This window comes from Psychrobacter okhotskensis (genome assembly GCF_013248965.1).
GTDB lineage: Bacteria > Pseudomonadota > Gammaproteobacteria > Pseudomonadales > Moraxellaceae > Psychrobacter > Psychrobacter okhotskensis.
On record NZ_JABRVQ010000003.1, the window covers coordinates 115,343 to 201,381 of the forward strand.

Genomic DNA, 86,039 nt, shown 5'->3' on the forward strand with positions numbered 1-86,039 from the left:
GACCAAGATACTATGCGGTGGTATAATCCTCCGTTATTACGAATTTAGTCCATTATTTTGATAGGTGAGTTATGAAACGTACATTCCAACCAAGCGTGATCAAGCGTAAACGTACTCACGGTTTCCGTGCTCGTATGGCAACTAAAAAAGGCCGTCAGGTCTTAGCTCGTCGCCGCGCTAAAGGACGTCATCGTCTTACTGTATAATTAGTAGATGACGATGAGCATGGCTAATAGTGCTTGTTGTGTTTCTATTATTTATAGATTGCGATAGTCAATCATCGCAACTGACACGTAGCCATATATTAAAAGCGCCCACATCGGCGCTTTTTTTGTCTCTATATTTTATGATTCTTCTGATATTGTCACCCGCTCTGATACTAGGTTGTACTATGTCCAATACTGCTCCAGCTACCTTGACCGCCCGCTTCACTAAACAGCAACGCCTGCTGACGCCTGCAGCTTTCCGTGAGGTGTTTGATGCCCCAGAGCGCAAGCTGCACCAGAGCCATTTGATGGCTTTTATACGTACCAATGCTCACGAGCAGCCGCGAGTCGGTATGGCTATTACCAAGCGTAAAGTACCTACTGCGGTGGCGCGAAATTTAATCAAGCGTCAAATACGTGAGCAGTTCCGCGTAAAATCTGCAAAACTAGAAAACAAGGATATTGTTTTCATTGTTAAAAAATCTATTAAAGATTTAGATAATAAAGAATTAATAAATGAGATAAATAATATATTAAAAAAAATAGAAAAAAAATAAAATGAATTTCATTATTTTAAAAATAAATAAATATTTATTTTTTTTGATTTATTATTTTATTTATTTTTATCAAAAGATAATAAGTCCAATTATCCCTGCCCGTTGTCGCTATTATCCAACTTGTTCTAATTATGGTAAACAAGCGGTAGCGTGGCATGGTGTCTGGTCAGGCAGTTGGCTTTTGTTAAAACGTATTAGCCGCTGTCATCCGTTAGGCGGCCACGGCATCGATTTTGTACCGCTGCCCTTATCCTCTTATTTCTATCAATATTTATCCCCTATCGAGCTAGCGATTGTTAAAGCTCAAGGTTTATATGTTGGTAAAGACACTACAAGCTATGTTTCTCGCCTAAACCATATGATGAGACAGCCGTAAAACGTGTTAGTAACTGGATAACTTGTGGATATCTATTGAGTTACCCACAAGTTATCCACACTGTTGGTATCATTTAGGGTGGATTTTTAGTAAAATGATGCACATTTTATGTAAATGACTGCTAGTACGTTGTCACAGCGCTAATAGATAACGGCGATCCGTGGTCATGACACATGCCCTAATTTTTCATTCCCTAATTTTTTAATCTAGGAAAGGTTTATGCAAAAGATATTTCGGGTGATGATCATCATTGCGATGCTAATCACCGCTTATCTGCTGATTTTGGCATGGCGAGATGATTATGCCGATGCACCAGCTGTAGACACGGCACCAGAAGCTGCAACGTCAGTGGGTGCTGATATTCCCTCTACGACTGGCGCAGCAGGTGATATTCCGGTACAGACGGTGGATAACGTAACAGCCGATAACGGCATTGTGACGGCTACCCCTGCGAAAGATGCTGGGCTGATCACAGTCACCACTGATCGCTATGATATAAAAATCAATCCAGAAGGCGGTGATATCGTTTATGCTGCGCTTAAGCAGTATAACGCGACGCTCGATAGCGAGACGCCTTTTGTACTGTTAGAAAATAATAGTAATCGCGTCTATGTGGCTCAGTCTGGCCTGATTGGTCAAGATGGTATTGACACCGCAGAAGGTCGTGCCAATTACAGTCATACTGCTAATAATTACGTCATGGAAAAAGGGCAGCAAACGTTATCTGTACCGCTTACTTATAAAAAAGACGGCGTGACGATTACTAAGACCTTTACCTTTACGCAAGACAAATATCCGATTGATATCAGTTATCAAATTCAAAATGCCTCTGCCGCTGCTTGGCAAGGGCAGATGTTTGCTCAGTTAAAACGTGATGATAGTAAAGATCCTGGCATGTCTGACAAAGGCGCGCTAAGCATGGCGACGTATTTGGGCGGCGCTTGGGGCACCCCTGATGATCCTTACAATAAGCTGAAATTTGGTAACTTTAGTGATGGTGAGTTGACTACGACCAGTGATAAAGGTTGGGTTGGCATCGTGCAGCATTATTTTGTCTCTGCATGGACGCCTGAAAACTTCACGGGTAAGTTCTTCAGTCGTGAAACGGCTGATGAGTACTTTATCGGCTTTAACAGTCAGCCAGTCAATGTTGCACCAAACAAGCAAGTGACGTTAAATGCAACGCTATATGCTGGGCCAAAGGTACAGTCTGAGCTCAAAGATGTGGCAGTTGGTTTGAACAAAACTGTCGATTATGGCTTGCTATGGCCAATATCAAAAATCTTGTTTGCTATCTTGGAAGGCATTCATAAAGTCATTGGTAACTGGGGTTGGTCAATTATTCTACTGACTGTCTTGGTTAAAATTGCGCTGATGTGGTTCTCAAACAAGAGCTACTACTCAATGGCGAAGATGCGTGCCATTGCACCAAGACTCAAAGTGCTCAAAGAAGAGCACGGCGATGATCGTATGAAAATGTCGCAAGAGATGATGGCGATTTATAAAGAAGAGAAAGTCAATCCGATGGCGGGTTGTTTGCCTATCTTAATGCAAATGCCGATTTTCTTAGCGTTATATTGGGTACTGGTTGAAAGTGTTGAGTTGCGTCATGCACCGTGGATCTTATGGATTCAGGATTTATCAGCGATGGATCCATGGTTTATATTACCATTGCTCATGGGTGCGTCGATGTTTATACAGCAGCAGCTAAACCCGCAGCCCGCTGATCCGATGCAAGCCAAGGTAATGAAGTTTTTACCGATTATTTTTACCGCTTTCATGCTGTTCTTCCCAGCAGGTCTGGTTCTATACTGGACGGTGAACAACTTGTTTAGTATGACTCAGCAATATATTGTGAATAAAAAAGTCGACGAAGAGCAAAAGCGTCGTACCGTCAAGGTGCTTGATTAATCAACAAGCAGTCTGCTTTATAATGAATAAAACCATCGCACAAGCGGTGGTTTTTTTATACGTCAAACCTAATGTTTGCTTATGTTGATACGTGTTAAAAAGCGCAAAATACCGCTATTTAAAGTTTGTTTTGTCAGCCTGCGCCGAGCCGTCTATAATGGAGTTTTTAGTTAATGAGAATAAGTGTGGATTCTGTCAAAGCGGCGTTAGCCCCAACTGATTCATCTGGATTGGCTACCATTGCCGCCATTGCTACACCGCTTGGGCGCGGGGGTGTTGGGGTTATTCGTCTGTCAGGCGCACGTGCCTATGCCATTGCTTGTCAGCTCACGGGTAAGTCGGCGTTTACCCCGCGTATGGCCAGCTTCTGCCGTTTTTATCAGGCTGATGGCACGACCATTGACGAAGGCTTGGTATTGTATTTTAAAGGCCCACATTCCTTTACTGGTGAAGATGTGATTGAGCTGCAAGGGCATGGCGGCATGATTTTGCAAAATCAGTTACTCGCGCGCGTGTTTGAATTGGGTGCCAAACAAGCCAGTGCTGGCGAGTTTTCTTACCGCGCTTTTGATAACGATAAGCTGGATTTGGTACAAGCAGAGGCTATCGCTGATGCGATTGATGCGACCAGTGCTGCCGCTGCCAGTAGTGCTATACGCTCGCTAAGTGGTGAGTTTTCACAAAAAATCAATGAATTGCTGGAGCAGCTTATTCATCTGCGCTTACATGTTGAAGCCGCCATTGATTTCCCCGATGAAGAAGATGTTGATTTTTTATCCGATGGCGTTATACAGGCCAATCTTGAGAACACGCAACAAAAAATCCAGCAAGTACTCTCGACCGCAAAACAAGGTCAGCTATTACGTGATGGTATTCATGTGGTATTGGCAGGTAGGCCGAATGCAGGCAAATCAAGCTTACTAAACCGTCTAGCAGGACAAGAGCGCGCTATCGTCACTGACGTCGCAGGTACCACACGCGATACGCTACAAGAGACCGTAGTACTCAACGGTCTAACGCTGCACCTAACCGATACGGCTGGCCTACGTGAGACGCAAGACACCGTGGAGCGTATTGGCATTGAGCGCGCGCGTACCGCTATTACGCAGGCTGATATGTTGATGATGGTCTATGACGTGACCCGCGACCTTGAGGAAGAGAGTACGCCACTACAGCTGGCTGAGCAGTTATTTGGCAAGCTACCAGAGGCTAAGCGATTATTAATCATTGCCAATAAAAGCGACTTATTAAACGGTTTGAGTGACGAGGATGCCATGTCCGCTTCACAGATTGAAATAAAAAATCGTGGTTATGAACAAGTCAATGTTTCATGTGAAACAGGCGCTGGTATCGATACATTGGTCGAAGCGTTGTGTGCTAAAGTGGGTTTCCATCCGCCCGAAAACAGTCTTATTGCCCGTACAAGGCACTTGGATGCACTCAGGCGCACGGCAAATTATTTGGCAGAAGCGCACGAGCAGTTAACCGTCTTTCAAGCCGGTGAATTGGTGGCTGAAAGCTTACGTCAAGCTCAGCATAGTTTGGGTGAGATTACTGGTGAGTTCAGCGCTGATGATTTACTAGGTAAAATTTTTGGCAGTTTCTGTATTGGTAAATAGCTTTGTTAAGTCTTTTTCTATTGGAAAATAATGGTTAAAAAGTTTCATACATTCATCCTAATTAGCGCTTCAATATGGCTTTAATGTTGCCGCCTTTAATGTATTAAGACAAGGAAAATAGTATGCATTGCCCATATTGTAATGCGTCAGAGACCAAAGTGATTGACTCACGGCTTGCAGCAGAAGGGGCGCAAGTGCGTCGCCGCCGTTCCTGTAATAGTTGCCAAGAGCGCTTTACCACGTTTGAGATGGTAGAGGTGGTGATGCCAAGAATTATCAAATCAAGCGGTAAGATTGAGCCTTACGATAACGAAAAGCTGCGCCGCTCTATACTCTTGCCGCTACAAAAACGTCCCATTACCATTGATGAGCAAGAGGCAATGATTAGTCGTATCGAAAAGCGTGTACGGCAAATGGGTGAGCGCGAAATTAGCAGCAAAGTCTTAGGTGAGATTATTATGAGCGAGCTTAAGACGCTCGATGACGTCGCTTATGTACGCTTTGCCAGTGTTTACCGCGACTTTCAAGATATCGATGCCTTTCACCAAGAAATTGCTAACATTCGTCCCAGCGAAAAAACGGACGACAACGTTAAGTAGCCTTTATTAGCTATTTTTTTATTAAGTGTGCCCTCTTTATGACGCTTTCAAACCATAAAATCTCAAATCATAAATTTTCAAACCATGAACGAGATGCCCAAGACCGCTATTTTATGATGCTTGCTATCGAGCAGGGTAAGCATGGTATCTATACTACTAGGCCCAATCCAGCGGTAGGCTGTGTCATTGTTCAGGCAGAAGATATCGTTGGTCAAGGTTTTCACCCGAAAGCAGGGGAGCCTCATGCCGAGGTATTTGCGCTGAAAGAAGCAGGTACGCGAGCAGTAGGCGCAACCGCTTATGTGACACTGGAGCCGTGTAGTCATACAGGTCGTACGCCGCCTTGTGCGCTTGCGCTGATTGCTGCGGGTGTTAAGCGGGTAGTGATTGCAGGTTTAGATCCCAATCCACAAGTCGCTGGTCGTGGTGTGCGTTTACTAGAAGAGGCGGGCATCAACGTCACTATTGGTGTATTAACGCAGCAAGCAGAAGCCTTAAATCGCGGATTTTTGAAGGCGATGCGTACCCAGATGCCTTATGTACGGCTTAAAATAGCCACCAGTCTTGACGGTCGTACGGCGATGGCGACAGGGGAGTCGAAGTGGATTACAGGTGCCGCTGCTCGCGAGGATGTGCAAAAGCTACGTGCCCGCAGTGGCGCCATTATTACAGGTAGCGAAACCGTCATCGTTGATAATCCTCAATTAAATGTACGCTCAAACCAGTTAGGTATAGCGCTTGAGCAAGTTCCTGCTCCCAAGGTTGTCGTACTCGATAGGCGTCAGCGCTTAGCGCACAGCGTAGAGTCTGATTATCAGTTATGCCGTCGAGCGGATACGATTTATTGGCATGAGGATAACTTAACTGCGTTATTAAACAATTTAGTCAGCGAGCATCAGTGTTATGAAGTATTGGTTGAAGCTGGTGCTAGCGTAACAGGCAGTTTTTTGAGCCAGCAGTTGGTCGACGAGCTGGTTGTTTATCAAGCGCCTTGTTTATTAGGCGCACAGGCGCGCCCGATGGTTAACTTTAATCCACTATCGTTGGCGCAGCAGCTGCGTTTTGATATCGACAGTTATGAACAAGTTGGTGCTGATCTTAAACTGACCTTATTGCCTTTATGAAATGAACACTTATAAACAGCTTGCTCACAGTCTGTACTAAATATGTGCTAAGTGTGGATAAGTTAGTAAATTCAGGTGATGTTTCACATGAAACTGTGTATAACTTTGTTTCACATGAAACCAAAAAGACCTTAATTTATATAGAATATATATTAAATCCTTTAAAATCAATTACTTATTATTAGTCTTTAAGTATTTACAGGTTTATTCTTAGACTTTGCTCTACTGTGGATAACTTGGTCAAAACCTAGGTTTTTAACGGTGTATGGGTTGATTTTTCATTACTTATCCACAACTTATCCCATACTGTGCTTAAAATAAACGCATGTTTCACTAAAAGATAAAGGCAGACAAACGCCTTCTTAATACATACTAATACGTTGTCTATCGCGGCAATATAATAATGAGATGAGGTTGATATGTTTACCGGAATTATAGAAAGTGTCGGAAAGGTCAAATCCATGCAGCCTACAGGCGGTGACATACGCTTGACGATAGAGTCTGATGATTTAGACTTCAGTGATGTGAAACTGGGTGACTCTATTGCTTCTAATGGTATTTGTTTGACGGTTGTGGATTTTGGCAGCAATCATTACTCGGTTGATGTCTCACGTGAAACAATTGCGCATACAGCGTTAGAAGAGCTAAAACCAGGTCATATCGTCAACCTAGAAAAGGCGATGTTGCCCACCACCCGTTTTGGTGGTCATATTGTCGCCGGTCACGTCGATGGTGTCGGCGTCGTGCGTAAATTGCAAAAAGACGCGCGCTCTATCTATATTGAGATCGAAATACCGCAAGCGTTGGCGCATTATACAGCGACCAAAGGTTCGATTACGCTTGACGGTATTAGTCTCACGACGAATTTGGTACGCGACAATATCGTCTCTTTAAATATCATTCCGCATACCGCACAAGTCACCAATATTGCTCAGCATTGGTTGGTAGGCGATAAGGTTAATGTTGAAGTGGATATTGTCGCGCGCTATTTAGAGCGGTTGCTAACCAAGCCACAAAGTGCAAGTGCGACAGCGCAAAATACACCAAGTAACATCACTGAGACATTTTTAGCAGATAACGGCTTTATGAGATAGTAAGTGACATTTATCAATACATACTTTCTTTCTGGTTTAAATTGCAAGCCAATTTAAATCGCGAGTGTCAAAGATACCTATTAGGGCATGTCTTCATTTTGATAACGATGAAATGAGGGCACGCCCTAATCTTTAATAAGACTCTGTAATACCGATTGCAGCTTATTTTTATCGATAGGCTTGGTCAAAAATTCATCCATGCCTACCTCAAAGCAAGCATCGCGATCCTCTGCAGTATTATTCGCTGTCAACGCCACAATAGGAATATCATCCCCTTGCGCACGAATCGCTTGGGTCGCTTGTAAGCCATCCATCACCGGCATCCGGCAGTCCATCAAAATAAGAGCAATCTCTTCATGCTGCGCTTGCAGTTGACTCAACGCCTGCTGCCCATCTTCTGCGACCACGGTACGATAGCCAAGCTTGGTTAATATCTTACACGCTATTTTTTGATTGGTCGGACTGTCTTCTACCACCAAAATAAGCGGTGGCGCGGTCTCGTTGGTAGTTTTGTGGTCAGAAATATCTATGGTAGCGCCATCTACCTCGGTGACCAGCGCCCGACTCTCATTATCAAGATTATCATTATCAAGATTATCGGTATCAAATTTGTCAGTATCAGTGCTTTGTGCGGTTACCAACGTCTGCCTGACTGGTAGTGTCAAACGCAGCAGCTCAGATAATAATAAAGCATTGTCTAGTGGCTTAGCCAAAAAACCATCGCATTGATCTAATAGCATAGAAGGAATGCGGCGCTCAGGCTTCATGCTCAATAGTATCGTTGGTAGCGAGATATTAGCCAATAAGCGGCTCAAGCTCTTGCGTCTACTATCATTGATGTTTTTATCGTCCCCTGCTGCTGGCTTAGGGAATACGATTGCGTTGCTCTCATAATATTCATAATCTAACAGCAGAACGGGTGCCAGTGTTTGCCCATCTTTTGCGAGCTGTTTTGTTAACTGCTTAATAGTTGCACTATTGATAGTGGTATAAATAGAAGCTGGTATAGATAAGTAGTCACATAAACGTTGCAAATGCTCAGCACCAAGCGTTTGATTGACTACTGCAATCAGATGGACTTTGGTCAATTGCTCATTAAGGTGATAGACCGGTTGATAACTTGGACGACGACAAGGCAAATACAAATTGATGGTGCTACAGTCATTATCCGAGCTATTTGACTCAAGGAAGCCGCCCAATAATTGCGCAAAAGTATTGGCTTTGGTGTGTGCAAGATTTGCCTGCACAAGCGGTTGCTGTATTTGGTCATTAGCTGCAACATCAGTTTGCTTAACGTAAGTAAGCGGCGGTGTTTGTTTGCGCGAAGTGTTATCTACAGCTGTATGTTGCAGGCTAAACCTTACCCAGTTATGCGGGTTTTTTGCTGTCATGTCGTCATTGTTAACCAGTACACTGTCATTGACGCTTAGTGGTAAAGCTGCGTCAGAAAAGGCTTCGATCGTTAGGGAAACAGAGCCTGCAAGAGTAGAGGTGATGGCGTTATCCAGTAAGCTCAGTAAGACTTGGCAAAGGCGTTTGCGATCAGTGTCAATATGGCGCGGACAGTCAGGATCAAAAAAATAAAGCAGCTCAAGCCCTTGGCGCCGTGCATCCTCTATGACTAAGTCATTGATGTGTTGTCCCAGTTTATAGATATCAACAGATTCAATCTTAAGGTGCGTTTTTTTGACGTCAATCTCTTCCATGCCCAGCATGTCATTAAGACTCGTCAACATCGCGTCGCTCGACCTCGTTAACGTCTGTAATACAGTATGCTGCTGGATAGAAAAAGTATCAGTATTGACGGCTTCAAGGGTGTCGATTATCGTCTCTAGTGGTTGATGCAGCTCGTGATATATCGCGGGTTTAAGCTCACCAAGTTCATCAATCTTGCCTTGTAGCTGTTGATTTTTTTGCTGCAACTGAGTGTTCTGATTGACAAGCTCATTGACATTATTTAGTAGCACGGTAAAGCCATGTACTTGTCCATGTTCGCCAAACCATGGGGTAATATGCAATTGATAGGCTTGCTGGTTCTCTATACCGCGAACGTTTAGAGTGCGGGTAACGCGCAAGCTAGAGAGTTTTTGGAGCAGTAGCTGAACCGATTCATCGTCAGCTGAGACAAAATCTGTTAATTGGTAGGTGGTATCACTTTGGAATGATGTATCAAATACTCGCTCAAAACGTTGATTAAAAAAGCTAATCTGCCCGTGACGCATAATCATGACCATCGGCAACGGCGCTTGCTCAACCAAACGCTCAAGACGATGTTGCAAGGTTTGTATACGTCGATGGTTACTATGAAGTTGGTAACTGATACGACTGAGCGCGTGACCTAGACGCAAAAACTCAGACGTCGATTTTTTGTCAACAAACGGCGGTGGCAAATAAGCATCCTTTGCTTTGGCACTTAAATTATCGGTATAAACTATCAGTTGTTGCCAGTTAGTCTGGCGATTTAATGTATAAAGTAACGCCATAATAAAGAACATGATCGCCGTCATTAGCGGTAGCCAGTAGCGATAGGAGATCCAGTCTATTTCAAGGGGTTTATGGCGCAATATGATATAGAGCTTATGACCACTCTCAAGTTCAATCGTTCCTGTTAAGTTGCGAGGGTTGAGCGTATAGGCGCCGTAGTTGTTGCTATCAGAGGGCAATGAGGTAATAACATTAGGAAAGGTGACGGTGGGAAATGCACGCTCATTAGGACGGACATAACGATGGATATGAGTCTGCCCTGATGGCATCATAAAAATGATCTGATAACTAATGCCTGCAAAAGACGGCTCGCTCAGTATTTCTTGGATTTCAGAGTTTAGGGGCTGCGCGTGTTCAGTAACGGCATGCTGCAATGTTTCAAAGGTATCTATACTCCGCTGCTTATTGTCTGTCTTAATATCGTCAAACAACGCAAAGTAGTACAGTGACAACATGGTCAATAGTGTCAACGTATAAAAGAGCAGTAAGCGCTGTAAAGACTGAAACTGTTGCATAAAAGCATGACCCTAAGTCGACAATAAGTCGGCATGATGGCAGATCGTAAAATAATGATAAATCTGACAGGTTTGCGTGCTCTGGCTTATTTATGAATAAGTAGCTGAGCTTTTTACTATTATAAAGATAAATAGTGTCATTAGTAACGCTGGATTGTCACTATTACAATCATGGCACAACGTCGTAAACTCACCTATAATGGACGAATTAATCATACATAATGCACCACTATGACCACAATTGCTTCCACCTCTGATTTGTCTACAAATTCTACCCAGCCGCAACAGACATCTACGCTTGCTGAGCAGCAGCGTATCGCTCCCTTAAGAGTGATATTCGCGGGTACGCCTGAGTTTGCTGCTGTCAGCCTTGAGTCGCTTATCAACCAGCAGGACACACTTAATATAGAGATTGTCGCGGTCTATACACAGCCTGATCGCAAAGCAGGTCGCGGGCAAAAGCTATCAGCGTCTGCGGTCAAGCAAGTTGCTTTGGCCAATGATATTGTGGTTGAACAACCAGCTACCTTTAAAAAATCTAGCACCGAAGGCATGGCTGCGCGTCAGACTTTGCGCACTTATCAGCCAGATATCATGATTGTTGCGGCTTATGGTCTGATATTGCCGATTGGTGTATTGACCACGCCTACTTATGGTTGTCTAAATATTCATGCCTCATTGTTGCCACGCTGGCGCGGTGCAGCGCCGATTCATCGCGCGCTATTGGCAGGTGATAGCGAGACAGGTATCACTATCATGCAGATGGATAAAGGCTTGGATACGGGCGACATGCTCTACAAGGTCAGTGCTCCTATTGAAGCCAGTGATACCGCCACGAGCCTGCATGATAAGATGGCTGAACTAGGCGCGGCAGCTATTAGTACCGTGCTACAAGACTTGGTACCTTATCAAGCGCAAGCCGTAGCTCAAGATGACAGTAAAGCCAATTACGCCGAAAAACTGGTCAAAACCGAAGGCGAAATCGACTGGACGCAATCCGCCACGGAGATTGAACGCCAAATTCGTGGCCTGACGCCATGGCCGGGCGCTTATACTTTTTTGGTAGGGCAGCGGGTCAAAATATTGGCCAGCTTGCCTGTGAATGCATCGCAGCAAACCAATGAGCCTGCTGGTATTGTGGTGAGCGTTGGCCGAAAAGCGGTTCTAGTCGCTTGTGGTAAAGAGAGTGAAGCTGAATCATCAGCCACCACTTTAGCCATCACCGACTTACAGTTTGCGGGTGGTAAGCCGATGACCGCCGAGCAAATTTGCCATGGCAACCAATTAAATGATGGTGACCAGTTCACTAAAGAATCAAACTAATTTTTACTTATATTTAACCTACTTGCACAAGGCGCTATCGATTAGGCGTCAAGGAAATCAAATTTAATGAGACAAACCAGCACTGCGCCAAGAAACAACAAGCTCAAACCGTCAAGCAACCTTATAATGAATGGCAGCGTGCGCGTACGCGTGATCCGCACTTTACTGGCTATTCAAAACGGTCAGTCGCTCTCAAGCGTCCTTGATCCATTATTGAATAGTTTGCATGATGGTGACAAAGGCTTTGCTCATGCATTGCTGCTCACGACATTGCGCCAGTGGCATGCGTTGGCACGTTTGCTCGATACTTTAGCAGACAACCCTATTGATGAGGTTGAGGTGCGTACCACCATTCAAGTAGGCTTAGTGCAGTTGCTGTATTTAGAGGTGGCTGATCATGCGGCGATTCATGAAACTGTTGAAGCAGCCAAAGAGATTGAGTTCGCTCATTCAACTGGTTTGGTGAATGCTATTTTGCGCAAAGTCGCCAAGAATCCAAGCAAATTCCGTAAGAAGTGCGATAAAAAACACAGCCTACCGAATTGGCTCGCTTATCAACTTAAGCAAGATTGGAGCGAGCAGTATGATGAGCTGACCCAAGGCTTGCGCCAGCCAGCACCGATGTTTTTACGAGTGAACTCGGCGGTTACTTCGGTAGAAGACTATCAGCATGCATTGGACGGGGCAGAAATTGATGCAGATATCGTTGAGCTAACGACTGGCTTTAAGGTAGCAAAATCATCAGGGTCTGCCACTTCTACCACGCTATCAACCAAAGGTCTTAGACTGCATCAAAGCACTGCCGTCAACGCTTTGCCTGATTTCGCCTTAGGAACGGCTAGCGTACAGGACATGCATGCGCAACTAGCTGCACCAATTATCAATAAAGCATTGATGGCTAAGATCAATGCTGAAATTGCGAATACTGACAGCGACAGTGAGGAAAGTAATAATAATGAGATACACATTCTAGATGCTTGCGCGGCACCTGGTGGTAAATTGGCTCACTGGTTAGAGCTTATAAGTTCTAAGAACGAGTCATCATTGTTTCACGTGAAACGAGATAATGCTGAAACGTCGTCTGCGACTGCTGATATCAAAGTAACAGCTATCGATAACGAAGCACCACGTATTGAGCGTATTCGTGAGAATTTACAGCGCTTAAATCTAAGTCAGCACGATTTGCAGCAAGCAGAGAAAAGTGTCGCACTCAATATCGTCTGTGCGGATGCGACCAGATGGCAGCATGGAAAAAACAAAAAAGCGGCTACCAATGAACCCGTCTTTGATGCAATATTACTAGATTCTCCTTGTACCGCGACTGGTGTGATTCGTCGCCATCCTGATATCAGTATCCTTCGTACCGAAGAAGACATCGAGCAAACGGCACTGTTGCAAGCAGATATTTTGCACAATCTATGGCCACAACTCAAAGCCGGTGGTTATCTGCTGTATGTGACCTGTTCTATCTTAAAGCAAGAAAACGTCGAGCAAATGCAGGACTTTATCACGCATCATAATGATGCAGTAGCGATTGAGTTTACAGAGGATTGCAGCTGGGGTATCGAACAAGCGATTGGTCGTCAGTGCTTACCAATCGATAGCGCGAGTGGCGATGGTTTTTATTATGCGTTGCTGCATAAGACAATTTCATAAAACTGCTGAATAAATCGTTTTAAATATTGAATAACCTCATTATAGACAGGACAATCTAATGAAATATATCAGTACCCGTGGTCAGACAGCACCGATGGACTTTAGTGATGTGCTTTTGATGGGTCTTGCCCCAGACGGTGGTTTGATGTTGCCTGAGCATTATCCAAACATTGATAGCGCTGTACTCGATGAATGGCGTACGCTTAGCTATCCACAGCTGGCGCTGGCGATTATGCAGCGCTTTGCCACCGATATTCCTGCCGCTGATTTGCAAGATATTATCGAGCGTACTTATACCGCTGAGGTGTTTGGTAGTAAAGAAATCGTACCTGTGCGCAAGCTTGACAATAATTTATATATTTTAGGACTATCAAATGGTCCGACCTTGGCGTTTAAAGACGTTGCCATGCAGTTCTTGGGCAATGCCTTTGAATACGTGCTAAAAAGAAAAGATGCGCGTATTACTATCATCGGTGCGACCAGTGGTGATACGGGTAGTGCGGCAGAATATGCATTGCGAGGTAAAGAAAACATCGAAGTCTTTATGCTGTCACCGCATGGCAAAATGAGCGAATTCCAACGTGCGCAAATGTATAGTTTGACCGATGATAATATTCATAACATTGCTATCGATGGTATGTTTGATGATTGTCAAGATATCGTCAAGGCACTACAGCAAGATGCCGAATTTAAAGCCGCTTATAACCTCGGAACCGTCAACTCGATTAACTGGGGTCGTATCCTAGCGCAGATCGTTTATTACTTTAAAGCCTATTTTGCCGTAACTTCAAATAACGATGAAAAAGTCAGCTTTAGCGTGCCATCAGGTAACTTTGGCAATATTTGTGCCGGTCATATTGCCCGCGAAATGGGTTTGCCAATTGAGCGCTTAATCGTCGCCACCAATGAAAACGATGTGCTAAATGACTTCTTTAACCAAGGTGCTTATCAGCCACGTCCGACTGAAAAAACCTACATTACCTCAAGCCCATCGATGGATATCTCCAAAGCGTCTAACTTTGAGCGCTTTGTTTATTTGCTACTAGAAAAAGACAGCGCGCGCGTTCATGAGTTGTTTGAAGGGGTGAAGTCTGGTCAAGGTTTTGACTTGTCTGACTTGATGGATGCGGTCAACAGCCGTTACGGTTTTGCTGCTGGCAAGTCGACCCATAGCGACCGCCTGCAAACCATTAAAGCGCTTTATGAGCAGCATGGTGAGCTAGTTGATCCGCATACAGCTGACGGTATCAAGGTTGCTAAAGAGCTACAGTTAGAGGGTGAAATCATTGTCTGTGCGGAGACAGCGTTACCCGTCAAATTTGCTGACACAATCGTTGAAGCGATTGGGCCAATAGACATTGCTCGGCCAGCGCATACCGAAGGCTTGGAGAGCTTACCACAGCACGTGGTGGTGCTGGATAACAACGCTGAGCTGGTCGCTGAGCAAATTCGTCAACATGTGACGCCAAATCCAGCCTGAATTAATGCTGGACTTGTTATTAGCTTTGTTTAACCATTAAACAAGCGTCCACATAAAAGTTACGCCATTGTAATAAAGTGTTTATGATTGTGTTATGGTAGATATAATTGTAATATTAGAAACAGCGTCGGCGACTCATCATTTTGCTAGACGCTTTTTTAGCAATCCCACCAGCCAATTACACTGAACAGCTGCCCTATAGGCGTTATGATAACCGTACTGTTAAGCCCTTTTATGCTTGTCATTAATTTTAATAATGCTCAAGGCTTGAGATTAAATAAAGGGTCTAAATAGTATTGATTATGGCGACAACAGCGGTACATATTGTGGATATAACAATGAAGATGAGCTTAAAAACGATAGCAAAAGCCTTGTTGATCACGACCTTTAGTAGTGCAATGCTAATGAATGCTGCCCACGCTAACAATCCACCGCCTACTATCAAAGCGGATGCGCCCAACCGCTATACGGTTAAAAAAGGCGATACATTGTGGGATATCTCAGGACGATATCTAGACAGTCCATGGCGCTGGAAAGAAATTTGGGCAACCAATAAGCAAATCAAAAACCCTAATCTTATTTATCCCAACGATATTCTTATCTTATGTGTGATTCAAGGTAAGACTTTGATTGGTGTCGATACGGGTGAGGGCTGTGCTGGGATTGAAAAACAATTGACCGGTACTTCAGTTACCACTTCGGTATCAGTCACGTCGACGGCCAATAGCATTCCGCCTATCCCATGGTCTGCTATCCAGCATTGGCTAGATAAAACCATCATCGTTAATCCAGCAGACTTTAATACCACACCATATATATTAGCGTCTAAAAAAGGCAACTTAATCACGGCAAGCGGTGACAAAGTTTACGCCAAAGGCGTGCCACTTATCGTCGGTCAGCGTTATGGTATCTACCGTGAAGGTGAGATGTATGTTGAGCCAAAGACTCAGCAAGTCATCGGACTTGAAGTCACCCAAGTAGCGACTGGATTGGTTACGTCTACAGAAAGTAATGGCGTCACAAGCTTGCAGCTTACCGACAGCTACGGCAAAGAAGTCCGTGAAGGTGATCGCGTTTTTGTTGAGCTGAACAACTCTATCCCGCCCGTATTTTACCCAACGCCTGCAACCGTTAGCCGTGGCGGTATGATTGTTCGTGTCATGGACTCAATCAGTTCTGCGGCGAAGGGTAGTGTGGTCGCGATTAATTTGGGTCGCACTGATGGTGCCAAACCCGGTGATGTATTGACTGTCTATCAAAAAGGGGCGTTGGTACGCGATACCAAAGATAATGATGCCTCTGTACGCTTGCCCAGTGAGCAGAGCGGTATGGTGATGGTGTTCAATACTTTTGATAATATTAGCTACGCCTATGTGCTTGATTCTGAGCTACCGCTCAACGTGGGTGATCAGCTACTACCACCCCCTTATCTATAAGCCAGACTTTTTAAGTCAGTTGAATCCGTAAATGCGAGTCAGACTATTATGACGGCAGTTTCTCCAATGTTATCCGACGAGCAGCGCGCAATATTGGCGCTGTGGACTGAGGTGAACGCGTCATTATCGGCTTATCATAAGCTTATGACTTCTTTTGGGGTAGCAGAGCTTGCTTGGCAAGCCAAAGTAGACGCTTGGCGGCAATTGGGTATTCATCATACGCATCTTGCCCGCCATGAACAGCCAGCGCAAACACAAGCCAGTATCGATAAAATTCAGCAAGCGCTCATCGAGGGGCGCTACGGTCTGCTATTTGCCGACCAGCCTGATTATCCCGCCCAACTCCTACAAATATACGATCCGCCGCCGCTGTTGTTTTATCGTGGCCAGCGCGCGCGTTTGCAGCAAGCACAAATTGCCATCGTCGGCAGTCGCAAACCCACCGCCCATGCGCAAAAAATTACTTTTGATATGGCACAATATTTAGCACAGGCAGGGTATATCATCACTAGCGGTCTGGCCATGGGTGTGGATAAGCGCGCCCATTTAGGAGCACTGGCGCAGACAGATGCTGATTATCAAGGTCGAACCATTGGGGTGATGGGCACTGGTATTGAAGTGTATTATCCCAATCATCATGATAAATTATTTGCGCAAATTATCGAGCAAGGTGGCTGTATTATCAGTGAGCTGTTGCCGGATACGCCGCCGCACAAGCATACGTTTCCACGGCGCAATCGCTTGGTGGCAGGTCTCAGCTTAGCCACTATTGTCACCGAAGCGACTATCCAAAGTGGTTCGTTGATTACTGCGCGCCTAACCTCGGAGCAGGGCAAGCAAGTCTTTGCGATTCCCAGTCATATTGATAATAGCAATGCTGAGGGCTGCCACCATCTGATACGTGAAGGCGCGACGTTGATTTATCATCCTCAGCAAGTCATTGAGGACGTCAATGGTCAGCTGGCTTATGGCAATAATGGCTATCGACCAACAGCACAGACGACCAACTCAAACCATAAGCCCTCGACTAACAGTCAGTCTGCTAATGCTGCAGAGACAGATTCTGTGCCAGCGGTGAGCCAACCGATACCGTCTAATATCAAATCTCCTAAAAGCGCTATCGTCGCCCCTGAGCATTTAACGCTGGTTTATGAGCAGCTTGATTGGCATGGACAAGATTTAGATGCGTTGTTAGTCAGTACCAAGCTTACGCCACCGCAGCTGATTGGACAATTGATGGAGCTTGAGTTACTAGGCGTCATCAGCGTGCAAGGTGGGCGTTATTTACGCGTATAGGCTATTTGGGTGTTTACAACGATAGCTATGCTTTGATACCTCTAAGGGTGCTAAGGTCAGCCCAATTTTATAAATATTTAAATGTCGCTCACTTAGTCAGCTTCTCTCCTATGTTATTATTAATGCTTAAACTCCTACCTTTTCGAAGCCTTCAAACCATGAAAAAATCCGCATCCTTTACTACTGATTCTGTCGTTCAAGCTGCCAAGTGGCTAAAAGAAGGACAGTTACTTGCTTATCCAACCGAAAGCGTTTGGGGGATAGGTTGTGATGCTTATGATAAGGCAGCCGTGCAGCGTATTTTGGATATCAAGCAGCGCCCAAAAGCTAAAGGTATGATTGTCGTTACTGACAGTGCTGAGCGTTTAGCGCCCTTATTAGATACTTTAGAAGACAGTCAGCGCCAACAAATCATTAATAGCTGGCAGACGGATAGTGACAATATAAAGCTACAATGCAAACAAGCGCACACTTGGTTGTTACCCATTCCGCAGGCGCTGATTACTACTATTCCTCCTTGGATAACCGGGCAGCATCGGACAGTTGCGGTCAGAGTTATCGCTCACCCCATTATCCGTCAGCTATGCCAGCAGTTGGTCAGCGCGCATAATCCCTTTGGACTGTTGGTTTCTACAAGCTGCAATCCATCAGGGCAACCGCCTGCTATGACTCTTACGGATGCTTATGGGTATTTTGACGAGCAAATCCGCTACTTACAGGCGGAGACGTTAGGCTATACCTTACCCAGTCAAATACGTGATGCAATCACAGGTTTAATCGTCCGTTAGAGCATGGCAATCAAGCAATAGATATTACTCTCTGATTTCATTATTGACAGAAATAAAAGAATGATGCAATATGAACTAAGAAATTAGCCAAACTATATGAAATATTAAGCGAATAAATACTATGAAACTAAATCCTGTGACCGAAAAATTTATCTTACATTGGGGTGAAATGGGCTCACAGTGGGGTGTCAATCGCACTATGTCACAGATTCATGCATTGCTTTATATCATCGGTAAGCCGCTCAATGCGGAAGAGATTACCGAGACGCTTGGCGTTGCGCGCTCTAATGTCTCAAACAGTATTAAAGAGCTACAAAACTGGGGGCTAGTACAGAAAGTATCGATATTGGGCGATCGTCGCGATCATTTTACGACTAATACCGACGTTTGGGAGTTGGCACGTATTATCGTCGTTGAGCGTCAAAAACGTGAGCTTGAGCCAACGGTGCAGTTCTTACAAGAACTTATGGACAGTCCTGAATTTGAGCATGAAAATAGCGAAGTAAAAGCGCGGATAAAGGATACCCAAGAGTTCGTCAACACGCTGACCACATGGTCGTCTGAGATGCTGAAGCTACCCACAAGTATCCTTAAAAAAGTCCTCAAATTGGGCGCGAGTATTAAAAAGGTTTTACGTTAATAGTAAGCTGTATGATTTAAAATAAAAAATTTGCGATATAATTTCTGTTTAAACAGAAATTAATGTAATAAAAATAATTTTTAGTCAAGCTTTAATGACAATAGCAACGACAAATGGATGTGTAAAATGACAGTCAATCAAACACACGCGAATAAAGAGCAAGTCATTAAAAAGGCTATTGCTTCAATCGAGTGGCAAGACTTGCGTCAGTTAACGCGCGGTCAAATCGCTTACAATGTTATTTTGCCATATCCGTTCTTACTACTGTCTTGGTGGTTCGCCAGCCAATCATGGTATGTACTGGCATGCGGCGCTTCTTATTTGTTTTTTGCTGCTGCATTCCGTCAAGCGCACGATGGCTATCATCATAGTTTGGGGACAGGTAAGCGTACGACCACTGCCATATTATTATTGCTTAGCGTACTATTAATGACCAGCTTGCACAGCATTCGAGCCACGCACATGGCACATCATCGTGATCCGCTGGGCGATAGTGATATTGAAGGCAGTCTGGCAAATGTGTCATGGTGGCAAGCACTGCTCGGCGGGATAACTTATCGGCTCGCTATCTATCGGCAAGGACTGCGTTTAAGCAGCCGTCGCAATCAAAGCTTGGCTTGGCTAGAATTTGGCTTGATTGCTTTAGTCGTCTTGGTTGCCCTCGTACTGACCGTATTTACTGTCGCTGTTCCTGCTTTGACCATGTTAGCGCAAGTATTGATATACCACATATTGACCATGATGTTGGCCAATGCTAGCGTTGGCATCATTGCTGTGTGGGGCGTGCACCATGATTGTGATGAGACAATCGCTCGCACCGAGCGTAATCCAGTGGTCAATTTACTAACTTTTAACCTGTTATATCACGCAGAGCACCATTTTTTCCCTGCTGTACCATCCAACCATTTACCTGAATTAGCCAAGCGTTTAGATGAGGCAGCGCCACACTTGACCAAAGCGCATGTATTGCCAAATACCGCTGTTGCGATGGACTTTATTAATCATCGTTGGAACAAATTAAAGAATAAATCTCAAAATAGTAATGATAGTGACTGTCCTATTCGTAAGCGTTTTGCTTAATCAGTAGGCTAAATAAAATCAAGATACTTATCCACCAATTATCCACAGGAATTTCATTGGCTTTGGCAACGCCATATTTATACTTAATTAACAACGAATGTTAATAGGATAAATAGAATGAAAAGGAATAATGAGTTAGGTGTGTATCCTTATCTACAAGTGATTATTTTGTTTGCAGGGCTTGGTAGTATGATTGGTGGATTGATTGCAGAGCTGGCTCTATTGTTCATTTTTAGGAATGCGGATTTTGCGCAGATTGGTTATCAGCCATTGCTATATGTTGGTCTGCTTGGTTTTATTCCTGCTTTATTAACGGGTGTTATCGTCGCTTATAAGAATATATGGCGCGGTGATCATAAGAGTCTACGCACGACATTTTTGATTGGGTTTATAACGTCAGCAGGTTATATGGGTGCAATCGTCTTATATTTAGGCATAAACTCATTGATAGAGGTTGGCGTGCTACTGGCCTTTATGATTGGTATAGGACTATTTGGCGCTATCAATGCAGCTATCGCTGGCTGTATTGCTTTACCAAAAGCATGTAAAAGTCGTTTTGATATAAAAGTTAAAAAAGAAGACGATGACTATAGCGAATTAAGTTTTACTAAACGATAAGCAAGAAATATAGGGAATAGGACATGAATATTTTAATCAGTGGTGGCTCAGGATTTTTAGGCAGTGCCTTTAGCGATGAGATTATGGCGCGTTACCGTGCCCAAAATAAAGCGCTGCACATTACTTGGCTGACGCGTGATAGCAGCCAAGCCCATCCGAATGATATCGACATGATGACTTATGATGAGCTGGCGAGTTCGGATAAAAGCTTTGATGTTATCTTAAACCTAGCAGGCGCAGGCATTGCTGACTCGCGCTGGAGCGATGCGCGCAAAGAGCAGTTGCTCGCCAGCCGTATCAAGCCTACCGAATCCTTATTGGCATTTATTAAGCGCACCAGTATTAAGCCCAAGCTAATGGTCAGCGGCTCTGCGATTGGCTGGTATGGCGCACAAGGCGATAAACCTCTTACCGAAAGCAGTGGTTTTGAAACTGATTTTGCCCATCAATTATGTCATGAATGGGAGCAGTTAGCGCTCAAAGCCACTGAACATGGCGTGCCTGTGGCTATCGTGCGTACGGGTGTGGTTATCCATCCTGATGGCGGGATGCTCGGTAAGTTATTAACCCCATTTAAAATGGGTGTCGGCGGACAGTTGGGTGATGGCAAACAAATCATGAGCTGGATCAGCCGTGAAGACTGGGTTGGGGCAGTGATATTCATCATTGAAAAGTATCTTGCTAATTATGCGGACACTCAGACTACCGATGAGCACTCGTTAGAAACTATCAATGATACGCCAGTGCTGGTTTATAACCTCACTGCGCCTAATCCAGTGACCAATCATACTTTTACCAAAACGCTTGGAGCATGGCTACACCGGCCCACCTTTTTTACTTTACCCAATTTTCTGCTTAAGCTAATATTTGGTGAGATGTCGACGCTACTAATAGATGGACAAAAGGTATTGCCTCAAGCATTACAGGACGCAGGTTATGATTTTAAACAGCCAACACTGAAGCAAGCTTTAGAAGAGCAGAGTTCGTAAATCATTAAGCGACTGTTTCATGTGAAACATCATTATTATTTACATGATGCTTTGTTTCATGTGAAACCTAAATAGAGGTGTGTATGAGTGATATTGAGATTAGCGCTACAGCCACAGCATCCAGCTATCCTAAAGCTAAGGTAATAGGAACTTATGGATTGTTGGGAGGTGCGATAGGTGGTCTGATTGTCTGCTTATATATGATTGTGATGCTTGTAATTGACGGTAATATTTTTAGGCAAGAGTTAACAGATATTTTCAAAATGCTATTAGCTTCTATTGTAGGCGGATTCTTTTTTGGTTTGCTCCCTACGTTAGTAGCTGGATTAACTATATGTAAGTTGAAGATAGTCTTTGACTCCATACTAAAAATAGTACCGTTATTCTTCATTGGATTCTTTAGTACTTTTATATTTTCAGTTTGGATTATAGCAACAGATGTTTTTTTAGAGAAAATAATATTTGGATTGGTTCTTAGCTTGATAGGTGGAGCCAGCGCTGTGATTACAGGTCTTATCGCATTACCTAAACACAAATAAAATTTAACTTTAAATTTCATTATTGACAGAAATAAAGTAAATTAAAACAGCCGATTAAATTAAGTGGTCGCGCCAGCAAGACAGCTACTGCTTATCACCAAGTAAGGAGAACATCATGCGTCATCCTTCGTTAGCCAATATTGAATGGCAAGATTTGCGACAGCTTAGTCTTGGCGAGACTGTTTATAATATTTTCTTATCTTTACCTTTTTTATTATTGTCATGGTGGAGCGCGTGGCAAGGCTGGTGGTTACTTGCGCTTGTGGCGACTTTTTTCTTTTTTACTGCCGCACTGAGACAAGCCCATGATTGTTATCATCGAACGTTGGGAGTAGGGAAGCTTGCTACTGAAACCATGCTGTTTTTTCTCAGTATCACCATGCTCTGTAGCACGCATGCTATTCGGCACACACATCTCAATCATCATAGAGATCCACTTGGAGACAGCGATGTCGAGGGTAATTGGGCTTGTCTGCCTTGGTATCAGGCGATATTAGGCGGTTGTATTTTTTCAATTATGATTCAGTGGTTTGGCCTGACGCATGGCAGCCGTCGTAATCGTATTCTGGTTGCTTGTGATATGTTGCTCATTTTCGCAGTGATTGCCACCGCTTTTATCACGATGCATCCAGTATTGGTGTATCACGTATTGGTGATGATATTGGCCAATACGATGGTAGGATTCTTTGCAGTATGGAGCGTCCATCATGGTTGTGATGACGTGATATATGCGCGCAGTGAGCGTCATCCATTGATTAATTTACTGACTTTTAACTTACTCTATCACATCGAGCATCACTTATTCCCAGCGGTGCCAACCAATCATTTACCGGTACTGGCCAAGCGCTTAGATGCTACCGCTCCGCAGTGGACGCAGCAGCCAGTCATTCCTCTTTTAGCCCCAGCCAATCAGTATCAAGAATCTAGGGTGACTGAAAAATCCAATGCCCATTCGCATCACTTTGATGTTTAGCTATAGTCGTTTCAATATAATTTGGATACAAGGAAGGCGAGTGAAAGTACTACAAATAGTAGACTAAGCGAGCCTGACACCGTATCTGATTTATATAGGATTGACTATATCACTCAGAAAGGAGTCATAAGATGATTATTCAAAATCATATCAACAGTTATAGAGAGCAAGCGAATTTGTCCATTACCATGTACTACGATGATGCGTGCGTGATATGCAGCACCGAGGCGCATAATATGCAAGTGCGTCAGCCGGAGAAGATACGCTTAGTTCCTGTGAAAGAGGGGCTTGATAATTTAGCCGCCGCAGGATTTAGCCGTGAGGATGCGATGACTTATATGTGTGTGCAAGACAGCTACGATAACTGGTATACGCACATGGATGCCGTACGACTGCTCTACAGAACGGGCGGCGTGAAATGGTCACCCTTGTTATTTTTGCCAGTGGTCAAACAACTGGGTGACTTTGTTTATCCGTATGTCGCGCGCAATCGTTATAGAATTCCGAATTGGGTGACCAAGTTGGTCTATGGTAAAGCAGTGATGCAAGCCTGTGACAATGGCATTTGCAAAATTGCACCAGATAAACGTTAAAGGGCTTTTATTGGCCACTATTTAGTTTTGTGGCAATAGCACTTTAGAGGCAAAGCATATGAAGTTTTTGTGGAAAAAAAGACAATACATTCAGAGCATCCAGCTTTTGACGTAAGATAGCGTTATCTCTATCTGATTAGACCTTACTATGTGGTTCTTCATCGTTTTTACTCAGTTGCTAGCTGTTATGACCAGCGTTCTTATTTGCTGGTTTGTAAAGCCAAAAACTACTGCTGCAAAAGCTGCACTGGTAGCAGCTGTCTTTGTTATTAATAATAGTGCTCTCATTTATGGTTTGACTGAGTTTTGGGGTGAGCGCTTTCATGTCTATCTAGTCGTCAGTATTTTGCAAGGTTTTATGCTTTATGCTGGTCTGATAACGGCTGCGGTGGCGCTACTCGTTTATCAGCTTTTTAAGCGAAAATCTCGTCCAATACTCTTGCGTACCTTTGCCATTAAAGTTTATGTCGCCATTGTTAGCTTAGCGGTATTTAATGCTTATTCGCCCGTCGTACATCGTTTAACAGTCACTATAGATAAGCCGCTGGCTAAACCAATGGATATCGCGCTTGTCTCTGATACGCATCTGGGCAGATGGTTTGGCAATCGACAGATAAAGAAAATGGTAAGCCTTATCGATGCGCAACATCCTGATGTCGTGGTTATCGCTGGCGACATTATGAATGATAATACCATTGCTTACAATAATACGAATATGCAAGAGCAGCTATCAAAGTTAAAGGCACCGCTTGGCGTTTATGCGACTTTAGGTAATCACGATTATTTCGGTTATGACCAACAGATCACTGAGGCGGTGGAAGAGGCTGGCATCAAAGCGCTTGATAATGAGAGTGTGCTATTAAATGACTCAGTATGGCTGGTGGGGCGCTCAGATGACATCGATCGTACCAGACTGTCAGCTGAGGAGTTATTAACGCAAGTACAGACAGACAAACCAGTGCTATTTTTAGAACATCGTCCTAGCGCGATGGATGAGGTCAGCACCCTGCCAGTTGACTTGCATCTGTCTGGGCATACCCATGGCGGGCAGATATTCCCGTTAACGATATTGATGGATTGGTTGACACCGTTAAACTATGGCAGCAAAAAAATAGCCGATACGCAGTTTTTGGTGACCTCTGGTTATGGCATCGGTCCCGTACCATTTAGACTGGGTACGCGTTCTGAGGTTTGGATAATTACGTTGCAGTCTGGTGTATGAGCTATTTAAATAAATAGTGTTGCCCTTATGATAAAGCCTCTACCATATCTAAATGGTAGAGGCTTTTATTTGCTGCTAGGCTGGTTAATAGCTACTTTGCTTGTCTGGTTAGCTAAAAACATACTGCATTGACGCCGTCATACTCAGGGATTCTTCATGCGCTACGCATTTTTCATTACCATTTTTGCGCTATTGCAGCTCTTTAGTGTCGGCGCTGCTCTAAGCGTGTAATGGTGGTTACAACCTTGGCAGACAGCAGGTTTGCAAACTTCGGTATGGGTCATCATATTTGTTATTACTAATGCTTTGCTGCTACTCAGTGTCAATAGAGCATTTGCCAATAGCTATCGCTGGATCAGTGGTTGGATGTTGGCCATGCACTTTATGCTATTGACGGCTTTAGTTACCAGCCTATTTTATGGTGGCTATTGGCTAATCACATTGCTAACCGGTGATGTGCTGGCTACATCGGCTACCGTCGATTTTGGGTTGCGCATATTGGCATTGGCAGTATTTATCGGGTTATTTGTTTATGCTCTATACAGCGCTTATGCGCCTGTGGTGCGTGAGTTATCTATTGATATTGATAAGCCTTTGGCCAAGCCGCTACGTATTGCGGTCGCTAGCGATTTGCATATCGGGAGATTGTTTGGGATTGGCGCAATAGATAGGCTGCATCGTCTTATTGTGCAGCATAAAGCAGACATATTGCTGATGCCAGGCGATATCATGGATGACAATATACAGGCATTTACCACATATAAAATGGCAGAAAACTTGGCTGAGTTATGCAAAAGCCTGCCGTATGGGGTCTATGCAACTTTAGGCAATCATGATTTGTACGGGCACGAGCAGCCAATTGTCCAAGCGTTGCGTGCTGCTGGCGTGCAGTTGTTAAATGACGAAGTCATACGCCTCACGCACCAAGGGCAAGCGTTTTGGTTGATGGGACGCTTCGACAATCATAAGCGTCAGCGCGTCCCGACGACTGAGCTACTGGCGCAGGTCAATAGCGCTGAGCCGCTGATATTGTTAGACCACAGACCAAGTGATATTGCTGAGCACAGCCAAATGCCGATTGATTTGCAGCTCTCTGGGCATACCCATAACGGTCAGATATTCCCCGCCAACTTCATTGTCAGTGCCATCAACCGCTTGGGTTATGGCTATGAGGTTATCAATGACAGTCACTTTGTGGTGTCATCTGGTTACGGCTTTTGGGGCATTCCGTTTCGACTGGGCTCGCGCTCAGAGATTTGGCTCATCACCCTCACTGGTCAGTAGGTCTTGCACAAAACAAGCAAACGCCTTGATAATATAGCTTGTCTGATTGCCAAGACCTTGATGGACACTCATCAAGTTAATAAAACCATGCGGTGCGCCTAGCACTGTATAAGTTTCTACCTTAACGCCTTCTTTTTGCAAAAGCTCAGCATAAGCCAGCCCTTCATCTCGCAAGATATCTAATTCCGCAACGACGACATAGCTGGGACACAGGTGCGCATTGTCACCGTGCATGACTGAGATAAGCGGGTGAGACTGCGCTAGACCACTATGCTGAGTGTAGGCAGTATTAAAGACGTTTGCATCGTTGTGATCGAGCAGCAAGCCTTCACCATAAAGCTTCCAGCTCGGATATTCAGCCTCATAATCAGTGACCGGATATAGCGGTAATTGGGCTAAAGGTCGCGGCAAATCAGCCAGTGAATTTTTAAAAGTATCATTGGTTTTTTTATCAGTCTCAGCAGTTTGATTATTATCTTGCCATAGTGCATCGATAGGCTTAATAACCTGCTGCGCCACCAGTGCTGCCAAGCAACCACCCGCACTATCACCAGACAATACGATGCGCGATGGCAATGCACCAAGTGACTGAGAATGTTTAGCCAACCAAGCATACGCCGACAGACAGTCTTTAAGGGCTGTTGGCGCTGGATATTCAGGTGCCATGCGGTAGTCGACGCTCACGACTGCCCAGCCATTTTGGGCGCAGACCGTATGACAAAACTCATGGTGCGTGTCGATATCACCAATACAAAATCCGCCGCCATGAAAAAACAGCATGGCGACTTCATCCGCACTTTTTCCCTCATTATTCTGCTTCGTCTGCTGGTAGCAGCGCACGGTCATGTCACCACCGTCAGCGTTGGCAATGGTTCTATCTTGCCAGCTGACGGCGTTCTCTGAATTTCCTGAGACATTCGCATTTTGTTGCCAAACGCTAGGCGCTTGCAACGACACCGCATCTGTACCAAATTTCTGCCGTAGGTTGGGTAGCTTATCCAGTGCTAATGGGCGCTTGAGCTTATTACTGACCGCAAGTATCAGGCGCAGATGGGCGTCAGCGAGGGGATATTGCTCCGCTGTAGACGCTTTTAATTGGTGATTAACTCGTTCGAGTAGCGGCGTTGGCAAATTATCCAGCCCTTTTAGCGTATGGTGCAAAACATGATGCTGGTGCGCATTTTTAGCGGCCCCAGTTTTGATGGTCTTGATTGTTTTTGTCAATAAAGCATTGAGCGATGGCACTGGTAAAATAGGCATAAACCCTCTTTTCTGATGAATGTTTAAACAAAATTAGTAGGCTTTATAAGTGAACGATTAATATAGCAGTTAATCATAAGATTTATATGAGGGTCTGTTGAACATTCAAATATTAGGACTGCTGATCGCTAAAATCGCATCAAACTAGGCGTAAACCGACGAGAATGTCGAGACCTTAGCTAGGTTTACAACAACGTTTGGGGTGGTTTTAGCATCAGCCCTTTGGGGCAGGGCTATTTTTTGCCAATACATGGCGAAATTATCTAACCTGGAATGACTAGGCGTCAAAAATTTCACTGCGTATTGTCTAAAAAATAGCCACTGCCAGTGCCACATTTGAGTGTTCAACAGACCCTACATTCCAATCTATCTTAAAAGCTGGTCACCATAAAGTTAAGCGTGGCTCGGTGACAAAAACATCATCATTTGTACCCGTCATTTATCTTAACGTTGAGTGCTTTTTATAGTGTTAGTGACGATAATCCCTACGCCTTGCAATGATTTATCCTGCTAAAACAAAAAATTCCTTAGGTTAGGCTTGAAATTTATGCTCATCACCTTTATCAAGCAGCTATTGAAGCGCATTTACAAAAAGAATGAACGAAAACAGTTAGGCCATTAATAACAGCACAATGACCAGTGTTTGGTCAGTTTATCGTGCCTTAAAACCAACCTTTATTATTAATAATCCTAAGGAGCTACCATGAGCGAGCAGAATAACAATCACGAATCCCCTGAGCACAATGTGTCGCATGACAATATTGAGCATGCTGAGAGTATTTTAGAAGAAACCATGAAAGAATTTGATCCAAAAAACAACTCAGACGCTGATGCCAATGAGACGATCGAAAATGACATCGATATCGACACCTTTAAAGCGCGTATCGCTGAGTTAGAAGGCGAGGTTAAGCAGGCCAAAGAAGGTACCGCCCGTGCCAATGCTGAAGCCTATAATGCGCAAAAACGTATGGAACAAGAAGCGGATAAAAGTAAAAAATTCGCCTTACAAAAATTTGCCAAAGAGTTGTTAGAAATCGTTGATAACTTAGAGCGTGCTATCGAAAGTGCGAATGCAAATGATCCAGTCGCCGAAGGGGTGCAACTGACTCACAAAGCATTGGTCGCTGTCTTGAATAAAAACGGCGTAGAAGTGGTTGAACCACAAGGTGAAAAGTTCAACGCTGATTTTCATGAAGCGGTAGGCATCGACCCAGACGCTGAAGCGGATACCGTCGGTACAGTACTGCAAAAAGGTTATAGCTTGAATGGCCGCCTCTTGCGTCCTGCGATGGTTCGTGTCGGTCAATAGGACTTAACACTTGATTTTAAATGGTTAAACCTTACTTAAATTAAGGGTTTTGACAAAAAATCACACAAAAGACTGTGTTTGCGTGGTTATTGACTTGAAAAAATGTACGGTCAAACCGATATAAAGCAACAAGTGACCGACTATGGTCTGATATGCAAAGGTTTGATATGTAAAGTTCCGTATGGTTCATACAGCATGGCTGAATAAGTGCAGGCAACCCATACGGTCAGCAATACAAACATTTATATTTAAAAACAAATTAGGAGCAATTGATTATGGGTAAAGTAATTGGTATTGATTTAGGTACAACCAACTCATGTGTGGCAGTGATGGAAGGTGACAAGGTTAAAGTCATCGAAAATGCTGAAGGTACTCGTACTACACCATCGATCGTCGCCTATAAGGATGACGAAATTCTCGTTGGTCAGTCAGCCAAGCGTCAAGCCGTCACCAACCCAAACAATACTTTGTTTGCGATTAAGCGTCTGATTGGTCGTCGTTTTGATGACAAAGTCGTGCAAAAAGACATCGGCATGGTGCCTTACAAAATCGCCAAAGCAGACAACGGTGATGCATGGGTAGAAGTCAACGGCAAAAAACTAGCGCCACCACAGGTTTCTGCTGAAATCTTGAAAAAAATGAAAAAAACAGCAGAAGATTATCTTGGTGAAAGCGTGACTGAAGCGGTAGTAACGGTACCTGCTTACTTCAATGATTCACAGCGTCAAGCAACTAAAGATGCGGGTAAAATCGCTGGTCTTGATGTAAAACGTATCATCAACGAGCCAACAGCAGCGGCCCTTGCTTATGGCATGGACAAAAAGCAAGGCGACAGTACGGTTGCTGTATATGACTTAGGTGGTGGTACTTTTGACGTATCAATCATCGAAATCGCTGATGTCGATGGCGAGCAGCAGTTTGAAGTACTAGCAACCAACGGTGATACATTCCTTGGTGGTGAAGACTTTGACTCAGCATTGATTGATTACTTAGTAGACGAGTTCAAAAAAGACCAAGACGTTAACCTAAAAGGTGACTCTCTTGCGATGCAGCGTCTAAAAGAAGCAGCAGAAAAAGCAAAAATTGAGCTATCAAGTGCTCAAAGCACTGAAGTGAACTTGCCTTATATTACTGCTGATAGCAGTGGTCCTAAGCATTTGGTTGTTACGATCAGCCGCTCAAAACTAGAAAGCTTAACGGAAGAACTAGTACAGCGTACTATGGGCCCTTGTAAAATTGCTCTTGAAGATGCTGGTCTAAAAATTGGTGATATCGATGACGTTATCCTAGTTGGTGGTCAGACTCGTATGCCACTAGTACAGCAAAAAGTACAAGAATTCTTCGGTCAAGAGCCACGTAAAGATGTAAACCCTGATGAAGCGGTAGCAGCTGGTGCAGCCATTCAAGGCGCGGTATTATCTGGTGATAAAACTGACGTATTGCTACTTGATGTGACGCCATTGACCCTTGGTATCGAAACGATGGGTGGTGTAATGACGCCAGTTATCGAGAAAAACACTATGATTCCTACTAAGAAATCACAGGTATTCTCAACTGCCGAAGACAACCAGCCAGCAGTAACGATTCAGGTGTATCAAGGTGAGCGCAAAATCGCTAACCAAAACAAACAGCTTGGTCGTTTTGACTTGACAGATATTCCACCAGCACCACGTGGTCTGCCACAGATCGAAGTAACGTTTGATATCAACGCTGACGGTATCATGAACATCTCAGCAACGGACAAAGGTACTGGTAAAGCACAGAGCATCCAAATTAAAGCGGATTCTGGTTTGTCGGACGAAGAAGTTGAACAAATGGTTCGTGATGCTGAAGCCAATGCTGCTGAAGATGAGAAATTTGCTAATCTTGCGCAAGTTCGTAACGAAGCAGATGGCCGTATTCATGCAGTACAAAAAGCACTGAAAGAAGCCGCAGATAAAGTGTCTGATGAAGAAAAATCAACAGTAGAAACGGCTATCACTGAGCTTGAAGCAGCGGCGAAAGAAGACGATCATGATGACATCAAAGCCAAGCTTGAAGCATTAGACAATGCTTTCTTGCCAGTCAGCCAGAAGATTTATGCTGATGCGGGCGCTGGTGCAGAAGGTATGGATCCAAGCCAGTTCCAACAAGGTGCTGAGGGTGCAGCAGATAGCAGCCAAGCTGATGATGACGTAGTCGATGCTGAGTTTACTGAAGTAGACGAAGATAAGAAGTAATACTGCTGAACTAGTAAGTAGTTAAGTTAAAAAAAACGCATCCTTCGGGGTGCGTTTTTTTATGGCTATCATTCTGTTAGTAATATTATTAGGTATAGTCAGTGAAAAGTAATATCGAACCATCACGCACTGCTGATATCCATTTTTCTTATTCAGGGTTTAAAAGCATTCACGGTCAGTACTTCATAAGTCAAATTAACACAAGGCTGGCCATCTTCGTTTTGTGCAGAAAAATGCTGCCAATACTCTGACTCAAATTGTTGCAGACCCGCCTTTGTCCACATAAAGGGCTGGGTACTGTTTGATTGTACTTGTGTCTGGCTGGTCGACACACCTGTTAGCTTCATATGTTTTAAGACAGCGTAGGGATTAGCAAAAGGTAAATCAATGCGCTGAGTCGCTAGTTCGATATTTTCAAAACCTGCATTGACCAGTGCCAATTGCCACTCAGTGCTGTCGGGGTAGTACAGCCCTTGACCAGTCAGTGTCTTTATTTGCAAAAAGTTATTGGGGGTAAAGGTATTAAATAGCAGTTGACCGCCCGCCTGTAAGCGTAACGCGGATTGCGTGACGAAACTTAAAGGCTCATCAAACCACTGCACTGCATTGGCACTGATTATCAAGCTATGCTTTCCTTCTAGCTCCATGGTCTCAGCATCACCAATCATGATTTCAGCTGTTGGTAAAATCGATTGCAAGATAGTAGTTTGTTCAGTGCACAGCTCATTGATCAGCCAACGCTGGCTGTGTATATGGGCTGCTAGTAGGCGTGTCATTTGACCGCTGCCTGCTCCCACTTCTAAGACACTATCTTGCTGCATATAAGCAATGTTGGCTAATAAGTAGTGACAGGTTTGCTGCTGAATATGGGCATGCTGGTCATAGTCGCGGGCACTGGCAAAGTGGCGAGCGATGGTTTGTTTTCTAGCGCTGAAATTATCAGCGGTGGCGAGTATTTGCATAGAGTCTGTTATATCCAAGTGAGCCAATTATCAATCGATAGCAGGACTGACGTCGCTGTTGTTAGACAATAGATTTATAATTGTTCTATCAACTGCTCACAGTCTTCGTTGGTTAGTTTGGCATTCATGACCAAGCGAATACGCGCAGTGTTTGCAGGAACGGTGGGCGGTCTAATAGGGAGGGCGTAAAACCCTGCTGCTTGTAATTGTTGCGCTTTGGCAATGGTACGTCCATTATCGCCCAATATATAGGGGATAATGGGAGAGTCGTAGCTGGTATGTTGAGTCTTCGGTGATTCCTGATGTCGTTGGGCGATGGCTTGACTGAGTTTTATAGAGATCTGAGCCAAGTGGGCACGTTGGTCAATGAGGTTTGGCATTTTTGCTAAAATAAAGCGCGTCCAGGCGTGATTGATGGGCGGTAGGGCGGTGCTAAAAATCAGCGGACGCATGGTGTTAATGAGCCATTGCTTGACGATGTCATCGCACATGATATAAGCGCCAACTGACGCAAACGCTTTACCAAAGGTACCGACCAAATAATCAATATCCGCCAACGTCTGTGTTTCTTCTGCGAGCCCCAATCCGGTATCTCCTAAGACACCAATGGCATGTGCCTCATCGACATACAACTCAATGCGGCTGTCTGCGGCTTTTAGTTGTACCAATTGCTGTAAGTCAGCGCGGTCACCATCCATACTAAAGACACTCTCAGTGACCACAATAATACGCTCAACACTTGGATCTGCTTGGTCGATAAATGTAGCCAGATGCTCATAGTCATTGTGACGATAGCGACGATAGGTGACCAGCTTGCTTTGGCTCAGACGCATGCCATCGATAATACTGGCATGGACCAGTTTGTCAGCCAAAATCAGCGTCTTGACTGGTAACGTCGTTAGAGCTGGCAAAATGCCAATATTGGCATGATAACCACTGTTAAATACCAATACCGACTTTGAGTATGATTCTGGTTCTGAGGCAGATATATCCTGTCTGCATGCAGCGGCTTGATGCCATTCCTGCAGCTCGCATTCCAGTGCTTGCAGCTGGGTATCGTTGCCTGTGAGCAGCCGCGAGGAAGTCGCACTCATCTTAGGTCGCTTCACCACTGGTAACTGTTGTATCTGCTCAAGGAACTCAGTTTGCAGCTCAGTATCACCACCCAAGCCTAAGTAGTCGTTACTGGCAATATTCAGCAGTGTCTTGCCTTGGCTGACGACATAGCGCCCTTGATGTTCTAGGCTTGGCAAACAACGATATTGCTGCTGGGACTTCAAATGGATCAATGATTCGTGCAGCTGCGCCACTATAGAACTTGCCATATTGAAATATTCCTTCTTTTATTTTTGGCTTTTTGGCATGAATAGAGTGCTTGATGAGTAGGAAGTATTGCACAAATTGGCTACTTGTAACAAAAAGTTTCATATCTAAGCCTTTGTAACCCACACACTGATAAACACTTTCAAATCTTAACTTTCGTACCATTAAACACTGACAGAGTGTCTGAAATAGTTTGTTACTATGTATTCATCGTTAGCAGACAAGGCGATAGGGCCATAAGGCCAATATAAATAAATAACTTGTTTGTCCAAATTTCTTTAAAGGAGCTAATTATGAAAACTCTACAAAAAACTCTACTTGCACTAGCAACTGGTTCTTTACTGACTGTCAGTGCACAAGCTGCCGTTAACTATGGTAATGGCTATACAGGTCAACCGTATGTTGGTGCTAAGATTGGTCAGTTCGATAATGATGTAAGCGGCGACGATCCAACTGCGTATGGTATGTATGCTGGTTATAACTTCGATCCTAATTTTGGTATGGAAGTTGAATATGTTGGTTCAGATGATGCTGATCTAGACAATAATGCTGGCGATTATGATACGAAAACTTATGGTGCGTACGGTACTTATCGTTACACGTTCCCAAATACTGCACTGTATGCCAAAGGTAAGCTTGGTATCGCTAAAACAGAGCTAGAAGCTGATTTTAACGACGGTAGCAGTGATTCAGTGAGTGATACTGGTATTGCTGGTGGCATCGGTCTTGGCTATGCGGTGAATCCTAACTTCAATGTTGAAACAGAATATGCCATGATGGATAGTGATGCAGATACTAAGCTGCTTACTGTAGGCGCTAACTTAAAGTTCTAAGATAATATAGCGTATTTATACCTATAGTCGAAAACGAAGAAACGACCATTTTATATGGTCGTTTTTTTATGCCTGTAAAATATTTTTGCAACACATGTTTACTTTGGTAAATAAGTTGGTATGATACCTCCACTACTAATAACAAGTAGAAAATAGTTGAGTATCATTTGATATTAAACAAACTATTTGTTTATTGAATCCAAAGTTGAGAAAAGTGTATGAAAAATCTACAAAAAGCTTTAATCGCAGTAATCGCTGGCTCAGTAATGACCATGAGCGCACAAGCAGCCATCTCTTATGGTGCTGGCCAATCATACGTTGGTATTAAAGCTGGTCAATTCATGGTAGATGCTGATGATTTAGATGATCCAACCGCATATGGCGTTTATGCTGGTTATAACTTCGATCCTAACTTTGGTGCTGAGATTGAGTATATAGGTTCTAATGACGCTGATGTTGATACAGGTAACAGTGGCATTGACGCTGAATTTGATCTAAAAACTTATGGTGCTTATGGTACTTACCGTTATGCATTCCCAAATACTGGCTTATATGCAAAAGGTAAACTAGGCTTTGCTAAAGCTGAGATTGAAGTTTCTGCTGAGGACTTTCTTGGAAACTCTGGAAGTGACAGCGATAGCGACAGTGGTGTAGCTGGCGGTATTGGCTTGGGTTATAACTTCAATCCTAATATGAGTGTTGAAGCTGAATATGACTATGTTGCTGAAGACCTTACGCTATTAACTCTTGGTGCACATTACAAATTCTAAGCTTTAATTTGTGTGGATGACTAAAAAACGATCACTTTAAGTGGTCGTTTTTTTTGTTTCAGGCTTTCATGAGCACTTATTGAGCTTTTGTTTCTACTCAGGGAAGCGGTAGCAGTATATTAATGATTTTTAAGGCATTATCACGCTAGAAATGTGCTACATTGAAAGCTAGAATGACAAAGACAGGGAATATATCAATGATGGAGACTCTCTGGATGATTGAACCGTGGCATTGGCTGGTATTGGGTTTTGTGCTGCTGATTGTTGAGATGTTCGTTCCGACATTTGCCAGCCTTTGGTTTGGCGCTGCTGCCATCATTGTCGCAGCACTGTCGTGGCTATTACCCATTTCGTTAACTATCCAGATTGTGATTTGGCTGATACTTTCTGCGGTGTTTTTATTGGCATGGTTTAAATTTATTAAACCTCTGTCAGTGGATCGTACCAAAGCGGGATTGGGTGGCAGCGTTATTATCGGTGAGACCGGTATGATTATCGTGCCACCGCAGCCTGAGAGAGCGGGCATGGTACGGTTTAGTGTGCCTATCGTTGGGGCCGCTGAATGGATGTGCCGCACGCAAGGAGAACAAGTGGCCGTCGGTGATCGGGTAATCGTGACCGATATCGTTGGTAATGAATTGGTTGTCAGTAGTATGAAGTCGCAGGCAGCGATACCTAAGAGTATGTAAATATAATAATTAAGCAAATATAATGATAGAGGTGGAATATGGAAAGTTTCAGTATTGTCATGATCGTTTTGATCGCGCTGGTGATGTTTACCGTATTTAAAGGCGTGCGGATCGTACCGCAGGGTTATAAGTGGGTCGTGCAGCGCCTCGGTAAATATAGTCAAACGCTAGAACCTGGGCTAAACCTCATTATTCCTTACGTTGATGATGTCGCTTATAAAGTGACCACCAAAGACATCGTGCTCGACATTCCCTCACAAGAAGTGATTACCCGTGATAACGTGGTTATTATCGCGAACGCTGTCGCTTATATTAATATCGTGCGCCCTGATAAAGCGGTATATGGTATCGAAGATTATGAATATGGTATTCGTAATTTGGTGCAGACGTCTTTGCGTTCCATCATCGGTGAGATGGATTTGGATAGTGCATTATCTAGCCGTGATGAAATCAAAACCAAGCTAAAGCATGCCATCTCAGAAGATATTGCAGATTGGGGTATCACCCTAAAAACCGTAGAGATTCAAGATATTAACCCATCGCAAACCATGCAAGCGTCAATGGAAGAGCAAGCGGCGGCAGAGCGCCTACGTCGTGCGACAGTGACCCGTGCTGATGGTCAAAAGCAAGCCGCTATCCTAGAGGCAGACGGTCGCCTAGAAGCCTCACGCCGTGATGCTGAAGCGCAGGTAGTACTGGCAAAAGGATCAGAGGAGTCGATTCGTTTGATTACTGCAGCAATGGGCACAGAAGAGATGCCAATTGTCTATTTACTCGGTGAGCAATATATCAAGTCGATTCGTCAGTTAGCTGAATCTGACAATGCAAAAATGGTGGTATTACCGGCTGATATCCTCAGTACGGTGAAAGGGATGGTCGGCGATAAGCTGAAGGTTTAACTAAGCATGTTTTAAGCTTAGGTAAGTATGATATAAAAATGGTCGGTGAGCGTTTTACGTGCTGGCTATTTTTTTAACTTTAATTTATACATAATCCTCTCAGTGGGTTTTTAGCGGGTGCTGTTTTTTGTCCAATATTTTTTTGTCCAATAATAAAAATACGCCTATGCAAATCAATAAGGAAAATAATAATGACTGAGCAAGATTTAAATATTGAAATAATGGCTATAAAAGACTTTCCTCAAGGTAGCCCATTACCCTATAGCCTACTTGATGCGACCCATATCAATGCCGCCTATCCTGAGCAAAAACTAGAGATTCGTGGTGGTGGCTATGGCTCGGATGCAGCGGCTCACCCAACCAATGGTAATCAGTTTTATGTCCTTACCGATCGCGGTCCTAATGCCGACTTTGACGGGATTGCTGGTAAAGGTAAGCAGTTTTTAGTGCCAAATTATACGCCGTCTATTGGACTGTTTGAGCTCCAAGCTGATGGCAAAATTATCAAAGTAAAAGAAATAATTCTAAAAGATAGAAGTGGCAATCCTATCTCGGGACTGCCAAACCCAAAGGCTTTTGGCGGCACCAATGAAGTACCTTATGATATCAATGGTCAACCGATGACGGTCAATCCACAATTGCCTTTTGATGCAGTGACCAATCCGATTAAAACTGACATCAACGGTTTAGACCCTGAAGGACTGGCGGCGCTAACAGACGGCAGTTTTTGGATCAGTGATGAATATGGTCCACATCTTGTGCATTATGACGCGGATGGCGTAGAGACAGCCCGTATCAACGCCTTTGCCAATGATGAGCGTAATAATGTAATTATCAATGGAAAGCCGATTTTGTTATCGACGGAATTTACCAAACGCCGTGCCAATCGCGGCATGGAAGCGCTAACCATCACCCCCGACCAAACCACGCTTGTCGGTATCATGGAGTCATCGATGGACAATCCTGATGAGTCAGGGCGACTGTCTAGTTTGGTACGTCTAGTTACGATTAACCTAAACTTAGGGCAAATAGCGCAGTATTTATATCGTCTAGATAGTCCAAAACATGTGACGTCAGGCATTGTTGCGATTAATAACCATGAGTTTTATCTCATTGAACATGACCGCAAGTTCCCGCTACAAGATGAGTCGGCACAAAAACTCATTTATAAAATAGATATTTTGCAGGCAACCGATATTGAAGGTGTTTTAAACACCGAAAGTATTAAACGAGAAGACAATCTTGGCTTGACTATCAATGGACAAACGCTTGAGCAGCATATAGCTACAGACGAAAAAAACTGGCAGATGCTTGAGGATATAAGTATTCAGCCCGTTAAAAAAACCTTGGTCGTCGATGTGCTGGCGAGCTTAGATTATCCGCATGATAAGCTTGAGGGCTTATGGTTACGGCAAGATGGTTCACTGGGTCTACTCAATGATGATGATTTTGCAATGACAGATACAGAGATAGTCAATTCAAAAAGTAGTGTCGAGCAAAAGTATCTCGATAAAGAAAAAACCCTTGAAGATGCCAACCGCTTATATATTGTCATGCCGTCAGAGTAGGTTTATTTATCATCAATTGATTTACCATTAACTGATTTACTATAAAGAAGACGCATTTATCGCAAACCATAAAAAAGACCTCGCATTAGCGAAGTTTTTTTTTATTATAAAGGGTGGATTAAAAAGTTTTAAATTACTTTAGAGAAGCGGTTTTTATGTTTTTTCTCAAGGTATTCATCGAACACCATGGCGACATTACGCCCTAATAGACGACCTTTTGGCAGGACGCGAATACCAGCGGCATCCATGTCAATCAAGCGGTCCTCTTGCATCTCGCCCAATTGCTGAATTTCATCGATAAAATAAGTAATGGCATCGATACCGAATTTCTGATTAACGTCTCTAAAGTCGATATAGTCATGACAGAGTAAATTCATAATCACGTATTCACGCAGACGATCTTTAATCGAGGTTTTAATGACATTGACCGCTGGCATTATCGCTGGATTATCACGCGCGGCATCGATATTTTCTTTATATACCTGCAAATCCGTATGGTTTTGCAAAATATAGCTGCTATTGGCATTAGAGATTTGGCTGATTGACGACACCCCAAAGCCTAATAAATCGCAATCGCCCATGATGGTATAGCCCTGAAAATTACGGTGCAATTTGCCTTCGCGCTGGGCGATAGCCAGCTCATCATCAGGCTTGGCAAAGTGATCTATACCGATATATTGATAACCCGCTTCGCTCAAGGTATTGATGGTGTTACCGAGCATGGTAAGCTTGGCAGCTGGCGTCGGTAAATCCGCCTCTTTAATTTGGCGTTGCGATTTAAAGCGCTCAGGTAAATGAGCGTAATTAAATACCGATAAACGATCGGGTGCCATCTCGATAACACGGCGTACGGTCTTGTCTAGAGTCGTTGGCGTTTGATGCGGTAGGCCATAAATCAGATCCACATTGATAGAATGAAAACCAAGCTCGCGCGCTTCAGTGAGCACATTTTCGATCATTTCTGCCGAATGCACGCGATTGACCGCGATTTGTACCGTTTCGTCCAAGTCTTGCACCCCTAAGCTGATGCGATTAAAACCAAGATTGCGTAGCGTTTTTAAGGTGTCATCACCCAGCTCGCGCGGGTCAATTTCAATAGAATAGTCGCCTTCATCTTCAGGTAAGAATTCAAATTGGGTCTGCAAAAACGCCCACAGTTGACTCATCTCTTCATCACGTAAAAATGTCGGCGTGCCACCACCTAAGTGCAGCTGCTTAACGAGTAGTTTACTGCTGCCCTCTGGCGTGGTCAATAAGCGCCGTTTGTGCTTAATTTCCGCGATGAGATATTGCAGATAATCGCCGGAGTCGCTGTTTTTTTTAGTGATAATTTTATTGCAAGCACAGTAATAGCAAAGATGGCGACAGAATGGAATATGAAAATAGAGCGATAATGGCGCGCGCGCTTCACGATTCTGCAGAATTTTTATTTCTAAGTCATTAGGGATTGGGGAGAACTCTAAAGCAGTCGGATAAGAGGTGTAACGAGGCCCTGAACGATTGTATTTATTAATAATCGCTTCATCAAATGCAGGTAGCTGCTTGGTCATAATACTGCCGCGCGTACTGGCATAAGGGTTGTCTGGCTGCATAACAGGGCGTGTGGTCGTCGGCTGCTCTCCGGCACGATTATAAGGTTGCTCAGTGTTTGGTTCGGTATATTCTGTCATGCGGCATTCCTCGTGTTGACCATATATATTGCTGTTTATTTATCACAAAGTGCACAGCCATATTTATGTCTAAATAGATAGACGCTAGTATAGCAAATCCTTGTGAACAGTAGGGTGTTTGACCCTTGTTAATCTTCTTAAGATTTCGTTGTTGTCTATTCATTGTTTTCTAAAAAGACCGTTAGTTTCTGCCGCTCACTGGCTGTTAACTCGTCAGCGATATCTATCAAAAATACCTGTTTTAGCTGCATTAATACTTCGTCTACGCTTGTCAAAATGCTACTTTTACTGGGTTTGCCCACTTGATGTCGCTGATATTTATGGTTCAATAGAGTATGCCTTACGCCGTCATTATCAAGCCTTGAAGCCATAAGTCTGCGTTTAAAAGGGGAGTTAGGGTAAGTGGAGATATACCAACTGCCGACCACCATATCTATTTTAATTTGTGGTAATAAGTCAAAGACGTAGAGCATCTGCCATTCTGACTTAACCTCACAACATAAGAGGTAGCGTTCATAGTTTACTTGGGCATGTGGCAATATGGGATTTTCGATTTGATTTTCAAAACTGTTGTCTTTGATGATTTTATAACGACCATGCGGTGTGGTTTGTATCTGCGAAGCATTTTGACTGTCGTTATTTTTTTGATTAGTGTCTTCTTGGTTATAAGTGAACAGCAACGGCGCGCTGGGCACTAGGCCACCATAACCCACATCAACCAAATAGTTTTGGCCATTGATGCTCACCATAATGGCCATGTGCGTGCGAGCATTGTGCCTCTCAAGCTGATTGTTGATGGTCACTACCCCAGTAATGATTCTCGCCTCATAACCCAAGTGGCGCAGCAGCGCCAAAAATAAGCCATTAAGCTCATAACAGTATCCGCCAGCACGGCGCTCAATGAGCTTGTCATAGATTGAGCGGTCTTCTAAATCAACGGGTCGGTCTACAAGGGTGGTTAAACTTTGAAACGGAAACTGGGTTAAATGCGTAAGCTGTAGGCGTTTTAGGTGTTCTAAGTCGGGTATGATTGGCTGATCAATCTCTGATGCTGTAAACCCAAGTTGTTGCAGATAATGGCTGTAATTAATATTGGTCATAAATAATCCTAGCGTAGTTTCTTTTAGGGCATATCTTCATTTAGATGGCTACAGTGAATGAAAAGTAATATCGATACATCAGGCACTGCTGACATCCATTTTTCTTGCTTGCTGTGCCTGTGTAGACAGAGGCTACAAAAAATTGATATCAGCAATACCGTCGCGTTTTTAGGATGTTTTGACTATATATTTAGATGATTATAGATTGAACTGAAAACATACCCCCGAATAATATTAGCAAAAAACCCCAGAATTTATCTGAGGTCTTGTGTATACGTTTACCGATAGTTACTGCAAATGATCCTCAGATTATTCTCTTAATTCAATCTTATCACCAACTGCTTGCGCGGATATCTCGCCAGCACTAAAGGGGACACGAATCCAATCTTTGGCAGAGTAGCGACGCGTCTGATCACGGTGATAAGGCCGCGTGCTATCTGCTGATTGTGAGTACGCTAATAACGCTTCTACGATCGGTCCTTTGTCATCAAAGGTCACTGTCTGCATATAGGTGGGGCCATTAATAATGGGGCCGTAAGTACCGTCACTGTTTGTTGTGGTTGTCGTCTTAACGCCATTTCTAATGATTTCTCTACCTCGAGACTGTGCGACATTGAAAGCCCCTTCACGACCAAGTCCGCCATGCATAGCGATTTTCTCGTTACTCTTACCGGCATCAATCACGTACTGCAAATCAGCCAAACTTGCATCGAGGGCTATGTTTTTGCTAGTAAAGTAAGCAATCGAATCACCTAGGGCGGTACGCGTATTTTCGTTAATGATGAGATCGCGTGGCGTATTGACGGGGTCGTTGACGTCGAATTTGACCTCAAATGCGGTGTCAGTGGTTTCGGTGAAGTTGACATTGTTCCAAAACTCTCTAAAGACGTGTGCACCTTTGCTATCAAGGTTGTCACGGCGGTCCCAGTTGCTTAAAACCGTACAGGCTTGCGTGGCATCGATACTGCCGCCAGTGGATAGCGGTAACATAGCGTTGTCATTACAATCAGCCAATACATCATCAAGTACCAGCTCCGCCACGTAGCTACGGTTGCCATAGACGACTTCTTGCATATTTTCTAGATTAAAAGTATTGCCGCCAAGCTCGTCTTTATTGCTTAGTCGATCCAATATTTGAGTAAGTCCCATGCGAGTACGCATCAGTAGGGGAACGCCATTGACGGGATTAGGCCCTAAGAAAGGTACTAAACGCCGACGTAATAATGGCGAGAATCCGGTCAATGGCTCCTCAGGATTGCTCAACCAGTAGCTGTCATTTGAGTTTTCGACATAGTCATCACGAATCAAAAATGGCAAGTTTGAGCGACCAAAAATACCCGCTTGTGGCGAGTCCGCATCAGTGCCCCATTCGCAGGCAGCATCGCTACCGTTTAGTGCTGGCAAGTCTGCTGCGACCAAAGCCCCAAGGAAAGGCCCTGCATTGGCACTACAGGCTTCTAGCTGCTCTTTAGTCACATGCGGCACGGTTGAGATATCAGCATAGAGCGCCTTGCCGTAACGGTCAGTCGCGATGGTATTGACGAACCCAAGACCAAGGGTGTCCTGCATTCTATCGACCAGATCTTCTACACTAGTGGCTTGGTTCATACTGCGCCATTGATTTAACGCACGTGGATTTTCTGAAGCGGCATCGCGAATCGTATAAGCCAGATTGTTAGCGCCCCACGTTGGCAAAAGATCACTAAGGGTATTGGCCGCTAGCATAGGTCCATATTGTGATAAGTATATGGGTCGGACTAGGGTCTGATCATCAGGGAGCTGGATGGTCACATCAACGGCTTCAATATCACGCTGCTCAAGGGCACCATCACTGTTTTTATAGATATACTTCATCGGATCACCAGCCACCAGATTGAGCTGGTAAAGGGTGAAGCGTTTGGCGGTAGAGACGGTATGGCTCCACGCGACGTCCTTATTAAAACCAATATTAGGGAAGGGTTGACCTTGCTGACCGACCCCCATCACGTCAAGCTTGCCTGGCATTGTTAAATGAAACTCATAAAACCGCTGAACGCCTTCCCATGGCTCATGAGGATTGCCATACATTACACCACTGTCAGTGCCGGTGACCTCGCTACCAAAGGCATAAGCATTACTACCACCATCCATCACATTAATCGTCGTCATATCGAATTTTGGCGCGGATTCTACGACTGGATCTATGTTAGCGCTACGCATTCTAGAGCTGCCCATTACGCTATTTTCTACCGGCGGTGTCGCGGCCACAATCGCGCCGACGAAGTTAGAAAGCCCACCGCGTAGATTGGCTTTGCCATAAAGTGTGAGCAGATCATTGATATCGATTTCGCGTACCCACTCGACACCAGCACAATCGGGATCAATATTGTCAACGCCTGTATCACGCAGATAGCGACTATAACCTGCCGCATAGCCTGTTACAGCATCGATAACTTCTGGATCTTGCGCCGCTAAAAAACTGCTGCGCCTCTCTGGAGAGTTATACCAGGTATAAAATACATCGCTGGCCATATTGCCTTCATCACCCAGATACAGCATGCTCTGACCACTGGCCACTACGATTTCGTGTGCGAGCGAGCAGATATTATCTTCAGCGAAAGCATAGCCGACACCATAACCCAGCCCCTTATAATCCTTGGCAGTAATATGGGGGATACCAAACTGGGTACGCTGAATATCGGCCTCATATGTCGCGGCAGGGGTATCGATATCGTCATCGTTAAAGCTATTGTCATTATCCGAGCAGCCGAATAACGCTAAGGACACGGCCATTGTGAGTAGCGTGAGCGTGGGCGCTCGCTGATTTCTGACCAATATATTCATTGTTTTCACCATCCATGGTTAGTTTTTACGATTTAAGGCGCTGATAATCCATTTATCTAGCCTGCTTTAAACGCTCAATAAATTGCTATTGTTGCTTTTAGTGTACAAATACTCACTAATCATATACCCAAAAGAAAATACTTTGCTAGTCAGTTAACAAAATTATTTGTCAGACAAAAATAAAAGTTAATAATTATTTTATTCTTTCAAATCATGGTGTTAATCATTAAAAACTTAATAGGTAACATTTATTAAAAGATGAGGGCGTGAAGTAGTTGGCTAATATCTCGATATTATCTGCGCTGTTTTCCTTGTTTGACTGTAATTTACCTCCTTTTTATCACTATTTTTAAAATGAGGGCACGGTCTAGGATGCGTACTAGAAAATAGACGTTTAGCAGCAATCAAGCCATTCGAATGATAAAAAACACGACATTTGCGCGTTGATAAATAATGCTCTATTATCAATAGCTCCCTGTATCAGGAAACGCTGATGTCGTTTGCCCAAGTCTATACCCGTTCAGTCGTCGGTTTGCATGCGCCAAAAGTCATTATTGAGGTGCATTTGTCACAAGGCTTGCCCGCATTGACCATCGTCGGTCTGCCAGAAGCTGCTGTGCGCGAGAGTAAAGATAGAGTGCGCTCAGCGATTCTTAATTCTGGATTTCAGTTTCCCAATCGTCGCCTGACGATTAATCTAGCACCAGCAGACCTGCCAAAAGATGGCGCACGGCTGGATTTGCCTATTGCTATTGGCATCTTGGCAGCCAGCGATCAGTTGGATCCAGAGGTACTAGCAGGGTTTGAGTTTATCGGTGAGCTTGCATTAAATGGAAATTTGCGGCAAGTCACTGGCAGCTTGGCCGTTGCTAGAGCCATAAAGGCGGAAGTGTTGGCGTCCAAAGTATTACAGACAGCAGATAATGATGAATCAGAATTGACGGAGCAGGATAAAGAACCACAAACGCCGCAGTTAATCGTGCCGCTCGATAATGGTGCTGAAGCTAGCCGTGTCGAGGGTGTAGAGATATTGGCAGCGGATAGTCTAAAAGCCGTTTGCGATCATCTGCAATCTTTGACCAATCCAAATGCTACTTATGAGCGCTTAGCGATTGTACCGCCAGCTGCGATAGAAAAACACACGGGTTATAAAGTGGACTTGGCTGATGTCAAAGGCCAACATCATGCGAGGCGAGCCTTAGAGATTGCCGCTGCTGGTGGACATTCGCTGTTGTTTACAGGCCCTCCCGGTTCAGGTAAGACGTTGATGGCCTCGCGGCTACCGACTATTTTGCCAGATTTGAGTGCTGAGGATGCGTTAGAAGTTGCTAGCACCTATTCGGTCGCAGACAGTGATTATGATTATGGGACAAGGCCATTTCGCCAAGTTCATCACACCATATCAGCCGTGGCTTTGGTCGGTGGTGGCTCACGTCCCAAACCGGGTGAGATTACCCTTGCCAATAAAGGCGTGTTATTCCTTGACGAATTACCGGAGTTTGATCGTACTGTGTTGGAGGTGCTGCGCCAACCATTAGAGGCGAAGCAAATTACCATCAGTCGTGCCAACTCGCAGATGACCTTTCCAGCCAACTTTCAATTGGTGGCAGCGATGAACCCGTGCCCATGTGGCTATGATGGTGACGGCTCAGCAAGATGTCGTTGTCGTCCCGAGCAGATTAAGCGCTATCAAGATAAGCTATCAGGCCCATTACTCGATCGCATTGATTTGCATATTACTGTGCCGGCGCTACCTATCGCCGACTTGCAAAATGCTCAAGCGGGTGAAACCTCCGAGCAAGTGCGAATTCGGGTCGCTGCCGCCCACAAACATCAATTAAAGCGGCAAAAAAAGGTCAATAATGAGCTAAGTCCTAGCGAGATTGATCAATATATTCAACTAGGAGAGGGCGAGCAGCAGTTATTGCAGTTGGCTCAGCAACGCTTGAATTTATCTGCTCGTGGTTATCATCGAGTTTTGCGCGTTGCTCGTACCATCGCAGACCTCGCTGACAGTACCGATATCACTAGCGCACATGTGTCTGAAGCATTGAGCTATCGTAGTAAGTAGCTGGCGTGATGTTCAGTAATTTATCATTTATCCTTGTAAAAGATAATCAACCAGTGTGGCAAAGTCATCAAACGCTGCGGTAGGATTGAGCTCACGAATATCCTGCCCATAGTTATAACCATAAGACAGTCCAAGAGTGTCCATATTAGCGTTTTGTCCTGCCAATATATCGTTTCTTGAGTCACCAATCATGACTGCTTGTGCTGGAGTTACATCTAAAGCGTCGCAAACATGCAGTAGCGGCGCGGGGTCTGGTTTTTTAACAGCTAGACTATCACCGCCCAGCACTTCAGCAAACAAATCCTGCCAGCCAAAGGATTGTAATATTTTGGGAACAAAGCGAATCGGCTTGTTGGTCACTAATGCCAACGTATAGCCTGCATCTTTCAGCTTCTTTAGTCCGCTATCGACATATGGGTAGGCAATAGTTTTGCTACCGCTAATATTATTGTAAGCCTCAAAAAATACCTGCTCGGCATGATCAGCTTCCTCGACCGTCAGCTCACCTTCTAACACCTCTACCTTACCCACCATCGCGCGCTCGACCAGCATTCTTGAGCCATTGCCGACCCAATTACGTATGCTGTCAATAGGGTAGGTCTCTTTGCCGAGCGTGGTCAGCATCGCATTGGTCGCATCAGCCAAATCTGGTACGCTATCGATTAAAGTGCCGTCGAAATCAAAAATTAAAAGTTGCTTATCCATTATTCCTCGCTATTGAAAGTCGTTATATTTATTATGTTTGGTATATCGTGCCATACCTTAGCACAGTAGTGTTTTGAGACCAGTCAATTTAGTTATTTACTGTTCTTAATATCATAAACATCAGCAGTCACTCGATATCTTTGTAGCGTTCACGATGCTCTTTTTTCATTTTTAGATAATCTTTGTTCTCGCGGCACTCATCCCATTTTTGTTTAAAAATACGGGCAGATTCTGCTTTAATCGGATCTTCCTCTTGCCGTGGTAACTCTGCACGACCATGTGCGCCGCTTTGGCCTTTTTTATCATCAGGTACTGGGCCTTTATATTTTTTACCGCCTTTATGATTGGCATAGCGGCGCGCGCGGGTATAACCCATTTGGATAAATTTGCGCGCCATATCGGCACCGACAAAGTCATCGGCAGCCAGATAATCTAAAAACATCTGATAAATGGTCTCGCTGCTTTCAGTTGCAATATCAGGCGTGGCGAAGCGCCAGTGCGGCAGTATCTCAGACTTATAAGGCTCTACCAATAATACGCCTTGCTCACCGCGACCGACGCGATACAGCTCAGGCTGCGCTCGCAAGTCTAAGTTTTTATAATCCAAATCATAATCAAATTCTCTCATCGCTTATCCCTATTAGCATTTATCTGTCTTATTTAGCATTATCATTGCTATCGAGTATACTGAGCACTGCCGTCTAAAAAACAGCACAGAAATGTTATGCAACCGTGACAGTAAGCGTTTAGCATACGAAGCGTAGCGAACAGAATCAATCATTAGGCAGGTTTGAGTAGGTTAAGGTCATGACAGTTAATAAAAATATCCTAAATAAAATCAGCTTAGCTGGCGCGACTTTTGCGAGGTCATTAAAAAGGGTACTTATGATATCAGCGCTGCTGCTGATAAGTGTGCTAAGCACCAATGTTGCCCATAGCGCATGGTTTGAGCGTTTGATTCCGCAAGGTGAGACCTATACGGTACGCGAGATAGATCGTGATTTGGCATTCGTCATTGATGGTTTTATTTATGACGCGCGTACTTCTTGTTTTTTAGCCGTGGGCGATCGGGTGGTGTTTTTTGAAGGCCGTCACGGTATTGATTACCGTGCCACTATTTATGACTTGGATTCACGCGAGCGTTGCGAGGTGTTGTTGCGTCGGCGACTCTGATAACAGATGCTATGGATCAAACAATAAATGCTATTAACGACAGCCATAAAAAAAGCCCCAAACATTAAATGTCTGGGGCTTTTTAGAATTCTTAAACGAATGGTGGCTCGAGGCAGGTTCGAACTGCCGACACACGGATTTTCAATCCGTTGCTCTACCGACTGAGCTATCGAGCCGTCTTCGTTGAGGCGCTATTAAACTAAATATAGACGTTACTGTCAAGTGATTTTTGCATAATAGGCGATAAAAAGGCATAAATAGTCAAATATAAGGTTTTAACCTTAAGATTAATCCTTAACGCGCAGTAGCTCATACTCGCTCATAATACGATGAATATCCGCATCAACAGGGACGAATTCACGCACGCCTTTTTTTACTTCGGCATCATAAACCAGTTTAATAAACTTGGCATCGATAGCACGACCACGATTTTGGCTATGAACAGTAAGATATTGCAAGCGCTTGGCATTGGTCTGTCCATCGTCAAAGCAGGCAACAGCAGCGATAGGCTTGTCATTGAACATACCGACGTAAAGCGTTTGACCACGCTTAAAACCCTGCTCAACGAGGCTTAATACCTCGAGACCACTTGGCTGGTTATCATCGCTGTCATACAAATCATGCAAGCGCTCCGAGAGTTCATTCTCACGTGCAGGTTTTTTGATAAGTGGCGCATCCAAACGGTTGATGGCAATCGCTTCTAAGGGCATAATCGGTTCCTATAATGTGAGACAGCACAATGTCATGGAGTGTAGGGCCGTAGAGTATGGGTTCTCAGAGTCGGCGCGAGTAATGATTGATAAAACTGAATCCACTATTTTAGCAGAATGACACGATTTTGTGCGTGGTTTACTGCTCGGTCGTGGCAGGAGTGGTTAGGGTTTGCTATGATGAGCATGGGCAGCATTTTATATGCATGAAACCAAGTAATTCATTGTTGTACGTCGACGCTAACCGTATTTTATCTTAGATTTTTCGTTAGTAGCTGATGCAGCTGTGAATGATCATTTATTAAGCGCTTTTTCGTCCTATTTTATTGACCGCTTTTCATTAATAGAGAGTAGCCATGACCGCCAATTCAACAACGACAGCCAATACAACTGGGCAAAACCAATCTTCCAATGTAAACCTACACGGTCACCCTGAACGTATCGCCACCGTTGAGCGTATTACTGCAGAGACGCAAGTTACCTGTACCGTTAATCTTGATGGTACGGGTCAAGGCACTGTAGACACTGGCGTGCCATTCTTGGATCATATGATTGATCAAATCAAGCGTCACGGTTTGTTTGACTTAGATATTAAATGTACCGGCGATACCTTTATCGATGATCATCATAGTGTAGAAGATACGGGTATCACGCTTGGTCAAGCCTTTAATAAAGCTTTAGGCGATAAAAAAGGCATCCGTCGTTATGGGCATTTTTATGCGCCACTCGATGAAGCCTTGACGCGTGCAGTCGTTGATCTATCAGGTCGTCCGGGTTTGCATATGGACATTCCTTTTACTCGCTCACACGTGGGCAAATTCGATGTGGATCTATTTAGCGAATTCTTCTACGGCTTCGTCAATCACTCGTGGATGACGGTGCATTTAGACAACCTCAAAGGTAAAAATAGCCATCACCAGATTGAATCAACCTTTAAAGCCTTTGCTCGTGCGCTACGTATGGCTTGCGAATATGATGAGCGCGCTTTGAATACCTTGCCGTCGACCAAAGAGGCGTTCTAGATGAGTAGAGCTACAAAGATTGCACTATTAGATTATGGCATGGGTAATTTGCACTCTGTCAGTAAAGCACTGTCGAGCGTTGGCGCAGAAGTCTCTATCACTAATGACCCAAAAATCGCAGCGGTGGCGGACAAAATAGTCTTCCCCGGTGTCGGTGCCATGCGCGACTGTATCGCTGGCATGCATGAAGCAGGCATTGATGAGGTTGTACGTCAGGCGATATTCAACAAGCCTGTCATGGCCATCTGCGTCGGTATGCAGGCGTTATTTGAGCAGTCATCTGAGAATGGTGGTACAGATTGCCTTGGTATTTTAAAAGGTAGCGTAGAAGCGTTTGACCCGACGTGGCAAGACGAACAAGGTGCGACTATTAAAGTCCCGCATATGGGTTGGAATACCATCAGCGGTATGGATGTTGATCATCCATTGTGGCATGGTATCGAGGACAACGCCCATTTTTACTTCGTGCACAGCTATTACTGTGCGCCTGCCGACAGCTCACAAGTGGCGTCTATCTGTGATTATGGTCAACCGTTTTGTGCCAGTATCATTCAAGACAATTTATTTGCGACCCAGTTCCATCCAGAGAAAAGCCACACTGCAGGTTTGCAACTGCTCAAAAACTTCGTCGAATGGAATATTTAGAGAGACGCTAAACGTGAAATGAATATTTATTTTAGTATGAGGGTAGATTATCAATTGTATAATCTGCCTTTTTTATGTTCAGTTATAAATTTTTAGCTATACTCTCAGTTATTTTCTACTTGCTTATATTTGGAATACTCTAGTGGATTTCACCACCTTTAAAATCGATATCATTGAAGTAACCGGACTGGCTAAAGATGCTCTGCATATCTATGTCGGTGTCGGCGTCTATCTTTTGTGTCTGCTTGTGCTGCTGCCTATTATTAAAAAGCAAGGTATTAAGTCCTTTATAGCTTTAATCGTCGTCACGGGTATTGCTTTATTGGGTGAGTATTTAGACAACCGCCATATCATTAGACCGAGAGGGCTTTTTGCATTAGGAATGGTAGACATCAAGGCAAGTCTCCATGATTTGATCAATACTTGCCTGATACCTTACGTGCTTTATGGGTTGAATAAATGGACTAAGATTTTTCGTCCCACCGCACCTGCGCCAACCGTTAGATTATTAAAAAAACGATCTTAGCTGATTACCATAAAAATAAGGTAAATTAATGCAGTTGTTTTTCAAACCTAAAAGAGGCGCTATGACCATGTTTATCTCCACAAAGTTTCAGTCTTACGCTGCTAACCTTCTTCTGGTAGTAACCGCTTTGCTACTTAGCTTTGGCAGTTACCATTCGGCAATGGCTGCTCAGAATGTCATTAAATCGACAAACCCCTCCATTAAAAAACCATCAGCCCACGCAACACCTGTACCTGTCAAATTACTTGATACTAATGAGTTAAATCGAATAACGCATTTGTCAGTAGGCAAAAAAGATCAATTTTTTCCAGCTGGCAAAGTACTCAATGACTATCTTAAAATTGAATTAATAGATAAAGCCTTTTTTGAGAAAAAACGTCCGCTCGCTGTCGATTATTTATCACATAAAAACGCGATTAAAAAACAAGATGGCGTCATATCCATTCAACTGGTTAAAGACTCTGTGAATCTAGTAGATATCGATAGTGACGATGATGGTGAAACGTATCGCTATATCGGTCAAATCGATGCCTTAGATCAGCATCTGGTTGAAGTACTGCGTTGGGAGAGTCAAAACTATCAAATGTTTGATCAAGTTGAAGGGTTCTTAACTCAAGAGTTTTCAGCTTATCCTTATCTCTCACCAAATAAACGCTATATCATCTCAGCTTATGCCAACCCATATGAGGGTCATACCGATCTCGGACTCTATAAAGTTAAAGGCAGAGAGATCATCCCTGTTATGAGTGCAGGCTTTAAAAATTGGATGCCTATCACTGATCCTGCTGATATATTTTGGGCGAGAGACGGCTATTTATATGTAGCGGTGACTCATAGCGCTAGTGCCACGCAGATAGGCGGTCGCGTCAATGCACAGACGCAGTATATTAGGATAAAAGTTGATTTATAGAGTGGTTAGTTGTTACATAGAAAACTCTGCAACTTAACAACCGACCCCTTACAAAGCTTACGAAACATAAAAACTCTCCTCTATTTAACGCCTTTTTAGTTTGTTACCTTACATTTAGACAAAAGCTGAATCGATATGCCTATCAGGTTTATCGATTGAGCTATCCACAACTACAAATAATAAAAAACCTATCAAAAAGGAGTCACTATGAATATCCAAGACCTATTAGATAAGGCTAAAGATACGTTGGGTTTAGAACCAATACAAATTGAGGAAGGAGTTTATATTCCCTCCGTATCCTCGCTCAAGATAGCAGCACCGAGCAAAACTAACTATGATAATACCGATTATGACACACCTTATACGGGTGATAAAAAAATTATGATGGTCTGCACCGAGCAGCAGTACATGACTATGACCAATGATAAAAAGTTCGATACAGGCAATCATCCAGTTGAGATGATGGTTCCGTTACTGCACTTTAAAAAGGCAGGCTTTGAGGTAGATGTATTCACCCCGACAGGTGAGCCGGTAAAGGTTGAGCAGTGGGCCATGCCAGAAGATGACGAAAACGTTAAAGAAATCTATAGCGAGTATGAGTCCAAGCTCAATAATCCAAAAAGTATTGCTGACTTTGTCAAAAATGACATGGCTAAAAGTGACGACTACGCCGCTATCTTCATTCCCGGCGGTCACGGCGCGATGCTAGGCTTACCTGAAGATTATAATCTTGGTGAACTGTTACGTTGGGGTCACGAAAAGGATCTATTTACCTTAGCCATCTGTCATGGACCAGCGGCTTTATTGGCGGCTAATTTAGAAAGTACTGATAGCTCAGATGCAGACAATAACGCTAATAAAGACTTTATTTTTAAAGGCTATGAGATGGTCGCGTTCCCGACAGGTATGGATAAGCAAATGCCAAAAATTGGTTATCTACCGGGACTTATGCCATGGTACTTTACAGAAAAGTTAGAAGATTTGGGCGTCACGATTAGCAATAAACTTGCCTCAGGACAGACGCACCAAGATAGAAAGCTGATCTCAGGTGATGGGCCATTGGCGGCTAATGAGTTTGGTAAAATCAGTGCCAAGGCTTTATTGAAAGAGCTTGGCTAGATCGTTTTCAAATATATATAGCGCAAAAAAACGGACTATTTGATAGTCCATTTTTCTATTTTTTGCTGTTATATCAAACTCAAAAAATAGGGTGAATAATACTCAACTGCTTTAGCTTTTGTAGGGTGCGCCCCGCGCACCGATAACAGAGTAATAGTTTATAGTTGGTGCGATGAAGCGCACCCTGCGTCTACTTTAAAATAAGGCGCTCAAACTATTCACTTAATCCCATCATATAACCCACGAACCACCTCACCAATCACCGCAATACCTTTGGTCAACGTGTCTTCATCCGCCGCGATACTCATACGAATACACTCGTGCGCGTGCTTATAATCGCTAATATCAACACCAGGGAAGAAGTGCTCACTCGGTACAATAAGCGTGCCTTTTTCTTTGAGAGTCTCATACAGCTCAGAGGTACTAATCGGCAAATCCTTAAACCATAACCACAAGAATATCGCCCCTTCTGGTTTATGAATCACTAGCGGATATTCGCCTAATTCCTTTTTAAGTAGTGTAACTGCTGTCTTAGCTTGCTGCTGATAGAACGGCTTGATCACGTCGTCAGATAATTGCTTGATTCGATCATCGGCGACTAGTGGCGTCGCAATCGCTGCGCCAAAACGTGTCGGTGCTAAATTCACCACCGCATTCATGGCGCTGACCGCTTCAATCACCTCGCTATCGGCCACGATAATACCCGTACGCATACCGGGTAGACCAATCTTCGATAAGCTAAAACAAAGAATCGTATTATGATCCCAATTCAAATGCGCGTCTGAATAAATGATATTAGGGAAGGGCATGCCATAAGCATTATCGATGATTAACGGCACGTCATAGCGCTTGGCAATCTCAGCTAACCGCGCCATTTCTTCATCGGTGAGCACGTTACCCGTGGGATTGGTCGGACGCGAACAGCAAATCGCACCAATACGACCTTCAACTAGCGCGGGCAAGCTCTCTAACGCTTCAAAGTCCACGCGATATTTAAAGAACCCTGCTTCGCCATCATGAGTCACTTCATCGATATGCGGTAACACGGCGGCAAAATGCTGACCTTCGACATGCACATCGCTATAGCCGATATATTCAGGCGTTAGTGGCAGTAGAATAGATTTATCGACAGATTGATTGTCGTCAACCTTAAAAGCCCCACCAAATAAGTTAAATAAATAGAAAAAAGCATTTTGCGAACCATTGGTCAAAGCGATGTTTTCTGCGCTCAAATTCCAATCATAATGACGATTAAAGAAGCTGACCAAAGCCTCGATAAAAGCCGCATCGCCCTGCGGATTAGAATAATTCGCCATACTGATGATTGAGGTGCTATTCGCTTCACCTGTATCATTATCATTGCCAAGCTCTCGATAAGTCTGCAAAAACAGCTCATTCACCGCCTCAATCTTGGCAGGATTACCGCCGCCTAGCATATTGACTGGTTGATCGCTTTTTAGCGCATCGCCCAAGTCATCCATCAATTGCGAGATACCAGTAGGCTGGGTAAATTTCTGACCGAATTTTGAGAATTTCATAAGAGTACCGTGGGGCTAATGAGGGGTAGGAGTTATTTGCGTGCAAAGTGGCGCTATTATAGCAAATGCGAGGTACGGGTATAAGCGTAATAAAAAAACGTCCTCTAAATCAATAGCGAGCGTTTTGGGTTTGCTGTTTTAGGGGCTTGTGGTTTTGGAGCTGATCCTGCTTTTTGCTTATAGTTGGCAGTCTGTGGCGTACAGCACCTAAACACAGTAGCGTTCCAACATTCGAGCGACCTGAGGCGGGATAAAGCAAAGCACTGCTTTGCCCCAACGCAAGAGAAAATCTGTGATTTTCTGGTTAGCAAGGTGCTGTAAGCGCCACAGTCCACCAAGCTACCGCTGCAATCAGGGCTAAACCGCGCCTCAAGGCAGCTTTTGCGACGTAGATTAAAGTATAGAAACCTCACAAATGTTATTTATTAATTTATTTTGCTAGAAAATGCTAGAGTATATAGTACAATTCTGAGATTAACGTAAAAAGAAAGTATCTGTGATACTGCGTATGCTAAGGTACTGAATTTAGTTTCCAGCTCTAAGTCAGGTATCGCTAATGAGTTTGAACAAGTGAGTAAAAAAAGTGTTTTACTTGGTATAAGACGTCCGTTAAGACTATATTTAATAGCACGCTAATCAATAAGGTATTATCCTTCAATATTTGTGAATAAAACAATTTTAAAATGGATAATAAAAGCTTTAAACAAAGCGACACCAGTTGTCATCTAATCACTTAGCTTTATATATTTAATTAATGCACTAACATATACTGATCGGGGTAATTAATGAGCAACACCAATATTGAAGTACAGGCTAGTATTATCCATCAAATCATTAAAGACCTTAACCATACTACCGAGGTTCCTCCGTTATTACGAGATAAACTACACGCTGACTATCAACAGGTCATAAAACTTATTGAGTTTCTTGAGAGTCAATTAGAAAAGAATGGTCTGGCTCACTCTAAGCTAAAGAAATTTGATAGGAGTAACACTTTAGGTCAGGTTTTGGCACAATACATGTTCGAAATGCCATCTTTAATGTATCTCACATATACTCGCACCACTAATAGAGGTGCAAACAATATCTATATTCAAAAGGTTATTGGTTTCTATCCATTTAGTAGTCGTCTGCCAGCCCCTACTAATGAAAATGAAACCATAAATATTTTTGAAGCAGAGAGTATATTTCAAACTCGATTACGTAGAATTAGCAAATTATTAACTAAAGCACTTCACTACCATATTTACAAAGAGGCTATGACTACAGGCGACCACTTGCCTATTATTTTCTACAGACAAAACGGCATAAATTATTTATATATAGCTTTACTTAGTTTAAAAGATAATATTACTATTAACGAAAATACTGGCGAAATACTAGATATCAAACATATTGATGCAGGAGCCTTGAAAGTTGCTTGTAGGATAAATCTAGATTCGTTAAATAAACACAAAGAAAATAATCTAGATGATAATGCTACTAACAACTATGTATCATGGATTCAAAAGGGTAAGGCTTTAAAAATACATGAGTATATACAAGACTTCTTACCCGTATTAGTTAGAATTGATGACAAATCTGCCACGACAAAAGCTATAGTCACTCTGGAGAAGTATCTAAAGCAAAGTACTTTACCTGATAATGCTAAGAAAGAGGTGCATAAAGATGTACTTGCTCTATTCAAACGAAGAGCAGAAGATAAACAGCCTATTAGTCTTGTTGAAGATGTTGATCCTATTTTGACTGCAAAGGCTGAAGCTTACAGCATTGATATCAGTGAGGAGGATAGCTTCAAAACTTTTAGAGAACAAAATGGATATGGTCCTGATGATGAGGATAATAGTAATATTTTTTCACCTTCTAGAGAACCTTTAAAAAACTTTGAGATATTTGATCTCATAGTAGGCGATGACGAGTTCATTAAGATCAGTGGTAAGCAAAGTCTTATTGGCGATAAAATACGTTTAAGCCCAGATGAAGATAACCCTGAGTTAATCATAAGATTAGACCCCAACGAACTTGAGAAAGTCAAAATAGAATTTGCAAAAGCTAATAGATATGAATCTGATGCAGACGAAAATAGCTAGTTTAATACAAAATAGTGAACAGTTAGCTTTTGATAGTAGTAATACTATTAAAGGGGCTTTTGTAGTGGAAGATTCGGATGACTTTGAGTTTATTAAAAAATTTAGGGGTGGTGATTATACAAAATTTGCAACTTTCGTAGATAATGAGCCGACTTTAAATATTGGTGATACCATTAATTACATTTTGACTATAAGAAGAATCGATAAGCAGTTTTCATCATATCAAAATTATATAGAATCATACTTGTTAGATGTTAACGATGGGAGTGATGACGCACTCATATATGAATCGTTGTGTATGAACCCCTTTAATGAAAGCCTGCTAAATACTATCAACTTGATTATAGCGTTTGTCCATACGTTAAAATCTATTTATTATAGTAATAGCTCTCAAGTTGTTGTTTTCGGTAAAACGCATAGTGAAATACCAATAAAACCTAGAGAGTCTAAAAGGTATTTAGATATTGCAAATAACTATGTTGAGAAGAAAGACAGTTTGATTAAGTTACATACGTGGCTAACGAGCAATGTTGATATTGCTAATGAAGATATTAAAAATAAGTTATTACTACATGAAGCTGAAAAGCATACTATTTTAGCGACTGAAATAATAGACAATTTACGACTAACTTCTAAGAGTGATAAAATATTCATACTGCTAGATAATATTGATGATATTTATCAATCAGTAATATCTAAATACTCATTATATCTTGATGATTTTAAGTTCTCTAAATTTAACGATAAAATAGCAGAATATGCTGAAAAGTTTTTAGAAAAAACAGATACTATTATTACTAGCTTACAGGCACAGATTTTAGCTATACCCTTAGCTATAGCATTAATATCTGTATCTAAAGTCAGTGCCAATATTAATGGATTTTTAATTGGTTCTTTTTTAGTTTATGCCATTATAGTTATATACGCTACGAGCCAACAAGCTTATAACTTATACAACTTACGCCGTAGAATAGCTGAGTTTGTAGAGGAAAATAAAATACCTGAAAATTTAAAGAGCAAATGGGAAAAAGAGATATCTCCAGTCAAAGTTAAAATTGGTTTTCACGCTTTATATCTTCTAATCACTTTAGTTTTGCTTTGTCTTATAGTTGCTAATTGTATTTCTTACTTCCATTATTGGAGTAATTGGTTTCCTTTTAATATGCTGAATACAGCTCTAGCTCATATGCCATGATAATTATTTACTCTATTCGATATTTTCTCAAACCAAATTTAAACCACTAAATCATAGCCCTCACCCTTGCCATAATCCCACGCCCAATCACCAATCTCACATAAATAATCGCGATAGCAAACAGTAGCGCGATTAATAATGCCCCGCCAATGCCTAAGTTTACCCACGGCACGCTAAAGCGTAGATTGAACCATTGGGTAATGGCAAACCATGCGCCAACACTAGCGATAGTCATCGCAAACACCGCCGCACTAACCCCAAGTACCCCAATCTCCAAGATATTCAGCTTATATAAATCAGACTTTTGCATGCCTAATAATCGGAATGACGCGCTTTCTTGCATCCGATCTTGGGAAGTGGAGAGTAGCGAGCTAATCAGTACCATAATCCCCGTCAATAATGCCAGTAAGGTGAACACATAGACCAAGCGGCTCATCTGCGTCACTAAGTCTTGGATTTGCTCCGCGATAGCCGTGCCATCGATAGTCGTCACCGCAGGGAACTGGCGTACTAGCTGACCTTGGAGCTCTGCAATACTGGCTTCAGGCACATGGGCAGTCGCGAACTGGATTTGCGGCGCCGCAGATAGAACATCTGGTTCAAACAAGAAATAAAAGAACGGACTCGGGCCACGTTCAAACCTTGAGCGGATACTAGTGATTTGACCCGTCAGCTCGATACCTTGAATATTGAAGACGACTTGATCGCCCATGCCAACATTAAGCATATCGGCTGCGGTATCTAAGATAGATAACGGTTGGACTTGCTGTAGCTTAGAGGTTTGTGGATCTTGACCTTCGATAGGCGTATAGAGCTTATCTTGAGTCGCGGTATCGCTAATAAACTCAGTATCCATCACGCTATCGGCGTAGCTTAAGTTAAACACTCGCGTCGGGTCATCTTGGTTATCAGGGGCTTCGATATCGGCAGCGGCAACCCCATTAGCGGTGACCACGCGCGCGCGAATGACAGGATAATAGCTGACGGGTGCTTGTAGAATATTGTTAATCGCTTCGTGCTGCTCGGTTTGTACATCGAGCAAAAATATATTCGGTGCGTCCTCTGGATAAGCGTTAACGAACTGCTCATTAATGCTGTAATTCAACGTAGTAATTAGTGTTAGTACTGCTACTGATAGCGCTAACGTCACAAAGAATAGCGCTGATTGATTGCCTTTACGCGCCAGATTATGAATGGCGATACGCTGCATCCAACTGACTTTACGACGCTTAGCAATTCCCGCTAGCAGCCCTAACCAACTTCGAGCCAATAGCCAAAACACCGCGACAAAGGCAATTAGGCCAATGAGTAATTGCGCGGATAATATCCATGAGCCGACTTCATAAGCGAAGAACAGATAGAGACCGATAAACATCACCGTATACGACAGCAGTGGCAAACGTTGAAACCAAGATTGATCGGCAGCGGCTTGGCTAGCGCCTTGATTGAGTAGGGTAGCAGGGGTAGTGGTGCTCAGCTCACTGAGTCCGCGCTGGGTAATCACTATGGTCAATATAATAGCGATAAGGGCGGTTTTGACAATACTAATAGGGTTAATAGCTAGACCGATATCGGCAGGCAAGATAGCCGATAAATAGGGCTGGCCGATTTGCAATAGCCCGAGACTGAGTACGATAGCGGCGATGCTAGCGATGATCGAAGTCGTTAATAAAAGTCGATAATAACTGGCTTTAATCTGTCTAACCGGTTCACCCATCGCCATGCGAATGGCATTATTGGACTGCTGCTTAGTGACAAAAGCGGTGATAACCCCGTACATAGCGACCGCTGATAATAGCAATACCGCGATGACCAGTAACTTCAAAAACATCAGCACATTATCAGAGATACGCGAGACTTGCGTGTCCTCAGAGTCAATATCAGAAAGCCGGATATCAGGATAGCTAACTAAGGTTTGCTGTAATTGCTCATTTAATGTGGCTATGGTTTCCGCGTCACCCGCTATCTCGATACGATAACGCACACGGCTACGCTGACTTAATAGATTAGTCGACTCCAGCGCGTCCTCTTGCATTAATACATGCCCGCCAAAATCAAAGGCACTTAGCGGACGGTCAGGCTCTTTGGTCAGTATATCGCTGATAGTAAACTCAGCTTCGCCAATGTTAATAGTATCGCCAACACTAGCGTTAAGACCCTGCAGCACTTCTGGCGCGACGACTACGGTGTTAGGTTTGAGCTGTTGCCATAGAGGTTTGCCTGAAGCAGTTTGGGCTTCACCGTATAGCGGATAAGCAGGGGTGACGCCCTTGACGCGGACGAGTAAAGTTTGCTGATCGGTCACTGCCATCGAGCTAAACTGATAATCGTAAACGATTTGGTCATCAGGCAAATCTTTGACTTGTTCTATGATTTGCGCGGGCCATTCTTGATTGCTCTCTAACACTAAGTCGCCACCGACGAGCGCACGCTGATTGTCGGTGATATATCTATCGACAGATTGTTGGATAGAGTCAAGAGTCAGATAAGTGGCAAGTGATAAGGTTAGGGTAATTAAGAATAAAACCGGATAAACCCAACGTCGCCACCAGCTACGGGTGAGGGCTTTAGTGCCTAAAGTAGCAGTAAAAACTTGGCTTATGTTAGCGCTAGACGGCTTAGTCTGATCACTCTTAGCAGCATTATCCATTAACTTTTGATCCGTCTATAGTAGGTATTAAATAAAAGTACCATATGTATTTTCTACCAGTAAGGCTGATGGAAATTTTTGCAGCCTCTGTCAGCTTAGACACAGCACGCTAGAAAATTTCATCAGCCTTGCGGTCACTCTTCAAAAGCGACCCATCTATCATGCCATCATGCATAGTAATAACTCGATCCGCCATCTCGGCAAGCGCAGGATCATGAGTGACTACCACTAGCGCGGAACCCGTTTGTTGACGTAGATCTAATAATAGCTGCATCACTTGATCAGCGTTTTGCTCATCCAAGTTACCCGTAGGTTCATCAGCAAAGACAATTTTAGGTCGGGAGACCAAGGCACGCGCGACAGCAGTACGCTGCTGTTCACCGCCTGATAGTTGACTCGGTAAGCTATCACGGCGATGACCCAATCCGACGGCTTCTATTAATTCATCAACGCGCGCTTGATCGGGACGACGAGCGATATCGAGCGGGAAGGCGATATTTTCAGCGACAGTTAAAGTTGGCAATAGATGAAAGGACTGAAAGACAAAACCCATATCGCGCTGACGAATAGCCGCCAGTTTATCTTCATCAAGGCTGCTTAAGGTTTGCTCTGCCAATTTAACCGAGCCACTATTAGGATAATCGAGCGCGGCTAGTAAGCCAAGCAAAGTTGATTTGCCTGAGCCGGACTTACCCATAATCACCACGAACTCGCCAGCATTGACATGGATATCGACGTCTTTAATGATGGTGAGCGAACGTTCGCCTACCGAGACCGTTTTGGTTAAGCCAGTAGCGCGGAGCAGTACTTCTTGGTTAGAGGCAGGATTCACATTATTAGCTTTTGTTAGGCTCATTGCGCAGTCTCAGTGGTAGGCGTTTCTACAGGGGTAAGCGAGTTTGCTTGCATAGATTGCAGCATTCTATCGACTTCAGGCTTCAGCACGGGCAAGATATTATTATCAACGATGATGGTATAACCTTCTTTAGTCGGGTGAATAGCATCAGCTTGATTAAGCTCGGCTTTACCACCGACCCCGTCCAAAAAGAACGGAATCATTTTTAGGTTCATATCTTTAGCGATACGCGGATAGATAGCCGAGAAGGATTTGACGTAATCATTACCGAGATTGTCATAGATTTGCATACCGCCTAAAATGACTTCGCTACCGTTATCTTGTAGATGCTTGACCGCGGTACGAATATTTTTTTCAACAGTAGTGACATCGAGACCGCGAATCGCATCATTAGCGCCAATAGTTAATATCGTGATATCAGGTTCGGTCTGGCTCACCCAATCGAGACGATTGACTAGTCCGGTACTGGTTTCGCCACTGAGACCAGAATTGACCACGTCCACATTCTTATAGCCCATCTGCTTGAGCTTCGCTTCTAATTGCGCAGGATAATTATCTTCAGGGTCGACACCTAAGCCTTCGGTTAGTGAATCGCCAAGGGCTAAAATGGTTATAGGTTGTGACTTTTCTTCCTGATCCGTAGCACTGATACTTGCCGCTCCTTCAACCACTACAGGCTTATTAACCGTTGCCGTTTCAGTGGTTTGTGGCTCGTTAGCAGCTTCTGTTTCAGCAGGTTTTTGACAGCCACTTAGCACTAATGCTGCTGTCAATATACCGATACTCATCTTATGAATAGTTATGCTATGAACAGCTCGCTTCAGTAGGCTGAGGTTTTGATTTTTCATCATAGATATATCTCTTAATCGATCGAACCAGTGTAGCAAAATAAGACAAGCACCAGTATTACCCTAAGGTTGTTTTATTGATTTTGCCCTTAAACCTTTAAGATCAGGGTGATAAATGCGAATTTATCAAATATAAATTTACTCAAATTAGTTTCTTTAGAATTATAATTAAATAGGTAAAACTTATAAAATACTGAAGGAGTATGAGACCAAAATATTCAAAATTAGTAAATTGAATCAGCCAGTTCCTCAAGTAAATCCGTGTGAACACTAGAGGTATAAACAATAAACTCAACATTCATCTCTCTTAAGATAGCGATCATTTGTTGCGGGCCATCATGCATAATGAGAGTACGTTCGACAATCCCTTTCGAGGTTTTATAAAAAAGAGTAGCGTGGTTATGCACAATGGCAAATTTCTCTAGTTCTTTAGAAAAGACAAGAGTTCTACCCTCATCTTTTAAACGATGGTAATTTACTAAGCTATCAGAAAAATGATAATGAGCATCAAAAGGTAATTCCTTTTTAGCTACTTTAAGTATTTTTTTAGCTGAGGTTTGAGCTGATTTTTTATCAATGTAATTACTAAATTTTTGTGAGTTTTTATTTTTATAGGGTTTTTTCAAGAGCCAAAATATTAAAGTGACTATCAAATAAATGACAAGCAGTACCAAAAGCACTACGTTAAATGGCTCGAATATAACCATATATAGCAACAACAAAGTTCCTAATATACATAGCGCTAAAAATGTTTTTCTTATTTTAGACCAGTGCTTGTTTAGAAATTTCCTAAGCTTAAAGATAGGGCTAAATATGCCTTGAAACAATCTCACTCGCAAACGTAGGTTTTGAAAAATAATCATCTCTAGGAGATTTTGCTCAACTTGCTTTAAGAATGGCTCATCACATTTAGTTATGAGCTCTCTATTCATTGACTCACTCTCTAAAGAGTGAGTGGTCAGCTTTTCTTGGTTGTCCAAAGTATTATTCCTGTTAGCAATGTTTTAATAAATACTCAACTAAACCTGTTTACCATCGACCATAATCGGACGACTGACTAACCACGCAAAACCGACATTAATCACCATCAAGATCAGCATAAGTAACAGTGCTAAGTCCCAATTACCAGTTAATTCATGTAGCCAACCTGTGCCTAACGGACCAAAGAATGCTAGCAAGTAACCAACGAACTGCGCCATGCCCGATAGCTCGCTGGACTGGTTGGTGGTATAAGTGCGCAGGGAAAACAGCATCATACTGAGCGTAAAGATAGCAGAACAACCTGCTCCCATCAAACCTGACCACAGCCAAGCTAAATCAGGGGTTAGATAACTGACTCCTAACACCCCAATGACGTTGAGCACCGTAGCTAAGATCGCGAGCGCTTGAATAGGGCGGCCACGATTGACGAGCCAAGTCAAACTTAAAATAGAGAGCGGCGCCATAAATTGAAACACCGAGCCCATCTGGCCAGCAGCAACTGGAGTTAAACCCTTACTGACCCAAATAGAAGGTAAAAAGCTGGCTACAGTATAAAACAGTAATGACTGCAAGCCCATAAATACCGCTATTTGCCATGCAAAAGACGTACGCCACATCGAAATCTTTGAAGATCCTGAGGGCGGCAAAACAGCAGCTTGATGATTAGAAGAGCCCAAACTAAAACGCAAAAATACCCAAATCGCTAGGGCAAATAGTCCCAACAACGACCAACCACCGAGCGACCATTGCCAACCGACACTTTCAGATAACGGTAATACCACCCCTGCGACAATACCCGCAGACACCGTCATGGTCAGGCTAAATAGGCCAGTAATCAATGGAATATGTTGCGGAGTGCGCTGCTTGATAACGGGTGCCGCCAAGGTGTTAGCAAAGCCGATAGCCAAGGTCAGTAATAAAGTACCCGTTAAGAATCCCAGCCAAGTTGGTATGACAGTACGAATAATCATACCTGCCGTTAATAAACCAATCATCGCAATGAGCGTATTCTCAAGACCAAAGCGCTTACCAATCGTTGGTGCGATAAGCGCGCCCACTGCAAACGTTAGCATCGGCACCGCACCCAGCCAACCAATCTGCGTCTCAGAGATATTGAGCGCCTCTTGCACCACTGGTGCAATAGAGCCAAGGGCGACAATAGGCGCACGCATATTGGTCGCCAGTAATATCATGGCGCATAGTACGAGCCAAAAAGTGAAGCGCGATGAAGGCAGCTTAAACGCTGACGAGGTATCTGGGTGAGACTGTGGTGGCAAATCAGACGGCAAATGGGAGGAGGTAGACATAGCAGCACGACTATTATTAAAATGAGAAAAAGGACACGTCATTAAACAACGCCGAAGAATCGTCGCTGATAAATAACACTAAGGAAAACGCACCTAAACGGTGACTAACATTATCAATCAGAATCGCAAATCAGAACTAGACATTACTTGCACAGCGCAAGGAGTACGAGCTTGTTACCCTATAAGCTAGGGTAAACATAATGTATGGGTAGTGGCTTTATATATGAGTAATAGCCTATACGAGTATGGCTTTGAGAGATTGATTGTCGTCAATCACACATAACGTGGCTACGGCATCAGGCGCGCTGAAGCTATTATTGGCACTTTTTTCACTCACCCTTTTATGGACAACTGATCTAAAACCAACCATATAAACAGCTGATGGCACAATAAAAAATAGCGCCAGCCACTTTCAAAGTGACTAGACGCTATTATAAGAACAGATGTAAGGTAAATGCTACCAGCGTATGGTAACCAATGTGACCTTTATACAGATTTGCCTAATTGAGCAGCTCTAAGCGCGTTTTCTTGCTGCTCTGCGATGATTGAATCGCATTTGTTAGGATCGTTACCACAAAACGAGCAGTTTTCATCGCCCATCAGTTTTGCAACGCCGCCGCAAGATCCTCTAAGCGGCTTTTTTTTGACCATATAACCGATACCCATAAACACAAAGAATAGGATAAATACAGTAAAGGTAATAGCAAGCATGGGAAGTAGTTGGCTAAGCATAGAGGAGGCCTCGTTTTAAAAATAGGGCAGTCATCAGTAAAGATAACTTACTAATAGTATAGCAAATTTTTGCATTGCTCGTTGATACTAATAGGGTGTTCTTTACAGCATTACACTAGGGCATGCCCTCAATTCAACCGATAGCGATCTAAATAGGCTAAAAGTGGTTAAACATCGCCAAATATCGGCCAAACATCATCAAATAGCTAGATAATATCATCGATATGATCTGCGCTATTTTCCTTGTTTGACAGCAAGTTACCTTGCTTTTATCCTCATTTTTAAAATGAGGACACGCCCTAGAAATTTACGGTTGTTTATCAGCACGCAGGTTCATCATCGCCGGTGTCTGTACTAGTTGCCAATCATCGATACTGTCTAAACGTTCTTTGGCTAAAGAATCACTAGGCTTGATACCGTCAGCTAATATCACAAACAGCGCGGCTAGGTTTTGTTCCTTAGCGACTTTTAAGGCCTTTTCATAAGGCATCGCCGTCAGTGCCGTTGCCCAGGCATCTGCCAACGCAACCGAATCTGCAGCCACGGTGACCGAAGGAGCACCACCAACAATAGGCTTGCCAGTGGTGGGATCGATCGTGTGACTATAGTGCTTACCATTAAAGACGACCGAGTTGCGATAGTTCCCTGACGTTGCTAGATGCATCTGATTCGTCGTGTTCATCGGTTGACGGATGGCGGTAATTGTTTGGCGTTCGCTAACGGTGCTACCGTCGATAGGCGCATCAATCGCAATTTGCCACGGTTGCTGTTGGTTATTGACACCAGAGGTCGCAATTTCACCACCAATCTCGACCATATAATTACGGATTTTATAGTTGTTTTTGAGGACGTCAGCGATAACGTCAACTCCGTAGCCTTTTGCCACTGCTGAAAAATCAAGCTCGATGCCGTCTTTGGTTTTAATAAGACCGTTGTCGTTTTGCACCACGCTCTCAAAGTCTACCAAGGCTTTTGCTTGCGCGATTTCTAGCGCAGTTGGCGGGCTTTGTAGGCGCTCAACCGTCATGGTGCTACCAAATCCCCATGTCTCAATCAGTGGCATCACTGTCGGGTCAAAGGCACCGCCTGATTGTTGATAGACTTGCCTAGACGCCTCTAATACATGGCTGAAATCGGAGTCGATAGCAATCGGCGTATCTTTGCCTAATTGATTAAATTTAGAAATAGTAGAGTCCGCTTGATAAGTGGACATGCTGTCATTGATATCTTGCAAACGCTTATCAATCGCGGCTTGGATGGCAGTTTCGTCTACATCATCCGGTAGTTGATAGCTAATATGGTAGCTGGTGCCCATCGTCTCACCGCTCAGATAATTATAATCTGGCGTTTGCTGGCAAGCAGTGAGGCTCACTGTACCGATGAGACCAATGAAGCCATATAGGGCGATAGTGTTGTTTTTATTAGTAGACAAGGAATACATTAAATTTTTCATAAGCTCTTTGCTATAGCATCAGGGGTGAATGTGGCTTTAGTTAAGCGTTGCCTATTTTACACCCCTTGCCACCCATAACGCCAATAACTCTAAAATTGCAAAAGTCAGCAAGCGTGTTAATGAGTCCCTAGTATATTTATGCTTATTATTTCACTTGCGACTCACGTATTAACTTATAGAGCTTTGGCGGTGATAGGCGATTGACTCTCGTGGCCAGTTTTTCTTGTTTGCCACCAACGATGATGTATTCTTTATCGTTACTAAGCGCCTTAACGACTTGCTTGGCAAAGGCAGTTGCAGTCAGTCCTTTATTGGTCGCCTCATCCATGGTACCTTGGGCGCTACCATCTCCTGTCAGCGCGTTAATAGAAACGTTGGTTTGGATAAAGCCTGGAAATATGGTAGCAACCTCTATGCCTTGATCATGCAATTCTGCACGTAAACTGTTCGCCCACATATGCAAGGCGGCCTTGGCTGCGCCATAAGCACCGCGATATTGCGTACCGAGTAAGCCTGCCACACTTGATATCATCACGACTTTGCCGCCGCCTTGTGCGATCATATCTGGCAAAACCAATCTTGTGAGACGGGTTTGTGCAAAATAGTCTATCTCCATAATTTGCCGTTCGACCTCTTCACTGGTTTCCATAATAAGCGCGCGTTGACTGACGCCAGCATTATTAATCAGCCAGTCAATGTTCCCTGCTTGTGTGATAGCAGCGTCATAGGCTTCTTTCGCTTGCTCGGCATCACTAATATCAAAAGGCATAATGATATGTTTTTTGCTGTGTTTGCAGCTTTTTTTGACCGCTGCCAATTTTGCCTCATCACGACCACTCAAGATAATCCGAGCACCGCGTTTGGCAAAAGCAATGGCTAAGGCTTCACCGATACCGCTAGAAGCACCAGTTATCCAAATGGTTAATTCCTTTACTTTAGCTTTCATAAGAATCCTTTCTTAAATAATTGAAGTTTTTCATAGACTTTAGCCAATGATTTTTTTAGCTTAAGAATATTTCTATTTTAAAGCCACAAACTGGATACCATCATATATTAAATTCAAAAAAATAAAAAAGGCATCTAATAGGATGCCCTTAATTTCTAATACTTTTCATCACTACATAAACTCTAGAGGTATTCTCTTTAATTTACTCTAGCATTTGTATAACGATAACCTTTTGACTCTAAGCAAGCAGTCAATAATGTATTTTCTTTCTCACTATTTACGTTTGCCATACCGATATCATAGCGGCATTTTTGTAGAGCGCTGTTCACATCATTTTGTGAGACACCTGCTTTTTGCCAAGTAGGTTGGGCCATTTGTACTGAGCGATGAGACATAGGGTCAGTCGTACAACCAGAGATGAATAAAACAGAGGCAACAAAGCCCGTAAATACACCAAATTTCATATCATAACCTTGAGTTGAGAATATTATCCAAAAAACATAACTATCGATTTGAATGTTAGCAACTAACTATAGTAAATGTAAGGTTATAAAAATAAAAAAAGAGCCTCAATTGAGACTCTCTTTTATAGTATTAATTTAATCGTGTTTCTCTAACCAGTCGGCTTAACCACCAAAGTCATCAAGCATGATATTTTCGTCTTCAACACCAAGGCTATGCAACATGTCGATTACCGCCGCGTTCATCATCGGTGGCCCACACATGTAATATTCACAGTCCTCTGGGTTTGGATGATCTTTGAGATACTCTTCTAGCAAGACGTTATGGATAAAGCCAGTATAGCCATCCCAATTGTCTTCAGGAAGCGGATCAGACAAAGCCACATGCCACTCAAAGTTATCGAACTCTTCTTCTAGTTGATCATAATCTTCAACATAGAACATCTCACGAATAGAGCGTGCACCGTACCAAAAGCTAATCTTACGCTTAGTGTTTAAGCGTTTAAGCTGATCAAAGATGTGTGAGCGCATCGGTGCCATACCTGCACCACCACCCACAAAGATCATCTCAGCTTCGGTGTCTTTGGCAAAGAATTCACCATAAGGACCTGAAACCGTCACTTTATCACCAGGCTTTAAGCTAAATGTCCAAGAAGACATCTTACCTGGTGGGATACCGTCAGGGCCACGTGGCGGTGGACTAGCGATACGAATGTTAAACTTAATAAGGCCTTTTTCTTCTGGGTAGTTGGCCATTGAATAAGCACGAATAACCGGCTCATCAACTTTTGAGACATAGTTGAAGATACCGAATTTTTCCCAGTCTTCTCTATACTCTTCGGCCACATCGAAGTCTTTGTAATGTACTTCATGCGGTGGCGCTTCCAACTGTACATAACCACCAGCGCGGAAGTTAACTTCTTCGCCTTCTGGAATTTTAAGCACTAGCTCTTTAATAAAGGTGGCAACGTTATCGTTAGAGATAACTTCACATTCCCACTTTTGTACATCAAAGAATTCAGGATCAATCTCGATTTTCATGTCTTGCTTAACAGCTACCTGACAAGCCAAGCGCATGTGATTACGGATTTCACCTTGGGTAAAATAGCCTTCTTCGGTAGGCAAAATAGAACCGCCCCCTTCAATAACGCGGCAACGACACTGCGCACACGTACCACCACCACCACAGGCTGAAGATAAGAAAATACCTTCGCTCGCCAGTGTCTGTAGTAGTTTTCCGCCTGCCGGTGTCACGACGTCATTATCGGGATTGTCATTGATATGGATAGTAACATCGCCTGAACTGACCAGTCTTGAGCGCGCTGCCAAAATAATGGCAACGAGTCCCATGATGATCAAGGTAAACATAGCAACGCCACCAATCGCCGTAGCGTAATCCATGGTAGGTATCCTTAATCTATGGAGTAGGGGTGCGAAAAGACGTCATTGCGTGTTTCCTGAACCCCTACCGAATAAATGAATTAAATAGGTCAAATCGCTAAATAGGCTTTTAAGCTTAGCGGTCTAGATTGACATACCGCCGAAAGACATAAAGCCAAGTGACATCAGACCAACCGTGATAAAGGTAATACCGAGACCACGCAGCGGCGCTGGAATGTCTGAGTATTTTAATTTCTCACGGATACCAGCCAATGCAGTGATCGCCAGTGCCCAACCAAAACCTGCGCCGACGCCGTATACCATCGATTCACCAAAGTTGTAGTCACGCTCAACCATGAACAGCACGCCACCTAGGATGGCACAGTTGACAGTGATGAGCGGTAAGAATACCCCTAGCGCGTTGTAGAGACTTGGGACAAACTTATCCAAGAACATCTCTAGAATCTGTACCGTGGCAGCAATCAAACCGATATAACTGAGCAGACCTAAGAAGCTTAAGTCGATATCTGGGAAGCCTGCCCATGCCAGCGCACCATTTTTTAGAATGAACTGAAATAGTAAGTTGTTTAGCGGCACGGTAATCGCCATCACGACGACGACTGCAACCCCAAGACCAATCGCAGTGGACACTTTCTTCGATACTGCCAAAAAAGTACACATACCTAAGAAGTAGGCCAGCGCCATATTCTCAATAAAGACTGAGGTTATAAATAAACTAACATAATGTCCCATTAGTGACCGCCTCCATGTGCCATGCCTTTAGACTGCGGCTTCATTACAAATTCAGCATCTTCAACCTGTTCTGGTTTCCAAATACGAACGATGGCAATGAATAATCCAATGATAAAGAATGCTGACGGTGGCAACAGTAATAGACCGTTTGGAATATACCAACCGCCATCAGTAACAGGCTGTAGGATGGTAATACCAAACCACGTACCTGCACCTAATAGCTCGCGGATAGTCGCGACAAATAACAGCACCGCCGAGTAGCCAAGACCGTTACCGATACCGTCCAAAAAGCTGGGTACGGGTGGATTGCTCATGGCAAAGGCTTCGGCACGGCCCATAACGATACAGTTGGTGATAATCAAGCCAACGAAGACCGATAGACCTTTACTGACATCATAAGCGACGGCTTTTAGCACTTGATCGACCAAAATAACCAGTGAGGCAATGATGGTCATCTGTACAATAATACGAATACTTGACGGAATTTGCTTACGAATAATAGAGATAAAGAAGCTCGAAAACGCTGTTACCAGAGTCAACGCCACACACATCACCAACGCATTGGACATGCTGGTCGTCACCGCCAGTGCCGAACAGATACCTAATATCTGTAGGGCAATGGGGTTATTATCAAAGATAGGCGAGGTTAAAATACTTTTAGTGTCAGCCATGTTATGCCTCCTTGCCGTTTGCTACTGGTAGGGTCGCTGCCAGTTCGGTTGTCGGTTGAGCGCTCTTATTGTCCGGTGGTGTCGACTGGCTCGCTTGGGCATCAACACTGTCAAGCGTTTGACCGTTCTGTTCGCGTAGCAAATCTAGGTAAGGCTTATAACCTTGCTCACCCAACCAAAACTGAATCATGTTGCTCACACCGCGACTGGTTAGCGTTGCACCGCTGATACCGTCAACCCAGTTGTCTTTTGGATTACCCGCTTTGGTCACACCCGTTGCCACGTCACCGTTTTCGTCATACGAGTGGATACCGCTCCACATCGCGCGCCATTTTGGCTCTTCGATGCGAGCGCCAAGGCCTGGGGTTTCTTTATGCTCATAAAAACTAATACCTTTGATGGTATTCATGTCGCTCTCAAGCGTTAAGAAACCATAAATCGTACCCCATAGGCCATAGCCTTGAATCGGTAGTACCACCATCTCAGGCTTACCTGCGTCATCTTCTTTGACGTAGACTTTGGCGTATTTAGGCTTGCGACCAATACTGGCTGGATCGTTATCCCCTAAGTCATCGCTCAGTGCTTTGTTCTTGGTCGCTTGGCTAGCGTCATAATCATTACGATCAGGGATGCCCGCGGCTTTTAGCGCGTCATCCTCTACATAATTGCCTTTATTCAAGTCAATGATTTTTACTTCAAAATCTTTGAAGCGCTCAGTAACGTCGTCAGCGGTATCAGATTCAGCATCGTACATACCGGCGGCGACTAAGATGTTTTTGTTGCGGTCTAAGCGTGCGTTTTCGACTTGTGCTGGCTTTAGACCAACAGCAGCTGCTGAGACCAATACGGAACACACCAAGCATAGCGTCAATGCCACACTGATGGTTTTCGCATTATTACTTTTGGGCTTGGACATAGCGAACCCTCCGTGCTGTTTGGCGTTTGATGTTTGCTTGGGTCACAAAGTAATCAAACAATGGAGCAAATAAGTTGGCAAATAGAATGGCCAGCATGATGCCTTCTGGGAAGGCTGGGTTGACGACGCGAATCAATACGGTCATAAAGCCAATCAAGATACCATAAGCCCAGCGGCCTTTATTGGTATGCGCAGCAGAGACTGGATCGGTCGCCATAAAGACAGCACCGAATGCAAAACCACCAATTACTAAATGCCAGTAAAACGGTAGGCTCATCATCAAGTTGTCTTTAGAGCCAATCATATTAAAGACAAGGGAGGTGGCAATCAGACCAACCACACAACCTGCCATGATGCGCCATGAGGCAATACGCGTCCATAACAGAACTGCTGCACCCATTAAGATTGCTAAGGTCGATACTTCACCGATACTGCCTTGCATGTTGCCTAAGAACGCATCACCCCACGTGATGGCATTACCGTAGACATCGACGAAATCCTGAGGTACTACGCCAAGTGCCGCTAGGCCAAGTGGTGTCGCTCCTGAAAAGCCGTCAACTGCTGTCCATACTGAGTCGCCTGACATATAAGCAGGATACGCAAAGTATAGGAACGCACGACCCGATAGGGCAGGGTTAAGGAAGTTCTTACCGGTACCGCCGAAGACTTCTTTGGCCACGACCACACCAAAGATGATACCTAAGGCTACTTGCCATAATGGAATATCTGGTGGTAGACATAGTGCGAATAATACAGAGGTCACAAAGAAACCTTCGTTGACTTCGTGTCCGCGCACCACGGCAAAGATAATTTCACAGAAAATACCGACGGCAAAGGTAACGATATAGATCGGTAAGAACTGCATCGCCCCGTAGACAAAACTCGCCCAAATACTGTCTGGGTTATAGCCTGCCATACTGGTGATGATGGTACGCCAGCCTTCAGGCTGCAAGCCAAGTTGAGTAATAGCTGTCAATGCTTGATGACCGATATTGTACATACCCCAAAACATTGCTGGGAAGGTACATAGCCAGACGGTAATCATAATGCGTTTTAGATCAATCCCGTCACGCACATGTGATGAGGCGTATGTCGTTGAGTCTGGTTGACGCAAAAACGTATCAAACATCTCAAAGATGGCATAGTATTTTTCGTGTTTGCCACCTTTGGTGAAAGACGGCTCCATACGATCGAACATATTGTGTAAAAATTTCATCGTGGTTAGCCCTCCAGTTCAATGCGCGTTAAGTTATCACGCAAAATATCACCGAATTCATATTTGCCAGGAGATACGAAGGTGCATAATGCTAAATCTTCTTCGTCCAATTCAAGTGCGCCCAAGTCTACTGCCGTGATGATGTCTTCGACAATCAACGCGCGTAATAGCTGCGTTGGCAGATAGTCTTGTGGCATGACCTCTTCATAAACCCCGATAGGTACCATCGCGCGCGGTGAGCCGTTACTGGTGGTGGTAAAGTTGTATTTTTTGCGACCGAAGAACTGCGAGATGTAGATAGGCAGTTTTGAGAAACGGTTTGCACCTGGTGTAAAGAAATGGAACGCTGGGCGTTCATGACCTTCAGGCAACACGCTGATTTGATCATGGAAGCGACCAACATAGGCAATATTCGAAAATGACTGGCGACCCGATAGCACTGAACCTGAAATAATACGGTTCTCGCCATCGATCAGTTGACCTTTAGTCAAGGCAGTAATATCTGCACCGCGTTCGGTAGCGATTAGGTGTGGGTTTTTGACCGCAGGGCCTGCTAGGCTTAGCAGGCGACGCGTATATAAGCGCCCAGTGGTAAATAGCTTCCCAATCGCAATCACGTCTTGGTAGCCGATCGTCCAGACGCTCACGCCACGCATGATTGGATGCAAGAAATGAATATGCGTGCCAGCCAGACCTGCTGGATGTTTGCCAGCAAAGCTATGATACTCAGTGACATTGTTAGCCGCAGTCTTCGCAACTGGCGTCAGCTGGGCATCACCATGATGGCAGACAAAGGTCTTAGGGCTGAGCGTCGATAGTACCGCAAGTCCGTCGTTGAACGCTTGCAGTTGCTCATTGATCAGCAGCATCGGGTCAAACGCTAAGGGATTGGTATCCATCGCGGTGACAAAAATGGCGTGCGGACGGGCACCGATTTCAGGAGAACGGCTATAGGGACGCGTACGGAACGCGGTCCATTCACCAGAGGCAAGCAGTTGGGTTTCAACGACTTCAGAATCTAGGTCAGCAAGTTGCTGGGAGTCGTAGCGCTGAAATTCTACTTCTTCACCGTTTGGGTCGACCGCAATCACAAGACTTTCGAACACACGACGCTCACCGCGATTAACGGCGATGACCTTACCAGCAGCAGGGGCAGTGTAGATAACGCCGACACGTTTTTTGTCTTCAAAAACGGGCTGACCTTTAGCTACGATGTCGCCTTCTTTGACATTCATCGTGGGCTTCATGCCCACATAATCATAGCCAATGAGTGCCACATGGGCAGGTCTGTGCTCAGATATCTCGCGGGAGGGTTCACCAGTGATGGGCAAATCCAAACCTTTTTTGATGGTAATCATAAGCGAAAACTTAGTCCATAGTCTAAAACGATACCAGACGTCCTGTTTGGTATATCGGTAGCATGAACGTCACGTTTTTCATCAAAGCCCTTAATCAGCCACATCCTAAAATAGGGCGGAGACAAAGCACTTAAATGTAACGCTGGATCATAACTACTAGTAAGAGTATTAACGCTGACCTTAGACTCCTTAACAACACGTTAATGTCTTATTCGAATTACCAAAGTGGCGACTGGCTACCAAGGTGCATGGCAAAATCATCCAATCAAAGTCTATTGTCAAAGCTGGTTGCTAAAAGCAATTGCTATAAAAAAGACAGTTTTGCCATGCGATTTATTAAAATCTTAAAATTTGTAACTCAGAGTGATTGGCTCAGGGACAAGAGTGAATCAAATAAATAACTGATGAAGGCAACATACCATTCAAGCAAAAAATTCATTTAGAGTGTAATGGCGCAGGTTGACCTATCGCAGGTGACCTATTTTGAGTTCTAATATCATCCGTTCAACAACGTATCAGCCAATGATCTAAAAACATATATGGCTGTTGTTCGATTCATCCTGACCGCCATGCAACATCAACTCATTTATGAGTGAATAAAAATGTGTAGCGCATGGTTGCTATCACTTAGAAACAAATACAAATTTACCTAGGATTATACGCTAAATTGACCTAAAATTGCCAGTCAGTAATTGAATTTACCTAATGTTGCCAGTGTCTCAGAGTGCTCAAACTTATGGTTATGATTGGCAGATTTTTTCATTTGCTCACACTATTCATTTGTTCATAATATAAGGACAGAGGTTTTCAAATGAGATTTTCAAATACCGTTAGGATTCAATTTTAGACGACTCTCTGTTAGCTCACTGAGTGGGGCTTTTTATCACTGTTTAACTTTGCTGTTTATTTTTAATATTACGTTTTATAAGGAATGCTATATGTGTGCTGTCCCTGTCATTATCCCGGCTATTGATCTAAAAGATGGTAAATGTGTGCGCTTAAAACAAGGCCGTATGGAAGATGATACGGTGTTCTCGGACGATCCCGTTGCCGTAGCAGCGCGCTGGGTAAACGAGGGTGCGCGCCGATTGCATTTGGTCGATTTGAATGGTGCCTTTGATGGGGTGCCAGTACACAAGCAAGTCGTCAACGACATCGCCAAAGCTTTTCCGCAGTTGCCTATTCAGTTGGGCGGCGGTGTGCGTAATATGAACACCATCGAGCAGTATATCACTGCCGGACTAACCTATATTATTATTGGCACTAAGGCCGTTGAAGATCCTAATTTTGTGGCTGAAGCCTGCCGCGAATTTGCCGGACATATTATCGTTGGTATCGATGCCAAAGACGGCATGGTGGCGACTCATGGCTGGGCGAATGTGACGGATACCAAAGCCACTGAGCTTGCCAAACGCTTTGCTGATGTGGGCGTATCGTCAATCGTTTATACTGATATTGCCCGCGATGGCATGATGCAAGGCGTTAACGCCCCGCAAACGGTTAATTTAGCACGTGAAGGTGGCCTGCCAGTGATTGCTTCGGGCGGCGTGACCAATATGCAAGATATCGAATTGCTTAAGCCTTATGGTGATTGTATTGAAGGTATTATTACTGGCCGCGCTATCTATGAAGGCACATTGGACTTAGCGGAAGCGCAACGTTATTTAGACAGCTAATGGATTTAAACGGTCAATAATGGGCTATCTTAATTACTGTTTTTAGCCCATTTAGTTGTTCACGTTCAGATTGAGGACACTTGCTAGTTTGAAATCACAATATTACCCAAAAAAATACTGAGCAAAGGATGCTTATGGCCGCCTATTTTGACCGCCCGATGACACGCAAGTTTTTAACAGTGTGGGGCCAGCTGCTATTGCTACTAAGCCTCGTTTTTACTTTGCCCGCTTATGCTGTTGGTGAAGACATAGCTGGTGTCACGACGGCCTTGGGTATAGAGAGTACGCCAGAAGAAGTGTCTAATGAAGATGCTGCAACTTCTACAGAAGGCGAGACCTCTGTAGAAGCTGAATCGCAAAACCTCCCCCCTGCTGCCGACCCACCGGTGATTAGTGGTGAGAGCACCAACAATGCTCAAATCGAAACCACCCCCACACCCTTAAAAGACAATGACATTCGTCAACGTATCAACGGTATTTTTTCTGAAATAGAAGGGTTGCAAGCGGTCAGTGTCAGTGTTACTCAAGGCGTTGTGACTTTAGCAGGAGAAACTCCCAACGAAAAAAAGGCGCAACAAGCCATTAATTTGACCAATCGTTTGACGGATGTGGTCACCGTTGAGGATAATATCAATCGAACGCTGGATGTTCAGGATAACGTCACGACGGTTTATCAAGGGCTCAAAGCGCAAGTTAAAAACCTAGTCAAAGCGGTGCCTTTACTCTTGGTCGGCATTGTTATCTTTGGATTGGTTACATGGTTTGGTAGCTGGTTGTCCAATCGAAAAAATATGTGGCAACGGCTCACGCCCAATCCTTTCGTCGCTGAACTGCTGGCACAAACTGTCAAAGTAATCTTTATTATTTTTGGTTTGATCTTGGCATTGAGCTTGATAGGGGCAGAAACGATCCTAGGGACGCTACTTGGCGGTGCGGGTGTTATCGGTATCGCGGTTGGTTTTGCGGTCAAGGATACTATTGAGAACTATATTGCCTCGTTGATGCTGAGTATTCGTCAGCCGTTTCGCGCTCGTGATCAGATTGTCATTAACGGGCAAGAGGGTATTGTGGTGCGTTTGACATCACGTGCGACGATTCTGATGACGTTGGATGGCAATCAGCTACGTATTCCAAATGCAGAAGTCTTCAAAGGCACTATTTTAAATTACACCAAAAACCCTGAACGACGTTTTACCTTTGAGCTGGGCGTGGATGCCAATGATGATCCGCTTGCTGCCATCAAAGTAGGTATCGATGCGATATGTCAGTTAGATTTTGTTTTAGATGAACCCAAAGCGATTGCGGTCATTAATAATGTTGGCGATTCCAATATCATTCTTGAGTTTCAGGTTTGGGTGGATCAATCAGAAACGGATTTTGCCAAAGCACGCAGTATCGCCATACGTGAAACCAAACACGCCCTAGAGGATGAAGGCTTTGGTCTTCCTGAGCCTATCTATCGTTTACGCTTCAATAATGAGTTAGAAAAAGCCTTGGAGCATCTACAAGGTAATAATCGCGCTGGCCAAGCTCATGGGGCTAATGCTGATATGACGGTTACGCCGACCACACCGGAATCTATAGCTATCAATAAAGCTGATGATAGCAGTGCTGATGACAAAGACAAAAAACAAGCCAAAGCCCGTGCTAAATACATCTTACAGGGACGTAACGCTGAAGAGGTGCTAAATGCTCGTCCTGATCAGAAGTTAATGGAAAAGGTCGAACAAGAAATTGCCGAAAACTCAGATGAGACGGATTTATTGAGTAATAATAGTCCGCAAGAGTAAATGTCCAAAAAAACCTCACAACTAGGCATAAAAAATGCATGAAAACGTATAAGACAATATTATTAAAATATACGAGACATTTTTATGCAAATGAAGCATCTGATTATATTCGCCCTAGCTGGTATTGTTATCTTAATTGGTTTCAACATGTTTAATAGCAGTCGCCACGAGAGTCGGATAGCGTCGACGACCAGTAGCAGCGCCACGGCAGCAGCGCCAGATACTGCTATTAGCTCTGAAGGTAATACCGTGAGCACCAACACCGATATCGCAAGCCAGCCTCTTGGTAAGCAGCCTAAAGCCATTCTCGATAATGCCACTGCCCAAATAGAGCAAGCCGAGCAGGTCAATCAAGAGCGCGTAGAGCAGATGAGTAATGCGCAGTAGTTAAGCAGTTATCACGTATTCATCGCGCACAAAAAAAGGCTAAAGATAAACTTTAGCCTTTTTTATTACGATTGGTTTTTACTCAACGTTAGCTTTTTTTGCTAGTGCCTTTATTGTTTCGGCTACTGTTTTTTCTAGCAGGGCTTTTCTTTGGTTGATCTTTTTTCGTTTGATTCATCTCGCTAGATTGCAGCTTCGCTTTAAGATCAAAGTCTATTTGTAGCAGATCCATATTGACGCCGGCCACTTTTACTTTGACCAAATCGCCCAAGCCAAATAGCGTACCTTTATCTTTACCAATAAGTTGCTGTTGCTGCTCATCATAGACAAAGAAATCGTCACCAACATTGGAGATATGTACTAAGCCATCGATATATAAGTCAGTTAAGGTGACGAATAGACCGAAGCTAGTAACCGTCGTTACCACACCGTCGAACTCTTCACCGACGTGATCTTTCATATAATGACATTTGAGCCAAGATTCTACGTAGCGTGATGCTTTCTCAGCGCGGCGCTCAGTATCTGACGTCTGCGTGCCAGCACCCTCTAAAGAGAAGTCCATCACTGGTTGCTTAGTGTTAGTGACTTTTGCTTTAATCGCGCGATGCAGCATGAGGTCAGGATAACGGCGAATCGGCGAGGTAAAGTGGCTATACTCGTCATAAGCTAAGCCAAAGTGACCAATATTGTCAGGCGAATAATTCGCTTGCATCATTGAGCGCAGTAGCATGCTGTGGATACTGATCGCATCGGGACGGTCTTTGGTGGCTTCGATAATCCGCTGATAATCCGCTTGCGTTGGGTTTTCTTCTGGGAAGCTTAAGCCAAAGTTTTTCGCGTATTCATGGACACGCATCGACTTTTCACCATCAGGTTTGTCATGGTTACGATACAACACTGGCAGCTCATTTTTTAACGCAAAATTAGCGGCACAGGTATTGGCGAGCAGCATACACTCTTCAATAAGCTTATGCGCGTCACCACGAGTACGCGGCAAGATGGCTGCAATACCCCCTTTTTCGTTAAACTTAATATAAGTCTCAACCGTTTCAAACTCCATTGCATGACGCTCTTCACGCTTTTGCAGCAGCAGCTCATACAATTGATGTAGAGTATCGACCGATTTTTTGACCGCTTTATTACCAGTTAATGACTTAGGAATACTCGGGTCTTGTGGATCCTCAAGATAGCTATTCACTTGATTATAAGTCAAGCGTGCCTGTGAATGAATCACCCCAGGATAGAAGTCATAGCCGGTGACCTTGCCTGCGCGAGATATCTTTATATCCGCAACCATACACAGACGATCAAGATCAGGGTTCAATGAACACAGACCGTTAGACAGTACTTCAGGCAGCATCGGAATCACACGATGCGGGAAATATACCGATGTACCACGCTCATAAGCATCTTGGTCAAGCGGCGAATTTGGCGTGACATAATGACTCACATCAGCAATCGCTACCAAGACGCGGTAGTTACCACCTGAGCGTTTTTCGGCAAATACGGCATCATCAAAGTCACGCGCATCTTCACCATCAATGGTAATAAGGGGTAAATCACGCAAGTCCGTACGACCTTTTAAGTCTTTCTCAGTCGGCTCTTGATAATCATTGGCTTGTTTAAGCGCCGCTTCACTAAAATCAGACGGAATGTCATAGTTGAGCAGGGTGGTCTCGATGATTAATTCACGATCGTTATCATCAGACAGCACTTCAGTGATTTTACCCGTAGCAAACTCATGCTGATTTGGCCAGTCGATAATATCTACTTTCACTGGAGCGCCTTGCTTAGCTTCGAAAGCCTGCACATTCTCTTCAGTGACCGTAATCGGCTGATGGTTGTTAGGACTGCCAAGCTCGACACAGTAGCCGTCTTCGTCACGCGCCAATGTACCGATGAAATTATTCTGGCGACGCTCAACGACATCGACGATACGCCCTTCGGTACGACCGCGGTTGTCTGTTGAGGTACCAACTGCTTCGACGGTATCGCCATTAAAGACCCAGCGCATTTGTTTTTCATGCAAGAATAGGTCAGGCATATCACTTAGCAATACAAAGCCAAAGCCTTTTGGGTGGGCTGACACAGTACCAGTAACCACATCGTGCTGGGTCACCGTACGATAGCGATAAGGACGTCCATCACGGTTTACTTGTCCATCACGTGCCATCGCTTTGAGGCGATTACCTAAAGCATCAAATTGGTCAGGATCATCAATATTAAAGGCTTTTGCCAATTGTTGATGGGTGACTTCGCCATGCTCATTAATCGTGCTGAGTATCAGCTCGCGACTAGGGATGGGATTGTCATATTTTTTTGCCTCACTTGAGGCGTTTGGATCGTTCCAACTCATAAATTACCGTATCTATTTTTAAAATTATTAATAAGGACTATCTTAACACGAACGACGCTGCAATATCTTGCGTCAATTGTCTTATATGTATTCGATAGCGGGTGGCTGTCACCGTCAATCAGCGACAGCACTCGAGGTATCTCAAATATCGATATCAACCGTATTCGATTGGTTTGTAATCTTTTTACTGTTTAATTCTTTAGATACTTCTAGCACTGTTGTTTGATTAGACTTGTCGAGATACTTCTGGGCTTTATCCACTTCAGTGGTCAAAGTATTGACCGTCTGCTTCATATTCTCTAGCGCTTCAATTTTATAATTACTAATCATATCCATCGTGTCATAGACATTATTAAAGGCATTTTGCAGTTTATCTAGCTCGATAGTGCTATTGGTCGCTTGCTCGTGAATTTCGCCTGATTGACGTTTGAGCATCGCTGACGTTGACTCAATCAAGCTGCTAGTGGTTTTGTTTAAAGCAGTGATTTGGTCAAGGACAAGCTTTTGATTGGTCATTGCTTGTGCCACCACGACAGCCGTGCGCAGCGCCGATACCGTGGTTGTCGTTGCGCGATCCACACCCTTAATCAGCTCTAGGTTGTTTCTACGAATGGTATCAAGCGCCAGATAGCCTTGGACGTTAACGGCTAACTGGGTTAAAAAATCCGTATTCTTTTGGCGCACATAAAACAGCATTTCCTCTTTGATAACCCGCGCTTTTTCAGGGTCGGTCGCTTCTATAGCATATACTTTTTGCTCAAGTTGCTCGTCGATTTTTTTGCCCACATAGACGTATTGACGGATAGATTGCATCAACTCCCACATATTGACTTTTTCTTGCTCAATCATCGCATTGTCTTTGAGCAGCTCGTCTTTACCATTATAAAGACTGGTGACGACAGCATTGATATGCGACTGCGCTGACTCGTATTGGCGGAAGTAATCTTGTACTTTATTGCCAAAAGGTATGAGACCAAACAGCTTACGCGAACTGGTCAGCTCTTTTTTACTCGGGTCTAAATCTTCGACGATACCGCGCAGCTCAGTCAATGACTTGGCGATAGGGGAGTTGTCAAACAAGCTGTCATTCAGGCTTTTCGCAGGCAACTCTAACATACGGTTAGATATTTGCGCGGATTCACGAATTTCTTTGGTACCCAAATTATGAATAGATTGCACATTTTGCTGAAATTCAGCGCTGCGGACAGAGTTATTAAGCACGTGATCGACGAACGCATCGACCTTGGCATCAAGTTCTGGAATTTGGCTTTCATCCAACTTGACCATCTGATCGGCTTCACTTTTTTGTATTTCTTTGACCGGTTCAGGTGGCGTCAAAGAAATACTTGGCGTAGAGGCGTTTTCGGGTGGGGTCAATTCTTGCATGAAGTTTCCTATAATATCTGAGAGGAGCTGTGTCTTTTGCCAACGACGTTAATGGTCGTGGTACACAATGTTTTTATATGTTTAATAGTTTTTATTGGCATAGATTTTTTGTATAGAGATGATTGAATATAAAACTGTCCTTTAGACTACCTTGTAATCGAAAGACTGAGAAGACAGATTTTGTAAACCAAACTCAGTCTAATATAACTATGGCGCTATTTGCACCGCTATTGTTTGCATGACTAAGCTGTTTTTTACATGATTGGATAGTAAAAAACCATCAATATCCCGCAGCATATTGATGGTTAAGATTATAACTATCTATCTCAACGAACTGTCTATATTATATAGCAGTCAAATTGATTCACAGCCACCACTAACAGTCATCTAAAGAATAGATTACTTTTTCTTAGTTGGCCCAAGCAGCATACCCATTTGACGGCCTTCCATCTTGGGATACTGTTCGACGTTTGAGATATCAGCGGTATCTTCAATGATACGATCAAGTTGTTTGCGACCGATATCTTGGTGCGCCATTTCACGTCCACGGAAGCGGATGCTAATTTTAACTTTATCTTGATCTTCCAAGAAGCTGACGATTTTACGCAGTTTGACCTGATAATCGGCTTCTTCAGTGCTAGGACGTAGCTTCATCTCTTTGAGCTGAGTCTGCTTTTGGTTCTTTTTAGCTTCTTTTGCCTTTTGCTTTTGATCATAGAGGAAATGCTTATAATCCATGATTTTGCATACTGGCGGTTTGGCTTCAGGAACCAATTCGACCAAATCTAAATTGTCTTCGCGTGCCGCTTTCATCGCGGTGTCGATATCGACCACGCCCATTTGTTCGCCGTCTTCTTTAACCAGACGGACTTCTTTGGCACTGATATCTTCGTTGATGTTCAAACGGTTGGACTGTTTAATAGGTATTACTCCTCATCTGTTTTTGGGGTCTGTCGGCCTTTTTTACCAACAGCGGTCTGTACTAATGCTATAAATTCAGAAACACTCATCACGCCAAGGTTCTCACCTTCGCGAGTACGGACATTGACACTGCCCGTCTCGATTTCTTTGTCCCCTAATACTAGCATATAGGGAATACGTTCTAATGTTTTCTCTCGTATCTTAAATCCAATCTTTTCGTTACGCAAGTCGCTAATAGCACGCAAACCTGCATTTTTGAGCTCGCTGACCACGTTTTCGCAGGCATCGGCTTGTTTATCGGTAATATTCATCACAACGACTTGTTGCGGTGCGAGCCAAACTGGCATCCAACCAGCGTAGTTCTCAATTAAGATACCGATAAAGCGCTCAAATGAACCCAAGATGGCACGGTGCAACATAATAGGTACTTCGCGCTCATTTTGCTCGTTGACGAATTCCGCATCAAGACGTTCAGGCATATTTGGGTCAACCTGAATAGTACCGCACTGCCACACGCGCCCTAAACTGTCTTTTAGACTGAACTCAATTTTCGGACCATAAAACGCGCCTTCGCCGGGTAAATAATCCCAATCTAATCCTGAGCTATCAAGGGCATCAGCAAGCGCCTTTTCGGCAAAGTCCCAAGACTCATCGCTACCAACACGTTTTTCAGGACGGGTTGAGAGCTTCATAATAATCTTGTCAAAGCCAAAGTCTTCATAAACAGCAAGCGTCAGCTTAATAAAATCCGCCACTTCTTGTTGAATTTGCGCTTGGGTACAGAATATATGCGCATCATCTTGCGTAAAACCACGAACGCGCATCAAACCATGCAGTGAACCTGACGGCTCATTACGATGACACGAGCCAAATTCTGCCATACGGAGTGGCAAATCACGGTAAGACTTTAAACCTTGATTAAATACCTGTACGTGACACGGACAGTTCATCGGTTTTACCGCATAATCACGGTTTTCGCTTGAAGTGGTAAACATATTGGTTGCATAGTTACCCCAATGTCCTGAGCGTTCCCATAAACTGCGATCCACAATTTGCGGGGTTTTAATTTCTTCATAACCATTATCGTACTGTACTTTACGCATATATTGCTCAAGCACTTGATAAATTGTCCAACCATTGGCATGCCAAAACACCATACCCGGCGCTTGCTCTTGCATATGAAACAGGTTCAAAGCCTTACCAATCTTACGATGGTCACGCTTTTCCGCTTCTTCGATACGCTGGATATAGGCTTTTAAATCTTTTTTATCTGCCCACGCCGTCCCATAAATACGTTGTAGCTGTTCGTTCTTAGCATCACCGCGCCAATATGCGCCAGACATTTTAGTCAGCTTGAATACCTTTAAGAATCGCGTGTTCGGCACGTGGGGGCCACGGCACATATCGACATATTCTTGATGATGATAGAGGCCAAAAGCCTCTTCACCTGGCATATCATTAATGAGCTTGAGCTTATAATCTTCGCCGCGTTCTTCAAAGATCTTAATGACTTCATCGCGAGGTGTCATTTTTTTGATGACGTCATAATCTTGCTTAATCAACGCCATCATACGTTTTTCAATGGCTTCCATATGTTCAGGGGTGAACGGCGTCTCACTATAGATGTCATAATAAAAGCCATCTTCGATAACAGGACCAATCACCATCTTCACATCGGGATAAAGCTGTTTGACCGCGTGCCCTAATAAGTGAGCGGCCGAGTGACGAATGATATCGACACCATCAGCATCTTTTGGCGTAACGATTTCTACTTTAGCATCACGGGTGATAGGATCAGAGGCATCCACCAATTGACCATCTACACGTCCTGCAACCGTCGCTTTTGCTAGGCCAGCTCCAATGCTTTGCGCCACTTCCATGACGGTTGTATTGCCTTCGAAGTTCTTTACGCTACCATCGGGTAAAGTAATCGCTACCATAATCTATTCACCTTTTTGCGTCCGTTGGCAGTGATGATTGCAACAATCAATCATATAACCGTAAGACTGCGTCAATTATATCCAACCACTGTGATATGTTGTAAGAGATAGGCATTACTTAAAAGTGCAGACATATATATCATCACGATTTATAGCCATCTAATAATCTATAATCGCATAACCATAATAGAGAGCGAGCTGCCTTTTATAATAAGGTTAAGCAGAACTACTCTTAAGTAATGTTATAAAAGCGGCCATTATAGCAAAAACCGTCTATAAACACTAGATAGCAAGGGGTTAGGTAAGCTTCTATATATAGGTGCTATTGATGTAAATATCAAGAAGGATAAATATGTATAACTAAGGACATAGCGAAGCAGGTTATCAATAAGCACCATGGCAGTAATAAGACTTTCAACTACTTAATACATTCGGCTAATTTATTATCCGCAAGTTTTCGAGCTTCTCTATTCATATTTTTACTTGGCTCAATCACACCCAACAAACACGACTTTTCCTTGTTTAAACGAATGACAACCAATTGTTGCTTGTCCTGTTCTCTCGATAAATAAAAGGCATCACCATCTAAAGGATCTATCTGAGCAGTATAAATACGATAGATAAGAGCATGGTATTTCTTTAAATTACCAACTTTCTCATATCGCCATTCAACAGTCTCACCCACACGAAAAGAGGGTAGAGGCTGATAAGATACCTTATGATGGTTATATATGAGATTTACCCCAAGTCTTAAATCACGACCTACTGCCTGCAATAAATAATTATGCTTTGAAGGACAATCTGCCTGATAAATATCTTGGTCAGTATTTAAAGTTCGACAGTCTTCTTCTTTAAGAGAGGTATAATCAGAACTCATTTTAGTAGTGGCAGTGGCAGTGGCAGTGGCTAAAAGAGTGACACCTCCAATAAGCAATAAGTCTGATCTCATAAACATCCTTAATAAGTGTTTTGGCATTATCATAAGCTTAGATTGATACAAGTATAGAATATAGCAAAAAGCTCATATGACTCTAAAACGATTAAATAAAAATAAACCACTCAAACCCCTTGACGGCCAACTGAAACCACGTATAATGCGTCCCAGTCGGAAGGGAAGGCGGATTGGAGAAGTGGTATACCACTGAACAAACTTATTAATTCGTTTAAGGGTTTAGGATAGCTATCTCGGTAGTCAACTAGAAACTTTCAAACTAAATAAAATAACTTCTTGACTTCATAAATAAAGCGTCTATAATACGCACCTCATTAAGGCAAAGCAGGAAAGCTTATATGTAAATTACATATAAATAACCTGACTAACCTGATGAAACAAATTATAAAAAAGCTTGACAATCCCAATCATTATGATAAGATAGTCGGCTCGCTAGATAGCTTAACCCGCAAGGGATTAGAGCTAAATGGTGAAAGAGACACCCTATATAATCACCTACTGGACGACAGTAGATGAACACTATTTAAAAGCATAACTAAAGAACAACTTGTGTGGATTTTTGCTGATTCAGA

73 protein-coding genes and 1 tRNA gene are annotated in these 86,039 nt (G+C 43.6%); 42 read left to right on the plus strand and 32 right to left on the minus strand.

The window, feature by feature from the left end:
• The first annotated feature begins 71 nt into the window (after positions 1-71).
• From rpmH to HQR03_RS02830, 8 genes are all read left to right on the plus strand, one after another.
• A complete protein-coding gene (gene rpmH / locus HQR03_RS02795) occupies positions 72-206 on the plus strand; it encodes a 50S ribosomal protein L34 (RefSeq protein WP_007394757.1) in 135 nt (44 codons plus the stop codon).
• Positions 207-391: 185 nt separating this feature from the next.
• On the plus strand, positions 392-763 hold the full coding sequence (rnpA, locus tag HQR03_RS02800) for a ribonuclease P protein component (protein WP_173239052.1): 372 nt from the start codon (positions 392-394) through the stop codon (positions 761-763).
• Position 764: 1 nt separating this feature from the next.
• Positions 765-1,139: a membrane protein insertion efficiency factor YidD gene (gene yidD / locus HQR03_RS02805; protein ID WP_173239053.1), complete on the plus strand. Its 375-nt coding sequence runs from the start codon at positions 765-767 to the stop codon at positions 1,137-1,139.
• A gap of 219 nt (positions 1,140-1,358) precedes the next feature.
• Positions 1,359-3,050 (plus strand): membrane protein insertase YidC, encoded by a 1,692-nt coding sequence (gene yidC, locus HQR03_RS02810; RefSeq protein ID WP_173239054.1) that lies wholly within the window; start codon positions 1,359-1,361, stop codon positions 3,048-3,050.
• A 173-nt stretch (positions 3,051-3,223) separates the two neighbouring features.
• Positions 3,224-4,669, plus strand: coding sequence for a tRNA uridine-5-carboxymethylaminomethyl(34) synthesis GTPase MnmE (mnmE, locus tag HQR03_RS02815; protein ID WP_101211885.1), 1,446 nt, complete (start codon positions 3,224-3,226; stop codon positions 4,667-4,669).
• A gap of 122 nt (positions 4,670-4,791) precedes the next feature.
• Positions 4,792-5,268 (plus strand): transcriptional regulator NrdR, encoded by a 477-nt coding sequence (gene nrdR, locus HQR03_RS02820; RefSeq protein WP_025651988.1) that lies wholly within the window; start codon positions 4,792-4,794, stop codon positions 5,266-5,268.
• A gap of 38 nt (positions 5,269-5,306) precedes the next feature.
• Positions 5,307-6,392, plus strand: coding sequence for a bifunctional diaminohydroxyphosphoribosylaminopyrimidine deaminase/5-amino-6-(5-phosphoribosylamino)uracil reductase RibD (gene ribD, locus HQR03_RS02825; protein ID WP_173239055.1), 1,086 nt, complete (start codon positions 5,307-5,309; stop codon positions 6,390-6,392).
• A 419-nt stretch (positions 6,393-6,811) separates the two neighbouring features.
• Positions 6,812-7,486: a riboflavin synthase gene (locus HQR03_RS02830; RefSeq protein ID WP_173239056.1), complete on the plus strand. Its 675-nt coding sequence runs from the start codon at positions 6,812-6,814 to the stop codon at positions 7,484-7,486.
• 125 nt (positions 7,487-7,611) lie between these two features.
• Here the strand turns inward: HQR03_RS02830 and HQR03_RS02835 are convergent, their stop codons facing one another.
• The gene (locus HQR03_RS02835; protein ID WP_173239057.1) at positions 7,612-10,485 is read right to left on the minus strand and encodes a response regulator; all 2,874 of its coding nucleotides are present in this window, start codon (positions 10,483-10,485) and stop codon (positions 7,612-7,614) included.
• A gap of 231 nt (positions 10,486-10,716) precedes the next feature.
• Between HQR03_RS02835 and fmt the strand changes: the two genes are divergently transcribed.
• The 15 genes from fmt to HQR03_RS02910 all read left to right on the plus strand — a co-directional run bounded on the left by fmt (position 10,717) and on the right by HQR03_RS02910 (position 26,402).
• Entirely contained in the window at positions 10,717-11,808 is a 1,092-nt protein-coding gene (gene fmt / locus HQR03_RS02840) for a methionyl-tRNA formyltransferase (protein ID WP_173239058.1), read from the plus strand.
• A gap of 66 nt (positions 11,809-11,874) precedes the next feature.
• Positions 11,875-13,464: a transcription antitermination factor NusB gene (locus HQR03_RS02845; RefSeq protein ID WP_173239059.1), complete on the plus strand. Its 1,590-nt coding sequence runs from the start codon at positions 11,875-11,877 to the stop codon at positions 13,462-13,464.
• Between the two features lie 58 nt (positions 13,465-13,522).
• Positions 13,523-14,944 (plus strand): threonine synthase, encoded by a 1,422-nt coding sequence (gene thrC / locus HQR03_RS02850; protein ID WP_173239060.1) that lies wholly within the window; start codon positions 13,523-13,525, stop codon positions 14,942-14,944.
• A 338-nt stretch (positions 14,945-15,282) separates the two neighbouring features.
• Positions 15,283-16,380 carry a LysM peptidoglycan-binding domain-containing protein gene (locus tag HQR03_RS02855; RefSeq protein ID WP_227674887.1) on the plus strand — a complete coding sequence of 366 codons (1,098 nt, stop codon included), beginning with the start codon at positions 15,283-15,285 and terminating at the stop codon, positions 16,378-16,380.
• 48 nt (positions 16,381-16,428) lie between these two features.
• Positions 16,429-17,676: a DNA-processing protein DprA gene (gene dprA / locus HQR03_RS02860; RefSeq protein WP_025651980.1), complete on the plus strand. Its 1,248-nt coding sequence runs from the start codon at positions 16,429-16,431 to the stop codon at positions 17,674-17,676.
• A 158-nt stretch (positions 17,677-17,834) separates the two neighbouring features.
• Positions 17,835-18,464 (plus strand): L-threonylcarbamoyladenylate synthase, encoded by a 630-nt coding sequence (locus HQR03_RS02865; RefSeq protein ID WP_025651979.1) that lies wholly within the window; start codon positions 17,835-17,837, stop codon positions 18,462-18,464.
• Between the two features lie 121 nt (positions 18,465-18,585).
• A complete protein-coding gene (locus HQR03_RS02870; RefSeq protein ID WP_025651978.1) occupies positions 18,586-19,104 on the plus strand; it encodes a GbsR/MarR family transcriptional regulator in 519 nt (172 codons plus the stop codon).
• Positions 19,105-19,230: 126 nt separating this feature from the next.
• A complete protein-coding gene (locus HQR03_RS02875; RefSeq protein ID WP_173239062.1) occupies positions 19,231-20,184 on the plus strand; it encodes a fatty acid desaturase family protein in 954 nt (317 codons plus the stop codon).
• Positions 20,185-20,301: 117 nt separating this feature from the next.
• A complete protein-coding gene (locus HQR03_RS02880) occupies positions 20,302-20,802 on the plus strand; it encodes a hypothetical protein (protein ID WP_173239063.1) in 501 nt (166 codons plus the stop codon).
• A gap of 23 nt (positions 20,803-20,825) precedes the next feature.
• Positions 20,826-21,791, plus strand: coding sequence for a TIGR01777 family oxidoreductase (locus HQR03_RS02885; RefSeq protein ID WP_173239064.1), 966 nt, complete (start codon positions 20,826-20,828; stop codon positions 21,789-21,791).
• A gap of 83 nt (positions 21,792-21,874) precedes the next feature.
• On the plus strand, positions 21,875-22,330 hold the full coding sequence (locus HQR03_RS02890) for a hypothetical protein (protein ID WP_109592250.1): 456 nt from the start codon (positions 21,875-21,877) through the stop codon (positions 22,328-22,330).
• Between the two features lie 115 nt (positions 22,331-22,445).
• Positions 22,446-23,303 (plus strand): fatty acid desaturase family protein, encoded by an 858-nt coding sequence (locus tag HQR03_RS02895; protein ID WP_173239065.1) that lies wholly within the window; start codon positions 22,446-22,448, stop codon positions 23,301-23,303.
• A 131-nt stretch (positions 23,304-23,434) separates the two neighbouring features.
• Complete coding sequence (locus HQR03_RS02900; protein WP_173239066.1) at positions 23,435-23,896, plus strand: thiol-disulfide oxidoreductase DCC family protein; 462 nt, start codon at positions 23,435-23,437, stop codon at positions 23,894-23,896.
• A gap of 187 nt (positions 23,897-24,083) precedes the next feature.
• Entirely contained in the window at positions 24,084-25,118 is a 1,035-nt protein-coding gene (locus HQR03_RS02905; protein WP_244951960.1) for a metallophosphoesterase, read from the plus strand.
• 261 nt (positions 25,119-25,379) lie between these two features.
• On the plus strand, positions 25,380-26,402 hold the full coding sequence (locus HQR03_RS02910) for a metallophosphoesterase (RefSeq protein WP_244951961.1): 1,023 nt from the start codon (positions 25,380-25,382) through the stop codon (positions 26,400-26,402).
• On the opposite strand, the gene HQR03_RS02915 is transcribed toward HQR03_RS02910, so the two are convergent.
• Entirely contained in the window at positions 26,367-27,662 is a 1,296-nt protein-coding gene (locus HQR03_RS02915) for an alpha/beta hydrolase (RefSeq protein WP_173239068.1), read from the minus strand. The two genes, HQR03_RS02910 and HQR03_RS02915, sit on opposite strands and share 36 nt — an antisense overlap.
• 703 nt (positions 27,663-28,365) lie before the next feature.
• Between HQR03_RS02915 and grpE the strand changes: the two genes are divergently transcribed.
• Positions 28,366-28,971 carry a nucleotide exchange factor GrpE gene (gene grpE, locus HQR03_RS02920; RefSeq protein WP_025651967.1) on the plus strand — a complete coding sequence of 202 codons (606 nt, stop codon included), beginning with the start codon at positions 28,366-28,368 and terminating at the stop codon, positions 28,969-28,971.
• Positions 28,972-29,246: 275 nt separating this feature from the next.
• Positions 29,247-31,190 (plus strand): molecular chaperone DnaK, encoded by a 1,944-nt coding sequence (dnaK, locus tag HQR03_RS02925; RefSeq protein WP_173239069.1) that lies wholly within the window; start codon positions 29,247-29,249, stop codon positions 31,188-31,190.
• 152 nt (positions 31,191-31,342) lie between these two features.
• Here the strand turns inward: dnaK and HQR03_RS02930 are convergent, their stop codons facing one another.
• Both HQR03_RS02930 and HQR03_RS02935 read right to left on the minus strand, forming a co-directional pair.
• Positions 31,343-32,152 (minus strand): methyltransferase domain-containing protein, encoded by an 810-nt coding sequence (locus HQR03_RS02930; RefSeq protein WP_173239070.1) that lies wholly within the window; start codon positions 32,150-32,152, stop codon positions 31,343-31,345.
• A gap of 74 nt (positions 32,153-32,226) precedes the next feature.
• The gene (locus tag HQR03_RS02935) at positions 32,227-33,477 is read right to left on the minus strand and encodes an 8-amino-7-oxononanoate synthase (protein ID WP_173239071.1); all 1,251 of its coding nucleotides are present in this window, start codon (positions 33,475-33,477) and stop codon (positions 32,227-32,229) included.
• A 291-nt stretch (positions 33,478-33,768) separates the two neighbouring features.
• Between HQR03_RS02935 and HQR03_RS02940 the strand changes: the two genes are divergently transcribed.
• The 5 genes from HQR03_RS02940 to HQR03_RS02960 all read left to right on the plus strand — a co-directional run bounded on the left by HQR03_RS02940 (position 33,769) and on the right by HQR03_RS02960 (position 38,234).
• Positions 33,769-34,308, plus strand: coding sequence for a porin family protein (locus HQR03_RS02940; protein ID WP_173239072.1), 540 nt, complete (start codon positions 33,769-33,771; stop codon positions 34,306-34,308).
• Positions 34,309-34,526: 218 nt separating this feature from the next.
• Entirely contained in the window at positions 34,527-35,078 is a 552-nt protein-coding gene (locus HQR03_RS02945) for a porin family protein (protein ID WP_102083169.1), read from the plus strand.
• A gap of 197 nt (positions 35,079-35,275) precedes the next feature.
• Positions 35,276-35,767, plus strand: a complete 492-nt coding sequence (locus HQR03_RS02950) for an NfeD family protein (RefSeq protein ID WP_051395162.1) — start codon at positions 35,276-35,278, stop codon at positions 35,765-35,767.
• Between the two features lie 38 nt (positions 35,768-35,805).
• Positions 35,806-36,666, plus strand: coding sequence for an SPFH domain-containing protein (locus HQR03_RS02955; protein WP_025651960.1), 861 nt, complete (start codon positions 35,806-35,808; stop codon positions 36,664-36,666).
• A 191-nt stretch (positions 36,667-36,857) separates the two neighbouring features.
• Positions 36,858-38,234, plus strand: a complete 1,377-nt coding sequence (locus HQR03_RS02960; RefSeq protein ID WP_173239073.1) for an esterase-like activity of phytase family protein — start codon at positions 36,858-36,860, stop codon at positions 38,232-38,234.
• A gap of 128 nt (positions 38,235-38,362) precedes the next feature.
• Here the strand turns inward: HQR03_RS02960 and hemN are convergent, their stop codons facing one another.
• The 3 genes from hemN to HQR03_RS02975 all read right to left on the minus strand — a co-directional run bounded on the left by hemN (position 38,363) and on the right by HQR03_RS02975 (position 43,827).
• Positions 38,363-39,904 carry an oxygen-independent coproporphyrinogen III oxidase gene (gene hemN / locus HQR03_RS02965; protein ID WP_173239074.1) on the minus strand — a complete coding sequence of 514 codons (1,542 nt, stop codon included), beginning with the start codon at positions 39,902-39,904 and terminating at the stop codon, positions 38,363-38,365.
• Between the two features lie 155 nt (positions 39,905-40,059).
• Positions 40,060-41,004: an arylamine N-acetyltransferase family protein gene (locus tag HQR03_RS02970; RefSeq protein WP_173239075.1), complete on the minus strand. Its 945-nt coding sequence runs from the start codon at positions 41,002-41,004 to the stop codon at positions 40,060-40,062.
• Positions 41,005-41,313: 309 nt separating this feature from the next.
• Positions 41,314-43,827: a penicillin acylase family protein gene (locus tag HQR03_RS02975; RefSeq protein ID WP_173239076.1), complete on the minus strand. Its 2,514-nt coding sequence runs from the start codon at positions 43,825-43,827 to the stop codon at positions 41,314-41,316.
• A 493-nt stretch (positions 43,828-44,320) separates the two neighbouring features.
• Between HQR03_RS02975 and HQR03_RS02980 the strand changes: the two genes are divergently transcribed.
• The gene (locus HQR03_RS02980) at positions 44,321-45,898 is read left to right on the plus strand and encodes a YifB family Mg chelatase-like AAA ATPase (RefSeq protein WP_101211858.1); all 1,578 of its coding nucleotides are present in this window, start codon (positions 44,321-44,323) and stop codon (positions 45,896-45,898) included.
• A gap of 27 nt (positions 45,899-45,925) precedes the next feature.
• On the opposite strand, the gene HQR03_RS02985 is transcribed toward HQR03_RS02980, so the two are convergent.
• The gene (locus HQR03_RS02985; protein ID WP_173239077.1) at positions 45,926-46,603 is read right to left on the minus strand and encodes a phosphoglycolate phosphatase; all 678 of its coding nucleotides are present in this window, start codon (positions 46,601-46,603) and stop codon (positions 45,926-45,928) included.
• Positions 46,604-46,730: 127 nt separating this feature from the next.
• A complete protein-coding gene (locus HQR03_RS02990) occupies positions 46,731-47,231 on the minus strand; it encodes a DUF4385 domain-containing protein (RefSeq protein WP_025651954.1) in 501 nt (166 codons plus the stop codon).
• A gap of 179 nt (positions 47,232-47,410) precedes the next feature.
• Between HQR03_RS02990 and HQR03_RS02995 the strand changes: the two genes are divergently transcribed.
• Entirely contained in the window at positions 47,411-47,776 is a 366-nt protein-coding gene (locus HQR03_RS02995; protein WP_173239078.1) for a hypothetical protein, read from the plus strand.
• A 100-nt stretch (positions 47,777-47,876) separates the two neighbouring features.
• On the opposite strand, the gene HQR03_RS03000 is transcribed toward HQR03_RS02995, so the two are convergent.
• Positions 47,877-47,952 (minus strand) — tRNA-Phe (locus HQR03_RS03000).
• Between the two features lie 111 nt (positions 47,953-48,063).
• Positions 48,064-48,486: a hypothetical protein gene (locus tag HQR03_RS03005; RefSeq protein WP_173239079.1), complete on the minus strand. Its 423-nt coding sequence runs from the start codon at positions 48,484-48,486 to the stop codon at positions 48,064-48,066.
• A gap of 356 nt (positions 48,487-48,842) precedes the next feature.
• On the opposite strand from HQR03_RS03005, the gene hisB reads away from it, so the two are divergent.
• The 5 genes from hisB to HQR03_RS03030 all read left to right on the plus strand — a co-directional run bounded on the left by hisB (position 48,843) and on the right by HQR03_RS03030 (position 52,708).
• Positions 48,843-49,508, plus strand: a complete 666-nt coding sequence (hisB, locus tag HQR03_RS03010) for an imidazoleglycerol-phosphate dehydratase HisB (RefSeq protein WP_025651951.1) — start codon at positions 48,843-48,845, stop codon at positions 49,506-49,508.
• A complete protein-coding gene (gene hisH / locus HQR03_RS03015) occupies positions 49,509-50,153 on the plus strand; it encodes an imidazole glycerol phosphate synthase subunit HisH (RefSeq protein WP_173239080.1) in 645 nt (214 codons plus the stop codon).
• Between the two features lie 142 nt (positions 50,154-50,295).
• Complete coding sequence (locus tag HQR03_RS03020; RefSeq protein WP_025651949.1) at positions 50,296-50,679, plus strand: hypothetical protein; 384 nt, start codon at positions 50,296-50,298, stop codon at positions 50,677-50,679.
• A gap of 67 nt (positions 50,680-50,746) precedes the next feature.
• Positions 50,747-51,589: a hypothetical protein gene (locus tag HQR03_RS03025; protein WP_173239081.1), complete on the plus strand. Its 843-nt coding sequence runs from the start codon at positions 50,747-50,749 to the stop codon at positions 51,587-51,589.
• 207 nt (positions 51,590-51,796) lie between these two features.
• Complete coding sequence (locus tag HQR03_RS03030; protein ID WP_173239082.1) at positions 51,797-52,708, plus strand: DJ-1/PfpI family protein; 912 nt, start codon at positions 51,797-51,799, stop codon at positions 52,706-52,708.
• A 218-nt stretch (positions 52,709-52,926) separates the two neighbouring features.
• Here HQR03_RS03030 and HQR03_RS03035 read toward each other — a convergent pair whose 3' ends face one another.
• Positions 52,927-54,246: a valine--pyruvate transaminase gene (locus HQR03_RS03035; protein WP_173239083.1), complete on the minus strand. Its 1,320-nt coding sequence runs from the start codon at positions 54,244-54,246 to the stop codon at positions 52,927-52,929.
• Between the two features lie 785 nt (positions 54,247-55,031).
• On the opposite strand from HQR03_RS03035, the gene HQR03_RS03040 reads away from it, so the two are divergent.
• Complete coding sequence (locus HQR03_RS03040; RefSeq protein WP_173239084.1) at positions 55,032-56,336, plus strand: nucleoid-associated protein; 1,305 nt, start codon at positions 55,032-55,034, stop codon at positions 56,334-56,336.
• Positions 56,308-57,531: a hypothetical protein gene (locus tag HQR03_RS03045; RefSeq protein ID WP_173239085.1), complete on the plus strand. Its 1,224-nt coding sequence runs from the start codon at positions 56,308-56,310 to the stop codon at positions 57,529-57,531. The genes HQR03_RS03040 and HQR03_RS03045 overlap by 29 nt, the downstream gene beginning before the upstream one ends.
• A gap of 46 nt (positions 57,532-57,577) precedes the next feature.
• On the opposite strand, the gene HQR03_RS03050 is transcribed toward HQR03_RS03045, so the two are convergent.
• From HQR03_RS03050 to HQR03_RS03120, 15 genes are all read right to left on the minus strand, one after another.
• A complete protein-coding gene (locus tag HQR03_RS03050; protein WP_173239086.1) occupies positions 57,578-60,181 on the minus strand; it encodes an ABC transporter permease in 2,604 nt (867 codons plus the stop codon).
• A 109-nt stretch (positions 60,182-60,290) separates the two neighbouring features.
• Positions 60,291-61,037 (minus strand): ABC transporter ATP-binding protein, encoded by a 747-nt coding sequence (locus tag HQR03_RS03055; protein ID WP_101211845.1) that lies wholly within the window; start codon positions 61,035-61,037, stop codon positions 60,291-60,293.
• Positions 61,034-61,888, minus strand: coding sequence for an arylesterase (locus HQR03_RS03060; RefSeq protein ID WP_173239087.1), 855 nt, complete (start codon positions 61,886-61,888; stop codon positions 61,034-61,036). The genes HQR03_RS03055 and HQR03_RS03060 overlap by 4 nt, the downstream gene beginning before the upstream one ends.
• Positions 61,889-62,109: 221 nt before the next feature.
• The gene (locus HQR03_RS03065) at positions 62,110-62,865 is read right to left on the minus strand and encodes a hypothetical protein (protein ID WP_173239088.1); all 756 of its coding nucleotides are present in this window, start codon (positions 62,863-62,865) and stop codon (positions 62,110-62,112) included.
• A 39-nt stretch (positions 62,866-62,904) separates the two neighbouring features.
• Entirely contained in the window at positions 62,905-64,215 is a 1,311-nt protein-coding gene (locus HQR03_RS03070; protein WP_173239089.1) for an MFS transporter, read from the minus strand.
• A 444-nt stretch (positions 64,216-64,659) separates the two neighbouring features.
• On the minus strand, positions 64,660-64,905 hold the full coding sequence (gene nqrM, locus HQR03_RS03075) for a (Na+)-NQR maturation NqrM (RefSeq protein ID WP_025652990.1): 246 nt from the start codon (positions 64,903-64,905) through the stop codon (positions 64,660-64,662).
• Positions 64,906-65,212: 307 nt separating this feature from the next.
• Positions 65,213-66,358: an FAD:protein FMN transferase gene (locus tag HQR03_RS03080; RefSeq protein WP_173239090.1), complete on the minus strand. Its 1,146-nt coding sequence runs from the start codon at positions 66,356-66,358 to the stop codon at positions 65,213-65,215.
• A 145-nt stretch (positions 66,359-66,503) separates the two neighbouring features.
• A complete protein-coding gene (locus HQR03_RS03085) occupies positions 66,504-67,304 on the minus strand; it encodes an SDR family NAD(P)-dependent oxidoreductase (RefSeq protein WP_173239091.1) in 801 nt (266 codons plus the stop codon).
• Positions 67,305-67,501: 197 nt separating this feature from the next.
• The gene (locus HQR03_RS03090) at positions 67,502-67,768 is read right to left on the minus strand and encodes a hypothetical protein (protein WP_173239092.1); all 267 of its coding nucleotides are present in this window, start codon (positions 67,766-67,768) and stop codon (positions 67,502-67,504) included.
• A 162-nt stretch (positions 67,769-67,930) separates the two neighbouring features.
• Entirely contained in the window at positions 67,931-69,166 is a 1,236-nt protein-coding gene (nqrF, locus tag HQR03_RS03095; RefSeq protein WP_025652987.1) for an NADH:ubiquinone reductase (Na(+)-transporting) subunit F, read from the minus strand.
• A gap of 123 nt (positions 69,167-69,289) precedes the next feature.
• A complete protein-coding gene (nqrE, locus tag HQR03_RS03100; RefSeq protein WP_025652986.1) occupies positions 69,290-69,898 on the minus strand; it encodes an NADH:ubiquinone reductase (Na(+)-transporting) subunit E in 609 nt (202 codons plus the stop codon).
• Entirely contained in the window at positions 69,898-70,569 is a 672-nt protein-coding gene (locus tag HQR03_RS03105) for an NADH:ubiquinone reductase (Na(+)-transporting) subunit D (protein WP_025652985.1), read from the minus strand. The genes nqrE and HQR03_RS03105 overlap by 1 nt, the downstream gene beginning before the upstream one ends.
• A 1-nt stretch (position 70,570) precedes the next feature.
• Positions 70,571-71,485, minus strand: coding sequence for a Na(+)-translocating NADH-quinone reductase subunit C (locus tag HQR03_RS03110; protein WP_025652984.1), 915 nt, complete (start codon positions 71,483-71,485; stop codon positions 70,571-70,573).
• Entirely contained in the window at positions 71,466-72,701 is a 1,236-nt protein-coding gene (locus tag HQR03_RS03115) for an NADH:ubiquinone reductase (Na(+)-transporting) subunit B (RefSeq protein ID WP_025652983.1), read from the minus strand. Before HQR03_RS03115 ends, HQR03_RS03110 begins: the two co-directional genes overlap by 20 nt.
• A 5-nt stretch (positions 72,702-72,706) precedes the next feature.
• Complete coding sequence (locus HQR03_RS03120) at positions 72,707-74,059, minus strand: Na(+)-translocating NADH-quinone reductase subunit A (RefSeq protein ID WP_173239093.1); 1,353 nt, start codon at positions 74,057-74,059, stop codon at positions 72,707-72,709.
• A gap of 938 nt (positions 74,060-74,997) precedes the next feature.
• Here HQR03_RS03120 and hisA point away from each other — a divergent pair.
• From hisA to HQR03_RS03135, 3 genes are all read left to right on the plus strand, one after another.
• On the plus strand, positions 74,998-75,735 hold the full coding sequence (gene hisA / locus HQR03_RS03125) for a 1-(5-phosphoribosyl)-5-[(5-phosphoribosylamino)methylideneamino]imidazole-4-carboxamide isomerase (protein ID WP_025652981.1): 738 nt from the start codon (positions 74,998-75,000) through the stop codon (positions 75,733-75,735).
• A 134-nt stretch (positions 75,736-75,869) separates the two neighbouring features.
• Complete coding sequence (locus tag HQR03_RS03130; protein ID WP_173239094.1) at positions 75,870-77,525, plus strand: mechanosensitive ion channel family protein; 1,656 nt, start codon at positions 75,870-75,872, stop codon at positions 77,523-77,525.
• Between the two features lie 84 nt (positions 77,526-77,609).
• A complete protein-coding gene (locus tag HQR03_RS03135) occupies positions 77,610-77,912 on the plus strand; it encodes a hypothetical protein (RefSeq protein WP_101211836.1) in 303 nt (100 codons plus the stop codon).
• 88 nt (positions 77,913-78,000) lie between these two features.
• On the opposite strand, the gene rnr is transcribed toward HQR03_RS03135, so the two are convergent.
• The 5 genes from rnr to HQR03_RS03160 all read right to left on the minus strand — a co-directional run bounded on the left by rnr (position 78,001) and on the right by HQR03_RS03160 (position 85,464).
• Positions 78,001-80,268, minus strand: a complete 2,268-nt coding sequence (gene rnr, locus HQR03_RS03140; protein WP_101211835.1) for a ribonuclease R — start codon at positions 80,266-80,268, stop codon at positions 78,001-78,003.
• 141 nt (positions 80,269-80,409) lie between these two features.
• Complete coding sequence (locus HQR03_RS03145) at positions 80,410-81,654, minus strand: toxic anion resistance protein (protein WP_025652976.1); 1,245 nt, start codon at positions 81,652-81,654, stop codon at positions 80,410-80,412.
• Positions 81,655-82,053: 399 nt separating this feature from the next.
• On the minus strand, positions 82,054-82,557 hold the full coding sequence (gene infC, locus HQR03_RS03150; protein ID WP_021813163.1) for a translation initiation factor IF-3: 504 nt from the start codon (positions 82,555-82,557) through the stop codon (positions 82,054-82,056).
• 23 nt (positions 82,558-82,580) lie between these two features.
• The gene (gene thrS, locus HQR03_RS03155) at positions 82,581-84,515 is read right to left on the minus strand and encodes a threonine--tRNA ligase (RefSeq protein WP_173239095.1); all 1,935 of its coding nucleotides are present in this window, start codon (positions 84,513-84,515) and stop codon (positions 82,581-82,583) included.
• A gap of 418 nt (positions 84,516-84,933) precedes the next feature.
• A complete protein-coding gene (locus HQR03_RS03160) occupies positions 84,934-85,464 on the minus strand; it encodes a hypothetical protein (RefSeq protein WP_173239096.1) in 531 nt (176 codons plus the stop codon).
• Positions 85,465-86,039 lie beyond the last annotated feature (575 nt).

Excerpts from the sequence above, each read along its gene's own strand:
- dnaK (WP_173239069.1), top strand. The coding sequence starts at position 29,247 with ATGGGTAAAGTAATTGGTATTGATTTAGGTACAACCAACTCATGTGTG.
- HQR03_RS02880 (WP_173239063.1), top strand. The coding sequence starts at position 20,302 with ATGAAAAGGAATAATGAGTTAGGTGTGTATCCTTATCTACAAGTGATT.
- HQR03_RS03130 (WP_173239094.1), top strand. The coding sequence starts at position 75,870 with ATGGCCGCCTATTTTGACCGCCCGATGACACGCAAGTTTTTAACAGTG.
- HQR03_RS03145 (WP_025652976.1), bottom strand. The coding sequence starts at position 81,654 with ATGCAAGAATTGACCCCACCCGAAAACGCCTCTACGCCAAGTATTTCT.
- yidC (WP_173239054.1), top strand. The coding sequence starts at position 1,359 with ATGCAAAAGATATTTCGGGTGATGATCATCATTGCGATGCTAATCACC.
- HQR03_RS02990 (WP_025651954.1), bottom strand. The coding sequence starts at position 47,231 with ATGAGAGAATTTGATTATGATTTGGATTATAAAAACTTAGACTTGCGA.
- HQR03_RS03070 (WP_173239089.1), bottom strand. The coding sequence starts at position 64,215 with ATGACGTGTCCTTTTTCTCATTTTAATAATAGTCGTGCTGCTATGTCT.
- HQR03_RS03060 (WP_173239087.1), bottom strand. The coding sequence starts at position 61,888 with ATGATGAAAAATCAAAACCTCAGCCTACTGAAGCGAGCTGTTCATAGC.
- HQR03_RS03120 (WP_173239093.1), bottom strand. The coding sequence starts at position 74,059 with ATGATTACCATCAAAAAAGGTTTGGATTTGCCCATCACTGGTGAACCC.
- HQR03_RS02835 (WP_173239057.1), bottom strand. The coding sequence starts at position 10,485 with ATGCAACAGTTTCAGTCTTTACAGCGCTTACTGCTCTTTTATACGTTG.
- HQR03_RS03050 (WP_173239086.1), bottom strand. The coding sequence starts at position 60,181 with ATGGATAATGCTGCTAAGAGTGATCAGACTAAGCCGTCTAGCGCTAAC.
- hisB (WP_025651951.1), top strand. The coding sequence starts at position 48,843 with ATGACCGCCAATTCAACAACGACAGCCAATACAACTGGGCAAAACCAA.
- HQR03_RS03035 (WP_173239083.1), bottom strand. The coding sequence starts at position 54,246 with ATGAAATTCTCAAAATTCGGTCAGAAATTTACCCAGCCTACTGGTATC.
- HQR03_RS02955 (WP_025651960.1), top strand. The coding sequence starts at position 35,806 with ATGGAAAGTTTCAGTATTGTCATGATCGTTTTGATCGCGCTGGTGATG.
- rpmH (WP_007394757.1), top strand. The coding sequence starts at position 72 with ATGAAACGTACATTCCAACCAAGCGTGATCAAGCGTAAACGTACTCAC.
- nqrM (WP_025652990.1), bottom strand. The coding sequence starts at position 64,905 with ATGCTTAGCCAACTACTTCCCATGCTTGCTATTACCTTTACTGTATTT.
- HQR03_RS02875 (WP_173239062.1), top strand. The coding sequence starts at position 19,231 with ATGACAGTCAATCAAACACACGCGAATAAAGAGCAAGTCATTAAAAAG.
- HQR03_RS03085 (WP_173239091.1), bottom strand. The coding sequence starts at position 67,304 with ATGAAAGCTAAAGTAAAGGAATTAACCATTTGGATAACTGGTGCTTCT.
- HQR03_RS02930 (WP_173239070.1), bottom strand. The coding sequence starts at position 32,152 with ATGCAAATACTCGCCACCGCTGATAATTTCAGCGCTAGAAAACAAACC.
- HQR03_RS02975 (WP_173239076.1), bottom strand. The coding sequence starts at position 43,827 with ATGAATATATTGGTCAGAAATCAGCGAGCGCCCACGCTCACGCTACTC.
- HQR03_RS02845 (WP_173239059.1), top strand. The coding sequence starts at position 11,875 with ATGAGACAAACCAGCACTGCGCCAAGAAACAACAAGCTCAAACCGTCA.
- HQR03_RS02865 (WP_025651979.1), top strand. The coding sequence starts at position 17,835 with ATGAAAAAATCCGCATCCTTTACTACTGATTCTGTCGTTCAAGCTGCC.
- HQR03_RS03135 (WP_101211836.1), top strand. The coding sequence starts at position 77,610 with ATGCAAATGAAGCATCTGATTATATTCGCCCTAGCTGGTATTGTTATC.
- HQR03_RS03030 (WP_173239082.1), top strand. The coding sequence starts at position 51,797 with ATGAATATCCAAGACCTATTAGATAAGGCTAAAGATACGTTGGGTTTA.
- nqrE (WP_025652986.1), bottom strand. The coding sequence starts at position 69,898 with ATGGGACATTATGTTAGTTTATTTATAACCTCAGTCTTTATTGAGAAT.
- HQR03_RS02905 (WP_244951960.1), top strand. The coding sequence starts at position 24,084 with ATGACCAGCGTTCTTATTTGCTGGTTTGTAAAGCCAAAAACTACTGCT.
- hemN (WP_173239074.1), bottom strand. The coding sequence starts at position 39,904 with ATGACAGAATATACCGAACCAAACACTGAGCAACCTTATAATCGTGCC.
- HQR03_RS02870 (WP_025651978.1), top strand. The coding sequence starts at position 18,586 with ATGAAACTAAATCCTGTGACCGAAAAATTTATCTTACATTGGGGTGAA.
- HQR03_RS03090 (WP_173239092.1), bottom strand. The coding sequence starts at position 67,768 with ATGAAATTTGGTGTATTTACGGGCTTTGTTGCCTCTGTTTTATTCATC.
- HQR03_RS03080 (WP_173239090.1), bottom strand. The coding sequence starts at position 66,358 with ATGAAAAATTTAATGTATTCCTTGTCTACTAATAAAAACAACACTATC.
- HQR03_RS02995 (WP_173239078.1), top strand. The coding sequence starts at position 47,411 with ATGACAGTTAATAAAAATATCCTAAATAAAATCAGCTTAGCTGGCGCG.
- yidD (WP_173239053.1), top strand. The coding sequence starts at position 765 with ATGAATTTCATTATTTTAAAAATAAATAAATATTTATTTTTTTTGATT.
- thrC (WP_173239060.1), top strand. The coding sequence starts at position 13,523 with ATGAAATATATCAGTACCCGTGGTCAGACAGCACCGATGGACTTTAGT.
- HQR03_RS02885 (WP_173239064.1), top strand. The coding sequence starts at position 20,826 with ATGAATATTTTAATCAGTGGTGGCTCAGGATTTTTAGGCAGTGCCTTT.
- hisA (WP_025652981.1), top strand. The coding sequence starts at position 74,998 with ATGTGTGCTGTCCCTGTCATTATCCCGGCTATTGATCTAAAAGATGGT.
- HQR03_RS02950 (WP_051395162.1), top strand. The coding sequence starts at position 35,276 with ATGATGGAGACTCTCTGGATGATTGAACCGTGGCATTGGCTGGTATTG.
- HQR03_RS02945 (WP_102083169.1), top strand. The coding sequence starts at position 34,527 with ATGAAAAATCTACAAAAAGCTTTAATCGCAGTAATCGCTGGCTCAGTA.
- HQR03_RS02970 (WP_173239075.1), bottom strand. The coding sequence starts at position 41,004 with ATGACCAATATTAATTACAGCCATTATCTGCAACAACTTGGGTTTACA.
- HQR03_RS02915 (WP_173239068.1), bottom strand. The coding sequence starts at position 27,662 with ATGCCTATTTTACCAGTGCCATCGCTCAATGCTTTATTGACAAAAACA.
- HQR03_RS02935 (WP_173239071.1), bottom strand. The coding sequence starts at position 33,477 with ATGGCAAGTTCTATAGTGGCGCAGCTGCACGAATCATTGATCCATTTG.
- dprA (WP_025651980.1), top strand. The coding sequence starts at position 16,429 with ATGACGGCAGTTTCTCCAATGTTATCCGACGAGCAGCGCGCAATATTG.
- HQR03_RS02830 (WP_173239056.1), top strand. The coding sequence starts at position 6,812 with ATGTTTACCGGAATTATAGAAAGTGTCGGAAAGGTCAAATCCATGCAG.
- hisH (WP_173239080.1), top strand. The coding sequence starts at position 49,509 with ATGAGTAGAGCTACAAAGATTGCACTATTAGATTATGGCATGGGTAAT.
- ribD (WP_173239055.1), top strand. The coding sequence starts at position 5,307 with ATGACGCTTTCAAACCATAAAATCTCAAATCATAAATTTTCAAACCAT.
- HQR03_RS02985 (WP_173239077.1), bottom strand. The coding sequence starts at position 46,603 with ATGGATAAGCAACTTTTAATTTTTGATTTCGACGGCACTTTAATCGAT.
- HQR03_RS02940 (WP_173239072.1), top strand. The coding sequence starts at position 33,769 with ATGAAAACTCTACAAAAAACTCTACTTGCACTAGCAACTGGTTCTTTA.
- HQR03_RS02900 (WP_173239066.1), top strand. The coding sequence starts at position 23,435 with ATGATTATTCAAAATCATATCAACAGTTATAGAGAGCAAGCGAATTTG.
- HQR03_RS03055 (WP_101211845.1), bottom strand. The coding sequence starts at position 61,037 with ATGAGCCTAACAAAAGCTAATAATGTGAATCCTGCCTCTAACCAAGAA.
- HQR03_RS02890 (WP_109592250.1), top strand. The coding sequence starts at position 21,875 with ATGAGTGATATTGAGATTAGCGCTACAGCCACAGCATCCAGCTATCCT.
- HQR03_RS03115 (WP_025652983.1), bottom strand. The coding sequence starts at position 72,701 with ATGAAATTTTTACACAATATGTTCGATCGTATGGAGCCGTCTTTCACC.
- nrdR (WP_025651988.1), top strand. The coding sequence starts at position 4,792 with ATGCATTGCCCATATTGTAATGCGTCAGAGACCAAAGTGATTGACTCA.
- HQR03_RS03110 (WP_025652984.1), bottom strand. The coding sequence starts at position 71,485 with ATGTCCAAGCCCAAAAGTAATAATGCGAAAACCATCAGTGTGGCATTG.
- rnr (WP_101211835.1), bottom strand. The coding sequence starts at position 80,268 with ATGAGTTGGAACGATCCAAACGCCTCAAGTGAGGCAAAAAAATATGAC.
- grpE (WP_025651967.1), top strand. The coding sequence starts at position 28,366 with ATGAGCGAGCAGAATAACAATCACGAATCCCCTGAGCACAATGTGTCG.
- rnpA (WP_173239052.1), top strand. The coding sequence starts at position 392 with ATGTCCAATACTGCTCCAGCTACCTTGACCGCCCGCTTCACTAAACAG.
- fmt (WP_173239058.1), top strand. The coding sequence starts at position 10,717 with ATGACCACAATTGCTTCCACCTCTGATTTGTCTACAAATTCTACCCAG.
- HQR03_RS03040 (WP_173239084.1), top strand. The coding sequence starts at position 55,032 with ATGAGCAACACCAATATTGAAGTACAGGCTAGTATTATCCATCAAATC.
- HQR03_RS03160 (WP_173239096.1), bottom strand. The coding sequence starts at position 85,464 with ATGAGATCAGACTTATTGCTTATTGGAGGTGTCACTCTTTTAGCCACT.
- HQR03_RS03105 (WP_025652985.1), bottom strand. The coding sequence starts at position 70,569 with ATGGCTGACACTAAAAGTATTTTAACCTCGCCTATCTTTGATAATAAC.
- HQR03_RS02855 (WP_227674887.1), top strand. The coding sequence starts at position 15,283 with ATGAAGATGAGCTTAAAAACGATAGCAAAAGCCTTGTTGATCACGACC.
- mnmE (WP_101211885.1), top strand. The coding sequence starts at position 3,224 with ATGAGAATAAGTGTGGATTCTGTCAAAGCGGCGTTAGCCCCAACTGAT.
- HQR03_RS03025 (WP_173239081.1), top strand. The coding sequence starts at position 50,747 with ATGTTTATCTCCACAAAGTTTCAGTCTTACGCTGCTAACCTTCTTCTG.
- nqrF (WP_025652987.1), bottom strand. The coding sequence starts at position 69,166 with ATGGATTACGCTACGGCGATTGGTGGCGTTGCTATGTTTACCTTGATC.
- HQR03_RS02960 (WP_173239073.1), top strand. The coding sequence starts at position 36,858 with ATGACTGAGCAAGATTTAAATATTGAAATAATGGCTATAAAAGACTTT.
- thrS (WP_173239095.1), bottom strand. The coding sequence starts at position 84,515 with ATGGTAGCGATTACTTTACCCGATGGTAGCGTAAAGAACTTCGAAGGC.
- HQR03_RS02895 (WP_173239065.1), top strand. The coding sequence starts at position 22,446 with ATGCGTCATCCTTCGTTAGCCAATATTGAATGGCAAGATTTGCGACAG.
- HQR03_RS03045 (WP_173239085.1), top strand. The coding sequence starts at position 56,308 with ATGAATCTGATGCAGACGAAAATAGCTAGTTTAATACAAAATAGTGAA.
- HQR03_RS03005 (WP_173239079.1), bottom strand. The coding sequence starts at position 48,486 with ATGCCCTTAGAAGCGATTGCCATCAACCGTTTGGATGCGCCACTTATC.
- HQR03_RS02980 (WP_101211858.1), top strand. The coding sequence starts at position 44,321 with ATGTCGTTTGCCCAAGTCTATACCCGTTCAGTCGTCGGTTTGCATGCG.